The organism is Bacillus cereus (genome assembly GCF_007678085.1).
In the GTDB taxonomy this organism is placed as follows: domain Bacteria; phylum Bacillota; class Bacilli; order Bacillales; family Bacillaceae_G; genus Bacillus_A; species Bacillus_A cereus_BE.
Genome location: NZ_VEDW01000001.1, coordinates 1,557,755 through 1,673,097, shown reverse-complemented (window position 1 = coordinate 1,673,097; position 115,343 = coordinate 1,557,755). Strand labels below are relative to the sequence as shown.

Below are 115,343 nucleotides of genomic sequence, written 5' to 3'. Positions count from 1 at the left end.
TATTGATGAAGTAATTATTACTTTGTACACAGTTAAGAATATATTTGTATGATGGTGTGATTTTTGAAAGAAGAAAGGAATTATTAACTATAAAGATAAAAAATAATTAAATGTAAGATTAATACAAAAAAGAATGTAGATAAAAATTAAAATACACGAAAAAATAGATTTGATTAGGTTATCAGAAAAAATTTAATAACTTCAATTGTGAAAAGATAGAAAAGGAGCAGAAATACGCTCTTTTTTTATTTATCTTACTATTTTTAGGAGGTTAGTGTGAATAAAGGATGAATCGTATTTTTATTGATGAAATTTCATTAAATATTCTTGTGGAATATATGTGAAACATTGTATAGAATAAGCAAGAATGCCAAAAATTATAGGAGGAAAGTTGTGAAGAAAAATAAGAGTTTAGTAAGTTTTTTAGGGGTGTTTATTATGTTGTTTTCTTTTTGTTTCCAAGGAAATGTACAGGCAGATGTGAATACTGTTCAATCAGGAAAGATAAAGTCAGGAAACGTAACGGTATGGGAAGTTGGAAATGTATCGAAAGTGTTAGCTGATGTGGAACGCTTAAATTTAAATACAGTAAATGTACCGATCCAGGTAGATATTCCGAATGTAACTTCTACGAACATGGTAATTAACCAAGCGCAAAAGAAAAAGGCTATTATTTTTATTCAAGAATTATTAAAGCGTAATATTCAAGTTATAGTGGAACCGTTCCCGTATATTCAGCAAGGAAATGTTGGGGAAACGGAATGGAATCCGAGTAATATTAATGATTTCTTCTGGAATTGGAAAACGGTTATTTTACAAGATATCTTTAATTCGATTACAAGTAAATATAATGTGTATGGACTTAAGATTGCCTCTAATTTTGTGAATATGGAATATGCAGAAGGATACTGGAGCGATACGATTGATTTTGTTCGTCAGCAGTATAAAGGAAATGTTTTATATCAAATGAATTGGTGGTTAACAGCAAGTTGGGATCCTTCTTATGAAGCGAAGTTTGTAGAGAAAATTAATCGTCCGTATTTAAAAAAGGTGGATATTGTTAGTATCGATAGTTGGTTTGAAGTTTCGGGAAAAAGAAATCCATCATACGAAGAAGTGAAGCAAAGTTTATTTGCGACGACAGTGTATAATCGTGGACAAAATGTTGTGCAGCAATTGGAACAATTACATAAAGCAACAGGAAAGCCCGTTTATTTTGGTGGATTTAATGTTCCGGCGCGTGAACTTGGATTGCAAAATCCGTGGAATCCAGATGTAACAAATGTGTTTTCAAAAGACGTACAATTAAACGGATGGCGCGCTTACCGTGATGTATTAGAACCGAAACCATATTTTAAAGGTTTTTCAATTTGGTTTATTGGCTCTCATAATAGTACGCATGCGTATCAAATACAAAGTAAAGAGGCGGAGGCAGTTATTAACGGCTGGTACCGAAAATAATTTTTATTAAATAGGTAAGTTTTGAATTTTACCACATATATTTCTAGTGAAAGGCCTTTCACCATCTTATCACCTAGGGGGCAATCATAATGAAATTTTTGTCTTACCTTACAGTAATTTTGGTGATTCTTGGCGGTTTGAATTGGTTGTTTGTAGCGTTAGATTACAATGTAGTTGAGAAATGGTTTGGTTCTATGCCGGCGCTTGTGGACACTATTTATTGGCTCATTGGTCTTTCTGCTATTTATCAAATTTTTGATCGGTTCTTCACGGACAATTAGCAATTATACTTTATTACTAGAGTGTTAAGTACGATTATGTACTTAACACTTTTTTATATGTTTATAAAAAATAGTTTACACATGCAAGCGATTCCATTGCGTCTTACGCCGTAATAATAGAAAACAAATTGACCACGTATTATATTTTAGGTTATAATTCAGAAAGTTTAAAAATTAATAAAAATGAGAAATAGGGAGGTTTTCAGGGTGATGGAGAGAGTGTATAATTTTTCAGCTGGACCATCAATACTCCCTTTGCCAGTTTTAGAGAAAGTGCAAAAGGAGCTTGTAAATTATAACGGGACAGGCATGTCTATTATGGAAATGAGTCATCGATCTTCTTATTTTCAAAGTATTATAGATGAAGCGAGTAACCTAATTCGTGAATTAATGAACATTCCTGATGAGTATGAAGTACTGTTTTTACAAGGCGGTGCGTCATTACAATTCTCTATGATACCGTTAAATTTAATGAATACGTATAAAAAAGCAGGGTACGTATTGACTGGCTCATGGTCTAAAAAGGCGCTGCAAGAAGCTGAAAAAGTAGGAGAAGTACAAGTGCTTGCTTCTTCTGAACAAGCGAAGTTTACTACAATTCCTAAATTGGATGGTTTACTCAGCGATGAGAAACTAGATTATGTACATATTACAACGAATAATACAATTGAGGGGACGAAATATGTGGACATTCCACATTTAGATACAGTACCGCTCGTTGCGGATATGTCCTCAAATATTTTATCAGAACAATACGATGTTTCGAAGTTTGGCCTTATATATGCGGGAGCGCAAAAGAATTTAGGGCCAGCGGGCTTAACGATTGCTATTATAAAAAGAGATTTAATTGGGGGAGCAGATCGCTCTTGTCCTACGATGTTAAACTATGAAACTTACAGCAAAAATAACTCCTTATATAATACACCGCCGTCCTTTAGTATTTACGTAACGAAACTTGTACTAGAGTGGTTGAAAGAGCAAGGCGGGGTATCTGCGATTGAAGAACAGAATAGAATGAAATCTTCACTTCTTTACAATTTCTTAGATGAATCAAAATTGTTTACTTCACCAGTTGATCTTGCGTATCGATCACTTATGAACATTCCGTTTACAACATCATCAGAAGAGCTGAACAGTGAGTTTTTACAAAAAGCGAAAGAACGCGGTCTTGTTACATTAAAAGGACATCGCTCAGTCGGTGGTATGCGCGCTAGTATTTATAATGCGATGCCAGTACACGGCGTACAGCAATTAGTAAATTATATGAAGGAATTCGAGCTTGAGAATAGATAGGGAGATGGGGATATGTTTCGTGTTCAAACGTTAAATCAAATTGCAGAAAAAGGTTTGCAAGTACTCAGCGGAGATCGCTATGAAGTAGGGGATAGAATGGACCACCCAGACGGTATTTTACTGCGCAGCTATTCTTTACATCAAGAAGATTTTTCAAAAGACTTAAAGGCGATTGCAAGAGCTGGTGCCGGTGTAAATAATATTCCTGTGGAGCGATGTACAGAAAAAGGGATTGTAGTATTTAATACACCAGGAGCGAATGCCAATGCAGTAAAGGAACTTATTATCGCCAGCCTTATTATGTCTTCACGTAACATTATTAACGGAGTAAGCTGGACGAAAAATTTAGAAGGTGATGAAGTACCGCAGCTTGTTGAATCAGGAAAGAAACAATTTGTTGGGTCAGAAATTGCAGGGAAGCGTTTAGGGGTTATCGGCCTTGGCGCAATCGGTGCTTTAGTCGCGAACGATGCGTTAGCTTTAGGAATGGACGTTGTCGGATATGATCCTTACATTTCAGTTGAAACTGCATGGCGCCTTTCTACACATGTGCAAAGAGCATTTAGTTTAGATGAAATTTTTGCAACATGTGATTATATTACACTGCATATTCCTCTTACGAATCAAACGAAGGGGATTATTGGTGAACACGCTGTAGAGAAGATGAAAAAGGGTATGCGTCTATTCAATTTCTCTAGGGGAGAACTTGTAGATGAAAATGTTCTTCAAAAAGCGTTAGAAGAAGATATTATTACGCATTACGTAACGGACTTCCCGAATGAAAATGTGATAAAGATGAAAAATGTAACAGCGACGCCTCACCTTGGTGCATCTACATCTGAATCAGAAGAAAATTGTGCGATCATGGCAGCGCGCCAATTACGTGAATATTTAGAGACAGGAAATATTCGTAATTCAGTAAACTATCCAAACGTCGAGCTTCCGTATATCGGAAAGAAACGTATTACAATCATGCATCAAAACGTTCCGAACATGGTAGGGCAAATTACAGGGTGTTTAGCAGAACATCATATTAATATTGCCGATATGATTAATCGTAGTAAACATTCTTGGGCATACACAATGATTGATATTGATAACGGAATTGATGATATAATAAAAGAGAATATAGTGGAAAATATAAGCAAAATTACAGGTGTTGTAGCCGTTCGAATGATTGTGTAAAGGAGAGAGGAACTTGGCAAAAATCCGACCGTTTCGGGCCATTCGTCCATTAGAAGAAAAAGCAGCGGAAGTTGCAGCTTTACCGTATGACGTATTAAATAGTGAAGAAGCAAGAGAGGTTGTAAAAGGGAATCCGTATTCTTTCTTACACGTTGATAAAGCAGAAATTGATTTAGACCCGGCGCTTTCACCGTACGATGATCGTGTATATGAAAAAGCGGGTGAAAATTTAAATCGATTTATAAGAGAAGAAGTATTCATTCAAGACGAAGAGCCAGCGCTTTACATTTATGAACTGACGATGCAAGGAAGAACACAGTCAGGCCTTGTCGTTTGTACATCTATTGATGAGTATGAAGATGATACAATTAAAAAACACGAAAGAACGCGTCATGAAAAAGAACTAGATCGCATTCGCCACGTAGATGTGTGTGATGCAAATACCGGTCCTATCTTTTTAACGTATCGTACTAAAGAAGAGATAAAGCGTTTCATTTCCAGCTGGAAAGAAGAACATGCGCCAATCTATACATTTACAGCAGAAGACGGCGTTAGGCATGTTGCGTGGAAAATAGCTGATGAAGAAGTAGTTGCAAGTTTAGTAAACTTATTTGAAGATGTCCCTAACTTGTACATTGCAGATGGGCATCACCGCTCAGCATCAGCGGCGAAAGTAGGGCTAATGCGAAGAGAACAATATCCGAATTACACAGGGGAAGAGGAATTTAATTTCTTCCTATCTGTTTTATTCCCTCATGATGAATTATCCATTTGGGACTATAACCGAGTTGTGAAAGATTTAAACGGGTTATCAGAAGCGCAGTTTTTAAAGCAAATCACGCAATACTTTTATGTAGAAGAAGCACCTGTTTTTCCGTATAAACCAAATGAGCCGAAAACATTTGGTATGTATGTAAACGAGAAATGGTATAAGCTCACAGTGAAAGAGGAAACGTTTGATGCGAATGATCTCGTTAAAGGTTTGGATGTATCTATTCTGCAAGATCATTTATTAAGCCAAGTACTTGAAATACATGATCCGCGATCTGATTCACGTATTGATTTTGTCGGAGGAATCCGCGGATTAGAAGAACTAGAACGCCTTGTAAAGAGCGGGGAATATAAAGCAGCATTCGCATTATATCCGACATCAATGGAAGCTTTATTAGCAATCGCAGACGCTGGGGAAGTAATGCCACCAAAATCAACGTGGTTTGAACCGAAACTGCGCAGTGGATTGTTTGTACATTCTTTAAAATAAAGTGAAACTTTAATCAGCGGGGGGTTTCTTCATCCCCCACTGATTATTAGCCCTCACCAATCGGACTTTTATGGGCAGCCCGACCCCCACCTAACTTCTTTGTTTTCGCTGAATTTTGAGGTGGGGGTCTTACTGCCTATTAAAGCGGGATAAATAGACTTCTTTAGATTGAAAAACCGAAATGATTATAGTTTCGGTTTTTCTTATTTTAAAAGTGTTTTTGAGGAGGGGTATGGATAAAATTGCAAGTAGGCGAAAAAATCACTTTTGAACGAACTTTTACAAAAGAAGATGTTGTTTTATTTACAGAAGTATCGAAAGATGAAGGCGTTCATCATGTTACACCAGATGAGCAGGGGAGATTTGTTGTACAAGGGCTGTTAACATCAACATTGCCTACAAAAATTGGCGGTGATTATAATGTACTAGCTCGCAAGATGGATTTTGAATTTGTACGTCCTGTTTTTAGCGGTGATACGATTCGCTGTGACGTAACTATTGAACAATTTGAACCTGATGAAAAAAATCGTACAAAGATTATGGCGATGTTTATATGTAGGAATCAGGGTGGAAAGGAAGTTATGAAGGGTAGTTTTTCGGGGATTATTCTTTAATTAGTAGGAAAAGTAATGAGTAGGTGGGGGCCATGTCTTTCGGGCTTAGATTTTTCATTCCACTATAACGAAAATTTTATGCATTGCTGAATACTAATAATAAGACGTTATGTAATATACTCTGTTCTTTCTTAACTAATAGAAGAATAGTTGAATAAGCTCGTCAACAAAAAGGACATTCCTAGTATTACAAGAAATGTCCTTTCCACTAAATTATTGGATATTTTGCTAAAATTCCAACTCTAAAATTAGTTTACTGGTTTGACCTGTAAACTGATAATTATAGGACCCTCTCAGATTTTCTAAGTTACCAGTAGCTTTAATAATTGTTCCTGGGGAATCTAAATTTCCTTTATCAAATATTCCTTGCTCTATAGCTGTAAATGTCCCTTGTCGCCCCTTATAAATTCCTTCAAAGTGTAAAAATCCAGAAATTTTAGCAGTAGCTAAGTGACCATCATTTATATTTGAGTCTAAATAATATAAGAAGTATTCAACAAAAGCTTTTCCTTTTAATTCACCATCAATATCATATTCGACATGTGCAATATTAATAGGGAAATCTTTTTTAGTATCATCGATTGGTTTTTCATCCCATTTACTTACTGTAAATGTTACTTCCATACACGTAATCTCCCTCAAATTATATATTTTTAAAAAGTACCAATTCACAGACATATCTCATAGGAGTGTTTTTATTCATTCCACGCCACTCTCTAAAATAGAAAAAGATACATTTTCACAATCAATTTCTGCCAACGCGCCGTAAGGTAAAATAAACTTTGGCTCGGTATGGCCAAAATTTAAATTATAAAGAATCGGTAAATCTTCTAAATTGTGTTCCTTCATAACTTGCAGTATTTCATGTTTATATTCTTCATAATACATTTCGTCTTTTGGTTTACCAAAAATGATCCCTTTTGCTTTTTGGAGAATGCCTTGCGCTGCGTAATTTCGTAACCAATACTTTATATAACTTGGTTCGGGATGGTCTTCAGAAGTTTCAAAGAAAAGGATACTATCTTCCCAATGTTTTTTCTCAGGCCAAAGCTCCGTTCCTTTTGCAAATTCGAGTACTTCTATACATCCACCAATTAAACGCCCTTGTACAGTGATGGAGCCTTGAAGTAGTTCATATCCATTGTTTTGTTGCATCGTACGTCTTGTATCCTTATTTATTTCAATCCATTCTAAACGCTCACTCGTCCATTCATGGGCCGGTTGAATTTCGCCAATAACTTCATTTGAAAAGAGAGTTCGATTTACCATTTCAATTGTATATGGATCCATCTGTACATTTTCGGCAAAATCAGTTAAAATGGCTGGGCCGTAAAAAGAGGAAACTCCTGCTTTATGGCAAAACAAGTGTGAAACGGTAACGTCAGAGTACCCCATAAAAATTTTCGGGTTTTCACGGATCACATTAAAATCTATATAAGGAAGTAAGCGGATGCTATCTTCACCGCCAATATTCGCAATAATTGCTTTCACACGCGTATCTTTAAAAGCTGTCATTAAATCTTCCGCACGAGCCTGTGGATTGTTATAAACGAATTCGCTACCTTTTAAACTATTTGGCATTGGAATAACGGTAAGACCGAAAACTTCTTCTAATCTTTTAACTCCTTGTTCATACCGCCATCTTATCTCAGAATCACCTGCGCCTCCCCATGAAGGACTTACTGTTGCCACGATATCACCTGACTGTAATCTGTTTGGTTTTATTAACATGTTAACTCCGCTCCTACATAATGTAATGGACTACAACTATACAAATTGTAGCTTTGAAAAAATATGATGCATGACTTTAGTTTCTGCATCATTAATCTGTTTACCTGCTGGTATTCAAGAATTCAGTCTTAGTGTTGAATTGCATTTGAAAATTACAGTATGCAACATTGCATAAGAAAGATGGTTGCTATTTTACACAACCTGTAACTATAATAGTTACAGGTTGGTCGTATCCAATCAAAAAATATAATCATCATGAATGGAGAGGTTACATATGGGTATGAAAAAATTAATTTTAGCAGGTGCTTTAGGTATCGCAGCATTATCAGGAACAAATTTACCAGGATTAGAACTGTCAAAAGCGAGTGCCGCTTCTATTGAATCGAATTTCTCGACGTTAGAAGGACGAGTAATAGAAGTAGATAAAGGTGTAATTGTCGTAAAATCAAAGCAATATGAAGAACCTGTTAGTGTGTATATAGATTCTCTTTCAAATGTGAAAGTAGGGGATGAAGTAAAAGTTACTGGATCTATGATGCGTAATTTCACGGAATATATGATTGCAAATACAGTTGAAAGTACTTCAAATAAATTAGGCATGCACATGAAAGAAGATGGTACTCCTGATTATGTGATTGGGGAAATATCAAAAGTGGGAACGATGGAAGGTGAAGGAAACGGTTCTACTAAATATGTCGTAGTTGAGTATCCATCGTTAAACGGGAAAAAGGTTATCATTGATGTTTTCTTAACAGAGGGACAAGTATTTCATACGGGTGAGAAAGTAAAAATTGATATGAAGTATGTTGGATGGGGCGGAAGTTCTATTAACTGGAACACAACAGACAATATTGAAAAGGTTCATGAGGTAAAGAGCGACGTTGAAAATAATGATGATGTTTGGATTTGGTCTTAATTAGAATTCTGTAATTAACAAATGTATCCCTTAGTACCCAGCAAATGATCATGTGTATGACAATTTGCTGGGTATTTTTTGTTTATTTTTACATCATTGTATCTATAATAATTTTTAAAATGCGGGTATACAGTTGAATCGAATAAACCCATATAGACAAGTGTTTTATCCTATTGCTTATACATTGATTTTATTCAAAATTGAGACTTTATTGGTCGTAAATAATAGATAATTTTGTTTTACTGTTCTGATTAAAATCCGGTCTGTTGTAGCGTATGCTGTTCCAATTCGGATTACGTTTTCTTCTTCTACACCAGCATAGGTTTCATCTTCTGTAACTTCAATAATTTCACTTAATGGAATTTGAATCTTAGCTAGTTGCCATGAAATAATTAATTCTCCATCTGTTTTTTTGACATCGATACCTAGCATGTTACCAAGACCTTTCTGTATTAAAATATCGCTATTAATTTTATTATACAGATGTAAAGGTTTTATTTCTATTGTGAAATTTGATTTTTCAATTTTTTTACAAGGTATCGTACTACGAACAAAAAAGGGTATCCGCTAGCACCTGCAATCTTCCTGAAATGAAGACGATCTTTTTTATTTTGTGAATTTTTGAGAATAAGAGATTTTTGATTAGAATATGATGTTTAAATCGGAGCGAATTTAAAAAATACAATGATGAAAGAGGTGTTTATATATGGAGCAAGATGAGGTTTATTTACGAGCTAAAAAAGAATGGAGAATTTAAAAGCGTTTTACATTCATTTAACGGTGTATATACTAGTGAACTTAATGCTTTTTATTATAAATATAAGCTCTGACTCAAGTAAATTATGGTTTTTATATCCACTTGCAGGTTGGGGGATCGGTATCGTTATACACGGATTGACAACTTTTCCATTTGGGATATTCGGAAAAGAGTGGGAAGAACGAAAGATTAAAGAATATATGGAGAAAGATAAGTAAATTTATTTTCGGAAATTATGAATATAAAATCTCATATGAATCTCTATGATCACACGCTTGATGCGAAGTCTATTTTATAGCTTCGCCTATTTGTTTTGTATTCGAAGTTAGTGCGAGTGAGTGTTCATATTCATTTTAAGCATCAATTGTATGTGAAATCAAAACTTTATTTGTAGTACATAATAAATACAGTTGTTTTACTTTTTTAATTACTTGTGGATGTAGGATGAAGTTGATTTATTACCCTATATTAAAATAAAAATAAACCACTGTTCGATTTGAATATTCCACGATATAATGGTGAGAGTTTATGACAGAATAAATATTTACATAAGAAGTGAGGTACTGTATGAAAAAAAGAACGACAGACATTATTTTTATTATTATCGGTGCATTTCTTTTTGCGTTAGGTGTTAATTTGTTTGTTATCCCGAACGAGTTTGGTGAGGGTGGGGTAACAGGTATCACGATTATTACGTACTACTTATTTGAATGGTCACCGGGCTTAGTTAACTTAATTTTAAATGCGATTTTGTTAATAGCCGGTTATAAGTTTTTAAATAAGATTACAACAATTTATACGATTATCGCTGTAGTTACGAACTCGCTATTTCTTCATTTGACAGAAGGCTGGACGATTGCTTCGGATGAAATGCTTGTAAATGCCATTTTCGGAGGAATATTTATTGGGTGCGGGATTGGTCTTATTATTCGCGTTGGTGGAACAACTGCAGGTACTACCATCTTAGCAAGGATGACGCATAAATATTTAGGATGGAGCATTAGCTATGGTTTACTGTTCTTCGATTTAATTGTTGCGTTTTCATCTTATTTCATCATTGGTGCAGAAAAACTGATGATAACAATTATTATGCTATATGTAGCAACGAAAGTGATGGAGTTTGTAATTGAAGGTTTAAATCCGAAGAAAGCCATTACGATTATTTCTGATAACCCGAATGAAATAGCTGGGAAGGTAACTACCTTAATGGGCAGAGGGGTTACGGTGTACTCAGGTCATGGCTATTACACGAAAACTCCGAAGGAAATTCTTTATGTTGTTATTAATAAGCAAGAAGTAGTGAAGCTAAAAAGGATTGTTCAAACTACGGATCCAGCTGCGTTCATCGCTATCCACGATGTTCGTGACGTATTTGGAGAAGGATTCGTTGATATTTCTAAAGCTTAGAAATTATTTTTCATTAAAATAATCTTAATACTAAAACGTAAGAATCTATTTTGAATAATCTTTTTTCAAAATAGATTCTTTTTCTTTTTCTTGCAAAAAATCCAATTGTTTCTTAAGGTAAGGATGTAGAAGGATGAACAAGAGAGGGTTTAATGAAGATGATACATATTTTATTAGCTGATGATGATAAGCATATTAGAGAATTGTTGCATTACCATTTACAAAAAGAGGGGTTTAAAGTTTTTGAAGCAGAAGATGGAAAGGTAGCGCAAGGCGTATTAGAGAAAGAGAATATTCACCTTGCGATCGTAGACATTATGATGCCGTTTGTTGATGGCTATACGTTATGTGAAGAAATCCGGAAGTATCATGATATACCAGTAATTTTATTAACTGCGAAAGATCAGTTAGTTGATAAAGAAAAAGGATTCATTGCTGGTACGGACGATTATATTGTAAAACCATTTGAGCCAGCTGAAGTCATTTTCCGTATGAAAGCATTATTGCGTCGTTATCAAATGCTTAGCGCTGACATAATAACATTACACGGAACGACAATTGACCGTAAAGGTATCGAAGTAAAGTGTAACGGTCAAACGATTTTGCTTCCATTAAAAGAATTTGAATTGTTATCACAACTGGCTAGTTATCCGGGAAGAACATTTTCGAGAGAAGAATTAATTGAATTAGTATGGGGAATGGACTTTGAAGGAGATGAACGAACGGTTGATGTTCATGTGAAGAGGCTACGAGATCGTTTCTCAAAACGAACGGATGATTTTCAAATTACGACGGTGCGCGGACTCGGGTATAAGTTGGAGTTGAAATAAAATGAAATCATTATATTCTAGATTTGTTTTTATGACAGTCGGTATTATGCTTCTTAGTAGTATTATCGGCTTTTTATTAACGAACGTATATTATCAAGTGAAGTTAAAACCGTATAATAGTGAAAAGATTTTAAAGTATGCTGAAGAAGTTAAATCGTTATATGAAAAGCAAAGTGAAGAAAATCAAGAAGCATACTTACATTCTATTGCGAAGCTAGGGTATGAAATTTATATTGTCGATGATCAAAAGAATGGAAAGCGTATCGGTAATGCGTTTCGTAAGACGACAATAAGTGATGATACCGTTCATAAAGTATTGAATGGCGAAACGTTTAATGGCGTTTCTACATATCCGACTCGCCTATTTATTACCGGTTTTTTCGATAATGAATTAATAAATAGTGTCGGTGTACCAGTACAACACGGTGATAAACAGTACGCTTTATTTATTCGTCCTGACATTCAGAACCAATTTGGTGAGATGCGAATTTTCTTAGCGGTATTACTTGGATTTATCGTACTATTAAGTATTATCTTTATAGCGATTGCAGCAGGTTATATCGTTCGTCCAATTCGTAAGTTTACGAGGGCTACGCAAAAAATCGCGAGTGGTAAATATGAAATTGAATTAGACGTAAAACGAAAAGATGAAATAGGAACGTTATCTACAAGCTTCCAAAAGATGACGAAAAGTATTAAAGAACTAGATGAAATGAGACAAGAATTCGTTTCGAACGTTTCACATGAATTCCAGTCACCGCTTTCTTCCATACAAGGATTTTCGAAGACGTTGCAAACAGAAAAGATGAGTGAAGAAGAAAGAAATCATTACTTACAAATTATTGAGGGCGAAAGTAAGCGGATGTCTAGTTTATGTAAACAGTTACTTACGCTTGCTTCATTAGATAAAGAGGAGAAAGTACTACAAATAAAAGAATTCAATTTGCAGAAGCAAATTAAAGACGTCATTTTTATGCTCGAATGGAAATGGCGTGAAAAAGATATCGCTGTTGAGTTTGATGTGCCGGATATCGCTATACAAGGTGATGAAAACTTACTTCATCAAGTATGGAGTAACATCTTTACGAATAGTATTAAGTTTTCGAACGATGCTGGAACGATTGAATTTGTTGTAGAAGAATTAGAATCGAGCATTATGATCTCTATATCAGACAACGGAATCGGTATGGAAAAAGAAGAAATGGAACGTATATTTGATCGTTTTTACAAAGTAGATACAGCAAGGGCAAGAAACGTAGAAGGTAGCGGTTTAGGATTATCGATTGTGCAGAAGATTGTGGAACTGCATCAGGGAAACGTTTCAGTGTATAGTACGAAAGGGGAAGGGACTACTGTTCAGGTGGAGCTTCCGAAATAGATGGAAGAGGCTGTTTGGGAACAGCCTCTTCTTTTTTGTCGCTAGTATACGTGTAAAGTGAAAAAATGTGAGTCATTTTCATTACATAATCGGACGAGTTTGTGGAGTAAGATCAGGAGGAAGTTTATTTAAACATGTAGAATCTCTACAGAGTTATAAGGATTTTATTAAAACTTAAACCGTGTAGGGAGGAAATTACTTTGAAACAAATTGACTTGTTATTAAATACACTAGATTCAACATTCGATAAAGAGAGCTGGTATGCACCATTTAAACATGCTATAGAAGGACTTACAGCCGAACAAGCTATGTGGAAACCATATGGTGAGGCAACGAATACCATTTGGGAGAGCGTTAATCATCTCATTTATTATAAAGAGAGGCTTGCTGCAAACTTGGAAGGCCGTGAATGGACACATAATCTTGACGGTAATGACACCTTTTATCTTACTAAGCAATCTAATGATGATAAGGAATGGAAGGAAGTCGTCGAACGTTCTGAAAATGCTCAGCGTAATTTAAGACAGGTATTAGGTGCAATTTCCGAAAAAGAGCTTGAACAAAATTCACTTGAGGGGAAATTACTGGACATCATGCTTCATGATGCTTATCATACAGGCCAAATTATTCAATTAAGGAAAATGCAGGGGTCTTGGCCATCAAATCGATAATTGAACGTTTTATAGTTGGTGCTATTGTTGAATAAAATTTAGATATTCAAACGACTTTATTGTTATATTTTTAGTGAAGTATTTTACATTCAAAATGAAATAACTATATTTTTAACCCCGTCCCCAATTTAGAACGGGGTTATGTTTAGTTTGCTATAAAGCCGCACCTTTCCCGCGATCTACTTTAAACCGAACCCCAAAAGTATCCGCTGTAATTTCATCAGCTTTCGGCAATGCTCGTAATTTCGGATGAAGTAGCCATACGAGAGAAATAAATAAAATTCCGATGCTAGCGAGCGCAAAAATGAGTTGGCTACTAAATACATTTGCGGTGTATCCGCCAATTAAGGAACCGAACGGCATAGCAATTGTGCCCATACTTCGCATCACTGAATTGATGCGTCCAAGATATTGATTTGGAATTGCAATTTGACTAATTGTCGCGAATAATATGTTGGTCGCACCAATTGGAATCCAAGCTAGGCCGAATAAGAAAATAGATAGCCATTGAAACGGTACAATCGTAGAGAGAAACCAAAAGATAGCGCCAGTCGCAAAGCTAATAATGGAGACACGGCCAACATTACGTTTGCCAACCCATGAACTGAATAATGCACCGATGAGACTACCTGCTGATATAGCAGCCAAGAAGAAACCATATGATTTCACGCCTCCTAAAGAATCAGCGTAAGAAGGGAGTATCGCCATTGTCATACCGATTGAAAAATTAGCGACAACTGAACCGATTAAGAAGGCGCCCATTAATGAACGAAAGACGATTGAAAACCCTTCTTTTAAATCAGTGAAATATTGTTTAGTTGAAAGAGATGTGACCGTTTCGGTTTGGTTTGGTATTTTCAATGAAAAGAATAATAGGGCAGTAATCGCGAATGTAAAAGAGTCGATTACGTATAAAGTGATGGCGCCAAGTAGTGCTACTAATATGCCAGAAAGCGTCGTGCAAATTAAATCAATGCCTTGATACGCAAATGAAAAGAGTGAATTTCCTTTTAATAATTGTGTTTTATTCAGTAGAAGTGGTAAAACTTTTGATTGTGCAGGATAGGCGAATTGTTCGATAAAGGCTACGATGGGCATGATGATAAGTAGTAGTTGAACTGTTAATAGATCGAAGTAGTGTGTAATAGGAATGATTAATATAAGGATGCATTGCAGAACTTGTGTGATGACGAGGGTGTTTTTAATTGACCATCTATCAACGAATGGACCAGTAAGAAATTGAAGTGCAGAAGGTAATAGCGTAAGAAAACCAGCCAATCCAGAATAAAAAGGATTACCACTCAGCTCATATACGAGCCACATCGCTGCTACATAATACAAACTATCTCCTATGTTTGTAAAAATTCTCCCTAAAAACAGTAAGAGGAAATTCCGGTTTTTTAATACGTCCATTTAATCTACTCCTTTATAATAAAGTGAAACTTTAATCAGTGGGAGGTTTATCCCCACTGATTATTAGTTGAACCAATCGGGCATTTACGGGCAGTTAATCTCCCATCTAACTTCTTTGCTCCAGTTGAATTTTCAGGGGGATTCTTACTGCCCGTTACTGCCGGGTAAATTTATTCGGTAAAATAAATTTGACCGTTTGTATAAAAAAAATCGTATTACGATTTTTCTTCTTTTTTCACAAAGCGCTGCATTGCTCGTTCGTCGATTTGTAGTGCAGTAGTAGAAATGTAATAAGATTTACTATTTGGATCTTTATCTGCATCTTTTGTGATCTCGTTTAATTCATCCATCACTTCATAAAACTTTTTCATCCACACTTGAAATTGTTCTGGCGTGGCATCAAACTCCCAGCAAGATGAAACGTAATTCCATTCAGCTGGGTCTTCACTTACTTCTCGTAATATAAAAGCTTCTTCCGGTGCAGCGAGAATATGGCTTTTCGTCATTTCTGTCATTTGTAAAAATATTTGGCGACCTGATTCGCTTAATATTTCTACATGAGGTAATAGTTCTGCGGCAGGGGTAAAGCCTTTAGCAACAGATTGATAAAATTTTTGAATGATGCCATTCTTTTCTTCTGTATATACGATTTCTATAAGGCCATTCTTCTCTAATTCTTTTAAATGATAATGAATTTTCGCCCTTGAAATGCCGAATTTCTCAGATAGCAGTTGTCCTGTATAAGGACGTTCGCATAGACGCATCATCATTTCGGCACGTAGTGGATCGCTTATTGCTTTTAGTTGGCTATAAGTAGTTAGTGTGAACATGGGCTTCAAAATGATCAACTCCTTAAATGAAATTACTCGGTCAAGATTATTTGACTGAATTGTATCAAGGATTTTAATTATTTTCAATACTTTCTGAAAATTAAATCTTTATCTCTGTAATCTTCTGTTCATATTCCGTTCATATTTCTTTTTTATGATAAGTGCATAGAAAGAAAGAGGAAGGAGCGAGCGAAATGTTTTTAGCTCTGCGTGAATTAAAACAATCAAAATTAAGATACGGATTAATCGGACTGATTATGGTGTTATTATCATTTTTAGTCCTTGTTATTTCAGGATTGGCAAATGGACTATCATATGATAATGCTTCATCGATTCAAAATATGGAGGCAAATAAGTTCGTTTTAGCAGATGATGCGGAAAATAAATTACTTCGTTCACAAATTAAGAAAGATGATGTAGATAACGTAGTAAATCAAGTAGGCGAGAAAGAGGCCGTTCCGTTTCGTGTGAAAGTTTCAACTTATGAAAAGAAAGATAGTTCGAAAAAAGTGGATGTCGCTATTTTCTCAAGTGAACGTGATTCATTTTTAGAACCGAACATTGTAAAAGGTGAGAAATTAGGTACAGCAAACAACGAAATGGTTGCTGATGAATCTATCAAAGAAAAAGGAATCGATATTGGGGATACAATTATTGATCCTGTTTCAAAGAAAGAATTTACAATCGTTGGATTTACAAAAGATCAAATGTTTAGCCATACACCAGTCGTTTATGTAAATGAAGACGTATGGGGATCTATTTCACAACCAAACCAAAAAGATTATAGTGCAATTGCACTTAACACAGATAAAGAGATTAAAAATGCACACGTAATTGACAAAAAAGAAGTACTGCAAAGTATTCCAGGATTTAAAGAAGAGCAAGGGACATTAACGATGATCATTGCATTCTTACTAGTTATCGCTGCGTTATTAATCGGTGTATTCTTCTACGTCATTACACTGCAAAAAACACAGCAATTAGGTGTATTAAAAGCAATTGGTACGAAGAACTCTTATTTAGCAAATAGCTTAGTCGTACAGGCGTTATTCTTATCAGTCGTTGCGATGGTAATCAGTATTGTTCTTGTACAAGGATTAGAACAAATTTTACCGGCAGGTATGCCATTCTTATTAACAACACCGATGATTGCACAATATGCAGCAATCTTTATCGTCATTAGTATTTTAGGAACACTTATTTCGTTATACCAAGTATTAAAAGTTGATGCATTAGAAGCAATTGGAGGCGGGATGTAATGACTTCATTATTAAAATTAGACAAAGTAAGTAAAGTGTACGGAGAAGGGAACACGGAAGTAACAGCCCTTCATCCGATGTCGCTTGATGTGAAAGCTGGAGAGTTTATCGGAATTGTCGGTCCTTCTGGCTCAGGGAAAAGTACGTTATTATCAATCGCGGGTGCTTTATTATCACCGTCAAAAGGGGATATTTACATTCGTGAGCAAAATATTACGAAGCTATCAGAAAAGGAAATGACAGATATTCGTTTGAAAAAAATCGGATTCATTTTCCAGTTCGCAAATCTTGTTCCATATTTAAATGTAAAAGAACAATTGCTCTATATTGCAAAGCTTAAAAAAGAAAACAAACAAGAATCAGAAAAGCGTGCGGATCATTTATTAGCGGCATTTGGATTAGGAGAAAGAAAAAATCATTATCCAAATCAACTATCTGGCGGGGAAAAACAAAGGGTCGCAATCGCTCGTGCGTTCATGAACAACCCAGACTTAATATTAGCAGATGAACCAACTGCAAGCTTAGACTCAAAACGTGCACGTGAAGTCGTAGAAATGATGAAACGTGAAGTGAAAGAAAGCCAAAAAGCAGCAATTATGATTACACATGATGAAAGAATGCTTGATGTATGTGATCGTATATTGACGCTTAGAGATGGGAAGTTAATATAAAGAAAAAAGACAATCGCACATAAATGTGCGGTTGTCTTTTTTATAAAATATAGTTATAAGGGCCTTATTTTGAGAATAACGCTTTAATTTTATTTCGTGTTACTAATAAAACGCCGCCTAATACAGATAACATACCTAAAGCCATATTGTTTGATTGCTCACTACCAGCGTTAGGAAGTTCTTTAGCATTATTGTTTGCATTTGTAGGACCAGTCTTTGTTTCTATTTGTTTCGATTGAGATACTTCATTGATCTTGTTATCTACATTTTGCTTTGTTGTATGTATCTCAGCTAATTTGTCATCAATTTTTTTCTCAGTGTGTTTAAAGTCGTTGATTTTAATATCTAAGTCTTGTTTTTTCTTTGTTAAATCATCTGAAACAGTTTGTTTCGATTGTTTTATTTCGTTTATTTTATTTAGTAAATCTTCTCTAGCTTTTTGTAATTCAGCTAGTTTGTTTTTTACATCTTGTTTAGCTAGTTCTAAGTTAGCGGAAAGGCTATCTAAATTGCCTTTAATTTTCTTAAGTTCCTCTAACGTGTTCCCAGTATTCGGCTTATTTTCTTTTAGCTCAGCAAGTTTGTCCTCAGCAGTTTGTTTTGCTTTCTTTAACTCAGCTAATTTTTCATCTACCTGTTTTTTAACTTCCTTAAGTTCATTAACCTTTTGATCGATGTTTTCTTTATGTTGCTTAATTTCATTCACTTTTTCATCGACAGTTTGTTTATGTTCTTTAATCTCATTAACCTTATTATCGATATTTTGCTTATGTTCTTTAACTTCAGCAACTTTGTCTTCTACTTGTTTTTTATGCTCTTTCATTTCAGCGATTTTATCTTCGGCGATTTGTTTGTCTTGCTGCAGTTTTGTATCTAACTCTTCTTTACGTTGTTTCATTTCGTTAATTTTTTCATCAGCAACTTGTTTACGCTCATGTAGTTCATTAACCTTCGTATCAACATTTTCCTTAACTTGGTTAAGTTCATTCAACTTTTGATCCATGTTTTCTTTGTGCTGCTGCAATTTCGCATCTAACTCTTGTCTATGTTGCTTAATTTCAGCTAATCGATCTCCCGTACTTTGCTGAGGAGTAGCATCAGTTACTTCTGCATGGGCAGAGTTTGCGCCAGCAATCATTGCTAAAGCTAGTGTAGACGCAGCAATTGTTTGTTTTGTTTTCATATTTTTGTACCTCTTTCCTATGAATGCACTCTATTGTGTAAAATTGAGCATATAAAAATAGATTATTACATCATTATATACCATGTAGGATGTCTAGAGGAAGTATTTGCATAATAATCTATCATTATGTAATTCTTATAGTCTATTATTTTTCGGTAGGGGAGAGATCTTTAGTTAGATGAACAATTCCTACTATAGTAGAGTTTACATCCTTACTATTACGAATAACAAACAAATAATCAGCCTCGTTTTCTATAGGATCTACCACATCTTCGTGAAGTGATTCAGACTGTTGTCGATCAAGTACTTCTTTGAAACTACAATAATTACCTCTAAAAATATTCGTACTTCGCGTGCTTCGAGCAACTCTTTCGTAAAGGACATCATCTGGAATATCAAAATGAACGAGTATGCGTACATATTCCTCTTTCTGGAACAATTCATTTAACAAATACATTCGGCCGTTGCGGCTTCTATTGGAGTTGCAAATAATAAGGTGTAAACTCGTATGTTCTTTTGCATAATCAACAATGAATTTTGAAAGACCGTGTTTAAATGTATTTGGGCCTTCATCCGGCTGTAATTTTTCATAATGCTTGTTAATAAATTCTGCTTGGTTATCTTGATCCATAACGAAAGAGTGAGGTAACTTTTTTTCTAGTTCTTTAGCAAATGTAGTTTTTCCGCTGTGTGTTTTTCCTACGGTAATAATGACGAATCGTTTCATATTGACCTCCATTTGTATTGTTATAATTTGGAACATTCGATGTGTATCGACAATTTTCCTGCCGAAGAATATACAAATTGGCTGAGTAGTAATGGGATGGAAATTTCACAAAAAATATTCTGTTTAGAAAGGGGGCGGAAATGCTACCGTTATTGAAATATATTATGAAAATGTTCCTGGTGAAAAGGAAATTTAATAATAAAAAGGTAGGAAATAAATACCCTTTATTATTAAATACAGCCTTTCATAAAATCTATGTTGAAGTGATTGGAAAATTAATGGAAAAGTGTTATGGTTTATTTGGAAGCGCGCATGATTTATGTTCAGTAAAAAAGGGGGATTAAAGTGGGGGCTAAAATTTTTAACGGCAGGCATATAGCCAATAGCAAGGATCAAGAGTTTGTTGTTTTTATTATTGGTATGCGTATTAATAATCTATTAAAATTTTGGAAGTGGATACCCGTTTTTAATGCTATGGGGCCTATGATTAAAGAATTGTATCAAAACCCGCAATGGGGTTTCTTACATACAGAATTCTTCTTTAGTTGGAGAAAGGTGGTCTTAATTCAATACTGGAAGGGATTCGATGAATTAGTAAGCTATGCCCACGGAAAAAATCATTCAAATGCTTGGAAATCATACAATAATAAGATTAAAGATAATGGGAGTGTCGGTGTTTTTCACGAAACGTATCAAATAGAAAAAGGCGCATCTGAAGCAATCTATGTTAATATGCCAAAAACAGGTTTATCTAGAGCTACCGAACATATACCAGTATCTCAAGATACTAATACTGCTCAAAAAAGAATGGATAAATAATTCAAAAACTTGTGTATATAATTACGGTTTTCCTGCCAGAGAATATACAAAGTGTCGGAGTGGTAGTAGGCTGAAAACTTGACAAAAAAACTTATTTATGCTATAATTTACCAATATAAAAATAAAGTGTATAATAGGGTTCTCCTGGCCAGGGGAACCCTATTTTGTTGTGAAAATGAAGGAGTGTATGTGCGTGAAAAAAGGTGAATCAAGTGTAACTTCGCTAGTATCAGCTTTCGGAAGAGCATATCATAGTGAATTTGATCGTCCTAAAATCTTTGATGATTCTGTAGCTAAAGATTTTATTTCAAAAAAAGAACGTAATGAAATTGAAATGAACATGGTTCAAGGAATACATTTTTTTAATACAGACATTGCAGAGAAGTTTCAAGACAATCCACAAGAAATATTGAAATGGATTACACAAGTTCAATTATCACCAACACCTTTGGCACGCGCGGCATATTGTGAAAGAGTATTACTACATGAGATTACATTAGGAGCAAAACAATACGTCATACTCGGTGCAGGCTTAGATACGTTCAGTTTCAGACATCGAGAATTAGAGAATGAAATAGAAATATTTGAAGTGGATCATCCTTCTACACAAAAGTTTAAGAGGGAGAGAATAAAAGACGCAGAACTTGAAACTCCAAACAACCTTCATTTTATTTCGATGGATTTCACGAAAGGATTTTCCAGTGAACAGTTACGGAATGAAGGATTTGAAAATAAAAAGACTTTCTTTAGTCTATTAGGTGTTACGTACTATTTAACGAAAGAAGAACTTTCTAGTTTAATAGAATGTCTATTTGCGATGGTTCCAGAGGGAAGCTCTATCGTATTCGATTATCCGGATGAAAACTTATTTACGGAAAAAGGACTGTCCAATCGAGTTGAAAATATGGTGAAAATGGCTGCAGTAGGCGGAGAACCGATGAAATCGTGTTTTTCTTATACCGAAATGGAAGCACTGTTAGAGAAGGCAGGCTTACTCATTTATGAGCACTTATCACCAGAGGATATTCATACATTATATTTTGAAGGACGAAACGATTATTTAAAAGCTTTTGAGACAGTGCATTATGTGCATGCGGTGAAGAAGTAGAGGATTAGTAGGCATGGGGAGAAATCTCTGTGTCTTTTTTGTATTAAATTTCCTGCCCTCGAATAAAGAGCAGTAAAACCCCTAAGTATGTAGAACTTTGATTTTCATTACAAATTTGTAAGGTTAAGTAATAAAAATCGATAGAACTAGATATGTGAATAGGATACTCTGATTATCGGATAGAATATTCTGAAAAAAGGGGTAGGGCAAATGAAGAATAGACAAAAAGCATCGATAATATGCAAAAGTATTTTATGTTTCATCATTTGTATATTCATTGCGAATGAAACATGGTATACAAATGTGGTGAGGGCAGAATCGGGTACGTTGACTGATAGGAGTATAGAGGATTTCAAAAAAAAGCTGGATGAACAGGTACCAAAATGGCAGGGGGATTATGAGGTGCCAGGGGTTGCAATAGGGATTGTACATGAGGGGCGTATTGCTTATACACTAAACTACGGTTATGTAGATAAAAAGACAAAAAAAGCGGTGAATGATGATACATTATTTCAAGCTGGTTCCATATCTAAAAGCCTTACAGCGTGGGGAATCTTGCATCTTGTAGATGAAGGACGTTTATCACTAGATGATCCCGTTGAAAAATATCTGACCAAATGGAAATTATCTAATTCAGAGTTTCATAATAATGAAGTCACAATAAGAAGATTGTTAAGCCATACAGCAGGGCTGTCTGCACATAAAGGATACCTCGGGGTTGCACCAGGGAAACATCTTGACTCTATTGAGGAATCTCTGTCTGGAAAAGGATGGCTTAATGAACCAGTGGAGGTGACCAATAAACCAGGTTCAGAAACAATTTACTCTGGTGGCGGATATACAATTTTACAACTTGTAATGGAAGAGGTTACCGGAATACCGTTTGATCGTTATATGGAAGAACAAATTATGAAACCTTTAGGAATGAAATCTAGTTCATTCTTACAACGTCCTGAAAACTATAACCTTTCGAAAGCTTATGGATATTTTGGAGAGGAGCTCCCTAGTTACCAATTTACCGAACAGGCTGCTGCAGGTCTTAAGACAAATGTTACGGATATGATGACATTGATACTTGCAAGCATGGATGCAAATATTAAAGGGAATGGTGTCATCAAAAGTGAACGTGTTACGGAAATGCAAAAGCCAGTATTAGGGGAGAATGGTTTAGGTATATTTGAAAAAAAACTATCTAATCAATGGAAATTACTTTATCATTCTGGTGACAATCGAGGCTGGCATTCTTTTTACGGTTTCATTCCTAATACAAAGGATGGATTGGTAATCCTTACAAATGGTGAAGGTGGTATAGACTTACGACAGGATATTTACCACGCATGGATTGAATATGAAACAGGAAAATTACCTGAAAGTTACTTCTCTCTAGCTGAGCAGAGAAAAAGTAATTTTATTACATCAATTGTTATTGGAGCCATACTCAGTGTATATTTGCTGCTATTTGCAATTAGATTGTACAAAGGTAGAAGAACCTTCATTTTTAAGCAAGAGAAGAGATCCTACATCGGATTAGTAGTTAGGACATTTTTACTTATTAGTACCGCTATCCTCGTTTTTTGTGCTGCCTATTTGTGGAGAGTTTTCAGCTTGAATTCCGGTAATACAATAAATTTTATTTTAATAATGGTATGGATTATAACATTATTAATTAGTGGATTTTTCCCGAAAATTAGAAGTAATAAAAAACAACGTATGAAACGAAAAGATTTAACATCAAAATTTACATGTATGTAATGTTAAAGGCTAGAAAGCTAGATTGGCGTGAATCGCTAATTGTGGTTTGCAAAAAACGACAAAATCTCTTAAAAAACAATTAACTTTTAACGTCATCTATCTTTACAATCCCTCCCTATAATGTGAAGTGGACAAGCACCTAAGAGAAAGCAGAACATGTCAGTTTGTACAATTATTTATTAGGGGGAGAATTTGTATGAAAAAGACAGTTGCTTCGTTAGCAGTTATGACAGCATTATTGCCGACGTTTTCAGCACATGCGGAAGGGAAAGAGCAAGTTCGAAAATCAGCTACAACTTTTAACGTAATTAGTGATATTCAAGGGGATTTAGGGGATTTTGATCACGTATTAAAAGATATGAACAAAGTGACACCACTTTCTAGAGCGCTTATTATGAATGGAGATATAACGCCAACTGGACAGCAGTCACAATATGATGATGTAAAGCGTGTGCTAAACAAAAATAAGCATCCGGAAAATGTATGGTCAACTGTGGGGAATCATGAGTTTTATGCTGGTAAATGGACAGCTGATGGGAAGCTCTCTCAAGGTACATGGCCAAATGGTGTAACGGAAGAAACGCTATTCAACCGTTACTTACAATTTAGCGGGCAAGAAAAGGTGTATCATAAAAAAGAATTAGACGGTTATCCGCTTTTATTTTTAGGAACTGAAAAATATATGAAATACCACGATTCAAAAATGTGGGATGAAGTATTTATGAGTGATGAGCAATTAGGTTGGTTAAAACAAAATTTAGAAGAATATAGTCAAAAAGATAAAAATAAGCCAATTTTCATTTTCTCTCATCACGTGCTACCTGATACAGTATCTGGATCAAGACAAAATCCGTATTTACAAGATTATTTAAACATTGATAAATTGTACGATATATTAAAAGACTATCCGCAAGTTGTTTTCTTCACGAGTCATACGCATTGGGATTTAAACTTGCCAGACTGGGTAGGTAAAAAGAAAATTGCAGGCGGTGATAAAAAAGGATTTACTGTTGTAAATACGGGCGGAATTGAAACAGGATGGATGTCAGCTGGACCAAATGGCGGAGAGAAGACTGCTCCTGATGGTTATTCATTTAAACAAGGGCTACAAGTGAAAGCATATGGTAACGATGTAATTGTAACAGCTTATGACTATAAACGTGATAAGGATATAAAGAAGCTATTAATTAGTGATGCGAAGGTCGCACAAATGGCACCAAATGTAACCGCTGATGATAGTAAAAATATAATTGTCGGTGCAACGGAGTATATGGAGTACTCTGTAGAAGGAACGAACGAGTGGCTGACGTATAATCCAGGAAATCCTCCCAAATTTGATGGGAACAAGATTGTATACGTACGACATAAAGGAGAAATGAATTTAGAACCAGGATTAACGCAGCTTCTTCGATTTTCGGCAAATAAGTGATTGGTAAGGGCCTACTTTTGAATGAGTGGGCTCTTTTTAGGTTGTCGGTTTTTGTCGGTAAGTCGATATATTGAAAAAATCGTTGAAATAAATTTCATGTACCGTATTGAAATCCGAAGTGTTAGTACAATTTCGCTAACCGAAACCGAATTCCAATACATTTTTCCTCAAGAAAGGTGACTTCATCATTTTTACATGTAATAATAGTATCGTTACATACATTGTGAAAGAAGTACAAAGGAGCGTTATTAATGAATTTAGCTAAATTCCCGAGAAAAAAATATACAGAATCATATACACCAATTGAAAAATTAAACAATTTTTCTGAAGCACTTGGCGGGCCGACTATTTATTTTAAACGAGATGATTTACTTGGTTTAACAGCTGGTGGTAATAAGACGAGAAAGTTAGAGTTTCTAGTTGCGGATGCACAGGAAAAAGGTGCAGATACGTTAATTACAGCTGGTGGTATTCAGTCAAACCATTGCCGTTTAACACTAGCAGCTGCGGTAAAAGAAAAAATGAAATGTATCCTTGTATTAGAAGAAGGGCTTGAGCCAGAAGAGAAGCCAGACTTTAACGGAAACTATTTCTTATATCATTTACTAGGTGCTGAAAATGTAATTGTTGTACCAAACGGAGCAGATCTTATGGAAGAGATGCGTAAAGTAGCGAAAGAAGTAAGTGAGAAGGGTAGTACGCCATATGTAATACCAGTTGGAGGATCAAATCCTACTGGCGCAATGGGATACGTTGCTTGTGCGCAAGAAATTATGGCGCAATCATTTGATCAAGGAATTGATTTCAGTTCAGTCGTTTGCGTAAGTGGCAGCGCTGGTATGCATGCTGGTTTAATTACTGGTTTTGCTGGAACACAAAGTCACATTCCTGTTATTGGAATCAACGTAAGTAGAGGAAAAGCAGAACAAGAAGAGAAAGTAGCAAAACTTGTAGAGGAAACATCAGCTCACGTTGGTATTCCCAACTTTATCCCGCGTGAAGCTGTTACATGCTTTGATGAATATGTAGGACCAGGTTATGCGTTACCAACGCCAGAAATGGTGGAAGCAGTTCAATTACTTGCGAAAACTGAAGGTATTTTACTGGATCCAGTGTATACAGGTAAAGCAGTAGCGGGACTAATCGACTTAATTAAAAAAGGCACATTTAATAAAGAAGACAACATTTTATTCGTACATTCAGGTGGTTCACCAGCTTTATATGCGAATACATCTTTATTTGCGTAAGTGTAAAAAGCATTGGGTATCCAATGCTTTTTTGTTATATAATGGAATTGTTAGGAGGGAGTATATGAGTTCAAACTTACAATGGATTATATACACGATACTCAGCATTTCTATTTTACTAATTTCATTTGTGGCTTATGGGATTTATTTATATTTTACTTAAGTGAAATGGTAACCAAATCAAAGGAAAAATAAAATGACCGCTGTGTTAAATAGAGTAAAACATAAACCGATAATGGCTAAAATTTTCTTCCCAGCTCGGCTACAAAAAGAAATAACCGCTAATATAATTGCTATAACAGCGGAACCTAATATGAAGTAGGCGAAAGGCACGACCTATTCTACTCCAACTCTGTCTAAAATAGGTGAGAAGAGAAAGAGATTAATAGTAACGAATATACTTACAATGAGAAACGTATAGCTTTTCCAAGTTTACGTTTGTATCTGCATGGAACGAGACACTCCTTTCTCTTTATTATTTATATTTTTGAGTTTAAATTAATTACCTTTATTTTACAAATTTAAATATTTTGTATTGAAAAGAGGGTATTAATATGAAATTTAGAAATTGGTCTCTAGTTAATATTAGCATCTGTATAATCATAATAATCGGTTGTTCAAATAAAATAGGAAATGAAGATCAAACAATCAAAGTGCAAAAACATGTGGATGATAAATATGAAGATTTGAAGGTAGTTACAGATAATAAGCAAGTTCAGCAAGTAAAGAAAATATTAAAGGATACTACTTTTGAAAATAAAAAAGTGGAAATGTCTCGTCCAGCTGATTATCACTTTATTTTTCAATTTAAAAATCCGAAAATAGAGGCGAAAGCAGTGTTGTATCAAATTTGGGTAAGCACTAATAAGGATAAAGTGGAAATCATCTCGGGAGGTAATCGGTACGCTCAATTAGAAGAAAAAAATGCAGCCACTTTGTTTCGGATTGTTACAGGGGAGAAGTTAGCTGAATAAATATATAGGGTTATAAGAATTCAGCTCGTATTTTTCATTTTGGGAGATACTTAGTTTTCAACAAAAATAGCTATTTCTTTATATTGGAATAAATATTGAGAATCGGATAAAATGGAAATTGGACATTGATTTGATGAGTATGAGGTTCTACGCTTATTAGCGGATTCATACACTTTAAGGTGTGCATGAATCTGCGAATGGATAATAAAACTAGGAAATATATTGTTTTTATAAAGATTCGATGTTATGTTTGGTTTTCTCAATATAATATTTCCCTTATATAGGAGTGGCTATTTGAAGAAATTAATATTATTAGTTTTATTGGCTACATGCTGTCTCACTATAGCAGGATGTTCTAATAATAGGGTTACAACTAAGGATGAGTCTAAAAATTCAACACCTGTAAAGATTAAACGTATCAATAAAGCGTGGTACAAACATATATAATAGTTTAAAGAATCTTGAAATTGTTGATGATAAAGATTATAAGGTGAAATTAGTTAGGCCGATAGTAAACGTTGCGAAACCTGGTGAAAAGCAGGGAGCATGGTTTGCATTTAAATTTATAAAATATGCGACATTAAAATATTCACAAAAAAGAGTCTACATGTAGTCCCTTTTTGTGGATATTTTTCATAGATAATAGACTTCCTAAGGTGCCTTCCTATGATTTGAAACATCCGAAAATTATTTTATCAAGTTAAATAGTATCATTTTTTGAAATTCGGCGAATGCGAGGGACCCGTAATAACTCGATTGGTGTGGTCTTTTTTCACTTTATCTATCATGTTTATATATCTTTCTATTAAAAAATCTAACTTTAATCGATTAAATGGAATAAAACTTAGTTAAAAACAATGAAATTTCAGGAAAAATAAGGTACACTAATCAATGGTTTTGGTTTAAAATCAATTGACGTTTATGTATACGGGGGAAAGATTGATGAACAATAATTCAGTAAATGAAACTGTTGAAGAAGTTGAAAAAAAACGGGTAAGAACAAAAAAACGTTTTGCCAATTGGAAGCTAATCGCTGCGGGTGGCGGTGTAATTGCACTTCTTATTGGGGGAATGAGTTATTACCAGGCAACCCACTTTAATTCGAATGTTACGATTAACGATACGAAGGTCGGTGGTTTGAGTGCTGATCAGGCAATACAGAAATTAAAAACATCTGCACTAGCAAATAAAGTCTATATTGATCAACAACAAATTTTAGATGAACAAGATACAAAAACGGGACTGACAGAAAAAGACTTGCCACAAGTTAAGAAACTATTAAAAAGCCAGTGGACATTTCTCCCTTCGGCAAAGGAAAAAGATTATTCATTGTTACCGAAAGAAGCGGATCAGTATCGTAATGAAACGATGAAAAAACTGCTAGAAGAAAAGCTCGTTTCTATGAATGAAAAATTAAAAGCGCCTCAAGATGCTATGGCGAAGCTCGAACAAGGAAAAATTGTTATTTCGAAGAGCGTTGATGGGAAACAATATGACGTAACGAATCTACTAAAAGATTACGCCAAGCAGAAGCATAAAAGTGAAATTCATTTAAAGTCTACATACATACAACCTATTAAAGAAGACGATCCAATCATCAAAAAAGAAGAGAAAGCATTACAGAATCTTATTCAGCAGTCTGTTGATTATAAAGTGCAGGATGAAGTGTATTCATTAAAAGCGAAAGATTTAATTCAAAATGCCTCTATGTCAAAGGATATGAAAGTGACAATCGATGCGAGCGAAATTAAGAATAAGGTCGCTGAAATTAATAAGGCTAAATCTACATTACATAAAGACTTCGCTTTTAAAACACATTCTGGTTCGGTTATTTCAGTAAAGGGACAAGGATACGGCTGGGCACTAGATGTGGAAAAAGAAACAAAACAAGTTCAACAAGCCTTTGAGAAAGGCGAAAAATCGCTTTCTGCTTCTAATATTCACGGGAATGGTTGGGAGAAGGAAGGGATCGGTTATAAAACAACAGCGAATAATGGCATCGGAGACACATATGCGGAAGTTTCCATTGCAGATCAACAAATTTGGATTTATAAAGATGGAAAACTAGTTCTCACAACAAATGTAGTAACGGGTAAACATAGCACGGGTGAAGATACATCACCAGGTGTATGGTACGTTTTATATAAACGAACTCCATACACGCTGAGAGGTAGCGCAGTAGGGAAAGCTGATTATGCAGTTAAAGTAGATTACTGGGTTCCATTCACAAATAGTGGTCAAGGATTCCACGATGCTGGCTGGCGAAAAGACTGGGGAAATAATGCTTATGTAACAGGGGGATCAGGTGGGTGTGTAAACCTTCTGCCTAACGTTGCAAAAACTGTGTATGATAGTTTGAATACATATGATCCAGTTATTGTGTACTAGAAAATAGCTACGTATTAAGAAACAAATAAAGCAGGAAATCTTACCTGATGGTATATGAAAAAACACCTCTTGAATTTGCATACGAAGTATGTACATTCAATGGAGGTGTTTTTTGTTTGAAAACAAGAGTTTATTGCTTATAAGAAACAAAGTAGAAAGAGATTGAGATGAAGAAACAGGTATTCAAATAGTCAATAAAATTGACATTGAATATCATTTTCATTTAATATAGAATCGTCGCAGTTAATTAGACATGATTTTTTTACTAATATAATAGATTTTTAATAAGGTGTCCCATTTAAGAATTAAAAAGTAGGAAAGGGTAATATAAAAATGAACTGGAAAAAAGGCGGATTATGGATTATTATTTTTTTCATTGTAAAAGGTACGATTTCTACACTGTTAATCGTTACAGGTGCTAAATATTTTGATTTATCATTTATGCAACTTTTCGTACTAATACTGGTCTTATTACTGATTTCTCTCATAAGCCGAAAATTGCTGTATAAACATAAACAAAACAAAAAGCAAAAAGAGCTAAATATATAATGAAGCCCCAGAGACCTTTGGATTTCTGGGGTTTTATTTCGATATTTTTTTCCATATGCATATCAACTTAACAGAACAGGTTGTCCAAAATGATAAAATCGATGCTGTTTAAAATGCGTCGGTTACTTTTATATAAGGATTGAAGAATCTTTATTCTGGAGCTACAGATATTCATACATTATGCTCGTTTTTCAATTGGTAGTTTAAATGTAAAAGTACTGCCTTCTCCTAATTTACTTTCAACCATAATTTCTCCTCCGTGTAGTTCTACAATCCATTTTACCATCGACAATCCTAAACCTGTGTTTCCGGTGCTTGAAGATGTTCGTGCTGCGTCAACTCGATAGAAGCGGTCCCATATTTTATCAATATGTTGCTTGCTGATGCCAATGCCATTATCGGAGACTTTACCTATTATGTTGTTTCCATCACGGAACAGTTGCATATGCACAGTGCCGTTCGCTTTGCTATAAGCAATCGCATTCGTTAGTAAATTCATTAATAAACGCATCATCAATGTTTGATCTGCTTTCATAAACAGGTTTTCCTCTATATTCGTTGTCATATCAATCGATGTTTCTTGATCCATTAATGAAAGCTCTTCTACAACGATTTCCGTTAATTCACTCATATTGATACATTCAAATTGGAAAGTATTATGGTTTCCTTGGTCAGCTCTTGCTAATAATAAGAGTTGGGATAGTAGCGCGGACATTTTACGTGATTGCTTTAAAATGACTTCTAACGATTCTTCCATTTCTTTCGGATTATTCCTCTGTGATAAAGCGTATTCGCATTGCGAAATAATAACAGATGTTGGTGTTCTTAATTCATGAGATGCGTCAGATGTAAATTGTTTCTCACTTTCGAACGATGTCTCCAATCGCTCAAACATTTTGTCAAAGGTTTGTGCTAAATGATACATTTCGTCTTTCGGTGAACCTTGTAAATGAATTCTCTTCGAAAGGTCTTTACCATCACTAATTTTACTAGCTGAATCACTCATTTGTTGCACAGGTCGAAATGCTCTTTGCGTAATAAAATATCCTCCCACTGCGGCAATGAGAATAAGTAATGGGAATGAGATGAGTGTTATGACAATAAGCGTATTCATCGTTGATGATAATTGGTTCATAGTCATTATTCCACGAATCCAGACTTGCTCATCGCCGCCCGCATTATGGAGAAAATCATATACAATCCATTCTTTATTACCGTCTTTAATGGTTTGTATTTCATCGGATTTAAGCGATATCTTTTTATTAAAGCTTGTTGGACTATTTCCTGCCAGCAGCTCACCTTGTTTATTATAAATGCTGATATTTACTTCATCTTCTAACGTTTCAAAATCATCGTCCATCTTTAATTGGCCATGCTTATATTCGATATCTTCCATGCTTTCTTTTACTGTACTCTTCAATTGATTCTTCATATTAAAAAGCAAAACTTGATCTGAAGAAGTTAAAATAAAAGCTAACACGAGTGCCATAATAATTACAATTAGCCCTGTATACCACAGGGTTACTCTCATTTTGATTGATAGTCTTTTCATGATTCTACTCGCAATACGTAACCAGTTCCTCGTACTGTATGAATTAACTTCGTTTCAAACTGGCTATCAATTTTTTTGCGAAGATAACGGACGTAAACATCAATAATATTCGAGCCACCTTCATAGTCGTAATTCCACACATGTTGCTCAATTTTATCTCGTGTCAACACAACTTCTTTATTACGAATCATATATTCTAAAATAGCAAATTCTTTACTGGAAAGAGTGATAACTTGGTCTCCTCTTGTTACTTTATGCATATTACAATCTACCACTAGGTCAGCGATTTCAAACACATTAGATGTGTTTCCTGTATTTCTTCGCATTAACACTCGAATTCTTGCTAACAGTTCGTCAAAAGCAAACGGCTTTACTAAATAATCGTCCGCACCTAAGTCGAGTCCTGTTACGCGATCATCAATTGTATCTTTAGCTGTAAGAAGCAAGACAGGAGTTATATTATTGTCTGCGCGTAATTTTTGTAATACTTGCAAACCATTTGTTCCGGGAATCATAATATCTAGCACAATCAAATCGTAGGTAGCCATGTTTATATAATCCAAGGCATCTTCTCCATTCCCACATGCATCGACACTATAATGTTCTGCATTTAATCGTTTTACTAATATATTTTGTAAGTCTTGTTCATCTTCGACAATAAGAACTCGCATTAACATTCTCCTTTTTTCCTTATTTATATGTATCACTATAATTCCAAAACATTAAAGAAAGATTAGAAACGATTTAATTATATCATTTTATCCAGCATTAACGGGCAGTAAGACTCCTCCCTCAAAATTCGGCGAATGCGAGGGAGGTAGGGGGGCGGGCTACCTGTAAAAGTCTTCACTTTATTTTTTTGTACATTAATCTTCCTTTAATGTTTGTTGTGTAATATAAAGGCAAGGATAAGGTGCACATGTAAAGGGAGGAAAGCAGAATGAGACAGTCGATGTTGATTGGAGCAATGTCTTGTTTATTCTTAACAGCTTGTTCTACTCAAGCTGATAAAAATACAGAAGTACAACAACTGAAAGTGGAAAATGATACATTGCAAAAAGAAATTTCTCAACTACAACAAGAACCACACAAAACAGGGCCTGCTACAAATGATACGAAGCAAATACAAGATTTCAAAAACGAAGTCACATCTATCGTTGAAAAGGCAAATAACATGAAACCAGTTGGAGCAAAAGAAGAAAACTTAAATACGTACTTAGCAGCAAAAAAAGAAATTGATCAATTAGATGACAAGATAGATCTATCTGATAATCAGCTAGAAGCAGATTATCGCGCTGGAACGATAACAATTGAACAATATAAAGCGCAAGAAAAAGAACACGATATACTCGAAGATCAATTAGAGCAAGCAGAAAATGCGCTGGAAGCAAGATTTGGAATAGATGATTAATCATGAAGGAGTGGATGAAAATGTTAAAACATAAAAAGAAAATAATTATAAGTGTAATTGCTATTTTAGTAAGTGGTATTGCTATTGTTGGTGGATATTATGGCATGGGTTACAATTATGCAAAAAAGAATGAAAACTACACTGAGAAACAAGTTCGTGAAATTTCTTTAGCACATACAAATGGAGAAATTATTAATGTGAAAAAAGAATTCGAATTAGAAGATGACAACTTAGCACAATCTACATTTGAATATGAAGTGGAAATTAAGACACCTGATAATCTGTTAAATAGTTTAAAAGTTAGTGCTAGAACAGGTACAATAGAAATCGATAATGAAGATTAAAAAAATCGACAAATAAAATATCGTGTATTTGAAAATATCCAATAAGCTGTCCATATGGACTGCTTATTTACACAATTCTTGTTATCGGTAACGATGAAAAAGACGAACCCCTAATTTTACAAGGGAATCGTCTTTTTTTGTTCTATGGATCTATGCATTTTTTTATACATTCCTATCCTGGTGTGGTTTTAGGGTTCTTGTCTGTTTTTGGATTAACCGAAAAACTTTATAAAATCTTGTATACTCTTAGCGTAATTTTTTCCGGAATTCTGGCCGTACCCCATCGCTATCAAGCTAAGCTTATGCAAAGTCGATTTTAGGTGAGATTGTTTCTTTTTTCTAAAGGGCAAGTGTAGGTGATTGAAAGATTTGCATACGAAATAAACCTTAACGGGTTTCACTTTTTTGAATTAAGCGGCTTGATTATCAGACAGGGTACAATTGTAAACGACACCTAATATATCAAAGACCGTTTTTTTCTCATATCGATGAGACTTTCGCCCATTTTGCTGTTGTTTTGTTAATCGATGAGCAATTACACGAGCTGGAACTTTATCAATCATACCTACATAAGCATCAGCTATTTCACATGTTTGTCCTGGTTGAAGAGAGTTCATTAACGTTTCCATATCTATCTGTATATACTATGTACCTTTCTTAATTCTTCTATCTTGAAAATAATTAGGGTTAGGATTTTTTGCAGTAAAATCAATGTTAGTAGAACTTTTTTAATCAAATTTTTTTCTATATTAACATAAATACTTGCAATATTTAAATTAGTACTATATAGTTCTAGTTATGACAAAGGTAAAATTAATGAATCAAAAACGTGTGATTGAAGTAGCTGCAACATTATTTTTAGAAAAAGGGTTTGCTTATACAAGTATGGATGAATTAGTACGTGTAAGCAAAGTTTCAAAGTCTAATGTGTATTATCACTTTTCTAATAAGGAAGTATTATTAGAAGGGGTCGTTGATTATTGGATTGAAATGTATCAATCTGCAATTGATGACGTACTTTCTCAGAACCAATTTTTAGTTGAAGATCGTATCCAACTGTTTTTAAAGCAATTATCACAAGGAGTTCAGTCGAGAGAGTATAAGGGGAGCTGTCCATTTATTACTCTTTATATTCAAAGTCCTACACAGGCCACGCAAATAAAAGAAAAAATAGGTCTTTTTTTTACAGGATTACAAGAGAAAGTTTCTCTATTACTTAAACAAGGGGTAGAGAATGGAGAATTCAGAAATACGATTAATATTGATGAGGTTGCATCACTTTTTATTACAAATCTTGAAGGAGCGTTATTTATTTCAGAAACATTGAAGGATGCAACTGTAATCACGAAAACAGCAGATCATTTTTTAAAATTGCTTCGATAAAAGAAGCTTTTTTTTTCACATCAAATTAGTACTAAGTAGTACTAAAGGAGGATTTTATATGAGAACAGTATTTTTAATTGGTGGAACAGGCTTTATTGGAAAGCAATTAGTGAAAGAATTAGCCAAAGAAGATGTTAAAATTCTTCTTTTAGTAAGGTCGAAAAGTAAAGCAATACGCATTTTTCAAGAAAGAGGTAGCTTAAAAAAGGCAGTTATGCACTTTATTGAAGGTGATTTGACGAAAATAGATTTAGGTCTAAGTGCTGAAGATAAGGAGAGGGTATTGAAAACGGATGTGATTATTCACGCAGGAGGCCCCATGGATATTCAAGCGACAAGTAAAGAGGCAGCTTCCGTATTTTTAAATGGCGCCAAACATATTAGTGAATTAGCTAAAAGTATTCATCAATTGAAGGGCTTGCAACAATTTATTCATGTTGTAGGTTATATGAGTCCCTTTGATGATAAAAATAGCAAGATTGCAATTGATGTGTTTAAAGAAGGAAACAGTTATTTGAAAATAAAAAATCCATATGAGAGAACAAAATTTTTAGCAGATCTTTATATCCGTCACCAGGCATCAGCGGTAGGTTATCCGCTTTCTGTAATTAATCCACCAACTGTAGTCGGTAGTAGCAAAACAGGGAGTACAGAGCAGATAGCAGGATTAGGTTTGCTTGTGATGAGTATGCGAAGAGGGCTCATGCCAGTGATTCCTGGAGGTAAGGGATATAGGTTACCACTTATTTCAAACGATGAGTTTGCGAAGTTTATTGTGCAGGTTTTCAGGTTGGAGCAACCGACTATTCAAACATATACACTTGTTGAAGACAAACAGCACGATCAGAACATTACTGGATTATTAAGTATTATGTCGGAAAGTATGAATATGAGGGCACCAAAAATCTCGGTCCCAATGCCGCTTATGAAAACAATTATGAATAGTGGATTAAGTAAAATAACAAAAATTCCTTCTGATGGACTGAATTTTATTACAAAACGAAAATTTTCAAATGTTTCAGCGAAAAAAATTATGGGAGGAGATTGGTTTAAGAAGACGAGTGTAATGAAATTTTTCCCTGCCGTAGTAGCTGATCTGGATTATCGAATGATGTATCAAAATGGCCAGCATAATCATTTATTTAAACGAACATTATGCGATAACACTACTCTTTACCAATTACAAGGAGAGGGGAAACCGTTTATTTTATTACATGGTTTATTGAGTGATGGAGAGGATTTATTTCCTTTAGCACAAGAGCTTTATGAAAAAACTGGTCAACCTGTATGGATCTTGGATCTTCCAGGTTTGGGGCGTTCTCCTTTTAAACGAGATAAAAATCTTCTAGATATCTATTTGAATGTAGTGAAAAAGTTATTGGAGAAAGCTACTCATGGTGCACATCTAATTGGTCATTCGTTCGGTGCATTTATTCTTCTGGAAGCATTGGTACAAGAGTACATAGATAAGAAGTATTCAATTACTTTACTTCAGCCACCTGTTGCTAAAAAAAATGCTAAATCGCTAAATGTTCCTCAATTTATGAACAAATGGACATTAAAATTGGCAACTACTAAGTTGATAGAGCGTTATTTATTAAGTAATGGTTTGTTTGAAAGTACGGAGAGCATTCCTGAACATTATATTGAAAAAATAAGGAACAGTTTTACTTCTCCTAGAATTTTAAATACTACGGTTCAGCTTAACAGTTTACTACTGAAAAACGATCAAGGTGATTTCAATGAAGTAACAAAGTATAATCTTCACATTATTTGGGGGGATTATGACAGAGCCTATTCTGCTCCATCGCATCTTGGTAAGGTTGATTTTGTTCCATATGGCCATCATTTTCCTCTTAGCCATCCGAGTGAAACGGCAACATTAGTAATAAAAAATAGTAATACTAGCAGATGAGAGTGTGGGATAAATAAAAAGTGTGTAGTAAGATCGTTGTGTCTTTGAAATAAAATCGTACTGTGTGGGGTCCCACCCTATGCCCATCAACTTAAAGATTTTATAACACCCCAAAACAAAAAAATGAGTCGAATTCTTATAAATAACTGTAAAAATGTAAATTTCTCGTAATGGAGATGTCTCAAAATGTTAGCTTGATGGGCATGGGATCCCGCCCACATTTTAACGAAAATATACGCTAAGCAAATTCCAACATAAAGCGAGCCAAATTTTCTACTCTTAAGAAAAATTTCGGTTCGTGTTATGGTTTCATGACAAGTTGTTTACTGAACAATAAAGTTCTTTATTGGAACAGGCTACTTTCTTCAACAATCGGGCCAGATTGTTGAAGAAGAAATATAATAAAAATGCTTTTGATTGTTTTATCCCGCTTTAATGGGCAGTAAGACCCCCACCTCAAAATGCAGTGAAAGCAAAGAATTTAGGTGGGGGATCAACTGCCCATAAAAGTCCGATTGGTTCAACTAATAATCAGTGGGGGATGAAGAAAACCCCCACTGATTAAAGTTTCACTTTATTAAACGAATTAAACCGCAAAAAACAAGAAGAATTCCCCTCCCTTTACTAGTACACTAAATCCTATAAAAAGGGGGGAGATCATGAACAATAAAGCCATTGGATTATTTCAAGGAATTGCGTTATACATTTCAGCTATTCTAGGATCAGGTGTCCTTTTTTTATCGGGGGTAACGGCCTCAATAGCGGGCCCTGCATCTATTGTATCCTGGTTTATCGTTATTATAATTAGTTTTCCGCTTGCTTATTCCTTTGCTAGTTTAGCACAGATATATCCTGATTCCGGTGGAGCAGCAACCTTTGTTAGAAATTCTTTTGGATATCACCTTGGCAATATCGTTGGGTGGTTTTATTTTGTAACAGCAGCAGTTGGTCAAACGATTGTATCTTTAACTGGTGCTTTTTACGTCAGTCAGGCATTTGGATTTTCGCATTTTGAAACAATTTTAATTGCCGTCTTTATTTTGGTAATTGCAGGTGTTTCCAATTATTACGGCGTAAATGTTAGTGGTAAAGTTGCATTGATTTTAAGTTCTTTATTACTGATTCTTTTAGCGTCAGCTGTATTTGTGGCGTTTCCAAGAATACAATGGGGAAATTTTAATCCCTTTGTTCCAAATGGATGGTTTTCTGTCGGGAACGCTATAACGGTTATCTTTTGGTCATTTTTCGGTTGGGAGGCGATTTGTAATCTGGCTGAGCACTTTAAAAGGCCAGAAAAAGATATTGTCAAAGGAGCAGTTATTAGTGCAGTTGTCATTGGATTATTATTTTTAGCGCTAAGCCTTGTCACTATTGGAACGGCCACGTATGGCAGTCAAGAAAGCAACCTGTCTCCTATTGGTGTTATTATGGGAGATACAGTAGGCGGAGGTGCCAAAGTCGTTACAGCTATTTTAGCTTTAATTATTTGTACAGGGACAGCGAATGCTTTTGTAGCCAGCCTAACGCAATTAGGATATTCATTAAGCAGAGATGGTGCTTTCCCAAAATTTTTCTCAAGGCTGCATGCAACTACTCAAATTCCAAGACAGATGGTATTGTTTGTTATCTGTTTTTCGGTAGCAGGTGTGTTAGTGACAAAAGCTTTGTCACTAACGTTTGATGATATTTTGTTTATACCGACTTCTCTTGGGATTCTAGTTTATGTTCTTTCAATGGCAGCAGGCGTTAAATTATTTAGGAAGAACACACCGGCATGGTGGGCATCGTTAATCTCTTTCATTTTATGTTTGCTGGTGATTCCATTTTTTCAATTGTATATATTTGTTCCGTTAATTGTCGTGGCTATATATGTGATTTATATGATTTTGAGTAATAAGATTTTCGCCTACAAGGGAGGATTAAAATCTAATGAAGGATCAAAATAACCTTTCCAGAGATACCATGTGGAAAGCAACAGTATCATGTGATTCAGCGTATGACGGGATATTCTTTTACGCAGTCAAGACAACTGGAATTTTCTGTCGGCCTTCTTGCAAGTCTAAGGTTCCTAATTATGAAAATGTATCCTTTTTTTCAAATGCGCAAGAAGCTCAAAGGTCAGGATATCGTCCATGCAAAAGATGCCGATCAGATCTAAATATAAAAATATACGATCCGTTCGAATGTGTTTTGGAAGATACTATGCGATTAATAAAAAATAATTATGTTCAAAACATGTCTTTAAATGAAATTGCATCAAGGGTAGGAGTTAGTCGTTTTCATTTAAATCGGATTTTCAAAGAAAGAACAGGGTATACTCCTCGAATATATTTAGAAAGGATCAGAGTTAAGAAAGCAAAGGAACTGCTCTTGACAACGGTCTTTAATAGTACAGAGATTGGTTATCAAACAGGCTATCAAAGTGTATCTAGCTTTTATAATGCATTTAAAAAAAATACAGGATTTTCACCGAGTCAATTCCGTGCTTTCCATAGTGGAAATACCGTAAACCAAGAACTTGACTGATTTCACGTTCTTTAACAAAAGATAGCATGAATTAACAAGAGTGCTTTGTACTCATCGTATTTTTCGATAAATCATTACTGATTGATTAAAAGTAAACAACTTTGTATTGAACAATAATAAGCCATTTTTTCTCTCTTATAGAATTGTAAGCTTTTTAATTCAATCCTTAACAAACGGGCAGGATTATTGAACAAGTTTTATGAACTTTAGTGGTAGCATCATTAGTGAAATGCTTTATAACAACTAATAAAGGAGGGATAGAATATGAGAAATAACTTTCAAATCGTTGCGTTACAAGAGAAGGAGTTTAATAACCTATTTCTAATGAATGAAGAAGTATTAAAAAGTATCGGGGCAGTCAAAATAATAGCAAATAAAAATCCTGGATATCCTTGTAGGATAAGTTTGAAGGATGCAGAGGTAGGAGAAGAGGTAATCTTACTGAATTACCAATATCATAGTGTTAATTCGCCGTATAAAGCAAGTGGTCCTATATTTATACGAAAGGGAGCAACTACCGCTAAGCTAGATGTAAATGAAATTCCGCTTATGTTACATCATAGGTATCTATCTATACGCGGCTATAATGCTGAATCAATGATTGTAGAGGCGAGGGTTACAGAAGGTGTAAATTTAAGAGAAAATATAGATGGAGTTTTTGATAATAAAGAAGTAGAATATATTCACATTATTAACGCTAAACCAGGATGCTATAACTGCCTTGTTAATAGAGTGTGAAAAATTGAAAATGCAAACTTCTATTATCCTATAAGGGGTACCACCAATCGCTATTAGGCTACTTCAACAAACCCTCCCCAAAAATGAAAAAATGCGCTATTCTTTTTGTAGAATCATAGGAAAGGATGGCGTTTTTGTATGTCTATTTCTGTATCTGATGAATTACAACTATTTGCTCAAGAGATTCAAAGTTTTTTATCTCCAAATACCTTATGGGATCTTGCTAGAGATGTTGGTTTCGTACAGCATTGATGTTCATTTTTATCGTTTTGAGGAAACTTTTTCTGTTAAGTCTATAGATTATAAAATAGAGTACTAAGCATCCGATTTGAAAGTAGATATCCTTCTTTTGGTCACCCAGGTACAGGAGAATCATTCTGTTTTGCCGATCCAGATGAAAAGTTAAGTTATGCTTATGGGATGAACAAACATGGATTTGCATGGCCAATGAACGAAGAGAACTTGCACTAAGAAAAGCCCATATACAGTTGCCTCTGAAAAAATGAAAATACGTAAAATAATTGGCAATATTTTTATGTTGTACGGTTTTTGGCTATGAATAGTGGAATAAATAGTAAGTATTCAACAGTTCAAATAAAACGAGACATCTTTTTATTTTAAGAAAAAAGATGTCTCGTTTTATGATAAAATTCACTTAGTGTATATTTTCGTTAAAATGTGGGTGGGACCCCTTTTAGCAAAACCGGAGTGGAAATGATGAGTATAAACAGTTTTGTGGGATTGATAAAGGACGAATTATTAAAAGAGGTAAACATTAGAAGTGAGGATGAATTCGAGCCTGTAGTAGTTAAAGATATTCCTAGACTTTGGAAGTGTTTAGGGATAGGTAATTATGCTGCAGTATTTATGCACAAAGAGTACAAAGATTGGGTAGTGAAAGTTTACGCAAGAGAAGGAGAAGGAATTGAAAAAGAGTCAGAAGTATACCGAAGAATCGGAGACCATCCTTCTTATTCGAAGCTTATATATAAAGGAGAAAATTTTATAGTATTGAAACGTTTAAAAGAAATTACTTTATACGATGCTATTCATAAGGGGATAAAAATTCCTAAGCAGGTAATCTTTGATATCAATGAAGCATTAGAGTATGCAAGGGAACAAGGGTTAACTCCTTGTGACGTTCACGGGAAAAATGTGATGATGGAAAACGGAAGAGGATATGTAGTCGATGTATCTGATTTCTTAAAAACAAAAGAAGATAGTAAGTGGAGAGACCTAGAAAAGGCATATTTTATATTTTATTTGCCTTTCATTTATAAATTTCCATTCCCTATTAAAATACCGTATTTTATGTTAAACATTGTTAGACATTCGTATAGAAAATATAAGAAGTTTAAAAAGAAATTCAAATTGTAAAAGGACCACATACTTATTTTTAGGTGATATAAGTGAACGACTAGTAAACGAAAGGACCGTACATATTAGATATGTCTAATATGTACGGTCCTATTTTTATGAATGCATGAAGTAATCAGTAAGCTGTACCTTTCCTTTTTCACGCAATTACTTATTTTTTTCTTGAAGCCCTTTATTCTTTTTTCTCTATCTTTTCAATTCTTCTTTTAAGAGAAGTAATGATGGCGTTTTGATTGTTCTCGTTTTGTTTAAACCTAGAATCCGCAAATACTTTTTCTTGTTGATTTTGCAAGAATTGATGCGTTCTTTGAGCTCTGTATGGTTATATAGTGGGTTTTACTCACTCAGGTTTCCTTCTGTCACACTCTTGAAGTTAATTATATTTTTCTACGTACGAAATAAAAAGATAAGGACCCCATAATAACAGGTGCAACGAAATCAAAGAAATGGGATAAATTAAAGGGAAAAAGAAAAAGAAATGGTATAAGTGTATAGATAACTGCTTGTCCTATAAATACAGGAATCCCAAATTGAAATTCTCTACATCGTTTGATTTTCCTGTATAACACTTCCCCAATTAGACAAGCTACAAGAGCCGGTATACTACCATAAGTGACGATCGTTTTAATGAATCCTAATACAACGTTCGGGTGAATAAAGCTAGGATGAGAAATATATGAAATCAAGAACCATCCAAAAATAAAAGCAAACAGACTTGCAGCATAACTAATTCCAAATTTTATCAACGTAATCATCCTCACAGTTTTCTAATAGTAACTCCATTGTATGACATAACGCATCATTAACAGTAGTCAATGATACATATAATTTTCGTTTTTGTGGAATTTGCTTTTTCTTAACATGATAACGAGGGGGGAGCCATAAATTGTGGGAAATCTCCATACTTCTATTAATTCGTTAGTTGAAGAAGAATTTGTTCCACAACTCTTAAGGTATTATAATATGAAAAAATTAAATTCACATTCTGCAATTCATTCAAATTGGCCAATCATCGCATCTTTTGAATGCCCTTAAAGTGCTAAACTTAAGCAAAATAATTAACCATCCTATGCAAGAAAGTTTAGATAACTATAAGCATATGTTTTATTGAAGGGATGTGATTGACTATGGAACGGCCGAATTGGGGAATTGGAGGATTAGTATTCGTTGGCTGCATGTTTCTTGGCGGAGGAGTGGGATCTATATTAGGTGATACCCATGCTGGATGGCTAGTAGGAATGGGCGCTGGATTTATTGGGATGGCTTTAACGAGACTGATCAGAAAGTAATATAACAGGATTCTGCTCCCAGTAAATAAGGAAATATGTATGTAATTCATGGCATAATTGTTTTATAAATTATAGTTAGAACCTCCTCTTTTGTAAATTTCTCCATACATAGATATGATTCTCAAGTCGGAAGATGGCACCTTAGGGTGTTTTTTTATGCTCTCTAAAAATGCCTTACCATATAATAGACTTCGTTAGATTCCGATAATCTTTTTGGTAATAGAATAGATTCATTACCGTTTCAGACCTAAGTATTCATTCATAACCTAATAGTAAAAAGGGGGATGATTCAAGGTATGGCGTGTAATGATGAATTAATTTGTCAACAGTTTGCAAGGATTATCGGTGGCCAAGAAGGATTCGCCGGTGGAAAATGCGTGGCAACAATAAATCGGGATGAAATACAAACAACTATTTTAGGAAAACGTTTTAGGGTAACAAGTTCCTTCTCATTCGAATCACGAGATAATAAAACTGGACGAGCATTATGTCTAGGCCGGATAGCGCTATTGCAAAAAGAAGTCAACGGATTTGTTGCTACAATTATTAAACAAGGAATAATCGTTTCGTCTATACACAATGAGTGGTTATGTGATGATCCAAATTTAATTTACGTTAATATCGAAGACGTTGATGATCCGCTAAGTTTCGCAAGGAAAGTTAGAAGAGCGTTATGCAATTAACCAATTTATTTAGTTAAATGAGCAATATAAAAGGATCTTAAACCGAAAGATCCTTTCATACATAAGATGAAGGTTATTCCTTGTATTTCATTAATTAAGTTTAATTGATTAGCAAACAAACGTAATTCCTGTGCACGAATCGATATAATAATCTCCGCTTTTATTGTAGTGTCAGTCTTTTAGTAGAAATTACATATATACGACAAATTGTGACAAAGAAATACATATACTTTTGTTATGCTATGAAAGTTATTGATTTGTAATGTATATATAGGAGGATTTTTTAATGTTAAAGAAATTGTTATTTTTTGTACTTTTGAGTTTGTGTGTAATGTCTTTAAGTGCTTGTAAAGGTGATGAAGAAAAATTAAAAGTTGCATCAGATGAGCAAAAAATAGATGAAGATAAAAAAGTAGCGGAGGAAGAAAAACGTAAGCAAGAAGAGCAACAAAGAGTAGAAGAAGAGGAGCGTAAACAAGAAGAGCAACAAAGAGCAGAAGAAGAGAAGCGTAAGCAAGAAGAGCAACAAAGAGTAGAAGAAGAGAAGCGTAAACAAGAAGAGCAACAAAGAGTAGAAGAAGAGAAGCGTAAACAAGAAGAGCAACAAAGAGTAGAAGAAGAGAAGCGTAAACAACAAGAGCAGAAGACTCAGCAACAACAGTCTATACAACAAGAGAGAACACAAAAACAAGAAAAAACAACACAAGCAACAGGTGGGAAACCAACAAGATCACAAATTTCAGTTGGTTCACATGTAGTTATTCAATTGGATAATGACTATAGTAAAACTGTAAGTGGTGTTGTGAAAGATATTTTGACACATAGTGAAACACATACGTACGGCATTAAAGTTCGATTACAAGATGGACAAATTGGCCGTGTTCAAAGTGTTAACTAGTGAAAAAAGATTTGACTACTTTTCAAATAAATAAACGCTACAAAAAACCGGTTCTTTCGTAAAGGAACCGGTTTTTTTGTAGCGTTTTGCTTAGCGTACGAAATTTGCGTTTTGTTGATGTCACCACACCTCTATCAAGTTATCACATACAAGGTAATAGATGTTTTTTATAATTTGAAAGGAGAGGAAACGAACTTGGAGGGAGTACTGGAACCATACAATAAATATATTGAGGGGCATGTTTGAGCTATGGATCTATCCTCCCGTTCTAATTAACTAAAAGAAGAACTTCCCCATACCGATTAAACTACTAAGCATTCCGATTCCATTCATGGTGCCTTTTCCTGCTGTCAGTAAGTTTCCAAGCATTCCTGGCTGACCGTTATTCCCCCATCCCAAAGGACTTCCCTGTCCTCCCCATCCTGGAGGATTTCCAAAAATACCCCAGTTATTATTGGTATGAAAATTAAAAGGCTTGGCTGGCGGCGATAGTAAAGCGGCAAGATGACCTTGTGCGAACATCCCTGTATGATTGAATGGTTGAGCCCAGGGTAAGGGAGGTTTTTGAAAATTAAAACCTGCATGGTCTTGTAATGGAGTCCAATTAGTGGGATGTCCTTGGGGCATCGTCCCTGCATAATGGATTGGCTGACCTAAAGAGAAGGGAGGGGGATCGGGATTGAAACCTGTATAATTGACTGGTGAATCCCAACCAAATGGATATACTCGACAACTCCAATTCTCAGGAATCTTCAAATCATTCATTCCCTCAGCTTTAGCTATTTGGGGCTGTAAATATAATGATGACATTGCAATTTGGTTATTATATTGCTCACCGTTGCCCTCTGAATTCAAATACCAATATTGGTGCATAAGCTTATTCCCCTCACTTTAAAAAAGTAATATTAAACTTAGCCTATGTAATATTACTTTTTATGGATGGTTACATAACTAGATTTACAAGCCCGTATTTAAAGGAATGGGTGTGTGGTCATATTTATTTATCCTGCTATTTTTGGGCCATAAGGCACCATCCCTCAAAATTCAGTGAAAGCGGCTGCCTGTAAAATTCCGACTGATTAAAGTTTCACTTTATTTTAGAAGGGTATTTTCAGTTGCTCCTTTTGTTTAATTCAGCCTAATTTAATTTCGGTTAACAAACTTGTTTATAAGGCTTAATCAATAAAAAAGATTTACACATGTTATGTTGAGCAAGTAGAATTGCCAAAAAGAGAATATCCAGTTGAAGAGTATGGCAAAATACTGCAAGGATCATGTATTGTTGTGCAGATATGAAAACAATTTAAACGAATTAATGGAATATATAATGAAGGGGCAAATGAATATATGAGTGAAACATTACATAAAAGAAAACCACCATATTTAATGCTTGTAATTCTTTTTATTGGAGCATTTGTTTCATTTCTAAATAACTCGCTTTTAAATGTAGCCTTACCATCAATAATGAAGGATTTAGACATTAAAGATTATTCAACGATTCAGTGGCTTTCTACAGGGTATATGCTTGTAAGTGGTGTATTAATTCCGGCGTCAGCATTTTTAATAACCCGCTTCTCCAATAGGAGCTTATTTATTACATCTATGTTGATTTTTATTCTTGGTACGGCCTTAGCGGCTTTAGCACCGAACTTTAGTTTATTACTGACTGGTCGGATGGTTCAAGCAGCAGGTTCTTCAGTCATGGGGCCTTTGTTAATGAATATTATGCTAGTAAGCTTTCCGAGAGAAAAAAGGGGAACAGCGATGGGGATTTTTGGATTAGTTATGATTACAGCCCCAGCAATTGGACCGACACTATCGGGTTATATTGTAGAGTATTATGACTGGCGTTTGCTTTTTGAAATGATATTACCGCTAGCAATCATTAGCTTACTGTTAGGGATTTGGAAATCGGAGAATGTCATGAGGCAAAATAAAAATGCAAAACTTGATTATCTCTCATTACTATTATCTTCTGTCGGTTTTGGCGGTCTGTTGTATGGATTCAGTTCTGCAAGTTCCGATGGTTGGACGAATAAAGTTGTTTTAACAACCTTAATCATAGGCGCTATTGCCCTAATTGCTTTCATTATCCGTCAATTAAAAATGAATGAACCGTTATTGGATTTACGTGTTTACAAGTACCCAATGTTTGCACTTGCGTCTGTAATTGCGATTGTCAACGCAGTGGCGATGTTTTCGGGTATGATTTTAACACCAGCTTATGTACAAAACGTACGTGGTATTTCGCCACTGAGCTCTGGGCTGATGATGCTTCCAGGTGCGGTAATAATGGGGGTTATGTCACCAATTACAGGTAAACTATTTGATAAATATGGCCCTCGGATTCTTGGTATAGTAGGACTTTCCATTACAGCTGTTTCAACTTATATGCTAGCAAACCTGCAAATCGACTCTAGTCACACACATATTATTCTTATTTACACACTGCGGATGTTTGGGATGGCGATGGTTATGATGCCGCTTATGACAAATGGTCTTAATCAATTGCCAACTCGCTTAAATCCGCACGGTACAGCTGTTAATAATACAGCTCAACAAGTGTCCGGTTCGATTGGTACTGCTATTCTTGTTACGATTATGAATTCTGTAACAAAAACAAAAGCTGAAAGTCTAATGGCTGATGTGGATCCAACAACTTTCACAGAAGCTACGAAGGTAATGTTAACTCAGAAGGCTTTATTATCCGGAATTCAATATTCATTCTATGTAGCGCTTGGCATGAATATTGTTGCACTACTATTAGTCTTTTTCGTTAAACGTGTAGATACAAGCGCGGAAGCTGTCGAGAGGTTAAATCGGTAGAGTAAAATAAAACTTTAGATCATGATTCCTATAAGTTTTTACTGTTTAGTTAGAGTATGAAGAAATGCAAATTTCTGCTGCTAAGGCGCTGGTATTTAAATTTGGAAAAGAACCAGTGAAATAATTATATATAGTAAAAAGGATCTGATATTCATATCAGATCCTTTTTCATTAGTAACACAGTATACTTGCTTATCGTATTTGTATGAATTGACATTAGGAACTACTGGTTTTCCCGATATTACAATCTTTAGCTCTCAATTTCTGATCTACATTATTATAATACGCTTCATTTTAATTTAGTATTTTCTTTGCAAGTTATAAATGTAATAGCAACAAACAACTTAGATTACCAACCTTATAAGAAATATCATAATCGTGAATAGTTAGGGAAAAGATAAAATAAGGTAATCAATTACATATCTTTATCCCAGGCGATTCATTGCTATCTTCTTTTTATTGAATGGGATATTTTATTTTATGCTTTTTTGAAAGGGTGTTTTTTATGGATAAAAAAGTATCTGCCATTCCTCAACCGAAAACATATGGATTGCTGGGGAATCTCCCATTAATCGATAAAGATAAACCGACCTTATCTTTTATCAAGATAGCGGAAGAGTATGGTCCCATTTTTCAAATTCAAACTTTAAGTGCTACCATCATTGTCGTTTCTGGACATGAACTGGTAGCAGAAGTCTGTGACGAAACACGATTTGATAAAAGTATAGAGGGTGCTTTAGCGAAAGTTCGCGCCTTTGCTGGAGACGGATTATTTACAAGCGAGACTCATGAGCCTAACTGGAAAAAAGCTCATAATATTTTGATGCCTACATTCAGCCAACGAGCAATGAAAGATTATCATGCTATGATGGTCGATCTTGCCGTACAACTCGTTCAAAAATGGGCACGGCTTAATCCGAATGAAAGCGTAGATGTACCGGAGGATATGACTCGCCTTACATTGGATACAATTGGTTTATGTGGTTTTAATTATCGATTTAATAGCTTTTATCGTGAGACCCCTCACCCTTTTATTACTAGCATGAGCCGTGCTCTAGATGAGGCGATGCACCAATTACAGCGGCTGGATATAGAAGATAAACTCATGTGGAGAACGAAACGTCAATTTCAGCATGATATTCAATCTATGTTTTCTTTAGTAGATAATATTATTGCTGAACGTAAAAGTAGTGGAAATCAGGAAGAAAATGATTTACTTTCACGTATGTTAAATGTGCAGGATCCGGAAACTGGTGAAAAATTAGATGATGAAAATATTCGTTTCCAAATTATCACTTTTTTAATAGCTGGGCATGAAACAACAAGTGGATTATTATCTTTTGCAATCTATTTTTTATTAAAGAATCCAGATAAATTGAAAAAAGCCTATGAAGAAGTAGATAGGGTTTTAACAGATCCTACTCCAACATACCAACAAGTTATGAAACTTAAGTATATCCGGATGATTTTAAATGAATCACTACGTCTATGGCCTACTGCTCCAGCATTCAGTCTCTATGCAAAAGAAGATACAGTGATTGGTGGGAAATATCCAATTAAGAAAGGAGAAGATCGTATTTCTGTTCTTATTCCACAGTTACATAGGGATAAAGACGCGTGGGGAGACAACGTGGAAGAATTCCAACCTGAACGATTTGAAGATCTGGATAAGGTTCCTCATCATGCTTATAAGCCATTTGGAAATGGTCAACGGGCATGTATCGGTATGCAGTTTGCACTTCATGAAGCTACACTCGTAATGGGAATGCTTCTTCAACATTTTGAATTCATTGATTATCAAGACTATCAGCTGGACGTAAAACAAACATTAACGTTAAAGCCTGGTGATTTTAAAATTAGGATTCTACCCCGAAATCAAACTATTAGCCATACTACTGTTCTTGCGCCTACAGAGGAGAAACTGAAAAACCATGAAACCAAGCAGCAAGTTCAGAAGACTCCTTCTATTATTGGGGCCGATAATCTTTCGCTTCTTGTTTTGTATGGATCGGATACAGGGGTAGCAGAAGGTATTGCAAGAGAACTAGCAGATACAGCTAGTTTAGAAGGTGTTCAAACGGAAGTGGTAGCTCTTAACGATCGGATTGGAAGTCTGCCAAAAGAAGGGGCAGTTCTTATTGTAACTTCTTCTTATAATGGAAAGCCTCCAAGTAATGCAGGACAGTTTGTGCAGTGGTTGGAGGAATTAAAACCGGATGAACTAAAAGGTGTTCAATACGCAGTGTTTGGTTGTGGAGATCATAATTGGGCGAGTACTTATCAACGAATTCCAAGATACATTGATGAGCAAATGGCTCAAAAAGGAGCAATAAGATTTTCTACACGCGGGGAAGCGGATGCAAGTGGTGATTTCGAGGAACAGCTCGAGCAATGGAAACAAAGTATGTGGTCTGATGCGATGAAGGCATTTGGATTGGAACTTAACAAAAACATTGAGAAAGAACGCAGTACATTAAGTTTACAATTTGTTAGTCGGCTTGGAGGATCTCCTCTTGCAAGAACATATGAAGCAGTTTATGCATCTATACTAGAAAATCGTGAACTTCAATCATCTAGCAGTGAAAGAAGCACGCGACATATTGAGATATCCTTGCCAGAAGGCGCTACGTATAAAGAAGGAGACCACCTTGGAGTGCTGCCAATTAATAGTGAGAAAAATGTCAACCGAATTTTAAAACGCTTTAGATTAAACGGAAAGGATCAAGTCATATTGAGCGCGAGTGGGCGCAGTGTAAATCACATACCTTTAGACAGTCCTGTTAGTTTATATGACCTTCTTAGTTATAGTGTTGAAGTGCAAGAAGCAGCCACTCGAGCACAAATACGAGAAATGGTAACATTCACAGCATGCCCTCCTCATAAAAAGGAATTGGAATCATTATTGGAAGAGGGAGTTTATCATGAACAAATATTAAAGAAACGTATATCAATGTTGGATCTTCTTGAAAAGTATGAGGCTTGTGAAATCCGATTTGAACGCTTTTTAGAGCTTCTTCCTGCGCTCAAACCGCGTTACTATTCTATTTCAAGCTCTCCACTTGTTGCACAGGATCGTCTGAGCATTACGGTTGGTGTTGTTAATGCACCTGCATGGAGTGGGGAAGGGACATATGAAGGAGTCGCTTCTAATTATTTAGCTCAGCGTCATAATAAAGATGAGATTATCTGTTTCATTCGAACGCCACAATCAAACTTTCAATTACCTGAAAATCCAGAAACACCAATTATCATGGTTGGACCAGGTACTGGAATTGCACCATTCCGTGGATTCTTGCAAGCGCGTCGCATTCAAAAGCAAAAAGGTATGAAATTAGGACAAGCACATCTATATTTTGGTTGTCGTCATCCTGAAAAAGATTATCTCTATCGTACAGAACTAGAAAATGATGAAAGAGATGGATTACTCTCTTTACACACAGCTTTTTCTCGCCTAGAAGGATCTCCTAAAACATATGTGCAGCATTTAATAAAACAAGATAGAATCAATTTAATTTCGTTATTAGATAATGGGGCTCATCTTTATATATGTGGTGATGGAAGTAAAATGGCTCCGGATGTAGAAGATACCCTTTGTCAAGCCTATCAAGAAATTCATGAAGTCAGTGAACAAGAAGCAAGGGATTGGTTGGAACGTGTGCAAGATGAAGGGCGATATGGAAAAGATGTTTGGGCTGGAATATGAATTTTTCTTAATTAGATAAGTAATATTTCATTCATGAACTTCTTTCGACTAAGCATAACTTTGAACAAAATAAACTGATTTATAAAAACCCTGTATTTTTTATTGAATATGGGGTTTTCTTATTTTTAAATAAAAGGGACGTATATGTTGATTCAAAATTTAATAATCTTTATGCTTTATATACAAAACATGGTAGATTTGACTTAATAAAAAGGGGAAACATCAGGGAGAAGTAGATATTAATTTAAACTCAACAAAACCTTCACACAAATCTGGGGGATATGATTTGAAAATGGAGCTGTAAATGAATATTTACTTAAGTGTGAAAATAAAATTGAATTTATTGACTTGTTTCAGGAAGTCGAACATAAAGAAGGTAAATACGTAATTGTTGTTACTCATTCACAAGAATTTGCAAAAAATCAGATCGAGCATTTTATTTAATTAAAATGAAGTTAGTAGTAAACGAAATTAAGAATAGTTAAGAAAAAGCTATTTTCGTTAGTAATTAACATAATTTTCAAAAGTATACGAATGTTAATATTTGTTATATGCTATATTTGTCAAAGTACCATTCCTGTATTTTCTATGATGAATCTGTAAGATAGTTTGTTTAGCCCATATATTCACCTTAAACTAAAAAGAACTTGCAGGGATTCCTACAAGTTCTTTTTAGTTTAAGGGTTGAATGTGGATTTGAAATAAAGAAACGATTTTTTGAGAGGAGAAAAGTAAATGTTTATAAGAGCAGAAAGATTATTAATACGAAATTTTGAGTTCAAAGATTGGCAAGCTGTCCATGAGTATACATCAGATAGCAATGTTATGAAATACATACCCGAAGGGGTTTTTACTAAAGAAGATACAAGAAACTTTGTAAATAGAAATATGGGTGAAAATGCAGAGAACTTTCCTGTGATACTGGTAGATGAAAATATTCTAATTGGTCATATTGTTTTTCATAAATATTTTGGTGAGCATACTTACGAGATTGGGTGGGTATTCAATCCTAAATATTTCAATAAAGGATATGCTTCTGAAGCAGCACAAGCTACATTAAAATATGGGTTTAAGGAAATGAACTTACATAGAATTATAGCTACATGTCAGCCACAAAATACCCCGTCATATCGAGTGATGGAGAAAATTGGAATGAGAAGAGAAGGATATTTCAGGAAGTGTATACCACATGGAAATGAATGGTGGGATGAATATTATTACGCTATTTTAGAAGAAGAGTAGTGTCTCAGAACGCATTGTTTAAATCAAAATTATAATTAAAATTGTGCTATCTTTTTAACCGAACATCCAATAGCAACAGCTCGCAAAGGAAGCAACCATTGGATAAAAACTGAGGATGGTAATAAATCACACTGGGCATTAGATAATTATCAAGAAGAAGGAATCAGAGTACATAACTGGTTTGTTGACGATAGTGTGGTTATTTATCATAGAACTGTTTCCACATTAATAAATACTTTAATTGAACATGGGCTTTCCCTGGATAAAATAATTGAACCGTAATATGGGAGCTTTTATTGAATTACGAAAACAGCCGTTTCATTAAAGAATGGCTGTTTTTTTTCATAACCTAAAGCCGTTAAATTGTATGCGTTCAATTTGCTATCATTTTGTAATTGTTTTATCCCGCATTAATGGGCAGTAAGACTCCTACCTCAAAATTCGGCGAATGCGAGGGAGTTAGGTGGGAGATCAACTGCCCGTAAAAGCCCGATTGGTGAATGCTAATAATCAGTGGGGGATGGACACCCCCCACTGGTTACAGTTTCACTTTATAAAAGGGGTTGTGAAAATACAGGTGAAATTTCAAATGAGTGCAGGAATAATAGCAGTACTCATTTAAGGTATTACCTGCAATCGAATTGAAAATATTGAACATAGGAGTGGGTGAAAATGGCATATTTATTACAGGTTGATTTTCCGTTTGAAGGTCCTTTTGGTGAAGAAATGGAAAAAGCATTTTTGGATTTAGCAAAAAGTATTAATGAAGAAGAAGGATTCCATTGGAAAATATGGACGGAGAATGAAGAAACGAAAGAAGCAGGAGGCATCTATGTATTTGAAGAAAAACAAGATGCTGAAAAATACGCGGAAATGCACAAAAACAGACTTCAAACATTTGGTGTTAAAGATATTAGAGTAAGAATTTTTCACATTAATGATAAGTTAACGAAACTGAATCGTGGTTATAGTAAATAGTAAGGGTAATTCAAAAAAAGAAGGGGATAATCCCTTCTTTTTTTAATTCTTCTTTTATGTTTTATAGAGCATATAGTTCTTTGTAAAAGGGTGTGCCCCTTACTGGGAGGAAGAGGCACAGGAAATGCAAATTTAATCGAAAGTTCTTTAATAGTGTAAATTTACATTTTATTAAAGTTACTCCATCCCCATCAACCTAAGAAATCAAGTCTCGCAAAAAACGATAAACTATATTTCTTTATTACGAAAAGACTTGGAAAATGCCCAAACAAGATGGCTAATAGGAATGGGGGCTGGATTTCTTGGGATGACTTTAACGAGACTAATTAGAAAGTGATATAACGGGACTTTTCTTCTGGTAAATGAGGAAAAATGTATGTAAGTAATTCATAGGATAAGAGTTCTATAAATTATAGTTAGAAGCTGCTCTTTTATATTGGTCTTTTCTAAATTTTTCTATACATAGATAGGATTTTCAAGTCGGAGGATGGCGCCTTATGGTGTCTTTTGTATGCTCTTTAAAAATGTTTTCACATATAATAGCCAATTTTTCTTTCAGTTCCTGATGCCCATAAAGCTAATAAAATGGATTTCAAAAAAATAATAAAAATGAGTTTCATAACTATGATTTCTAGAAATTTGAACTGTTGTTGTGAATGAATTTAAAGCTGCTGAAACAAAATAGACTCACTTGAGCAAAAAACCTTGCAAAAATAAAAAAAGAGATGTATATTAATTGACGTATCAATTATTGATACGTCAACTGTTTTTGGTTAGAAGTTTGAAGAATGCAATGGTATTAGTCAATCCCGATTGGAATTGCCCGCTATGTACCAATTATGCTTCTTTCTATCGATAAAGCAGCCGACGAAGAGAATCGTTTCCTAGTTGATAGAATTCACAATGGAAATAATATAGAACGGATATTACGGAGAGAGGGGTAGAATGGTATGGAAATAATCGCAGTTATTTTAGTCGGGATTGTAGCATTAGAACATTTGTTTATCATGATCCTCGAAATGTTTTTTATTAATTCAAAAGTAGCGAAACGTGCTTTCAAATTACCGAAGCATTTAGAAGGAGATCGAAACGTAGCTGTTATGTTTGCAAACCAAGGGTTATATAATGGATTTTTAGCTGCTGGTCTCATTTGGGGACTTATAATTGGGTTTAACCCAATTGGTTATATGGTGCAATTATTTTTCGTGATTTGTGTGGTGATTGCAGCTATTTTTGGAGGTTTCACATCTAATAAATCAATTATTATGAAACAAGGACTTCCAGCTATTTTAGCATTGGTTGTTCTTTTATCTGTGATGTAGAAACGAAGATTTTCAATGAAAATTTCATTGTTACTGGTTAAAAACAAGGGCCGGAATTCCGGCTCCTTTTCTATACTAAAGTCTTACTTTATCTCTCCGTCTCAAAAAACTCAATCCATTCTCCATCAGGACCAGCAAAGAATATGTAACGTGTTCCATCTGGTAATGTTTCAATTTCTTCTCCTAGTAGGAAGGTTACGCCGTGTTTTTGTATTCTTTTGATTTCATCCTCTAATGAATCCACTTTAAAGCAAATGTGATGTACTTTTCCTTCTGCCGGAAGAGAAGAGTTATAACCTTCAATGAGTTCTAGTATCGTTTCCTTCGATTCTTCCACACCTAAAAAAGCAAGTTTTAAGTCTGGATTCGGGTGTCCCATACGTTTAATGAGCTGTAAGCCAACTACTTCTTCATAAAATGAAATAGATGTTTCTAAGTTTGCAACCATAAGTCCTACGTGTTCTATTCTTCTAACTGGCATGTGCAACCCTTCTTTCTGAAAATTATATATAAAATAATATTGAAAATTAAGAAAATAAGCAAGATAAAAACCTTACAAATTTTAGCGTGTTATATGGTATAGTGAGAAAGTATGTTTGGGGAGAAGGAAGGAGATTATACGATGAATACACCTACTCAAACTCCTTCATTATCGGAAACGATGAAAGAGTGGCATTATGCATTAGCGTATGAAATTAAACATTGGAAAACGATAGGTGGTAGTAAAATTTCTATCATGAATGGTCGTTTTTTATATACAGATTATGAAAGTACAGTATACGTATTTCAGCTTATTTCGGAAGTAAGCTTACCGGAAGGTTCACCAATTCGAATTGAGTTTGATGGTGAGGAAGCGACAGGGGAAGTATTATCTGTACATGGATTAGAAATAGAACTGAAATTAAATGATTATATACAAGGTGAAATAAGAGAAGCTGTTTTATACAGTGAACCGTGGCAATTGTTAGAGCAACTACAAGAGCGATTAAAAGAAGCACATAAAGATAAATTAAAACGTAATCGTATAAAGCGTCTTGTTGACGGGACGAGCAGTCCGAAGCATATTGAGAAGATGAAGAACCCGAAAAATGAATTGGCGTATCGTTCGTTTTACAATCCGACGACGTACGTGTGGGGACCGCCTGGAACAGGGAAGTCTTACAATTTATCACGTATTATTTCGGCTCATTATCAAAAAGGAAAATCGGTACTTGTATTAGCTCATAGTAATGCAGCAGTGGACGTATTAATGAGTGAAGTAACGAAGCAAATTGAGAAGAAAAAGAAATGGACACCTGGCGAAATTGTTCGTTACGGTTATAGCCAGCATGATCATATACGAAATCATGAAACGTTACTTGCGTCGAAGTTAGTTGAAACGACGAACGGATCTTGGGGAGAAGAAAGACTCTATTTAGAGGAAACACGACAAGATCTTCGTGAAAAGATTTTATCATATAAAGCGACTTCTGCTGATAAGAAGCGTATACAAGAGATTGAAAGTGATCTTCGAAAGCAAAAAGCGAAAATTAAAGAAGTAGAAAAAGAATACATTGAAAATGCGAAAGTAATCGGCGCAACTTTATCGAAATGTGCCATTGATTCACTGATTTATGAGCGTACATTTGATTTAGTTGTAGTAGATGAAGTGAGTATGGCATATGTTCCGCAAATTGCATTAGCTGCTTCACTTGGAAAACGCATCGTCGTTTGCGGGGACTTTTTACAGTTACCTCCAATTGCGATGGCGAACCATGAACTCGTTCGAAAATGGCTTGGGGAAGATATGTTTTATCATGCCAGGATTGTTGAGTCTGTTAATAAATCAGAAGCACACCCGAACCTCTTTATGTTGCAGGAACAAAGACGTATGCATGCGGATATATCTAAGTTTACAAATTCATTTATTTATAAAAATAGAGTATACGATCATCCGTCTGTTTCAGAACGTAAAGAACTTGCGCAATTGCAACCGTTCGCAAATGAAGCGAGTGTTTTATTTGATACGAGTTTAATGGGAGCCTTTTCGTTAAAAGATGCTGCATCTGGTTCTCGTTTTAACATTATGTCTGGTTTAGTAGCGATGCAAATGATGTTAATCGGACTGTTAGACGGTGTTCAATCGATTGGTGTTGTTACACCTTACAGAGCACAATCCCGCTTTTTATCAACGTGTATTAGGGAAATGTTGCAAAAAACGAAGTATCGACACATACCGGTTTTAGCGGCGACAGTTCATAAGTTTCAAGGTTCTGAAAGAGATATGATGATATTTGATACAGTCGATAGTTATCCGCAAGAACGACCTGGCGTGTTATTCTTTGACCATAAAAATCATCGCCTCGTCAATGTTGCAGTAACGAGAGCGAGAGGAAAGTTCATTCAATTATCAGATTGCCATTATATGCGTAAAAACCTTTCGAGAAAACAAGCGTTATCACAATTAACAGCTCATATAGAACGTCACGGAGATGTGTATGATCGTACGACATCAAGACAATTGTGGGAACGAAAAATTTCGAAACGTTTACGCTGGTTTATGGAAATGAATCTTGAAGAGCCGAAAGGGTTATTGAAAGATATTTTAGCTGCAAAACGAAAAATCATCATTTCACTTCCAAGTACAAAACAAGTGGATAAGCGAGTATGGCAAGCGTTAATGCGTACAAATGCACAAATAACAGTGTATAGTGATGGACCAGTTCCATTGAAAAACGTAAAGTTACAAAGACAAAATAAAGCATTCCCGTTTATCGTAATCGATGATGAAATCTTTTGGGCAGGCGCACCGCTCACATCACAAATGATATTTGAAGGTAGTACGGAATTTCCGTACGTATGTGCAAGACTGCAAGCACCAGAAACAATTGGTGTATTAAAAGGATTTTTAGATATTCGGTAAATTCGGATAGGAATTCCTTGACTTTTAATCGGAATGAACTTATTATGAATGTAATTTAATATAATTTTATGAAAATTCTTATCGCGAGAGGTTGAGGGACTGGCCCTATGACACCTCGGCAGCGGATTCTTTATGAATACTGTGCCAATTCCAGCAAGGTAACTTGAAAGATAAGAAAGAAGCTCATTTTGACTGTATATGCAGAAGCCTCTTTCTATCTTTTAGAAAGAGGCTTTTTTACGTGAAAATATAAGGGGGAAGAAAAATGGGAGCGACAGGAGTAACGTCACAAAGAAAAACAATTGAAGAGAGTATTGAAAGAAATAAGGAAAAGTACATAGAAACAAGTCACGATATTCATGCGAATCCGGAGATTGGTAATCAAGAGTTTTATGCATCTAGAACGCTAAGTTTACTGCTAGGAAGCGCAGGATTTCAGTTGCAGCACAATATAGCTGGACATGAAACAGGTTTTATCGCGCGAAAAAGTTCAGGAAAACAAGGGCCAGTTATCGCATTTTTAGCTGAGTATGACGCTTTACCAGGACTTGGTCATGCGTGTGGTCACAATTTAATTGGCACAATTAGCGTTGCGGCAGCGATCGCATTATCAGAAACGCTTGAAGAAATTGGCGGAGAAGTAGTTGTGTTCGGTACCCCGGCCGAAGAAGGAGGACCAAACGGTAGTGCGAAAGCGAGTTATGTAAAGGCAGGTTTATTTAAAGATATTGATGCGGCACTTATGATTCATCCGAGCGGAAAAACAGCGACAACGAGTCCTTCACTAGCAGTCGATCCACTTGATTTTCATTTCTACGGAAAAACAGCTCACGCCGCTGCTTCACCAGAAGAGGGAATTAACGCATTAGATGCGATTATCCAGCTGTACAACAGTATTAACGCACTTCGCCAACAACTTCCGTCAGATGTGAAAATTCACGGCGTTATTACTGAGGGCGGAAAAGCACCAAATATTATTCCTGATTACGCTGCAGCAAGGTTCTTCATCCGTGCAGCAACGAGAAAAAGATGTGCGGAAGTAACAGAGAAAGTAAGAAACATCGCAGAGGGAGCAGCGTTAGCAACAGGTACGAAGGTGAAAATTCATCAATTCCAAAATGAAATCGATGAACTACTCGTAACAAAAACATTTAATGAAGTCGTAGCCGAGGAACTAGAATTACAAGGTGAATACGTAAATCGGAAAGAAAGATTTGGCATCGGCTCAACAGATGCAGGAAACGTCAGTCAAGTCGTACCGACCATTCACCCGTACATTAAAATTGGTCCAGACGATTTAATTGCACATACGAATGAATTTAGAGAAGCAGCCCGTTCAGAATTAGGAGACAAAGCGTTAATTACATCAGCAAAAGCACTAGCAAATACGGCGTATCGATTAATTACGGAAGATGGGCTGTTAGAAAAGGTGAAGGAAGAGTTTAGAGAGGCGCAGAGGAATCAGGGATAAGGGTAATCTATTCGAAGAGCAATCTAATTAATAAGTAGAGATATGAAAAAAGGAACATTGAAATATCAATGTTCCTTTTTGGTTTACTAATCATTTATTTTGCTGATTTTTCTCATAAGCGTAGCATTTATCAAAAAGGAATTTAGGAAGGATGGAAAAAATGAAGAACCTTGATGGGGAAATAGCGTTAGTGACGGGAGCGAGTCGCGGTATTGGTCGTGCGATTGCGATGAGCGGTACCCCATAAAGGCCCCTGATACATAATTGATGTTCTGCCATTTGTAGAAAACAATCCACTTATACCATTTTAACAAGAAGAAATATCTCGTCCATGTTTAATATTGGCTTACGTTAAGCTTGTGAATAAATCATATTCATGTATAATACAATTGATGTATGATACATTAGTTGTAGGAGAGTGACCTTTTTGAAAAGAGAAGATGCATTAAAACTAAGAACAGATATTAAGAAAATGATTATAATAACTGGGGTTTTTGAATCTCAAAATTTGCCCAATGGACCATTTGAAAAACCTTTACCAACTTCTCAAATGATGGCGTTAGAGGAACTAGAGGTGGAAAAATTAACTGTTTGGCAACTATCCAATAAACTTAGATTAGAGACTTCAACTGTAAGTAGATTGGTAGATAAGTTAGTAAAAAAGGGGCTTATTTATCGTGAAGTAAATGAAAAAAATAGAAGAGAACTTTTTCTGCACCTCACAGAAAAAGGTCACATAACTGTTAATTGCTTAAGAGAGCAATCTATTACATTTTATCAAAGTATTCTCAATAATTTATCAGAATCAGAACAAAAAATAGTTGTGGATGGTTTTGAATTATTTATTGATTCTATTTCTAAGTCTTTTGATTAGAGTGAGGTAAGTCATAACATTTGGAGGATAAAATGAGTTTGCATTTTGAACGTCCTATTATTGAATTAAAAGAGAAATTTGATGAATTAAAGAAAATTATGAAAGAAAATAATGTAGATTTATCGTCAGAAATTCATGAATTAGAAAAACGTTTAAATAAAATGCAAGATAAAATTTATTCTAATATTACACCTTTTCAACGAGTTCAAATTGCAAGGCTACGTAACCGACCCACGACATTGGACTATATACCTTTATTGTTTACAAACTTTCTCGAACTTCATGGTGATCGATTATATGGTGATGATAAAGCAATGATAGGTGGTATTGCAAAATTTAAAGGAATGCCCGTTACGGTTATTGGTCATCAAAGAGGTAGAAATACAAAGGAAAGTATAGAAAGAAATTTTGGAATGGCACATCCAGAAGGTTATAGAAAAGCGCTAAGACTTATGAAACAAGCTGATAAATTTAATCGCCCTATTATTACATTTATTGATACAATAGGCGCCTATCCAGGGATAGGGTCTGAAGAACGTGGAATTTCTGAAGCGATAGCTCGAAATCTATTTGAAATGACTACACTTAAAGTGCCAATTGTTTGTATTGTAATTGGAGAGGCATCAAGTGGTGGAGCTCTTGGCATTAGTGTCGGTAACCATATCCATATGTTAGAGTATTCATGGTACTCGGTAATTTCGCCAGAAGGAGCAGCATCTATCCTATGGAAGGACGCTAAGTATGCTCCGGAAGCTGCTGAACATATGAAAATTTCAGCAAAAGATTTAAAACATTTAGGAATTATTGATGAAATCATTTCTGAAATTAAAGGTGGAGCACAAAATGATATAAAATCACAGGCAAAAATGATTGAATCTGTAATCGAATCATCTCTAAAAAAATTGATACTATTATCCTCGGAAGAGCTTATACAACAGCGGTATGAAAAGTATAGACAAATAGAGAATTATAAATGAAAATATTTAAAGTCCGTATTACATTTCGGAGGATTCTTGCGGAAAAATTTTAAATATTTTGTAAGTAACCTCTTAAACTGGGATATGCTGATACGATTACTCTACAAAAGATGTGTGATCGGTATGGAAAAGGAAAATTTGTTCAAATGGAAGCATTATCACATACCCATCAACTTAAGAAATTGATTGTTCCCCAAAACGAAAAAATGAGCTGAATTCTCATAAATAACTGTAAAAAGGTGAAAATTTCGTTATGAGGGGTATCTCAAAAGCTTAGGTTGATGGCAATGGGGTACCGCCACATCGCTATCAAGCTAAGCCCATACAACGTCAAGTTGAGTAGCGTTTGTTTCTTTTTTCTAAAAGCTAGGTGTAGAAATTTTAAAGATTTGCATGCGAAACAAACCCTATCGGGTTTCATTTTTTTAATTAGGCTGCTTGATCATCAGACATGGTACAATTGTAAACGACACCTAATATATCAAAGACGGTTTTTTTCTCATACCTATGGGATTTTCGCCCGTTTTGCTGTAGGAGGTTGAACAGACGAATGAGAATCTTTGATAATTCTTGGGTGTCTTTCTGTGTAGCTTGATAAATAAGAAGAAAATAATCTTTAATCATATATATGGCCTTATATTCACTCAGTTCTCGTTTCTTTTTCATAAGAAGTAATTGTCGCATTTGAAACATAGTAGACGAACAGAGTAGAATGGCAATCAGTTGTCCATACAAATGACATTCCAACCTTTCTTGTTTTATTCTTTTACAATGATGAATATGAAAGAATGATTTCCATGTTTTAAATAAAATTTCGATTTGCCAACGTAAAGAGTACCAATCATGTACTTGTCCCATCGGGACAATATCTGTAGAGATATTGGTCATGTATACATTGATACCGCTAAGTCTTTTACTACGAGCAGAATACTTCATTCCTTTCTTTTTTTCTCTTACAGTTTGATCTTGTAATCGTTTTTGTTGTTGTTCTTTTGTAAGTCGATGAACAATCACACGAGTTGGGACTTTATCAGTCATCCCTACATAAGCGTTTGATATTTCGCATGTTTGTCCAGGCTGAAGAGTGTTCATTAAAACCTCCATATCTATTTGGAGATACTCTGTGCCTTTCTTAATTCTGCCATCTTGAAAATAATTAGGATTAGGATTTTTTTGATAAATACGTGTATTCGATTTGATACGTGAGATATAATATGCCTTTTTATCTTGTATATGTTGCAGATCTTTCAAATGAAAATAGCCTAAATCTCGGATACATAAATCATTCGCTGTTACAGTTGGGACACACAGAGAACCGTAGGTTCGATCATGTTGTTTGCCTGGTCCTGTATGAATATGAAGGAATTGTCCACTTAATAAATCATATTCAAGCTGAACCTTCACTCCCGCTGTATGACTGCAACCTCCTGCACCCGGATAAACAGATGAAAAAGGATCTGGGAGTTGAAATGCAGTTGAATCTAAAATACGAATACGTTTAAAAATAGAGGTATATGGAGAAGAAATCGGCATAGACGAGGCTAATTTTTGGTTTAGTAGTTCAGCTAATATATGTTGTAAAAATTGAACCGCTGCTTTATTAAATCGTTGATTTAGTCCTTCAGGACTGATGAGCACTTTTGTTGATGCTTCTAAACGGCTAGATAACTGAGTTAATGAAGTCGTAGCGATATTTTGACTCATCCATACACATAAAGCGACTAAATCTTTTGCTTGGTACTTACTAGCTCGTTGCACAAAACCAACATCTCTAGCAAGGTCTCGTAAAATATTTGGAGATAAAAATCTTTGAATTTCTTGAGCAAATAATTGTAATTCATCAGATATAGAAATAGACATACAAGAACGCCATCCTTTCCTATGATTCTATAGAAAGGATAGCGTATTTTTTCATTTTATGGGGTATTTTGTTTTTTAGCTTAATAGAAATGGGCTGGACTCTATTTCTATCAATCCAAGTAATTCATTTCTAGATTTAATTATTTTGAGTTCCTGGAGTCTAACCAAATCCCCTACCAGTACTCATACTCAAAAATAGGGGGGTATTTTATGGTATAATATGGATGATTCAGAATAGTGATTTATATTAAGAGTAAGGGGGAGTAGAGTAGGATGAAAAAACAAAGATTTTTAAAAAAACTATTAAGAAAAACCTTTTATATTGAACTAGATGATTCTCTTCATTATCCATCTCCTAAAACAATTTGTTCAGCCGTTGAAACCTATGCTATACAGTCTAAGGAGAAACTAAGGTTTGAAAGTAAAACAAAGCCGATTACTTTTTATTTAGAAGATACATTGTATAGTACAGATGTACGAATGGCTCGTGGAGGATATTATATATTTTGTCGAGAAGTATAGAGGGCTTGAATTAATATGATTCTCTGTATTAGTTAAGCAAAATAAATAGACTAATTAGTACTAGTGTCTAGGATTTATTTAGGGCTAGCACCACAGTAACTTAATATTTTGAAGTATCCCCAAAACGATAAAAATGAACTTCTTTCTATAAATAACACAAATTTTTCGTTTTGGGGAAATTCATATTTTTAGCTTGATGGCGATGGGGTACCGCCAACAAGATACGAATTTTGCACGCTAAGCAAAAAAACAATAAGCTGTCCACATGGACAGCTTATTTACATAATTCTCGTTATTGGTAGTGAAATTATTAATCCCATATATTTGGGCGTTCAATTTTCATTGTTCTCATATAATCTAACATTTGTCCTGTATGAACACCCTCATGATATGCTATACGCATTAACATATCCCCTAAAGAACGGATATACCCTACATTTGAACGATCAATTTTAATTGTATTTAGATCTTCATTAGAAAAAGAACGAACAGTATCTAAAAAATGTTTGTGATATATCTCAGCAAAATCTAGTTCATCTTCGACAGATAAAAAAGGTCTGTTTTCAAATGGAGAATTATACTCTTTCAGACTTCCCCTATTTTCAATAGCCAGATGATAATAATGCTCTGATTCGAGTACATGCCGAATCATCTCTAAACAAGTCATAGCTTTTTCATCTGGTTTCCAATCTAATTTATCACTTGGAATTGTTTTCCATACCATTATACTCCGTCTTCTCACTTCTTTTAGATTTAATAATAATAAATCAATAGTATTCAACTATATTTCTCCCCTTTACTTAGTCTTATAAATTAAGTTTATAATTATCTTCAATAAAAATGCAAATATTCGTTCTTTTTCGACTGCATTTAACAAACGAATCGTCTTGTAACTCACAAAAAGAAACAATATGTTATGTATATCCTATACATACTCGATTAACATAACGTCTCATTATCGGTAGCAAGTTTTTCATAAAATCCTTGTTTTTACTAAATTTTTTGTCTCTATGTCTATCTATCTCTTACACAAGATTTTATACATCATTGATATAGCGGGGATTCTAGGGATCTTCGCTATTCTTTTTTGCATAAAATCTTGTATGAAAAAGTAGTTAGACTAGCGTGTTTTACTCCGGTTCATTTCAAAATACAATTGAAAATTCATCTTTAAATTAAAAAAGAAAGTGTTACCTATATATATTAATAATTTCGAAATATTGTATAACAGATAATTTTTATTGTGCTAACGAATCAGGATAGTGTGGCGACTGACCAACTAAATAGTTGCTTATCCTCAATTATTAGAAGGGAAGTTCTATCATTTCGCGAATTTATTAGACATAGACGAGCGCTATAATTTTCTATATGTACATAAAGAGGTGAATACGCATGAATCAAAGACCTTCAGAAGAAGAATACGCCGGGAACTCCGGCGAATATATCCGTTTGGTGCCGGACGGTAACATCATCGATATTCTGTTCGCCCAGGAAAAGCAAATGACCGAGCTCCTGGCATCGTTGACCGAAAGCCAGGCCGCATATCGGTATGCGGAAGGAAAATGGACGCTGAAAGAAGTCGTGGGCCACATTGCAGATGCGGAACGCGTCATGACCTACCGCCTGCTCCGGTTCGCAAGAGGGGACCAGACGTCTCTGACTGGTTTCGATCAGGAATTGTTCATGCCTCCTTTCGAAAGTTGGACAACCGCGCAATTGGCCGAAGACTACCGGGCCGTACGGCAATCAACGATCACATTGCTGCGCGGGCTACCGGCGGAGGCGTGGAGCCGCAAGGGCACAGCCAATAACCTAAGCATTACGGTGCGCGCCCTCGCGTACGGCATCGCAGGACACGAACTTCATCACATGGGGGTCATCCGAAATCGGTACTTGAGTTAATCGTCGGCTGAGGCCTTTGGAATGGAACTAACACCTCTCATACAACCTTAGATACCGTTCTTATTGGGGTCCCGCTCCACAACCATCAACTTAAGGATTTAGACTGTTTTTGAAATTAAAAGCACATTACAATTCTCTTATGTTAATGAGAAAGGGTGACGTGCTTTTTATGAATATGCACCAAAAACAAGAGTTATCTTTATTTGCCGAAGCGTTATATCGATTTTTTTCATTTGGGGGTATTTGTTTTTCTTAGCTTGATGGTGATGGGGCACTACTCTAAAATGGTCAAATTAAAATTAAAAACAGTTATAGAGACTCCATTCCTCGGACATATTGTAACTATTCAGTTGTAAAAAGAACCGTAGTTTTTCATTTTTGAAAAAGCTATGGTCTTTTTTAATTGTAACAAAGATAGGATGCGAGGAAGTTTTTTAAATAAATCAAAAAAACTTGATGAAGTAGTTGCATATAGAACTCATCAGCGTATATACTATAAATATCAAAAAAAGTTGATGAAGGGAGAGTGAACTACAGTGGCACAAGATTTTCAGCTCTATGAGAAAAAATTCAAAGCATTAGCGGATCAGAAGCGTTTAGAGATTATGTATGAACTTTGCCAGCGGGGCCAGACTTGTGTATGTGATTTAACAGAGGTTTTTGAAATGACGCAGTCTAAGTTGTCCTATCATTTAAAGATTTTATTAGATGCAGGTTTAATTGTAAAAGAAACAAAAGGTACGTGGAGTTATTATGATTTAAATGATGCGGAAGTAAATAATTTATTATCAGAAGAATTGTGCTGTATTTTTAGAAAAACAGGCAAAGGTAGCTGTTGTTAAAATTTTAAACTATTAATCAAAAAAAATTGATTAATAACATATAAAGAGGAGGAATAAGCTATGAGATATGTTCACGTTGGTATAAATGTTACGGATTTAGAGAAGTCTATCGAATTCTACGAAAAGGTATTTGGTGTGTCACCAGTTAAGGTGAAAGTAGATTATGCAAAGTTTTTATTAGAGACGCCAGGACTTAACTTCACGCTGAACGTAAGAGATGAAGTAAAGGGAAATCAGGTAAATCATTTCGGTTTCCAAGTGGATACTGCTGAAGAAATTACGTTACATAAAGAAAGATTAGAAAAAGAAGGTTTCTTTGCGCGTGATGAGGTGGATACGACTTGTTGCTATGCGGTTCAAGATAAGTTTTGGGTAACAGATCCTGATGGGAACGAGTGGGAATTCTTTTATACGAAAGCACATAGTGATGTTCATAAAATAGAAGAGGCATCATGTTGCACGACTTCTAACGTAGTAGAAAAAAATTCTTGTTGTTAATAGGAGATGGAAAATAAAATGAAACGTTTATCTTTTCTAGATCGATATTTAACACTATGGATTTTTCTAGCTATGGCTGTTGGGATTGGTTTAGGGTTTGTGTTTCCTAGTGTAGTAGACGGACTGAATACATTACAAATTGGAACAACGTCTATCCCGCTAGCTGTCGGTTTAATTGTTATGATGTATCCACCATTAGCGAAAGTTCGTTACGAGGAAATGGGCCGAGTATTTAAAGATGTAAAAGTATTGGTTTTATCTTTAGTACAAAACTGGATTATTGGGCCTGTACTTATGTTTGTTTTAGCAATTATTTTTCTTCCTGATAAGCCAGAATACATGGTCGGACTCATTATGATTGGTTTAGCACGCTGCATTGCAATGGTGATTGTTTGGAACGATCTTGCAGATGGGGATAAAGAGTATGCAGCAGGTTTAGTGGCTTTTAACTCAGTATTCCAAATGCTATTCTTCTCCGTTTATGCATACGTGTTTGTAACAGTCATTCCAGAATGGTTAGGGATTGAAGGAGCTATTGTCGATATTACAATGATAGAAGTAGCAAAATCAGTATTTATCTACTTAGGAATTCCTTTTATAGCAGGCATGTTGACACGCTTTGTACTCGTTAAGTTAAAAGGAAGACAGTGGTATGAAAAGGTGTTTATACCGAAGATTAGTCCACTTACATTACTGGCACTACTATTTACAATCATCGTTATGTTCTCTTTAAAAGGGGAAATGATTGTTAGCGTACCACTAGATGTAGTAAGAATAGCGATTCCATTATTAATCTATTTTATTGTGATGTTTTTTGTTTCTTTCTTTATGGGAAGAAAAATTGGTGCAAACTATCCGGTAACGACAACGTTAGCATTTACAGCAGGTAGTAATAACTTTGAGTTAGCAATTGCTGTAGCAGTTGGTGTGTTTGGTATTCATTCAGGCGCAGCATTTGCAGCTGTTATCGGACCGTTAGTGGAAGTACCTGTAATGATTGCACTTGTAAACGTCGCTTTTTGGTTTAAGCGTAAATATTTTAATGATCAACCAGTATAATTAAAAACAAAGGCGGAAAACAACATGGAAAACAAAAAGACAATTTATTTCTTATGCACAGGAAATTCATGCCGAAGCCAAATGGCAGAAGCATGGGGCAAACAATATGTAGGAGATAAGTGGAATGTATATTCGGCAGGAATTGAAGCACACGGAGTAAATCCAAATGCTATTAAAGCGATGAAAGAAGTAAATATAGACATAACGAATCAAACTTCGGATATAATTGATGTAAATATTTTAAATAACGCTGACTTAGTTGTTACCCTTTGTAGTCATGCGGATTCTGTTTGTCCTTCGACACCTCCGCACGTAAATCGTGTTCACTGGGGATTTGATGACCCAGCAGGCAAAGAATGGTCGGAATTTCAACGTGTTCGCGATGAAATTGGAGAACGTATAAAGAGATTTTCTGAAACAGGAGAGTAAATAAAGGAAAGAGCCAATCTTCTATCGTATAGGAGATTGGCTCTTTTTTATTAGTCATGACTGCATTGGTTCGCATAAATTACCGAAAAATAGAGGATATTCTATTGGATTGATAAAGTTAGAAATGTATTTAATCATGTAGGTGTTCACAAATAATAAAGTCATTTAAAAGATCATAAAGTTGTTTAGAATTAGAGATGGTATGATGAATAATCACACTATCTTTTCATTTTTTTATGTATAATTAAATAAAAGGATTTTTGGATATTAAAATAAAGGTAGTATATTAGCGCAAGGGGGAGAATGATGGATAAGTTGTTACAAGAAATCATAAATTGGTTAAAGATGAGAGATGAACAAATTGTTATCGGTATTTCAGGACACGGTGCAGCTGGAAAAACGACGTTTACTAATAGACTCGTAAAGCTACTAAATCAAAATGAAGTAAATTATATTAATACAGATCCTTACATTGTTAGTTCGGATATCCGCAAGCATGCAGTGATTCACTATACATATCAAAATGAAAATCATCGTTATAAAATGACAGCTTGTCATCCAGCGGCGCATCATTTGGGAGCTTTAGAAAGAGATATTCATATGGTTAGAGCTGGGCTAGATTTTTATACGATAGATACGCATTATATGAAAAGTGAGTTGATTTCTTCGGAAAATAAAGTAACGATTGTGGAAGGAATGAGCGCCGCATTTATTAATCCTAATTTATTTGATTTGAAAATTTATTTTTATACAGATGGTGAAACGGAACTAATGAGAAGATCAAGCCGGGATATAGCTGAAAGGGGAGCCGATATAAATTATTTAAGGCAGTCTCATGAAGAACGCCGGATTCAATATGAAGTATTTATGCATTCGTATAGTCAGCGTTTTGATATAATTATCAAAACTTCTGATGAAACAATATGTTTAGAGAAAAATACATTTGAGTTTTATAAAGTTTAAATGAAAATCCTCAATTTGTTAATTGCATTATGACGGTTAATTTTTCTTATTTAGTACTTGTATTAAACAAATGTATTATTTAATCAATAATACATTCACTATGAAATAACTAGATTTTTAAAAAGATTTAGTAGCCTTCTTTCATCTACATAAATAGAAGGCTACTGTAATTTTGGCAGCAAAACTATATAACTGTATTATTACTCACAGTAGGATAGGATTCTCTATTTGAATACATTAGGTGTATCTTAAAAATTCTCACTTTAAAAGGTTTTTATTAGGAAGTACAAAAATGAATTTTTGTATGTAAGGAGAATAGGATGAAACAAATAATAAAAAACATATTAATAAACTACTTTAATGAAATTCATTCACTACTAGTGGAAGAAGAACTACATAAGAACAGTTGGCATACAGATTTACACTATAAAATCATGGTGAATGGGAATCGGTATTCCGCACGGTTTATAAATAGCGACCGAACAATCAATCCAGCTTTTGGGACGTTATCAAATGAACAATTGAAAGAGCAAGTACGGTTTACGTATTATTTACGAGAGCATGGAATCCCATTTATGGAGATTAAGAAGAATAGGGCGGGGGATTCATTTGCATTTGTCACTTGCAATGATGAACAGTACCGGTTTGTATTGTCTACTTGGATAGAAGGGGAACATATTACTCATTGTACAGAAACGATGGCAGAAGTCTTTGGAAAGGAAGCAAGAAAGATACATGATATTTCTAGTATGTTTCAAAGCTCGACTTTTCAAAAGAAATCCCATTTAGATGGATATGATGAGTTTATAAAGCTATTAGAAAATAAGGGTGGTACATGTAAGAAATTAAGAGGGTATATAGATCTCGCTAAGTACCATATAGAATGCGCACATACTAGCGATTTAGAGTTTATAGTACAAACAGATTTAAATCCTTTAAATGTCATATGGAATTCCAATCAATCTGTAAAAGGAATTATAGATTTTGAATCCATCGCATATGTTGATCGTATTGAAGGTTTAGCCTTTTTAATAAAGTGGTATTCCCGGACAGAAGGAATAGAGTCACATGTAGTATGTCCGAAAGTTGCTAAAGCATTTCTAGAAGGGTATGGAGCTAGTAACATTTTAACATCAAATGATTATGAAAGACTTTCTTCGTTGCTATGGTTATCCGGTAGTCTAAATTGGAACTTCGTTAAAAAGACGACGAGTCTATTAGGTGAAGAGAATGAATTAGTAAAACATTTGAGAGTTTATAAAATAAGAGGAGAAAATCTATCTGTATTGGTAAGTAGAGAAAGAGTCAATTCTGAACAGCCCCCCTGTCAAATAGACAGGGGAACTAATAAAACACCCTAAGTGGCTTTAGTTCTATATTCCATTGGGCTGAGGCTGTTTAGTCGATTTTGGAATGTCATATAAAACTGAATATACTCGTCTATCGCTTGACTTAGTTCCTCAAACGTATCGTATTTAAAGTAATATTTCTCGCACTTAATAGTCCCCTAAAAAGACTCCATTGGCCCATTATCAATGCATATGGACTATGCCTGTTTTATCTATCCGGAGTTTGATAGCTAAGAGTTTTACGCATCAAGAACGTTTAGGAGTGCTAGTTTCCAACTGCAGCACAGCATAACTGGACATGAAACAGGTTTTCTCGCGCGCAAAGTTTAGATTCCTATATTAATTTGTAAAATAAATTCACTTTATGTTATTATATTTCCCTTGGACTGAAAATTTATAGATATGTATAGTGAATATTTGACAAGTTAAAATAGGGGATGTATTACGTTGAAATGGTTATCATGGGATAGAAATTTAAAAACTAGGTTAATTGGCGAGACTCTTTTCAATACATTATTTTGGATGTATTTTCCTTTTATGGCCATATATTATAGTGATGCTTTTGGTAAAACAATTGGCGGAATTTTAATGGCAATTATACCTCTTGTGGGCATAATAGGTAATTTATTAGGTGGATATTTAGCGGATCGCTTAGGACGCCGCCCTGTCATGCTATTAGGCACAATCATACAGGTAACAATGTTTGCAGTTTTTGCTTTATCGTATTCACATTGGATTAATTATTTAGCCTATATTGGTATTGGAATTAGCGGGGCAATCTACAGTCCAGCAAGTTCTGCAATGATAGCTGATATAGTGGCAGAAAAGGATAGAAGAGTAGTCTTTGCCACTTTTGTTACAGCCAATAATATCGGTGCTGTATTTGGACCGGTATTAGGTTCATTCTTCTTCTTTCATTATCGAAGTGAATTGTTATGGACTTGTACAATTGTTACATTTATTTATTTTATAGCAATCTATTTCATAATTAGAGAAACGTTGCCAGAAGCTTCTAAAAATAATGGGGACAAAAACAAAATATCGAAAATCTTTAAAGAACAATGGAATAATTATACGAAAATCTTTAGTGATAAAATTTTCGCTCTTTATATAGTTGCTGGAATATTGATTATGATAGCTTTCATGCAACTTGATCTTTACCTTGCATTATATGTAAAAGAATTTGTACCAACACAATCTCTTTTCTCATGGAGTACTGGTTCATTCTCTCTAAGTAATACTGAAATTTTCGGATGGATGATGGGGTTGAATGGGATTTTATTTGTTTTATGTTCTCTACCTGTTGCAAAATACTTTGAGAATTGGAGCGACCGAAACGTTTTAATTATCTCTAATGTTTTATTTGGAACGGGTATGTTTTTAATAGGACTCACAACGAATATATGGCTATTGTTCGGGTTTATGGCAATATTAACAATTGGCGAATTGATCCGTTCGCCAGTTGTACATAGTTTTGTCAGTAAATATGCACCTGAAAATGCTAGAGGACAATATATGGCAGCATCCAATTTACAATTTACCATTGGGCGCTTTATTGCACCCATTATGATTGTATTTTCTACATGGTTATCTCCAATTGTTGTGTTTGGCACTATATTACTTTGTGCCCTTGTAAGTGCGGTTTTCTATTTGAAAGTATTTCGAATGATTTCAAATACAAACATGCATAATTCTAAAAAACTGTGATGTTATTGTCAATTAGGTGATAAGAGGAGAAAATTTATCTGTATTAGTAAGTAGAGAAAGAGCCAACTCACACGAGTAGGCTCTTTTTTTTATGTACTACGAATCTTCGTAATAGAACGATGCTACGGTATTCCTTCCATAGAATATAAGTGTAAAAAACGCCCATGTAACCATAAAAAAATGGTCTTTTTCATATTTTACAGGTTATCTGATGTATAGTTGTATTTTTTATGAAAAAATGTTTTCGAAAAGTGTTGAAATAGTTTGAAAATTAAATTATTATTATCCATGTAAACTAATAAGTAATCGTTTACATGGATGAAGTAAGGGTTTAAACGAAACTGAAGTAAACGATTTCTTGAAAACTTAGAAAGAGTGATGAAATGGCTAAGTCTACAATTAAAGATGTTGCAATGGAAGCGAATGTGTCTACAGCTACAGTATCTCGGGTGTTAAACGCAAGTGGATTTGTAAGTGACGACATTAAAGATCGTGTTTATTTAGCTGTGAAAAAACTTAATTATCAACCAAATGCGATTGCTAGAAGTTTAAAGCAAGATAAAACATACACGATTGGTGTTGTGATTCCTGATATCACAAACCAGTATTACATGACGATTTCAAAGGCGATTGAAGATATTGTGCAGCAAAAGGGTTATAACCTCATTTTTTGTAGCAGTCATGAAAATCCTAAAAAAGAGGATAAATTGTTGCAGCTACTAGTGGAACAACGGGTAGATGCGATTGTGTTGGCGACTGCTGGCGGTTGTGAGGAAAGAGTAAGAAATATTCATCAAGCTGGTGTACCAATTGTTTTAGTTGACCGGACTGTTGAGATTGGAGATGCAAAATTAGATTCAGTTATAGAAAGTAATTTTGAAAGTGCTTATACATTAACGAGTTATCTTTTAAAACAGGGTCATAGATCAATTGGTCTTGTGAATGGATTGTTGAATGTTAGTACAGGTAAAGAGCGATATGAAGGCTTTCAAAAAGCTTTGGAAGAGTTCGGGATTCAGGAAGATGAAAACTATACGTTTAATAGCACTTTCACAAGAGAGGGTGGAATGAAAGCAGTTGATTATTTTCTTAATTTCACTGAGAAACCGTCAGCTATTCTAACCTTGAACAATGAAATGGCATTCGGTGTTCTTCTTGAATTAACGAGGAGAGGATACTCAATACCAGAGGACATAGTGATCGCTTCTTTTGGTGATGTGGAAGCAGCACAATTATTACGAGCACCTGGAATTATATCAGTAGCTCACAAACCATATGAAATGGGAGAAAGAGTAGGTGATATTTTACTAAAGCGTTTAAACAATGAAGAAGGTCCTTTTAATGAAATATTTACACCGAAATTACTAATAGATGCACAAAGTGTAAGTAGTTAACACGGTTTGAAATGATACTTGTCGTTCAGATAAAAATAGGAAGGGAGATAGAAATGCTAAAAGGAATACCGAAAATAATTAGTCCAGATTTAATGAAAATTCTTTTAGAAATGGGGCATGGGGATGAGATTGTTTTAGCGGATGGAAACTTCCCCGCTGCCTCTTGTGGGGCGAAGCTCATTCGATGTGAAGGGCATGGGGTTCTTAAAGTATTACAGGCAATTTTGCAATTCTTTCCACTCGATACGTATAGCGATCATTCTGTTTCATTAATGAAGGTTGTAAAAGGGGATCCTGCCACGCCCTCTATTTGGGAAACGTATGATGCGGTGATTAAACAATTTGATACTCATTTTGATAGTTTTGAGATGATTGACCGCTTTGCATTTTATGAGAGAGCAAAGAAGGCTTATGCAATTGTTGCAACGAGTGAGAGTGCTCTCTATGCCAATATGATTTTAAAAAAGGGCGTGGTTACAGATTAGCGCAGTATAAAATCATTTATTGTTTCATTTAAAAAATTATAGGGTAGTAGGTGATGGGATGAGTGAATTGCTACTGAAAATGGATGGAATTAGTAAAGCGTTCCCTGGTGTGCAAGCGCTTTCTAACGTGCGGTTTGAATTGAAAAAGGGCGAAGTTCACGCACTTTTGGGGGAGAATGGAGCCGGAAAATCCACATTAATGAAGATTTTAACAGGGATTTATCAAAGGGATACTGGAACGATTGCATACGAAGGAAAAGAAATAGAGGTTCCAGATACAAAAGCAGCACAAAGACTTGGAATCAGTATTATTCATCAGGAACTTAATTTAGCTCCGCATTTAACAGTTGCCCAAAACATTTTTATTGGAAGAGAACCTAAAGGGTTATTTAATCTTTTTTTAGATGAAAAGGAACTAAATAACAGAGCAAAAAAACTATTTGAAAGGTTAAACATTCATTTAGATCCAAGAGAATTGGTAGGGGATTTAACAGTTGCGAAACAACAAATGGTGGAAATTGCTAAGGCTCTTTCCTTTGATTCAAAAGTATTGATTATGGATGAACCAACCGCAGCCTTAACGGATACTGAAATCGATGCACTATTTGTTATGATTCGGAAATTACGGGGGGACGGTGTAGGAATTGTTTATATTTCTCACCGTATGGAAGAGCTAAAGAAAATTACGGACCGTGTATCGATTATGCGAGACGGTACATACGTAGGAACGATGAACACGAAAGATACAACGATTGAACAAATTATTTCTATGATGGTTGGAAGAAAAATTGATAACAATCAAAAACCAGAAATAAAAGAGAAAGCGCGAGAAAAAGTGTTTGAAGTGAAAAATTTAAAGAGAGGGAACACGATAAAGGATGTAAGTTTTGAACTGTATAAAGGAGAAATTGTTGGCTTTGCTGGATTGATGGGGGCTGGAAGAACGGAAGTAGCCCGTGCCATATTTGGGGCAGATCCATTAGATTCAGGGGAGATTTTCATAAATGGAAAAAGTTTGAGTATAAAAAGCCCGACGGATGCAGTACAACATGGAATTGGCTATTTGTCCGAAGATCGAAAACAGTTTGGGCTTCTTGTTGGGATGGATGTCAAAACAAATATTGCAATGGCATCCATGAAAGATTATATAAAACCACTTGGCTTGATGCATGTCTCTAAAATTGACCAACAATCTGAGGAACTCATTAAAAGGTTAAAAATAAAAACGCCATCAGGTAATCAATTAGTGAAAAACCTTTCAGGAGGGAATCAACAAAAAGTAGTTATTGGCAAGTGGTTGACTAGAGATTCAGATATCTTAATCTTTGATGAGCCTACACGCGGAATTGATATCGGGGCAAAAGACGAAATTTATAAGTTACTACATGATTTAGCTGAGCAAGGTAAATCTATCATTATGATTTCCTCAGAACTTCCAGAAATATTAAGGATAAGTCATCGTGTAATTGTCATGTGTGAAGGAAAGATAACTGGAGAATTGAAAAATGATGAAAAAGCATCGCAAGAAGCGATTATGACGCTTGCAACAAAACGAATTATGTAATGAATATTAACGGATGATAAAGGAGTGAACAGGAATGGAAATGCAAAAGGTAGTCGAACTTCCAGTTGAAGGGAAGATAAGGAAAGGGATGAATTCAAATGCTCTTCAGCAGCTTCTAGCATTTGCAAGTTTAATCGTACTTGTTTTCATTTTTTCAATTGCTTCAGCTAATTTTTTGCAATTTGATAACATTATAGGAATCTTTCTATCGACAGCTGTTACAGGCATCCTTGCTTTAGGGGCAACGATGATTATCGTTACAAGTGGAATTGATTTATCATGTGGAACCGTACTAACTTTGTCTTCGGTTATGACAGGTGTGTTTGCTGTCAACTTAGGTTTACCGGTTTGGGTAGCTGTTATCGGAGGGATTTTAATAGGGGCCGTAGTAGGTTTGATTTCTGGAGCTGCGATTGCGAAACTGAAAATCCCACCATTTATTGCAACGTTAGCTATGATGATGATCGCGAAAGGGTTGGCACTTGTTATTTCAAAAGCCACTCCAATCTATTTCACTTCTATACCGAGCTTTAACAAAATTGCGATGGGTTCTATTATTCCTGGTTTTGCTATTCCGAATGCTGTTTTTATCTTTTTTGGAATGGCCATTTTCGCAAGCTTAATTTTAAATAAAACGATAATCGGAAGGTATACATTTGCACTAGGAAGCAATGAAGAAGCAACTCGTCTTTCTGGAGTGAATGTAGATAAGTGGAAAATAATTATTTACATGCTTGCAGGTGTTTTTACTGGTGTTGCAGGGATTATAATGGCATCTCGTTTAAATTCTGCTCAGCCTGCTTTAGGAGCAGGATATGAATTGGAAGCAATCGCAGCAGTAGTTATCGGAGGAACGTCTTTAAGTGGTGGTAAAGGAACAATTCTTGGAACTGTAATTGGTGCATTAATTATGAGTGTGTTAACAAATGGTCTGCAAATCCTTTCAGTGCCTCAAGAATGGCAAACGGTAGTTGTTGGGGCTGTTATCTTATTAGCAGTTTACGCAGATGTGTTACGAAACAAAAAAGCAAAGAATTAGCTGTGATACTGTTTTTAAATCAAACTATATATAGGGGGAATTTTAGATGAAAAAAGCAAAAAAAGGCATCGTTTTATCGTCAATTCTCGCAATCTCAATGTTTATGGGGGCGTGTTCTTCAAACAATGCAAGCACGGGAAGTAAGGATAGTAGTGCTCCTCCAAAAGATGACGGTAAGCGCTATGTTGCGATCATTTCAAAAGGTTTCCAGCATCAGTTTTGGCAGGCAGTTAAAAAAGGGGCTGAGCAAGCAGCAGATGAATATAAGGTGAATATTACATTTGTAGGTCCTGAAACGGAAGCTCAGGTTGATAAACAAGTTGAGATGCTTCGTAGCACACTTGATAAAAAACCAGATGCGATTGGTTTTGCGGCATTAGACTCTAAAGCTGCTCTTCCTTTATTAGAACAAGCAAAAAACAAGAAAATTCCGATTGTTGCATTTGACTCAGGTGTTGAAGGAGATATACCTGTAGCAACAGCTGCAACAGATAATAAAGCGGCAGCTGCTCTTGCAGCTGAGAAAATGGCTGGATTAATTGGTGAAAAAGGGGAAGTAGCGGTAGTTGCTCATGATCAGACAAGTAAAACTGGTGTTGAACGCCGAGATGGTTTTGTAAATACAATCAAATCAAAGTATCCGAACATCAAAATTGTTGATATTCAATATGGTAGCGGTGATCAATTAAAATCGACTGACGCTGCTAAAGCAATTATGCAGGCACACCCAAATGTAAAAGGTATTTTCGGTACAAATGAAGGTTCTGCAATTGGGGTAGTAAATGCTGTTAAAGAATTGAATAAAAAGAGTGTCGTAGTAGTTGGCTTCGATTCTGGAAAACTACAAATTGATGCAATTAAGAGCGGAGTAATGGCAGGTGCGATTACACAAAATCCAATTGGAATTGGTTATGAAACTGTGAAAGCCGCTGTTGAAAACTTAGATGGGAAACAAGTATCAAAAACAATCGACACTGGTTTCTATTGGTACGATAAAAAGAACATCGATGATCCAAAAATTAAGGAAGTGCTATATCAATAACATATAAAACGAAACTAGCGGTGCAAATAAGATAGAAACTGAGGTGTATAACATTGGCGAGTGTAATAAATGATTTGAAATTATATGCAAATAAGATTGTCCAAACTGGTCTTGTAGTAGGGGCAGGTGGAAATTTAAGTATGAGAGATGGGAATATCATGTATATCTCTCCTAGCGGTTTTGATTTGCAAGAGATAGAAAACGACGAGTGGGTACGTGTCGATATTGAAACTGGTGAGATATTAGATGATTTAAAACCATCCTCTGAAATATTAATGCATCTGGAATGTTTTCGTAAACGTCCTGATATAACAGCTGTTTTACATGCGCATCCAAGTTATTCGGTAGGTGTATCATGTACTGGCCATACGATTCCGAGTCTATTCCCAGATTTTCCAGCAATGATTCAAAGCGTTGCTTACCTTGACTATATGATACCGACTACAGAAGTATTGGCTAACGCAGTATCGGGCGTGATTGAAGAAAATGATGTAGTAGTAATGAGAAATCACGGTGTACTGACAGTTGGTAAAACGATGAAAGAAGCATATTTTCTTATGCAAATTCTAGAAGAAGCGGCAAAAGTATATACGATTGCATCGACAATAGGAGTGCCAAGAATGCTCACAGAGGATGAATGTCACGAATTAAGGAATCTATCTTCCGAGAAATATAGATTACAACTATTAAAAGATGCGGAGTAGTTACATGTTTCTGAAGGGTGTGAATGAATGGAAAAAGTTTGGGCATTTGATTTAGGTGCATCAAATGGGCGTTTAATGGTAAGTGGATTTGATGGCAAACGCCTTTATCTTGAAGAGGTTCACAGGTTCTCCAATCGTCCGGTTTATGCAACAGGTCATTATTATTGGGATGTGTTAAGGATATTCCAGGAGATGAAAAATGGAATTGGTAAAAGTATTAGAAGCGGACATAAGTCGATTGAAAGTTTGTCCATCGATACGTGGGGCGTTGATTTCGGACTACTCTCTGAAACAGGTGAATTGCTTAGCAATCCGTATTCTTATAGAGACCCGCATACAAATGACAGCCTAAAGGAAATCATGGAAGTCATTTCGCCAGATGTATTGTTCTCACGATCGGGAGTTACACCAGCAGCAATTAATACGATTTGCCAGCTGTATACGATAAAAAAGAATAAACCAGATTTAATGGAAAAGGCAAAAACTCTTTTATTAACACCAAACTTAATTAGTTATTTATTTTCCGGTGTAAAGGCGAATGAATATACAATCAGTACAACGACATCGTTATTTCATATTCATGAGCGTAATTGGGATACTGCCCTTATGACGAAGTTAAACCTGCCTACAGAAATCATGGCAAATATCGTGATGCCAGGAACGACTCTCGGTCCGACACTTTCCTCGATTCATAACGAATTTGGCATACAACCTGTTAAGGTTATTGCTGGAACGGGACATGATACAGCCTGTGCTCTTGCTGCATTGCCTATAAAGTCAGAAAATTCAGCTTTTATGAGCTGTGGTACGTGGATCTTAATGGGCGTTCAAGTAAAAGATCCAATCGTTAATGAACAGGCATTGGAATGGGGCTTTACAAATGAAGGAACAGCAGATGGCGAGTTCAGGTTGCTCAAAAATATTATGGGATTATGGCTTATGCAAGAATGTAGAGCCGTTTGGGCAAAAGAAGGGACGATTTTTACTTACGAAGAAGAAGCAGAATTGATTCGACATACAAAACCGTTTACGCATTTTATAGATCCAGATGATCCTTCTTTCTTCAATCCAGAAAATATGCCGAAACAAATACGGGATTACTGTATAAAGAGTGGTCAACAGCCGCCTGAAACGGAAGGGAGTTTCCTTCGTTGTATTTTGGAGAGTCTCTCACTCAGGTACAGGTGGGTTTTAGAAAAACTAGAAGCTTTAACTGGAAAATCAATAGAGGTTATCCATATGGGCGGCGGTGGCATTCAAAATGATTTATTTTGTCAATTTACCGCAAATGCGACAAACCGCCCTGTTATAGCGGGACCGGTTGAAGCGAGTGCGATTGGAAATGCATTATCTCAATGGATTGCACTCGGGAAAATAAAAGATTTAAAGGAGGGTAGAGATATTGTTGAAAATTCGTTTCCTGTTAAATACTATCAACCTCAAAATCAATCAGAATGGCAGGAAGCATACGGGCGCTTTACCGAAATAATCGACCAAAATGTAATGAAAAAGGGGTTTTAAAATGAAAACTGTTCAAAATAGATTTCACAATCAATTACCAAAAATCGGCATAAGACCAACTGTTGACGGGAGAAGAAATGGTGTACGTGAATCTCTTGAAGATATGACGATGAATCTCGCAAAATCGGTAGCGAACTTATTAACTGAAAATTTGCGTCACTATAATGGTGAAGCAGTAGAATGTGTCATTGCTGATACATGTATTGGCGGCGTGGCTGAATCGGCTAAAGCAGCTGAAAAATTTGCAAGAGAGGGAGTTGGGGTTTCTATTACTGTTACGCCATGCTGGTGCTATGGTTCTGAAACAATGGATATGAATCCAGACATTCCAAAAGCAGTATGGGGGTTTAATGGAACAGAACGTCCTGGGGCAGTATATCTTGCGGCTGTCCTAGCTGCCCACAATCAAAAGGGCATTCCGGCTTTCGGCATATACGGGAAAGATGTGCAAGATTTAAGTGATACATCTATTCCTGAAGATGTAGAGGAAAAGTTACTCCAATTTGCAAAGTCTGGTCTTGTTGTTGCTACTTTAAAAGGAAAATCGTATCTTTCGATGGGATCTGTCTCTATGGGGATTGCCGGTAGTTCAGTCCAACCTGAATTTTTCCAAGATTATTTAGGGATGAGAAATGAATACATCGACATGTCTGAATTTGTAAGACGGATAGATGAAGAGATTTATGATAAGGAAGAATATGAAATGGCTTTAAATTGGGTGAAGGAGTATTGTCCAGAAGGTCCAGATAATAATGCAGAAGAAATGCAACGATCAAGGGAGCAAAAAAATAAAGATTGGGAAACGAGCGTGAAAATGACGTTAATTGCAAGAGATCTTATGGTTGGAAATCCGAAACTAGAGGAACTTGGCTATGGTGAAGAAGCATTAGGACATAACGCCATTTCTGCAGGTTTCCAAGGTCAGCGCCAATGGACGGACCATTTCCCGAATGGTGATTTTATGGAAACAATTTTAAATTCGTCCTTTGATTGGAACGGAATTCGACCTCCATTCATTATGGCTACTGAAAATGATAGTTTAAATGGGGTTACGATGCTATTTGGTCATCTATTAACAAATACGGCTCAAGTTTTTGCAGACGTTAGAACGTATTGGAGCCCAGATGCGGTAGAACGTGTGACAGGACATAAACCGGAAGGATTGGCCGCAAATGGGTTTATTCATATGATTAACTCCGGTTCCGCCGCACTTGATGGTACAGGACAACAAACGAAAGATGGAAATCCTGTTATAAAACCGTTTTGGGAAATTACGGAGGAAGAAGCTCAAAAGTGTCTAGCAGCTACTTCTTGGAGACCAGCTTCAACAGGCTATTTCCGCGGAGGTGGATTCTCAAGTGACTTCTTAACGAAGGGAAATATGCCTGTAACAGCAGCTCGTCTCAACCTTGTAAAAGGATTAGGGCCTGTTTTACAAATTGCAGAAGGCTATACAGTTGAAATACCAGAAGAGGTCCACGTCGTACTGGATGAAAGAACCGATCCGACGTGGCCAACAACTTGGTTTGTACCAAATTTAACAGGGGAAGGTGCCTTTAAAGATGTTTACACTGTAATGAATAATTGGGGTGCCAATCACTGTGTAATAAGCTACGGACATATTGGCAATGATTTAATCACTCTTGCTTCCATGCTCCGAATTCCTGTGAATATGCATAACGTCAAAGAAGAGAACATCTTCAGACCGAGTGCATGGGGAATGTTCGGAACAAAAGACCCAGAAGCAGCAGATTACCGTGCCTGCCAAAATTTTGGCCCATTATACCATTAAGTTAAAAATCCCCCTGATAATATGTCGGGGGGTTACTAAAGAGTATATTTTTCCGCATTGGAATGAAAATGTAACAATTGTAGTGCTGAAAAGAATTGCAAGTAATAGGAAACTCTTGAACGTACGGATACACACTATTTTCGTATCCGAAATAATAGAAGAATAAAAATAACGGGGGTAAAAATATGGTTAATAGCTTATGGAACGAAACGAAGGCATCACAATTGTCGCAAGGAGTAGACGAATTAGTGTATCGATCGAATTTAATTGGAACAGACCGTGCAGTATGTAATTGGGGCGGCGGAAACACATCGGTCAAGACATTTGAAAAGGATTTTCGCGACCGAGATATAGAGGTTATGTGGGTTAAAGGAAGTGGCTCCGATTTAGCAACTATGGAAGCACAAAACTTTACTGGTTTAAGAATGGAAGATATTCGTTTATTAATGGAGCGCGAAGAAATGCCAGATGAAGAAATGGTAGAGTACTTAGCGCACTGTATGATTGACAGCAAGCATCCGCGTGCGTCCATCGAAACATTATTGCATGCTTTCTTACCTTTTAAACATGTGGACCATACACATCCAGATGCCATTATTAGTCTTTGCTGCGCACATAATGGAAGACAAATTGCGGAAGAGATTTACGGTAATCGTTTCGTTTGGGTTCCGTATGTGCGTCCTGGATTTACGTTATCTAAAATGATTGCAGAAGGCTTGAAAAATAATCCAAATGCTGAACTAGTGTTAATGGAAAAACACGGCTTAGTCGTTTGGGGAGATACGGCGAAGGAAAGTTATGAAAAAACGATTGCGGTTATTAATGAGGCAGAACAATATATTAATGAACGAGTGAATGAAAGTACTGTATTTGGAGGACAAAAATATGAAGCTCTTTCAGTAGAAGAGCGTAGAGGTATTCTTGCCAAAGTAATGCCGATTATTCGCGGAGCAGTTAGCGATGAAAAGAAAATGCTATTATCTTATGACGATACAGATGAAGTACTTCAATTTGTAAACAGCCACAATGCACGAGAGCTTTCGCAAGTTGGAGCAGCTTGTCCTGATCATTTAGTTCATACAAAGCGCAGTCCCCTTTATATCAATTGGGATCCGCAAACGAAAGACACAGATGGATTAATAGAGAAAGTGAAAGCTGGTGTGGAAAGCTTTAAAGAAGAGTATAAAGCTTACTTTGAACGTAACAAATACGAAGGAGACAACATGTTTGAATCTGCACCTCGCGTTATTCTAATTCCTGGTATCGGTATGGTGAATACCGGTAAAAATGTGGCGATGTCAAAAGTAAGTGGTGCGCTGTATCATAGGGCAATTTCGGTAATGAAAGGCTCCACAACACTTGGAAGTTTCGTTTCTCTAAATGAAAATGAATCTTACAATGTTGAGTACTGGCCATTAGAGCTATATAAATTATCGTTAGCACCAGCTGAAGCGGAATTTTCTCGTAAAGTTGCTTTTATTACAGGTGGCGCTGGCGGAATCGGAAGTGAAACAGGACGTTGCCTCGTTGCAGAAGGCGCGCATGTAGTGCTTGCTGATTTGAACTTTGAAGGAGCAGAAAAAGTTGCGACTGAAATTAACGAGAAGTATGGCGAAGATCGTGCGCTCGCGGTGAAAATGGATGTAACAAAAGAAGAAGAAGTGAAGGCGGCATTTGAGCAAGCAGCACTTGCTTACGGAGGCATTGATTGTATCGTAAACAATGCAGGACTTGCGACGTCTAGCCCATTTGATGAAACAACACTTCAGGAATGGAACTTAAATATGAACGTACTTGGAACGGGATACTTTTTAGTGGCACGTGAAGCGTTCAAGCAAATGAAACAACAAGGAATCGGTGGAAACATGGTATTTGTTGGTTCGAAAAATTCTGTGTACGCAGGGAAAAATGCTTCGGCATACAGCTCAGTAAAAGCACTCGAAACGCATTTAGCGAGATGTATTGCAGCAGAAGGCGGTGAGTATGGTATTCGCGTAAATTCAGTTCTTCCCGATGCGGTTCTGCAAGGGTCAGCCATTTGGGGTTCAAAATGGCGCGAAGAACGTGCCGCAGCATATGGTATCGAGCCAGATCAATTAGAGGAGCATTACCGTAAACGCACAACATTATTAGTTAATATTTATTCGAAAGACATCGCTGAATCCATTGCTTTCTTTGCCTCTTCAAAGGCGGATAAAACAACGGGATGTATGATTACAGTTGATGGTGGTGTAACCGCAGCATTTACTAGATAATTATTTCGCTTGTGAAAAGGGATAAAAAGAAGTGTAATAGGCGAATACTTTTGCCTATTACACTTCCATATAAAAGAATTGCGAATTTCATAGGGAGAATAGAATAAGTCAATCTGCAGAAGGGGACATTTTACATTCGCTTTTCAAAAGGGGATGGAAATTTGAAACTTAAAAACTTATTAACGGGGGGATTGCTTTTTGGTACTCTATTATTCTCTTTAGGAAGCACGGGAGAGTTTAGTAAAGTAGAGGCAACATCACCTATTACAATTGAAACTCCAAAACCAGAGGAAAAGAAACTAACACTTTGGTACAATCAGCCGGCAAAAGATTGGGAAAAACAAGCATTGCCAATCGGTAATGGTTATATGGGTGGAATGGTCTTTGGCGGAGTCCAGCAAGAACGCATTCAGTTTAATGAAAAAACGCTTTGGACTGGCGGACCGAGCAGTACGAGTGAGTATACTTTCGGGAATCGTGATGGTGCAGCGAGTCATTTAGGTAGCATTAGGGAAAAGTTATCAAAAGGTGATAAATCAGGAGCAGAAAGGGAATCTTCACAATTTCTTACAGGTCTTCAAAAAGGGTTTGGTTCCTATCAAAATTTTGGAGATATATACTTAGATTTTAATATGCCAGATGCGTCTTCATTTTCTAATTATCGCAGAGAATTAAATTTAAATGAGGGAATTGCTACTGTTTCCTATAACTATAAAGATGTTCAGTACAATAGAGAATATTTCACAAGTTATCCTGATCGCGTTATGGTTATGCGTTTAACGGCTAGTGAAGCGAAAAAGATTTCATTAGATGTTAGACCAACGAGCGCACAGGGAGGGCAAGTAACGTCCATAGATAATAAAATCACGATGAAAGGACAAATAGCGAATAATGGAATGAAATATGAAGCTGCATTCAAAGTATTGAATGAGGGCGGCACATTAACAGCTAAGAATGGGAAAATTAAAGTAGCAAATGCAGATAGCTTAACAATTATTATGACTGCGGCTACTGATTATGAAAATAAATACCCTACTTATAAAGGGGAAGATCCACATGAAAAGGTTGAAAAAACGATGGCCGCTATTTCTAACAAGAGGTATGAGGTTTTAAAATATACACATATAAGAGACTATTATTCTTTATTTAACCGTGTTTCTTTAAATTTAGGAGGGGAAAAACCGTCAGTTCCAACAAATGAACTACTAGCATCTTACAGCAAAGAAAACAGTAAGTATTTAGAAGAACTATTCTTCCAATATGGAAGGTATTTGCTTATTTCTTCTTCAAGACCAGGAACGCTTCCTGCAAATTTACAAGGGGTATGGAATAATTCGAATACACCACCGTGGGAAAGTGATTATCATTTTAATATTAATTTGCAAATGAATTATTGGCCTGCAGAAGTGACGAATCTATCTGAAACAGCTTTACCATTAATGGATTATGTGGATTCATTAAGAGAACCAGGAAGGGTTTCAGCAGAAAAACATTTCGGTGTTAAGGGCGGCGGTTGGACTGTTAATACGATGAATAATCCATTTGGCTTTACTGCACCTGGCTGGGGATTAGGCTGGGGATGGGCACCTAGTGCGAACGCCTTCATTGGCCAAAATATTTGGGAACATTATAAATTTACGGATGATAAACAATACTTACAAGAAAAGATTTATCCGATACTGAAAGAAGCAGCTGAGTTTCATAGTAAGTTTTTAGTGGAAGATCAAAATAAGAAGTTAGTTGTTTCTCCGTGTTGGTCTCCTGAGCTTGGTGGCATTTCTAATGGATGTGCCTTTGACCAACAGTTAGTGTATGAATTGTTCTCGAATGTAATTGAAGCTAGTGAAGTTTTACAAATTGATCATGTATTTCGAAATGAGTTAAAGGCGAAAAGGGATAAATTATTCCCACCAATTCAAATTGGTAGATACGGTCAGGTGCAAGAGTGGAAGGATGATATAGACGATCCTGCTGAAACGCACCGGCATATATCTCAGCTAGTGGCACTATATCCAGGAAGTATGATTAATCACAAAACACCAGAATGGCTTCAGGCAGCTAAAGTTACTTTAAACCATCGTGGTGATGAGGGAACAGGTTGGAGTAAAGCGAATAAAATTAATTTATGGGCACGTTTATTAGATGGTGACCATGCTTATAAAATTTTGCAAGGGCAACTTACAGGAAGTACGCTCAGCAACTTATTTGATACACATCCACCGTTTCAAATTGATGGAAACTTTGGCGCAACATCAGGAATTGCTGAAATGTTAATTCAAAGCCATACCGACTCCATTCAACTATTACCTGCACTTCCGAAAGCTTGGAAGGACGGTTCTTACAAAGGATTAAGAGCACGCGGTGCATTTACAATTAACGCGGATTGGAAAAACGGTGTTCCTACAGTCATTCAAGTGACTTCGGATCACGGAAACGATGTAAAGTTAAAAAGCCCGATGTTCAATACACCATTTACTTTGATAAGAGTTGGAACGAATACACCGGTGCCATTTACGAAGGATGGCGATACAATTTCATTTAAAACAGAACAAGGTAAATCTTATAAAATTGAATCTATGCTCAGTTTCGATTTAGAATCTACGAACAGTGTAACTGCAGGAAATACAGTGAAGGTAAAAGCTCATTTATCAAATTTTGGTACATTAAAATCTTCTTCTGGGGAAGTAGTTGTAAAGGCCCCTGAGAGCTGGAATGTGAAACCGATTAAAGTAGCTTTTGAAGGCATTGAACCAGGAGGATCTAAAACAATTGAAGCGGATTTACCTGTTCCTATTGATATAGTTGCTAACAAGTACGCCATTGAAGCAGAAGTAAATACAGATAGTGGAACGGTTAGTAAATCTAATCAAATAGAAGTAACTCCAGCAGTAAAGCTCATTTCGGCAAAAGTAGAACCAAATCCAATTATTGTTGAAGGTGGTTCTACTACATTAAAAGTAAAAGTTCAAAATGAAATAAAGGAAAAAGTAACACCTGGAAAAATTGAATTACAATTACCAGAAGGATGGAATGCACAGCCATCTACAACGGACTTTCAATTACCGGCAGGAGGAGAGGAAACATATTCGTTTGTTATTACTCCGCCAACTCAGTTTAAAGGAATGAAAGAAATTGGGGTCTCTGTAAAATTGGGGAATGCGGTGGTGACTTCAACGAAAGTGCAAGTTGCTTCTGGTGGTATGTATCTGAGTGATATTCCGTGGTTAAAAGCAACTGCCGGATGGGCAACGGTTCAAAAAGATAAGAGTACCGATGGAAACCCAATTTCATTACTCGGAACGACAGGCCCGATTACGTATAAAAAAGGAATTGGAACTCACGCGAAATCAGAAGTTACCTATGATATATCAAATGCAACTTACAAACAATTTAATTCATATGTAGGAATTGATCAAGAGCCTGGTGGTAAAGGCGGTTCAGTCGTGTTTAAAGTACTACTTGATGGAGTGGAAGTATTTAATAGCGGCACGATGTACTATCATACTCCAGCGAAATTTGTTGATGTTGATCTTACGGGTAAAAAAGAATTAAAACTAGTAGTTGAGGATGCAGGTAACGGTATTGGGAATGATCATGCGGACTGGGGAGATGCTTGGTTGAGTTATAAATAATCTCTAAAATAAAAACGCTATTCTTTCTGTAGGATTAATAGAAAGGATGGCGTTTTTGTATGTCTATTTCTGTATGTGATGAATTAAATTTAAAACTCCTTATATAAAATCATATTCTCCGCCTACAGCTCGTAAATAACTGATAAAGTGATCTATATATACGGTTCACAAAAGAAAACATATGAGGTGTTTTAAAAATGAAAATACAAATTGTATTGTTTGACGGTTTTGGAGAGCTTGTCTCCTTGGCACCTTTTGAAGTACTGAAAAGGGCAATAGAAGAAGGGGCTCCGTTTACAGTTGAACTCGTATCAAGTGAACGAAAACAAGAAGTTACTACCTCGTTTGGAGTTACGGTTACACTACATGATTTTTTACGAATGGATAATCGCCCAGATTTGTTAATTGTACCTGGTGGTGGATGGAATCATAAAGCTAAGCACGGGGCACGAAAGCAAGCAGAGCTTGGAACACTGACAGAAACGATTAGAGAGATGCATAATGAAGGAACGATTGTTGCGGGAGTTTGTACAGGAGGTATGCTGCTAGCAGCCTCAGGTATATTGAATGGTAAAAAGGCGACGATGCACCATTTGGCACAAGATGAAGTCAGTAAATACGGAGCTGAACTTCTTCATTATAGAATTGTAGATCAAGGCGATAGAATTACCGCAAGAGGAGTCACTTCAGGAATTGATTTAGGACTTTGGATTACGGAAAGGTTCGCAAGCTCCCAAATTGCAGCTGCTGTTGAATATAGAATGGAATACGAGCGGCGAGGTATTGTTTGGAAGTAATTTAATTATATTTTTTGCTGTAGAGCGTATTAAATAGTATAAAAGAGAAAGAGCCAACTCATACGAGTAGGTTCTTTCTCTTTTATACTATATTGCTTATTTTTCACAGTAATATCTTTTTTTAAAAATCATAAAATAGATAATATATTTTGTTCCACATTGATAATTATTTTCATTATATATCTATAAATTAGTAAAATTTAGTTTACAAATTTGCATCTAGCTTATATAATTTGACTCATATAAAAAAGTTTCCTTAAGGAAACTTAAGTGCGGATTTTCATTCGCTGTATATTTTTTTGTTTAAAAGTTGCCTTTGCGCAAAATAATTATATATACGAAAAAAAGAAAGGGGAACGCATAAAAAATGGATGAGGCTATAATTGTTAAAGATTTGTTTGTATCTTATCAAGGGAATCAAGTAGTTCAAAATGTTTCCTTCGATATTGAAAAAGGGAAGCTCGTTGGAATTATTGGTCCAAACGGTGCGGGGAAATCTACTTTAATGAAAGCTGTTTTAGATCTAATTCCAAGTGATAAGGGATATGTTCAAGTTCTTGGAGAGGATATTCGAAGTGCTAGAAAGCATGTTGCTTATGTACCACAAAGAAGTGATATAGATTGGGATTTCCCGATTACAGTTTTAGATGTGGTGCTAATCGGAACATATCCATCTTTAGGGATGATGAAAAGACCGAAGAAAGAGCATCGAGATTGGGCTTTTGAATGTCTAAAAAAAGTCGGTATGGAGGAATTTAAAAATCGTCAAATTGGTGAGCTTTCAGGTGGACAACAACAACGTGTCTTTTTAGCGAGAGCATTAGCACAAAAGGCGGAGATATTTTTCTTAGATGAACCGTTTGTTGGAATTGATGTAACAAGTGAAGAGACAATTATTAAAATCCTTAGAGAATTACGTAAAGAAGGAAAAACAATTGTTGTTGTACATCACGACCTAAGTAAAGCAGAGTCCTATTTTGATAAATTACTATTATTGAATAAGAGCTTAATTCATTACGGAGAAGTAAGGCAAGTATTAGAACCAACTGTTATGTCAAAAGCGTATGTAAATCACGGCATATTGTTTAATAATGCAGCGGAGGTACATTCATCATGAAGATTGTAGAATTTATAGATGCATTAATGCAGTACGGTTTTCTGCAGAAAGCGTTATTAACTTCCGTTATGGTAGGAGTTATTTGCGGTGTAATTGGCTGTTTTATTATTTTACGAGGTATGGCTTTAATGGGAGATGCCATTTCACATGCTGTTCTTCCAGGCGTAGCCCTTTCTTATATGATTGGTATGAACTATTTTATAGGGGCGGTTTTAACAGGTGTTATTACTGCAGTTGGAATCGGATTTGTAAGTCAAAATAGTCGAATTAAACATGATATGGCGATAGGGATTATGTTTACATCTGTTTTTGCTGTAGGGATTATTTTAATTACCTTTATGAAGAGTAGTTCGGATTTGTATCATATTTTATTTGGGAATGTTCTATCAGTTCGCTCTTCCGATATGTGGATGACACTTATTATTGGAGTTGTCATTATTGGTCTTGTGATTTTGTTTTATAAAGAACTACTCGTATCCACTTTTGATCCAACGATGGCGCAAAGTTATGGATTGCCGAACAAATGGATTCATTACGGTTTAATGATTTTACTTACAATGGTTACAGTTGCTTCACTTCAAACTGTGGGAATTATTCTAGTTGTCGCTATGCTTATTACACCAGCGGCTACAGCGTATTTATTAACAAACCGTTTATGGGTCATGATTTACTTAGCGGCAGGCATTGGTGCACTTTCATCTGTAGTAGGGCTATATTTTAGTTTCTCGTATAATCTTGCTTCAGGTGCAACAATCGTTCTCGTTGCAACATTCTTGTTCGCATTGGCATTCTTTTTCTCACCGTCACAAGGTTTGTTTTGGAGAGCTATTAAAATTAGAAAAAATAGAGCAGAGTTGTCATAATTGATTGGAGGATAATGATGAAATTAAAAAATATTTTATTATCGGTAATTTGTATTTTTATATTTGCATTAACAGCGTGTTCTAGTAACACAAATGGAAAAGAAGAGGGTAGTGTAAAATTAAAAGTTGTAACAACATACTCCATTATATACGATATGGTGAAGCAAATTGGTGGAGATAAAGTTGAGATTCATAGTCTTGTTCCAATTGGAGCTAACCCACATGAATATGATCCACTACCGAAAGATGTTATGAAAATGACAGATGCAGATATGGTGTTTTACAATGGGTTAAACTTAGAAGAAGGCGGAGCATGGTTTAAAAAACTATTAAAAACGGCAAATAAATCAGAGAAAGATGCACCTGTTTATAAAGTAAGTGAAGGTGTAGAAGCTATTTATTTAGAAACAAAAGGATTAGAAAAAGAGCCAGACCCACATGCATGGATGAATATTAAAAATGGTATTGTATATGCTGAAAATGTGAAGAAAGCATTAATTAAAGAAGATCCTAAAAATAAAGAGTTCTATACTAAAAATGCCGACAAGTATGTAGCGGAACTTCAAAAGCTACATGATGAAACTGTGAACAGAATTCATCAAATCCCAGAGGAAAAACGTTTCTTAATTTCTAGTGAAGGTGCATTTAAATATTTTGGAAAAGCATATGGAATTAAGACAGGATACATTTGGGAAATAAACTCAGAAAATCAAGGTACTCCAGATCAAATTAGAGATGTTGTAAGTTTAATTCAAACAAACAAAGTTCCGGCTTTATTTGTCGAAACAAGTGTAGATCGACGTAGTATGGAAACTGTTTCAAAAGAAACAAACGTACCGATTGCGGGTACAATTTTTACAGACTCACTAGGTAAAACAGGTGAAGATGGAGATACTTACTTGAAAATGATGAAATGGAATACAGATACCATTATTAATGGGTTACAGAAATAAAATCTAGCTAGTGTAACTATTGAAATTTTATACGATAAGATAGAGCCAATTCATGTGAATGGGCTCTTCTTTTGTATATCATGTTTTATTAATAATCTGGCTGAATATAACCTAATTTTATTCCCTTCGTAACAGCTTCTAAAGAAGAGGAAACATTTAATTTATCAAATACGTGTTGAATGTGATTAGAGATTGTACGTTCGCTAGCGTATAGCATGGAAGCAATTTCTTTACGCTTATAGCCATCACATAGTAATTGTAAAATTTGTTTCTCACTATGAGTTAATTCTTCAATTATTTCAGTAGAGGTTGGAAAATGAAATGCGCCTTTATTAATGTCATTTAATATTTGCACCAATACTTCAGGTAAAATATTTTTATTGATGAAACCACTTACACCTAGTTTCTGAGCTTCATACTGGTAAACAGGTAAATCATAACCGGTTAATATAACTATTTTTGTATTACATTTACTATCCAAAATCATTTTAGCTACTTCCAAACCATCTTCACTACTGATATTGCTTAAATTAATATCTAATAAGATAATATCTGGTTTAAATTGTTTGATCATTGTAATGACATTTTCGATATTTTGTAATGAGTGAAATGCATCTATTTCAGGATAATCTTCTAAGGCTATTTCCAAGCTTTTTGCAAACAAAGCGTGATCATCTATTAATAAAATGTTTATAGGAATCGTCTCCTTTCATCGGAATAAAAATGGTAATGCATAAACCAGAAGGGGGACTATTTGAAATGGTCATTTCACCATTTAATAAAAGTAGTTGTTCTTTAATTGAATTCAATCCTTTATGACCATTTAGTATGTCTGCTTCGGTAGTTGTTAAACCTATACCATCATCTTTCACAATAAGTTTTATTTCACCATTTTCTTGTGTTAAATCTACATGTATCTGTGAACAATTTGAATGTTTAAATGCATTCGTTACTAGTTCTTTTAAAATTCGATATACGACAAGCTGATAGGGCTCTACTAAAAACAAGTCGTCATTACACTTAAAGGATATATTAACATGTTTCATTTCATATTTTTTTTGTATCATTTTGAGTAGATTAAGATAATTTTCTTTTAATGTAAGTGTTTTTAATAGAGTTGGATGATACTCTTGCATTTCAATGCGTATTGTATGACTTAAGTTGTCCAGTGTCGCTACGATCATGTCATGAATTTCTTTTTTGTTAGATTTGTTCATCATATTTTTAACAGCCAATATGTCTTGTAGTATTTCATCGTGTAAATAATTAGAAAATCCACTTTTTAATTGTTCTTCTTTCACTATTTGTACTAAGTTATGAACATAAGAACTGTCTGGCAAAGTTTTTAATTCTTTTGTATTCAAATTTGAGATAGTGTTTTTTGTGTCTTGAAATAATAATGTGAAATAAAGCTGAACGAACCAAATAATTGTATGTATAAAAATGAAATAAGTCATCATATTAAATTGAAAGAGTACCCCAAGTGCACTCATAAAAATAAAAATGCATAAAAATATAAAAGCGATCGCGCCTTTTTTTAAGGGGAAATACTGTTTCATAGACATATGATTTTTAAAAGCTATTGCATGAATACTAAATAGGGGGAACAAAATTATTATGTACCATCCTAAATTATTTACATATTCGGGGCTCTTTCCAAATAACGTGACATATACGATAAAAGGAACAATAAGAATTGCAGTAGATTTAAGTAAATGCTTTTTCTCACTTTTACAAACAAATTGTATTCGTTTGTAATGTTGCAGGAACAGAAACATAATACAACTAACACTAATAAGCCATTGAAATGAAAATAGAACGGAGAATATTCTATCGTTTATTAAGTATGCGCCTAATGTTAGTAAACATATAACTCGTAAAATCCAATCCTTTTCTTTTTTATAACTATAAATAGAATCTTGGAAAAAGAATAGGAGTATAAATTGCACGATCTTATATAGAATCAAGATACTAAGCAGTGTACTGAATGTACGAAAAATCTGTTCATCATTTAGTGTAAGTAAAAATTGCCAAGAAGTAAAAAGTAGTAAACTCGAAAACTGTGATAATAGAGTATTGTTTTTTAAATTGATAAAACTAATATATGATCCGTAAATAGACATGACCGTTATAAGCAGTAAAGGGAGTAATTTTGCTGTTCCTATAATATTGTTCATTGAAAATTCATAGCATAAAAAAATAATCATACAAAGTTGATTAATTAAAATTAAAATTTGTTTTTGTTCATAGTACTTTTTCATAAATTCACTTACCTTTGTTAGATTACATACAGATAAAGCTGATGTTTGTTGCCTACCATCAGCTTTATCTGTAGATTTTTTAATTTTTCTTATTAAATATAATTTTATAACATGCTCTTTTTGTTAACAAATAATAAACGATATAAACGACAGTAAAAATAATTACTGCAAAAAGAATAGGGAATATAAAGGCACTGCTCTTCCCTAATAAATCATCCATTAACGCGGTTTTATAGGCAACTAATGCAAAAATGCTATGTGCTAATCCTATTATGTAAGGAATGCTAAACAAGGTGAAAATCTCTTTACTTATTATTCTTTTTATCTTCTTTTTGTTATAGCCCATTCTATTTAAGATAATAAATTCGTTTTTATTTGACATCATGCTTGAAAGGTTATGGAAATAGAGAATACTACCTGTTGCAATAAAGAAAATGATAGTAACGAAACTAATGAGTAAGAACGTTGAACTATTTTGCTGAATAATATAATCATTTTTTTGGTAACTACTTGTAAAATACATATTATTTTTAAATAGTGGGGCTAAGTTTTCATAAACAGCTTTATTATTCCTCATATCTTTTCCATTAAAACTCACAATCGTTTTTTGTGGTAGCTCTAAAGTTTTTATTTCTTTATAAAGTTGATCCGAAATAATAAGCGTTCCTACACTATTTGCAAATCCAATGGGATTAAGTAATGTAGTGTCTTTCACTTTAACGTCTATATTAGTTGTAGGGATTAAGTTTAAAGTATATATTTTCCCTTTATCTAGGTCTTCTTTTTCAGGGCGATATTTTACTAGGATGCTTTCATTTTTAGCTAAATGATTAAACTCTACATTTTTATCCTGAATATGTATTAACTCTCTGTAATCAGACTCAGAGATAAGATCAAATCCGTGTTCCTTTTTTATACTATATTCTTTTGGTAAACTCTCAGAATTAGATTTCATGTTAAGAATGGTTGTTTCTGTATAGTTTATACTTTTTTTACCGACAGTGTTTTGTACAGTTTGTAGTGCTTTATTGGCTACTTCTTTATCTTCTAATGGAAATTCAATAGCTGAAGGTACGATACGTTCTGTAGCGGCAACTGGATAGTAAAGTGTCAGTAGAGTAGAACTAAATATAGCTAAAGTACCAGCGGTTAATAATGTTAACAAAATTAAATTTTTTGCTTTTGAACGAATTTTAAATATAAAGTTTGGAATGACAATAATATTGGATTCTTTATAAAACCATATTTTATTTTTCTTCAGCTTTTGAATCGCATATGGTAAAAAGGAATGAATAAAGAAAATCGTCCCTAATATTACACTGAACATTGTTAATAGAGCGATTGGTGAAAAGCCAATTGTTTTCCACAAGGATTTCGTGCCTCGTGTAATATCGATAGCTAAGAAATAGCCAAGTAAAATTAAGAATAATCCTAGTGGTGAAAAAATCGTATTAATTTTCACCTTATTTTCTTCCTTTTGTTCCATACGTACTAAAGTTAGTAAAGAACTTTTTCGAAGGATAATCCAGTTTGATAAAGATAAAACAAAAAGAACAGCAAAGATAAAAATAAAGGTGAATAGCACGGCATCAAGATTAATAAATGGTACTTTAGAAGTATTTATTTGTAATTTTAGTATTTTAATTATTGCTTCCACAATTCCTTTATGAGCAATAGCACCAAAAATAATTCCTACAAGTAAGGCAACAAAGCAAATGATAATATTTTCAAAAGTTAACAGTGTTAGCATCGTTGATTTTCTATATCCTAAAAGGGAGTAAATACCGAGCTCGTTCATTCTTTTTTTCATAAAAAATGTATTAGAGTATGACATATAGAATAGTACAAATGCCATAACAAAGATCGCCACCGTTTTTGACATTGTTTCTACTCTACCGTCAGACGAAATTTTTTCCATAACAATGTCGTTCATGGAAAAAGAGATAAAGGAGAAAAATACCATCAGTACAAAAGCTACTGAAATAAAATAGAATGAATAGAAGGAGAAGTTATTTTTTAAATTCTTTTTTGCGATTGTAAATAAGCCCACAGTTCAATCTTCCTTTCATATTTCTAGTTATATCGATGTTCATCAATTTTAGAGATTTCTTTTAATATTTCTTCAAAAAATTCTTTTCTATTTTGCTTATTTTTCTTTAATTCTTTTATAATGTTCCCGTCTTTGAATATTAAAATTCTACTAGAAAAACTAGCTGCATAGGCATCGTGAGTTACCATTAAAATTGTAGTTTGAAGCTCCTCGTTTACCTCTTTTAATTTTTGAAGTAGTTCTGTTGCAGAATTTGAATCTAATGCGCCTGTTGGCTCATCTGCAAATAAAATACTAGGCTGCTTCGCGAGGGCTCTTGCAGCTGCAACTCTTTGTTTTTGTCCACCCGACAGTTGACTAGGATACTTGCTTAATTGCTCAAATAGTCCAAAACGTCTTGCTAAACTTTCTATTGTTGATTCAATTTCCTTTGGTGATTTTTTTAACAGAGTAAGGGGAACCGCAATATTTTCCTTTACTGTTAAGCTATTAAGTAAAAAATACTCCTGAAAAATAAAACCTAAATAATCTTTCCTAAAATCAGCAGATTTATTATTGTTAAGCGTTTGGATATTGACCCCGTTTATAAAAATATCGCCATCTGTAGGTGTGTCGATAGTGGATAAAATATTTAATAAAGTCGTTTTTCCAGATCCAGAGGCCCCCATGATACCTACAAATTCGCCAGCTTTAATATCAAATGACACTTTATTAAGTCCAGGTAATTGGTTTTTGTTATAAATCTTTGTTACATTCCTTGCAGATACTAATGCATTCATTTGATTTACTCCTTTTCGTCTATTTATATATATAGTGTATCTTTTGATATATATAGAAGCATGAGTAAAAAGCGCAACTTTGTATTACGAAATGGTGTAACTGATAATAAGAGGAGAAAAATAATTTTGTTTTGTCTTTTATGAAGTTGTATAAGTAATAAAAAATAATAGATACATCAGGATAAGGATATGAATAAAAGAAGTATGGTCATTAGCCTGTGAAAAGAGGGAAGTGCAACATAATGGACATAAATGGTGCTTATACATGTAAAGTAAGATGTCATAAAAATGAATAAAGACTGCTAATTTTCCTGCACTTTGATTATGTAGAAATAGGGGGGATGACATGAAAGACAATACACCTAAGAAAATTTTATTTATTCAATCAGGAATTCCTTTTTATTATCCAATGATCGAAGAAGCGATTTTGAATAGTTTACAAAAGGTAAACAGTAATACAATTATGGTGAAACCAGAACAAGCGATAGAAACCGCATTAAAAATGAAACCGGATTTTATTTTGGTACTAAGTGGTTTAAGCGAGGGATTTATTAGTGTCATGCCAGTCCTAAAGAGTGAAGGTTTTACTACTGGACTTTGGCTGACAGATGATCCGTATTATACGGATGTAACACAAAATCTTGTGCCGTATTATGATTACATATTTACGCAAGATTTAAATTGTATCAAGTTTTATAGAGGGTTAGGGTGTAAGAATGTATTTCATCTCCCGTTAGCAGCGAATCAAGATGTGTTTAAACCTTCTCATAAAGAAGATACATATAAGTATGATCTTAGTTTTATAGGTACAGCATTTGAAAATAGAATTGCTTTTGTTGATTCTATTTCAGAGTATTTAGCAGATAAAAACATAAAAATTGTGGGGTTCGGTTGGGATAAGTTAAAAAATTATGAAAGATTAAAGGGTAAAATACAAGTCTTGCCACTTGCGAAGTATGAAGATGCGTTACAAATTTACGTATCGACTAAAATCAATATAAATTTACACCGTTCACCCAATGATAAGGAATTGAATTGTAATTCTGCAAACATACAAGCATATTCAGTAAATAATAGGACATTTGAAATTAATGCTGTAGGTTCTTTTCAATTAACTGATATACGCCCTGATGTATCAAAGCATTACATACCAGGTGTTGAAATAGAAACGTTTTATAGTGCACCAGAGTTTATACAAAAAGCGGAGTATTATTTGGAACATGTACAAGAAAGAAAACAAATAGCAAAAAATGGACTGGATCGAACTTTGAAAAATCACACATATGATAAACGTATATTACAATTATTAAACTATATTCATTTCATAGGCGCGAAGATGTAGTCTAATCGTTAACTTAAATGAAATAGCATAGGTATACATGAAGATAAGCGTTTAATGTACTGGGATAGACCAGAAGAGATTGCTGAGGATGTTTTAAATTGGTTGCTATAAAAAGGTGCGTTGTTCGAATGTGAGCAACGGACTTTTTTTGAATAACTTAATTCAAGAGTGATATAAGGACAAGCAAGAGCATTAAAGTTCTATCGCCAATTCTTTTTTTGCTATAATAGATGCGTGGCAGGAAATAGATAGAAAGAAACTGCTAGTAATTTATACTTAAAGTAGGGAGATTGAACAGAGTTATGGGGAATGAAAAAGAAATTAGTTCCGCTAAATTAATATGGAAGATGACGCGCCCGCATACGTTAACGGCGACGTTTTCTCCTGTAATTTTAGGAACAGTAGCATCACTTTATGTTGCAGACATTCATTGGCTTTTATTTATTGCGATGATGAGTGCATGTTTAGCATTGCAAATAGCAACGAATTTATTTAATGAGTACTATGATTTCAAACGTGGATTAGATACAGCTGATTCTGTTGGGATCGGTGGCGGAATTGTCCGTCACGGATTGAAACCAAAAAATGTTTTAACAGTTGCGCTTTTATTGTATGTAGTAGCAGCAATTATTGGGGTTTATATTTGTATGAATAGCAGCTGGTGGTTAGTCGTCATCGGTTTAATTGGAATGGCGGTTGGCTATTTATATACAGGTGGTCCATTACCAATTGCGTACACTCCGTTTGGAGAACTAGTTTCTGGATTGTTAATGGGGACATGTTTTGTACTCATTGCTTTCTTTATTCAAACGAATACGATAACGATTGAAAGTGTATTGATTTCCATTCCAATTGGAATTCTAGTTGGTGCAATCAATATGTCGAATAACATCCGAGATATCGAAGAAGATATTAAAGGTGGAAGAAAGACATTAGTAATCCTCCTTGGAAGAGAGAAAGCGGTAGTAACACTAGCTGTAGCCTTTTTCATTGCTTATTCATGGATTGCGGTAATTGTATTGATGGGTTATATAAGCCCTTGGGCATTAGTGATGTTCCTAGGTTTGAGAAAGCCAATCTCTGCCATTCAAAGTTTCCAAAAAGGAGCAAAGGATCCCGGATATATGCGCATCGCCATGAAATCAACAGCGATGACAAATACGATTTTCGGCTTCTTATTATCAGCAGGGTTATTAATTAGTTACTTGTTTTAAATAAAAAATATTGTTAAATAACTTAACCCCAATTTCTCAATTTTAATGTAGAGAGATTGGGGTTTTTATTTTGAGTTTGTTTAACGTTAAGAACATTTTCGTTCGAAGTGAAAATACCAATAAATTGCAACTTCATCACTTGTCATATCCAAACCTTTATAAATAAGAAAATCAAATCCACCTATTACAAATCCACATTTTTCATAGAACTTACATGCTGCGACATTATTATTTTGCGTTTCAAGCATGATACCGGGCATGTTGCCTTCTTTTGCCCATCGCTTAGCTTGATCAACTAATCTTTTACCAACCCCAATTGTACGATGTTTTGTATCTACCTTTATATCTTCTATGTAAGCATAGTGATTCCAATTCTTTTTCAATACTATTAATCCGATGATTTGGTTATGTAACAGTGCTATGTAAATTACTTGATTGGGCTTATTTATATATTCATTGTACGCCAGTTCTTCATTATCATTTTGTAAATAACTTTTTTCATAACTCGGAACGTTTTCTATTGTATATTCTATGCGTCTATTTTTTGAAAGAGAAAGAATTAACCGAGCATTCACTATAAAACTGTCATCAATCTCCGGATGATGGTCTAAATCATTTTTTTCTAGCGCTCTAATTAAGAGGCTCATCGTGATACCTCCAAATCATATTTTTTCTTCTGGTTCTTTATGTGATTCAAATTCATTCCAATTACAAAATTATAATGGAATTTCAATAGTAAGGCTATCATTACAAGTTATTCCTGAAATCATTAAATTTTATAAAGAGAAAGGGTATGAATTTGGGGTATATAATGACGAGGATCATTTTTTTCTAAACTTCCAGAAAGATCAACGTCTATAGTATAAACATAGTTATTTTAAAAAGGTATTTTTATTACTAAATGAACAACTAAGCCAAAAGCCGATTTCCTATACGATAAAGAAATCGGCTTTTTTATGAAATTTTGCTTCGTGTATGAAGCTTGTGCTTTAAGATGAATATATTGATCTTATTTTCAAATGACATTCGTATCACAAACTGTTTATAAAGGGATAGCGCCACACCCAGCAAGCTGAGGAAAACAAAAGGAACTGAATTCTCATAGATGACTAACTGTGGCGAGATAAAATGAGGGTACACAAAATAGTAGCTTGATGAGTATGGACTAATGCTGAATTCTTAAATCGATGGGTATGTGGTGGTATGCGACTTATAAATATAATGAGGGAAATAGTGTGACATGAAAGAAGAAACAAGGTCTAAATTATATAAGAGTGTGTACCTTTTTAAGAGAACAGTGTTTTCCTAAAATACATATTAAAATAGGGGTTTTTGTATAATAAAAGGAGTTCATTACCTGCTATATACAGGTGATGAACTCCTTTTTAACCCCTTGGTATAAAATTATACTTTCAATTAATAAATATATGGGAGCCTAGTAAATAAAGATCATAAAATAATTCATTATTAGCTAGCTGCATCAGGTTGTTTCATATTAAATAATTCATCCCAATTGTTAATATTATTTGCCTCTAAAATTACTCCGTATTTATCAACTATCATAGCTTTAGGAGCTTGCCGGATATTATAGTCTGCTATAATTTTATCTGAATGGACATATGAAATGTTATTTTGGGTGAGTATTTCAATATATCTATCTTCTATTTTTCCTAGACTGATAAATAATAAATTTTTATAAATGGGTAATTCAGGTGTATATTTAATAGCAGTTATTAATTGCTTACAAGTAGAACAAGAAGCAGATATAAATATTATGGTTATGGGTTTTTTCATAGCTGCGTTTATCTGTATATCGTGATTGAATTGGTCTTTTATTCTAAAAGGAATAGCTGAAGATCCTTTTTGAATTTCTTGTTTAAAACTAATACTTTCTATCTTATATAGCTTAGTCACAAAAAATTTTAAAGTGTTATATAATCTGTAGAGAATTATACTTTCAACCAATACTAATATGAATAGAAAAATAATGTTAATTAACCAGTATGTATTCATAGTACACCCCTTAAGTATTTCTCTTATCTTCAATTAGCTGTACCTTACTCATAAAAATACGTAATGACTTCACAAAGCTATAAATGAAGTAACCTTGAACAGCAATAATAACCCACAGTAAAAAATAAGCAATAACCCAAATTAATTCCAATTTCATTCCCCCTTAGTCAATAGTTTTATGTTCTGTTTTAAATCAAACAGTTCTTTGCTAGTAAGAGTCACAAGAATTCCTAATATATACACACTGTTCATCAGGAAGAATTTATAATCAAACGCCATTGCAAATAATGAGAAGGGTTGGACTGTAAATCCTCCTATTAATACAAATATCAAAAGTACATTTCTGAAAACTAAATTTTTAGATAATTTATGCGCACCTACTAAACCACCACATCCACAATCAAAATCAACTCTACCTTTTACAAGGTTTATTATTATAGCAATTGTATAAATGACTAATAATAGAATTGCACCAGGTATGACATAGAAGGTTGCAAAGCCAAGAAGGAAGCCAATGCCTATAAAAAATTCGAATAGAGTCTCTAGCCATATAAAAATGCGTATAAACTGTTTAGGTATAATCTTATACAGAATAACTGTGTTATAATGATCTTCCATGTTTTTAAGTTTGTTTACACTTGAAAATAGGAATAAATATCCATAAAAAAGATATACAATAGTTAATATTTCTGACATATTTTTCACACTCCATAGACACTTTCCTTTTTTTCATACATATTAGCTTGTTGAGAATAGAGCTTGTAATAATGCATTTTTTGATCTATCAGTTCTTCGTGTGTTCCAATTTCTACTATTTCACCTTCTTTCATTACAATAATGCGGTCAGCCATGTGACAAGCATACATTCTGTGCGAGACAAAAATTGAAGTCTTGTCTTTGGAAATATCTATTAATTTCCTAAAAAGGTTAGCTTCAGTAATAGGGTCTAAAGAAGATGAGGGTTCGTCTAGAATAAGGGTTTGTGCATTTCTAATCATTGTTCGTGCAATTGCTAGTCTTTGCCACTGGCCACCTGATAAATCTTGGCTATTTTCAAACATTCTTCCCAATATTGTATCGTATTGATTTGGTAAGTTTTGAATAAATTCATGTGCCCCAGCTTTATCTGCTGATTTCATAATAGAATCAGTATCAGCGGTCTTTACATTTCCTAGACGTATATTATCACTTACACTAAATTCGTAACGTACATAATCTTGATGAACAACAGAAATATTTTCATATAAACTCTCCCTATTAATGTCCTTTATGTTGATATTATCAATTAAAATAGCTCCTTCCTTAATTTCATATAATCCTGTTAAACATTTTATTAATGTTGTCTTACCGGAACCGTTTGAACCAACAATAATAATATTTTCATTCGGCCTGATGTCTAAGTTTATGTTACTTAAACTTTTCTTATTTGCTCCTGCATAGGTGAAGGATACATTTTTAAATTGTATTCCCATTTTTTGAGGCACAGGGAACAGAGTATTCTTCCTTTCAATGTCAGCAGGTGTATCTAAAATAGTGAAAACATCCTCTAAAAATAAGGTGCGTTCTCGTAAAGAAGATATTAATAATGTTATCTGGTTTATTGAACCCTGTGAACGCTGTACGGCCTCTGTCACAGTAACAAAGTCACCGATTTTAACAGTTTTTTTTGTTATCATCCACAGTAAATAGATAGCCAAATAAACATAAACTGATGCCGTAAGAATATCTAATAGCAGCGTTCTTTTTTGTTGTGAAGATAATTGTTTAAGAATAGCTCTATTATTTTCTTTTAGACTAGTTCTCCAAAATTTAAATAAATAATTGTGAGATTGGTTTAATCTAATTTCTTTGTTAGATTGGCGGTTAGTAAATAAATTAAAAATATAGTTTTGTAGTCTTGCATTAGGAGTTTGGAATTTCATTAAAAAGTATTTTTGTTCTCCAAATTTAAATTGCATTAATAACATTGGTATTGCTGAAAGTATTGTAAGTAATGTGAATAGCCAATGAAACTGCAGCAAAAATATTTGGACAGAGATTAGGATAATACTATTTTTAAGTATATCTAGAAGTTGGATCATTGGATTAAGGAATTGAGATCCTAGGTCGCCTTGGAATCTTTGAATTAAGTTATAGAATTCGTGATTTTCAAAGTTCTCATAGTTTATGTTAACTACTTGTTGTGTTAATCTCCCTTTAACATCCATTTCAATATTTTGTTGCATCCGGGTAAATAAATACAATTCTACCTTTTCTAGTAGTGACGTGGAAATTGTTAATATGAATTGTAAAATTAAATAGAACATGACTTCTTTAGTTGAATTATGGGTTGTACTCACAAGTGTTTGTAAGCCGTTTAAAATTCTTTGCGTTGTGAGTAGCAAAAGTAGCGGCGTAAAACTTTCGATTATTTGTATAATGATATACAGTGTCAACTCTAATTTACATACACATCCAACTAATTTTATAGATCTTGTTAAATAGGTATTAATCATTAGAAATCCCTCAATATATTGTATTTAATTTCGAAAATGTAATTTATTAACAGTATAATATCATGTTAAAATGAGATATGGAAGAGGAATAGTTTAATTTTTTAGAATTGTCAAAAAGTATATTTTCCATAATATAACATTATGTTAAAATGTACGGTGGAAGGAGGATAGAGTACGAGAGTATAAATGTTAATTTTAAACGATACTATAGTAAAAGGGGGATGTTTTGTTGTTACTAGTATTTCCATTTTCATTTGTAATTATTTTGTTATATGTAACGAATCGGACGCGCGTGCAGTTATTACAAACTTTAGTAGACCTATCAGAAAGGGAACAAGGATCCCAAATAAAAAATGGACCGGGTCTAGTAGGGGAAGTAGCCCCAAACTTTAGCCTCCAATCTATTTCAGGGAAAATATTTACCTTAAGGGATCTATTAAAAAAGCCACTTATTCTGTTAATCATTGATGTACATTGTCAGTACTGTTCACTAGATATTAAAGAATTTAGTGAAGAAGCTAGTTTGTATAAAGACGAATTCAATTATGTATTAATCGTCAATAATCCAATTAACCAAAATTTAAATATAGAACATTTTGAAGAATCACCCTTTCTAACGCTCTTAGGATCTCCAGAGTTTATGAAAGATTATAACATTCAGTTGTTTCCTACATTTCTTTTGGTGAACATGCAGCAACAAATTGCTGGACTACCAAGGTTCACTGCGGATTTAAGAGGTTACTATGGATAAAATTTTGAATTTTTAAAAAATAAACTATTTACAATATAAAGAAAATTTGGTATTTTTTTAAAAAAGGGGGGTGTTAAAATGAGTGGTTTATTAGGAGCTATATTATGTGATTGTAGTGGTAGATATTATTGCAATCCTAATTCTAAGTGTACATCTTATATGGGTAATCATACTTATGATGTTTGGGATTGTAAGACTGGAACATCTTGTGGGTCTACTGTGGTCTTTAGATGTTCATGTACAGTTGGTAAGCCGATTTAAGATGGTTCATTAAAATTAGTAGTTTATTGAAAAACAAAGGGATGTTAAACACATCTCTTTGTTTTTATTTTTATATACTAATATCGATATATTGACTGCACTAGTTTACAAAACTAATAAATTGGGAGAATAAAGGTTTTCTTGTTAGAATTTCTTGATTAAAGGAGAGGGTTAGATGGATATATTGAAGGCGGTTAAAAATAATATTGCTCAGATCATTGTTGGAAATGACGCTGCAATTGAACTAGTCATGATTGCTTTGGTAGCAAACGGGCATATCCTTTTAGAGGATGTTCCTGGAACAGGAAAAACATCATTGGCAAAAAGTTTAGCAAGAAGTATAGATGGTAAGTTCCAACGTTTACAATTTACATCTGATACATTACCAGGTGATGTCATTGGTCTCGAATACTTTGATATGAAAGAATCTGATTTTAAAACTCGAATGGGTCCTATTTTCGCAAATATCGCACTTGTAGATGAGATTAATCGTGCGGTACCTCGTACACAATCGGCCTTATTAGAAGTAATGGAGGAGCGTACTGTAACTATCTCTGGTCATACTTACAAATTACCGAGCCCGTTTTTAGTATTAGCTACACAAAATCCTTTGGAATCATCTGGTACATTTCCACTCCCAGATGCACAATTGGATCGTTTTTTATTAACTGTTCGACAAGGGTATCCAAATAGGGAACATGAAAGAGAAATGCTACGTAGATTTCGTCTAGGGAATCCAATGGAGTCTTTACAAAGCGTTTTATCATGTGAAGAGATTCTAGATTTACAACAACAAGCTCAGAATATTTTAATCCACGAAGAAGTAGAAAACTATCTATTAGATATTGTTAAGGCTACTCGGGAACATAACCTGGTAGAAATTGGTGTTAGCCCACGAGGTTCTTTAGCTTTTATGCGTGCCGCTCAGTCACGAGCATTATTAAATGGACGTAGTTATTGTACACCAGAAGATTTTCGATTTCTGGCAAAACCAGTTTGCTCGCATCGATTAACGCTAACGATTGAAGGAGAAATGAAAACAACTAAGACACAAGTTATACAAGAAATTTTAGAAACTGTATCAGCCCCAGTGGAGTCAGTATGATGGAGACTATCGTTATAAAACATCGTATAGCAGAGTTATCTAGTATTATAGTATTTATAATTATAACTGTTATTCTTTGGTTAATTTATCAAAATTTCGTTGTATTTCTTTTGTTGTTTTCTTATTTTTTATTAATTGGATTTGCCCATTGGTATGTTAGTAAAATCTCTAAAGTAAAATGGAGAATTGTACAGTATCATGAGCGGCTTTTTATTGATGAAAAGGGATATTGTAAAATATATATTCAAAATGATATGAAAATGCCTATTCCCTTTCTCAATTTCTGCTTTCGTTCACAAAGAGGGATAGACTGGCATATAAAAGAAAACTGGGTAAAGCATGGGAATTTTTATAGTATTCCATTATCTCTTTCGAAAAATGAGGAGATTGTCATTGATTTGTATGCGCAAGCTAAGCAACGTGGTAAATGGAAATGGGATCATATCGAAATTGTAATGAGTGATCCTTTTCGCCTCGTTACTTTACATTATACATACAAATATAAACAAGTGCCTTTATTTCATGTTTATCCAAGAATCGCGAAGGTAACTATCCCAGAAACGAAGCGATGGCAACAAGGGTACCGTACAGCAACGGTTTCACCTCTATATAACGAAACAAAAATTATAGGTGTAAAACCATATGAAGGAGAAGCGTTTCGGTCTATTCATTGGGGAGCAACTGCAAGGACAGGAGTATTAAGTGCTAAAAAATACGAACCTTCGCAAGGGGACCGTTATGCGGTTTATCTCAATCTTGTTGGTAAGAATTCTTATACATGGCGTACAGATATAGAATGGTTAATTGAGGTAACGACTGGGGTGTGTAAGCAGTTACTTGTACAAGATTGTTCTTTTGAACTATGGGTAAATAGTGTACATAATAACGGTATTTTACAAATCCGTTCGGGAGGAAATCGCTCACAGTTATATAAAGCTTTACAATTGTTGTCTACAATTACGGAAAACGACCAGCCTGTGTCCTCAGAGGTATTTTATAAAACCGGTTTCCGAAAGCAAGAACCGGGTGCTATCCCACTTATAATTGGATATCCACCACAGCAGCAAACAAACTGGTTGCAGGTTGTAAAATAGAAAGGAGATAGTATGGACAAGTGGATGGTTGCTAGGTTTCGCTTAATTGTATTTTGTATTACTATAATTGTTGCCTTTTTTCTAACACAAGGAGCCCTATATTCACGTGAAATATTTCAGGAATGGATGATTAATAACACAAAATTTTATCTTATAGATGGTTTTGCAGAAACGTTGACCGGTGGAAAGAGTAAGGAAGACTTTTATGGTGAAGCGAGTAATAAATCAGATGACGAAAAGGGCGGGAAATTATGGATTGATGAACCTAGAGAAACAGGGGATGAAAGTTCACACATTCCGCTTGTAAAGGGAGAAATCACATCTAAGAATAATATAATAATTTACTTTTGTATTATAATATTATGTATTGTTGGGCTCATTTATAAGTCCAGAAGAAATAAAGAACAATTGCTACAAGATAAGATAGATGAAAAAAAACTTCCGTTCCAAATAGATCAATCTCCCATCGGAACGAAAAAAATAAATGCATTGCCTCATAATCCTATACGTGCTGAATTAGTGAAATGGGAACGGAATTTACCAGTATCTAAACAAAGACGTTCCTATGAAACGATTCAACAATGGTTAACACGTATCGGTTGTTCACATGAAATTGTAGAAGTGTACGAGAAGATTCGTTATGGGGATCTAGCCTTTACTCCAGGTGAAAAACAATTTATACATGAATGGATACAAAAACATATATAAGCTGTAGAATGATATAATCGCATCAACTTAAGTCAGAAAAAAAGATGGGAACAGATCGTATACCATCGTTTGGGGAGTACAACCTTTAGTGATACAGTTGATTCAACAGTAGCAGAGCTATTAAAAAGAGAAAGAGTCTACTCATCAGAGTAGGCTCTTTCGTTTATGTATTATGTCACAAGAAATCCCTTACTTTCTCCAGAATGTCCTTTTTAGAAACCTATGCCAAAGAGCCTTTGTAGTAAGAGTATCTTGTTGGGAATAATCAAAAAAATCTATATTGTAATATTAAAAATTAATATGATATGAAAGGATACCTTGCAACAATCCCAATAAATTTTTCTCAATAATTGAAAATAAAATTAATCCAGATTATTATATTGTTATTGTAAATTTATTTTATTGAAGGAGGATACATAAATGAAAAACTCAAAAGGCTTTATTGAATCAGAGATAAGTAAAGCAATTACCCACTGGGAAAAGGACTACTTAGGACGCGGGTCTATATCCGTTAAGACAGATATATTACGGGATATGATTATTGTAAATTTACAAGGTATTTTAACCCCGGCTGAATATACTGTTTGCGAAACAAAAGACGGTATGTTAACGATAAAGAAAAATCGTTCGGAGCTAGTTGAATCTGGAATTGATGATTTGAAAGAGATTATACTAGAATTAACTGGAGAAAAAGTGAAAAGTTTTCATACGGATATAAGTTCGCGTACAGGTGAGCGAGTAATGATTTTTAAATTGTTTCATAATCTTGAGGAGAAATTTTAAAAATTAAAACCACCTTAGGGTTTGTGGAAGATAAATTAAAAATGCAGTGAGATAATTAAGACACCTACAAGTTGTGCACTTTATTTGATTTTATTAGTATGGTGATAATTAGAAAATGAGAAAACTTGAAATTATTTATGTATAATGAATTTTGATTCGGAAAATGGATAAAGAAATTGACAAACTGCTTAATATGGTTTATCTTATAATTGTTTTAAAAAATTGATAGATGCTCATTTTAACAGTTTGCTATAATTAAGGCTTTAGCATTTTTTTAATATGTAATATTGACTAAATGAAAAAGTTTCTTAATTAAAAGATAGCACATAACATAAATTGATATATTGATTGCATAATCTAGGAGATCAGAAATATACATTTTTTTTAACAGGAGTAATACACACATTATCCTCTATAAAATGGGAGCTCTTCAAAAAACTTTATTCAAGTTAGTTGAAGTGAAACCGGCAATCTCCATAATTCAATGATGATATAAAATCATTGAATTATGGAAGTTGTCGGTTTTTTTTATGGAAAAAAACGATGTACTAAAAAGAGTGAATGAAAATTGAAATTAAAAAACTATCTTACTTAAAAGGAATTTTTATAGGTTATTTTCGTTTGGAAGGGAGTATTGTACATGTTAATTTCGCTGAGTTCATCAACACTGATAACATTATTTTTTATGGCGCTTAGCGCTTCTTGGCTAAGTGGATTATTGTTTTTACATGCAAGGATGCCTTTACGTTTTGTTCATATCCATATTGGTATCGCTGCTTTGCCTTCATTGGTTTCTTTACTCGCACTTGTTAATCACAATGGAGATAGAGTTGTAGGGCCTTGGCATTTAGATACTTTAGCTTGGTTCATGGCTTTCTTTGTTCTTACAATTGGTTTAATCATTCAGCGTTTTTCTATACGTTACTTACTGGGAGATCGCTCATATCGAAAATACTTTGCACTTTTTACATTTACTACAGGTGTATCTTCAGTCGCATGGTTAAGTAATGATCTTCGTTTCATGATTATTTGTTGGGGAGCAACTCTTATAGGATTGGTTTTACTCATAGGTCTAAATAAAGGGTGGAAAGTAGTTAGCGAAGCAACAAAAATTTCTAGTTATTTATTTACAATAAGCTGGATCGCCTTGCTAGCAGCTATCATTTGGCTTTTTCAGGTCACTGGACAGTGGCAGTTAACATCAGTTTTAACGAATGAAAATGTAGCTCAATTTGGAACGTTGGAGAAAACAGGAATTAACTTATTAATTATAGTAGCTGTGATGATTCCAGCAGCACAATGGCCTTTTCAAAGGTGGTTAATTGAGTCAGCTGTTGCTCCAACTCCTGTTTCTGCTATTATGCATGCGGGTTTAGTAAATGCTGGCGGTATCATGTTAACTAGATTTTCACCTCTTTTTCATGATGATATTGCACAAATCATTTTACTAATTTTCTCTAGTATTTCTATCTTAATCGGAACAGGAATTAGTCTAGTTCAAGTTGATTATAAACGTCAGCTAGTGGGATCAACTATTGCACAAATGGGGTTTATGCTTATTCAATGCGCATTAGGAGCCTATTTGGCGGCTGTTATTCATTTAATTTTACATGGTTTATTTAAAGCTACACTGTTTTTACAAGCTGGTTCTTCCGTACAACGTTTTGGGGCAGGGAAGCCGTCTAATGAAAAGATGTCTAATTTATGGACTATGGTCGGGCGTGTTTTCGGATTATTTATAGCGATTGCTTTTTGGTTTACGACTTCTGGAGAAGGGTATCAATTAGTTAGTGCGTTCATTTTAGGGTGGTCATTATACTTTTCATGGAAACAGCTTGTTGTTTTTGGAGAGGGAAGAATGGGACGAATTGTTGGCGTATTTATTTTAGCTGGGTTTTCTCTCATTTACTTTACCGTTCATAATTCTCTTTACAAATGGTTGCATACTGACATGTATCAAAATGTTCAACCTTCAGCTTCAGCCGTTATTTTTGTTATATGTCTCTTATTATTTGGTAGTGCTATTAGTACTCTCGTTACTCGTAATCAATCCTCTACTATATTTGCTGTAATGTATCTTTGGTTCGTTCGAGTAGGTGAGGCGAGACAAAAGTCAGTAGAAAGTCATCCAAGCTATCTTAAACATTATGTATCAAAGGGAGGTAATTAGTGATGAGCATACAGTCAATCTTAACGAAAGAAACTTTAAAAAAGAAAGATACAAACATTGAAGTACAAGAAAAGAATATGAATGATTTAGTTGAATCTGCTAGCCGAGTGATTGCACCACTTTGGCCGATCGCTACATTTGCAGCTCATCACCCTTGGATGGGACTTGAAAAACAATCATTTGAACAAGTTGCAGATTGGTTAAAAGAAATTCGTAATGTGGATATATATCCTAGTGCTTCTATGATTCATTCGGCAAAGACGAAAGGGGAGATTGAGGAATCATTTTTACAAAGTGGCTTGTCTCATTGGCTTGATTCACAATCTTTTCATATCCCGCGAAAGAAAGCGGAGCAGTTTTGCCAAGCAGCATTAAAATTAGAGGAATTACCTTCTAGTCTATTATCATCGCCGCAATTAAATAAACTGGCAGAAGAAATGAGTTATATAAATACAGAGAGTATGAAAGACTCTTCTTTGCAACCTGTAAGTTCACTTATAGAGAATCAAAAGGGTGAAAACCTATCTGATATTCTTAATTATCATATCATTAAATGGTGTAAATTATATTTGGATGATTCCGGGTCAAGTTGGACGATGCCAAATCGAGAGAAAGGTTTGTATCGTGCGTGGCATCACCTTATTAAATTTGATCCAGCGCTTAGTAAAAATGAGCGTAGCGTTTTAAAAGATTGGCCACAGGATGCTCAGGTAGCTTTAACAAGAGCGTTATCTGAATTAGGAATTTCTGAATCTAACATGCAAGCTTACCTTGAAGGGCACTTGCTTGCTTTGCCTGGGTGGGCAGGAATGATACTATGGCGTTCACGACAGTCAACTCAGGAGCAGGAACTCGTTATCGAATATTTAGCAGTTCGAATTTCTATGGAGCTGGCCATTGTCAAACCTTATTTACCTATAAAAAATCAAAAGGCTGAGAAAAAAGTTGCGATTGTCCCACTTATAGCTTCTTGGATCTACTGGGGGAATATTTCAACCCTGGAATGGTCACAAATGTCTGCAGCTGAACAAAGCGAATTATTAGCATTTGCTTATCGTTTTGATGAAAATATTTGCAGGAAACTTTGGCTAGAAGCTTGGGAACAGACGCATGCAGAGCAATTAAGGGAAAAGATTGTTTCTAAACAACGTGCAACTAATGATAAAAAACGTGTACTAGCTCAATTAGCATTTTGTATTGATGTACGTTCAGAACCGTTTCGCCGCCATCTAGAAAAATTAGGTCCGTTCGAAACGTTTGGAATAGCCGGTTTCTTTGGTTTACCAATCGCGACTAGTGAACTAGGTAGTAATGATAGTCATCCTTCTTTGCCAGTTATATTGAAACCGAAACATCAAATAAAAGAGCTCACGGATGAAAATGAATTTAAAAATTATCAACAACGTAAGAAGATAGACAGCTCAGTAAGTTATACGTTTAAAACGATGAAACAAAATGTACTTACAAGTATGCTATTACCTGAGGTAAGTGGCCCTTTACTTGGTCTACAAATGATGACAAGAAGTTTTGTGCCAAGAAGAGTAGGTAGTTTCATTCGTAACCTTCGTAAAAATATGTTACAAAAACCTGATACAACATTCTCACTTAATCATGTTCATGATACAAAATGTGAGATACCTATCGGTTTTACGAAAGAAGAAAAAGTGAATTATGTGCGTCAAGCTTTAAAAATGGTGGGACTGACAGAAAAATTCGCACCTTTAGTTGTAATGTGTGGACACAGTAGTCAAAGTACGAACAACCCTTATGCTGCAGCGCTTGAATGTGGTGCTTGTGGCGGAGCAGCAGGAGGATTCAATGCAAGAGTTTTTGCTACTTTATGTAATCTTCCAGAAGTAAGAGAGGCATTGGCTGCTGAAGGTATTAAAATTCCTGAGGACACCATTTTTGCAGCAGCTGAACATAAAACAACAGTGGATGAATTGGAATGGATTTACGTCCCAGAACTTTCAGAAACTGCGCAAGAAGCATTTGATAGTATTGAATCAATTATGCCAAATGTTAGCCAGCATGCAAATAGAGAGCGTTTAACGCACTTACCTAATTTTAAAACGAAAATAAAAAATCCGAGTAAAGAGGCACATCGATTTGCAGAAGATTGGAGTGAAATACGTCCGGAATGGGGATTAGCCCGTAATGCATCGTTTATTATTGGACAACGAGAATTAACTCAGGATTGTGACTTGGAAGGAAGGGCTTTCCTTCATAATTATGATTGGAAACAGGATGAAAGTGGCGATATATTAGCTAGCATCATTGCAGGACCAGGAACAGTAGCTCAGTGGATAAATTTACAGTATTACGCTTCAACTGTAGCTCCTCATTATTATGGTAGTGGAAACAAAACAACCCAAACCGTAACGGCAGGTCTCGGTGTTATGCAAGGAAATGCAAGTGACCTGTTGCCAGGCTTACCTTGGCAATCGGTTATGCAGTCAGATAGTGAGACATATCATTCACCACTTCGTTTATTAATTGTAATTCAAGCACCTATTGAATATATAGAGCGTTTGCTAAATGCCAATCTCACATTTCGAGAAAAAGTTCAAAATGGATGGGTTAGACTGGCAAGTGTTGATCAAGAAGGACAATGGGAAAATTGGTAACAATCATGTCATGAATAATCAACTGTCGTTATTAGTTTAAAAGTTCCATAAATACGATAATGAAGAAGGAGTGCTCCATATGAATTCAAAGAATAAAAAAGTATTATTATTAACAGACATTGAACATGGGATAGAGCCTATTATCCAACAAGTAACTAACATTCAACAAGAAAACATGTTGACTATACACAGCTATGATTCTGTAATTGTACATCCTTATGGAGATATAATGAGATCTATTATTATTGCTATTTATCAAGAAAATGTAGAAGAAATTTTTGTTGTCGGAATAGAGGATAAAGAAACTGATGTAGTTAATCTACAAATTCAACGTGATTCCATAAAAAATAACAGAGAAATAGACTATCTCTTTAAAAATTGCATGCCTGAATTTTCAAGTGGTAGCCTGAATGAATGGCTAAGTGGACAAGAAAATGTTAGTGAAAATATTGAGAAGAGTATAGATATGATTCGTCATCATCCATTAGTGCCGTCTAATGTTAAAGTTCATGGTTTCAGGATTGATAGAACAGGTGAAAAAGAAATGGTTGTTAAAATTGCTACTAATAAAGTAGCGAAAAAAATGCATTCTTATGTGTAAATTATCGATAGATAAGCAACTTTTATTTGGACTTGTGTCCTTTACAAAGAGCAAAAGAAATCTTCTATAAATGAGGATCTTTTGCTCTTTTTGTTTGAATTTTTAATGTGTTTTATAGGAGATATCTAATATGTACATAATAAAAATATATAACCTTTTGAATGAAATTCTAAGGACGGATTAGCAGGCGGAAAATAAAAATTTATGTTGTGATTTATTTTAAGATTATTATTAAAAAGAATGGAGATTCTTTAATTATGAGAATAAAACAGTTAAAAACTAAAATGATATGGAAAAAAAGAATGCTACTAACTATTTGTATTGTTTTCGGATTGATTATTGCCGGACTTGTTTTTTGGAATGTTTCACCTATTCCGAAAGCGTTTCTCATAAAAAAAGCATTTGAAGGTGGAATGTTTGTTCAATCTAACAATTATAAAAACGCTCTAAAAGAGACACGAATTGTTAAAGATATTAATTATAATTCTAAATTTCCTGATGGTACATTAGACATTATTTATCCCAGAAATCTTACGGAAAAAACATCTGTTATTTTTTGGGTACACGGGGGTGGATTTGTAGGTGGAGATAAATCAGACATTACTGGTTATGCAGTAGAATTAGCTGCTCGTGGTTATACAGTAATAAATATAAATTATACTCTTGCTCCTAAAAGAAAGTATCCTACACCGGTACTACAACTTGGTGAGGCTTACGAATATATAAAAGAAAATGCAAAGAAATATAATGTAAAACTAGATGACTTGTATTTTGCAGGAGATTCTGCTGGAGCGCAAATATCTGGACAATTCGTTACTATTCAAACATCTCCAGAGTATGCGAAATTAACCGGAATTGACGCTATTGTTGCTCCTTCTACAATTAAAGGTATATTGCTATTTTGTGGCCCGTATAATATGCCTGCATTAGCTAAAATGGAAACATCCAAAGAAGTGCAAGACTTTATGCGTACTACTGGCTGGGCTTACTTTGGGAAAAAGAAGTTTGAAACATTACCTGAAATGGAAATCGCCTCTATCTATAAACACGTTACAAAAGATTACCCACCAACGTTCATCACAGATGGAAATACTGCATCATTTGAAGAGCAAGGTAAAGCATTAGCTTCTACTTTACAAAATAAAGGAGTACCTGTAGATACACTTTTCTTTGATAAAAATATCTCTGGTGAGTTAGCACATGAATTTCAATTTAAAATGAACACTCCAGCAGGTCAAGAAGCTTTTAATCGAGTTCTTAAATTTCTACATGAAAATAAATAATATATATACTATTAACTTTTTATAAGCTTAGTTTAATACCAAATATGGATGAACAAAATATTGCACTAATAATCTAATGGTAGCAAAAATAAATTTGATAAGAAGTATATTGTAAGAATGATTTGGAGATACAGATGGGGATATAACTATTTTATTTAGGACGGTGCACTTTAAATGGATTTACAGAAAGGAAAATTATATTGGAACACAACTTTTTCTAATACACCTTCTTATCCTCGGTTGGAAGAAGATATAAAATGTGACGTACTAATAATAGGAGCAGGGAGTTCAGGTGCTCAATCAGCATACTATTTGAGTGAATCAGATTTAAATATTGTTATCGTTGATAAAAGAAAGGTAGGAAACGGGAGTAACCTTACCAATACAGCACTTATTCAATATTTAGGTGACAAGATGTTTTTTGAGCTTGTAAATACATTTGGAGAAGAGTATGCAGTTAAGCATATGAAATTATGTGAACAAGCTATTAATGATATTGAATATGCTGATCAAAACTTACCTTATTGCTCTGACTTTAAACGACGTGACAGTTTATATTATGCAAGCTATGAAGAGGATATAAAGAAATTAGAAAAGGAACTGTATTATTTACATAAGCATGATTTTAAAGCGACTTGGCTATCAGAGGAACAAATTGGACAGAGATATCCATTTAAAAAACGTGCAGCTATTTATACGTATAATGATGGTGAAATAAATCCTTATAAATTTACACATAGTTTATTAAAACAAGCTTCTAATAAAGGAGTTCACATTTATGAAGATACGGAGATCGTTGGCAAAAAGTTAGAGAAAGAATGTGCTGTTTTTTATACAAAAGGGGGCAATTCTATTACTGCCAAAAAAGTAATTGTGGCTGCAGGATATGAAGGTTTGGAATTTAAAAAGGAGAAGAACGCTACACTGATTAGCTCATATGCAATTGTGACTAATCCTGTGGAAGATTTATCT

At 34.8% G+C, this 115,343-nt stretch carries 101 protein-coding genes, 5 pseudogenes and 1 riboswitch (1 of these 107 cut by a window edge); of the genes and pseudogenes, 81 read left to right on the top strand and 25 right to left on the bottom strand.

Going from position 1 to position 115,343, the window contains the following annotated elements:
• Nucleotides 1-393 precede the first annotated feature (393 nt).
• From FS742_RS08545 to FS742_RS08520, 6 genes are all read left to right on the top strand, one after another.
• The gene (locus tag FS742_RS08545; RefSeq protein ID WP_144611963.1) at nucleotides 394-1,461 is read left to right on the top strand and encodes a glycoside hydrolase family 113; all 1,068 of its coding nucleotides are present in this window, start codon (nucleotides 394-396) and stop codon (nucleotides 1,459-1,461) included.
• Nucleotides 1,462-1,550: 89 nt separating this feature from the next.
• The gene (locus tag FS742_RS08540; RefSeq protein ID WP_000670803.1) at nucleotides 1,551-1,742 is read left to right on the top strand and encodes a DUF378 domain-containing protein; all 192 of its coding nucleotides are present in this window, start codon (nucleotides 1,551-1,553) and stop codon (nucleotides 1,740-1,742) included.
• 210 nt (nucleotides 1,743-1,952) lie between these two features.
• Nucleotides 1,953-3,035 (top strand): 3-phosphoserine/phosphohydroxythreonine transaminase, encoded by a 1,083-nt coding sequence (gene serC, locus FS742_RS08535; protein ID WP_144611962.1) that lies wholly within the window; start codon nucleotides 1,953-1,955, stop codon nucleotides 3,033-3,035.
• A 12-nt stretch (nucleotides 3,036-3,047) separates the two neighbouring features.
• Nucleotides 3,048-4,220, top strand: a complete 1,173-nt coding sequence (locus tag FS742_RS08530; RefSeq protein WP_144611961.1) for a 3-phosphoglycerate dehydrogenase family protein — start codon at nucleotides 3,048-3,050, stop codon at nucleotides 4,218-4,220.
• 13 nt (nucleotides 4,221-4,233) lie between these two features.
• On the top strand, nucleotides 4,234-5,481 hold the full coding sequence (locus FS742_RS08525) for a DUF1015 domain-containing protein (protein ID WP_144611960.1): 1,248 nt from the start codon (nucleotides 4,234-4,236) through the stop codon (nucleotides 5,479-5,481).
• A gap of 236 nt (nucleotides 5,482-5,717) precedes the next feature.
• A complete protein-coding gene (locus FS742_RS08520) occupies nucleotides 5,718-6,095 on the top strand; it encodes a hotdog family protein (RefSeq protein ID WP_144611959.1) in 378 nt (125 codons plus the stop codon).
• Nucleotides 6,096-6,323: 228 nt separating this feature from the next.
• Here FS742_RS08520 and FS742_RS08515 read toward each other — a convergent pair whose 3' ends face one another.
• A complete protein-coding gene (locus tag FS742_RS08515; protein ID WP_144611958.1) occupies nucleotides 6,324-6,719 on the bottom strand; it encodes a DUF3224 domain-containing protein in 396 nt (131 codons plus the stop codon).
• Nucleotides 6,720-6,794: 75 nt separating this feature from the next.
• Entirely contained in the window at nucleotides 6,795-7,826 is a 1,032-nt protein-coding gene (locus FS742_RS08510) for a S66 family peptidase (protein ID WP_144611957.1), read from the bottom strand.
• 274 nt (nucleotides 7,827-8,100) lie between these two features.
• Between FS742_RS08510 and FS742_RS08505 the strand changes: the two genes are divergently transcribed.
• Complete coding sequence (locus tag FS742_RS08505) at nucleotides 8,101-8,742, top strand: hypothetical protein (protein WP_144611956.1); 642 nt, start codon at nucleotides 8,101-8,103, stop codon at nucleotides 8,740-8,742.
• Nucleotides 8,743-8,919: 177 nt separating this feature from the next.
• Here the strand turns inward: FS742_RS08505 and FS742_RS08500 are convergent, their stop codons facing one another.
• On the bottom strand, nucleotides 8,920-9,174 hold the full coding sequence (locus FS742_RS08500; protein WP_144611955.1) for a SunI/YnzG family protein: 255 nt from the start codon (nucleotides 9,172-9,174) through the stop codon (nucleotides 8,920-8,922).
• A 274-nt stretch (nucleotides 9,175-9,448) separates the two neighbouring features.
• Here FS742_RS08500 and FS742_RS08495 point away from each other — a divergent pair.
• The 5 genes and pseudogenes from FS742_RS08495 to FS742_RS08475 all read left to right on the top strand — a co-directional run bounded on the left by FS742_RS08495 (nucleotide 9,449) and on the right by FS742_RS08475 (nucleotide 13,785).
• Nucleotides 9,449-9,717, top strand: a pseudogene (locus tag FS742_RS08495) (2TM domain-containing protein).
• 349 nt (nucleotides 9,718-10,066) lie between these two features.
• Nucleotides 10,067-10,906, top strand: coding sequence for a YitT family protein (locus FS742_RS08490; protein ID WP_000747488.1), 840 nt, complete (start codon nucleotides 10,067-10,069; stop codon nucleotides 10,904-10,906).
• 152 nt (nucleotides 10,907-11,058) lie between these two features.
• Nucleotides 11,059-11,736 (top strand): response regulator transcription factor, encoded by a 678-nt coding sequence (locus FS742_RS08485; RefSeq protein ID WP_097843142.1) that lies wholly within the window; start codon nucleotides 11,059-11,061, stop codon nucleotides 11,734-11,736.
• A gap of 1 nt (nucleotide 11,737) precedes the next feature.
• Complete coding sequence (locus tag FS742_RS08480) at nucleotides 11,738-13,114, top strand: sensor histidine kinase (RefSeq protein WP_144611954.1); 1,377 nt, start codon at nucleotides 11,738-11,740, stop codon at nucleotides 13,112-13,114.
• Nucleotides 13,115-13,314: 200 nt separating this feature from the next.
• The gene (locus tag FS742_RS08475) at nucleotides 13,315-13,785 is read left to right on the top strand and encodes a DinB family protein (protein WP_144611953.1); all 471 of its coding nucleotides are present in this window, start codon (nucleotides 13,315-13,317) and stop codon (nucleotides 13,783-13,785) included.
• 153 nt (nucleotides 13,786-13,938) lie between these two features.
• On the opposite strand, the gene FS742_RS08470 is transcribed toward FS742_RS08475, so the two are convergent.
• Nucleotides 13,939-15,198, bottom strand: a complete 1,260-nt coding sequence (locus tag FS742_RS08470) for an MFS transporter (RefSeq protein WP_144611952.1) — start codon at nucleotides 15,196-15,198, stop codon at nucleotides 13,939-13,941.
• A gap of 215 nt (nucleotides 15,199-15,413) precedes the next feature.
• Nucleotides 15,414-16,037 (bottom strand): ArsR/SmtB family transcription factor, encoded by a 624-nt coding sequence (locus tag FS742_RS08465; protein WP_144611951.1) that lies wholly within the window; start codon nucleotides 16,035-16,037, stop codon nucleotides 15,414-15,416.
• Nucleotides 16,038-16,222: 185 nt separating this feature from the next.
• Between FS742_RS08465 and FS742_RS08460 the strand changes: the two genes are divergently transcribed.
• Together FS742_RS08460 and FS742_RS08455 are read left to right on the top strand one after the other, a co-directional pair.
• On the top strand, nucleotides 16,223-17,287 hold the full coding sequence (locus tag FS742_RS08460) for an ABC transporter permease (protein WP_000477765.1): 1,065 nt from the start codon (nucleotides 16,223-16,225) through the stop codon (nucleotides 17,285-17,287).
• Nucleotides 17,287-17,958, top strand: a complete 672-nt coding sequence (locus FS742_RS08455) for an ABC transporter ATP-binding protein (protein WP_000202604.1) — start codon at nucleotides 17,287-17,289, stop codon at nucleotides 17,956-17,958. Before FS742_RS08460 ends, FS742_RS08455 begins: the two co-directional genes overlap by 1 nt.
• 64 nt (nucleotides 17,959-18,022) lie before the next feature.
• On the opposite strand, the gene FS742_RS08450 is transcribed toward FS742_RS08455, so the two are convergent.
• Nucleotides 18,023-19,141, bottom strand: a complete 1,119-nt coding sequence (locus FS742_RS08450; RefSeq protein WP_144611950.1) for an LPXTG cell wall anchor domain-containing protein — start codon at nucleotides 19,139-19,141, stop codon at nucleotides 18,023-18,025.
• A gap of 145 nt (nucleotides 19,142-19,286) precedes the next feature.
• A complete protein-coding gene (locus tag FS742_RS08445; protein ID WP_144611949.1) occupies nucleotides 19,287-19,868 on the bottom strand; it encodes an ATP-binding protein in 582 nt (193 codons plus the stop codon).
• 345 nt (nucleotides 19,869-20,213) lie between these two features.
• On the opposite strand from FS742_RS08445, the gene FS742_RS08440 reads away from it, so the two are divergent.
• The 8 genes from FS742_RS08440 (at nucleotide 20,214) to FS742_RS08400 (ending at nucleotide 30,134) form a co-directional block, all read left to right on the top strand.
• A complete protein-coding gene (locus FS742_RS08440) occupies nucleotides 20,214-20,687 on the top strand; it encodes a DUF4188 domain-containing protein (RefSeq protein WP_144611948.1) in 474 nt (157 codons plus the stop codon).
• 193 nt (nucleotides 20,688-20,880) lie between these two features.
• Nucleotides 20,881-21,795, top strand: a complete 915-nt coding sequence (locus FS742_RS08435; protein ID WP_144611947.1) for a class I SAM-dependent methyltransferase — start codon at nucleotides 20,881-20,883, stop codon at nucleotides 21,793-21,795.
• 210 nt (nucleotides 21,796-22,005) lie between these two features.
• Nucleotides 22,006-23,547 (top strand): serine hydrolase domain-containing protein, encoded by a 1,542-nt coding sequence (locus FS742_RS08430; RefSeq protein WP_144611946.1) that lies wholly within the window; start codon nucleotides 22,006-22,008, stop codon nucleotides 23,545-23,547.
• 196 nt (nucleotides 23,548-23,743) lie between these two features.
• Entirely contained in the window at nucleotides 23,744-24,976 is a 1,233-nt protein-coding gene (locus FS742_RS08425; RefSeq protein ID WP_144611945.1) for a DUF4073 domain-containing protein, read from the top strand.
• Between the two features lie 251 nt (nucleotides 24,977-25,227).
• Entirely contained in the window at nucleotides 25,228-26,223 is a 996-nt protein-coding gene (cuyA, locus tag FS742_RS08420; protein WP_144611944.1) for a D-cysteate sulfo-lyase, read from the top strand.
• Between the two features lie 554 nt (nucleotides 26,224-26,777).
• Nucleotides 26,778-27,197, top strand: coding sequence for a YhfM domain-containing protein (locus tag FS742_RS08415; RefSeq protein ID WP_144611943.1), 420 nt, complete (start codon nucleotides 26,778-26,780; stop codon nucleotides 27,195-27,197).
• Between the two features lie 942 nt (nucleotides 27,198-28,139).
• Nucleotides 28,140-29,585 (top strand): L,D-transpeptidase family protein, encoded by a 1,446-nt coding sequence (locus FS742_RS08405; RefSeq protein WP_144611941.1) that lies wholly within the window; start codon nucleotides 28,140-28,142, stop codon nucleotides 29,583-29,585.
• Nucleotides 29,586-29,918: 333 nt separating this feature from the next.
• Nucleotides 29,919-30,134: a hypothetical protein gene (locus FS742_RS08400; protein WP_001104092.1), complete on the top strand. Its 216-nt coding sequence runs from the start codon at nucleotides 29,919-29,921 to the stop codon at nucleotides 30,132-30,134.
• Nucleotides 30,135-30,312: 178 nt separating this feature from the next.
• Here the strand turns inward: FS742_RS08400 and FS742_RS08395 are convergent, their stop codons facing one another.
• Both FS742_RS08395 and FS742_RS08390 read right to left on the bottom strand, forming a co-directional pair.
• Nucleotides 30,313-31,686 (bottom strand): sensor histidine kinase, encoded by a 1,374-nt coding sequence (locus tag FS742_RS08395; RefSeq protein ID WP_144611940.1) that lies wholly within the window; start codon nucleotides 31,684-31,686, stop codon nucleotides 30,313-30,315.
• Entirely contained in the window at nucleotides 31,683-32,357 is a 675-nt protein-coding gene (locus FS742_RS08390; RefSeq protein WP_144611939.1) for a response regulator transcription factor, read from the bottom strand. Before FS742_RS08390 ends, FS742_RS08395 begins: the two co-directional genes overlap by 4 nt.
• Before the next feature lie 269 nt (nucleotides 32,358-32,626).
• Here FS742_RS08390 and FS742_RS08385 point away from each other — a divergent pair, with 269 nt between their 5' ends.
• Together FS742_RS08385 and FS742_RS08380 are read left to right on the top strand one after the other, a co-directional pair.
• Nucleotides 32,627-33,097, top strand: coding sequence for a hypothetical protein (locus FS742_RS08385; RefSeq protein ID WP_144611938.1), 471 nt, complete (start codon nucleotides 32,627-32,629; stop codon nucleotides 33,095-33,097).
• Between the two features lie 20 nt (nucleotides 33,098-33,117).
• Nucleotides 33,118-33,441, top strand: coding sequence for a PepSY domain-containing protein (locus FS742_RS08380; RefSeq protein WP_144611937.1), 324 nt, complete (start codon nucleotides 33,118-33,120; stop codon nucleotides 33,439-33,441).
• 410 nt (nucleotides 33,442-33,851) lie between these two features.
• Here FS742_RS08380 and FS742_RS08365 read toward each other — a convergent pair.
• Nucleotides 33,852-34,142, bottom strand: a pseudogene (locus FS742_RS08365) (hypothetical protein); the annotation flags it as partial.
• Nucleotides 34,143-34,257: 115 nt separating this feature from the next.
• On the opposite strand from FS742_RS08365, the gene FS742_RS08360 reads away from it, so the two are divergent.
• The 6 genes from FS742_RS08360 (at nucleotide 34,258) to FS742_RS08335 (ending at nucleotide 41,380) form a co-directional block, all read left to right on the top strand.
• Nucleotides 34,258-34,824 carry a TetR/AcrR family transcriptional regulator gene (locus FS742_RS08360; protein ID WP_144611935.1) on the top strand — a complete coding sequence of 189 codons (567 nt, stop codon included), beginning with the start codon at nucleotides 34,258-34,260 and terminating at the stop codon, nucleotides 34,822-34,824.
• 58 nt (nucleotides 34,825-34,882) lie between these two features.
• A complete protein-coding gene (locus tag FS742_RS08355) occupies nucleotides 34,883-36,739 on the top strand; it encodes an alpha/beta fold hydrolase (RefSeq protein ID WP_144611934.1) in 1,857 nt (618 codons plus the stop codon).
• 659 nt (nucleotides 36,740-37,398) lie between these two features.
• Entirely contained in the window at nucleotides 37,399-38,685 is a 1,287-nt protein-coding gene (locus FS742_RS08350; RefSeq protein ID WP_144611933.1) for an APC family permease, read from the top strand.
• Nucleotides 38,669-39,265 (top strand): bifunctional transcriptional activator/DNA repair enzyme AdaA, encoded by a 597-nt coding sequence (locus FS742_RS08345; RefSeq protein WP_144611932.1) that lies wholly within the window; start codon nucleotides 38,669-38,671, stop codon nucleotides 39,263-39,265. The genes FS742_RS08350 and FS742_RS08345 overlap by 17 nt, the downstream gene beginning before the upstream one ends.
• Before the next feature lie 264 nt (nucleotides 39,266-39,529).
• Nucleotides 39,530-40,003: a DUF1203 domain-containing protein gene (locus tag FS742_RS08340; RefSeq protein ID WP_144611931.1), complete on the top strand. Its 474-nt coding sequence runs from the start codon at nucleotides 39,530-39,532 to the stop codon at nucleotides 40,001-40,003.
• A 717-nt stretch (nucleotides 40,004-40,720) separates the two neighbouring features.
• Complete coding sequence (locus FS742_RS08335; protein WP_144611930.1) at nucleotides 40,721-41,380, top strand: protein kinase family protein; 660 nt, start codon at nucleotides 40,721-40,723, stop codon at nucleotides 41,378-41,380.
• 377 nt (nucleotides 41,381-41,757) lie between these two features.
• Here FS742_RS08335 and FS742_RS08325 read toward each other — a convergent pair whose 3' ends face one another.
• Entirely contained in the window at nucleotides 41,758-42,135 is a 378-nt protein-coding gene (locus FS742_RS08325) for a hypothetical protein (protein WP_144611929.1), read from the bottom strand.
• A 372-nt stretch (nucleotides 42,136-42,507) separates the two neighbouring features.
• Between FS742_RS08325 and FS742_RS27525 the strand changes: the two genes are divergently transcribed.
• From FS742_RS27525 to FS742_RS08310, 3 genes are all read left to right on the top strand, one after another.
• Nucleotides 42,508-42,669, top strand: coding sequence for a hypothetical protein (locus FS742_RS27525; protein ID WP_175562458.1), 162 nt, complete (start codon nucleotides 42,508-42,510; stop codon nucleotides 42,667-42,669).
• Nucleotides 42,670-42,965: 296 nt separating this feature from the next.
• Nucleotides 42,966-43,352 (top strand): DUF1259 domain-containing protein, encoded by a 387-nt coding sequence (locus tag FS742_RS08320; protein WP_144612082.1) that lies wholly within the window; start codon nucleotides 42,966-42,968, stop codon nucleotides 43,350-43,352.
• Nucleotides 43,353-43,638: 286 nt separating this feature from the next.
• Complete coding sequence (locus FS742_RS08310; protein WP_144611928.1) at nucleotides 43,639-44,250, top strand: YwbE family protein; 612 nt, start codon at nucleotides 43,639-43,641, stop codon at nucleotides 44,248-44,250.
• A gap of 276 nt (nucleotides 44,251-44,526) precedes the next feature.
• Here FS742_RS08310 and FS742_RS08305 read toward each other — a convergent pair whose 3' ends face one another.
• On the bottom strand, nucleotides 44,527-45,123 hold the full coding sequence (locus FS742_RS08305) for a hypothetical protein (RefSeq protein ID WP_144611927.1): 597 nt from the start codon (nucleotides 45,121-45,123) through the stop codon (nucleotides 44,527-44,529).
• Nucleotides 45,124-45,597: 474 nt separating this feature from the next.
• On the opposite strand from FS742_RS08305, the gene FS742_RS08295 reads away from it, so the two are divergent.
• The 7 genes and pseudogenes from FS742_RS08295 (at nucleotide 45,598) to FS742_RS08265 (ending at nucleotide 54,321) form a co-directional block, all read left to right on the top strand.
• Nucleotides 45,598-47,076 carry a DHA2 family efflux MFS transporter permease subunit gene (locus FS742_RS08295; RefSeq protein ID WP_144611926.1) on the top strand — a complete coding sequence of 493 codons (1,479 nt, stop codon included), beginning with the start codon at nucleotides 45,598-45,600 and terminating at the stop codon, nucleotides 47,074-47,076.
• A gap of 505 nt (nucleotides 47,077-47,581) precedes the next feature.
• Nucleotides 47,582-50,779: a bifunctional P-450/NADPH--P450 reductase gene (cypD, locus tag FS742_RS08290; RefSeq protein ID WP_144611925.1), complete on the top strand. Its 3,198-nt coding sequence runs from the start codon at nucleotides 47,582-47,584 to the stop codon at nucleotides 50,777-50,779.
• Nucleotides 50,780-51,121: 342 nt separating this feature from the next.
• Nucleotides 51,122-51,264: pseudogene (locus FS742_RS08285) on the top strand (ABC transporter ATP-binding protein); the annotation flags it as partial.
• Between the two features lie 250 nt (nucleotides 51,265-51,514).
• The gene (locus tag FS742_RS08280; RefSeq protein ID WP_144611924.1) at nucleotides 51,515-52,021 is read left to right on the top strand and encodes a GNAT family N-acetyltransferase; all 507 of its coding nucleotides are present in this window, start codon (nucleotides 51,515-51,517) and stop codon (nucleotides 52,019-52,021) included.
• Between the two features lie 48 nt (nucleotides 52,022-52,069).
• Nucleotides 52,070-52,300: pseudogene (locus FS742_RS08275) on the top strand (SAM-dependent methyltransferase); the annotation flags it as partial.
• A 393-nt stretch (nucleotides 52,301-52,693) separates the two neighbouring features.
• Nucleotides 52,694-52,999 carry a monooxygenase gene (locus tag FS742_RS08270; protein ID WP_144611923.1) on the top strand — a complete coding sequence of 102 codons (306 nt, stop codon included), beginning with the start codon at nucleotides 52,694-52,696 and terminating at the stop codon, nucleotides 52,997-52,999.
• 950 nt (nucleotides 53,000-53,949) lie between these two features.
• Complete coding sequence (locus FS742_RS08265) at nucleotides 53,950-54,321, top strand: DUF1304 domain-containing protein (protein ID WP_144611922.1); 372 nt, start codon at nucleotides 53,950-53,952, stop codon at nucleotides 54,319-54,321.
• 88 nt (nucleotides 54,322-54,409) lie between these two features.
• On the opposite strand, the gene FS742_RS08260 is transcribed toward FS742_RS08265, so the two are convergent.
• Nucleotides 54,410-54,802, bottom strand: coding sequence for a VOC family protein (locus FS742_RS08260; RefSeq protein ID WP_001145282.1), 393 nt, complete (start codon nucleotides 54,800-54,802; stop codon nucleotides 54,410-54,412).
• A gap of 111 nt (nucleotides 54,803-54,913) precedes the next feature.
• Here FS742_RS08260 and FS742_RS08255 point away from each other — a divergent pair, with 111 nt between their 5' ends.
• From FS742_RS08255 to FS742_RS08240, 4 genes are all read left to right on the top strand, one after another.
• Nucleotides 54,914-57,223, top strand: coding sequence for an AAA domain-containing protein (locus FS742_RS08255; protein ID WP_144611921.1), 2,310 nt, complete (start codon nucleotides 54,914-54,916; stop codon nucleotides 57,221-57,223).
• A 75-nt stretch (nucleotides 57,224-57,298) separates the two neighbouring features.
• Nucleotides 57,299-57,400: riboswitch (SAM riboswitch) on the top strand.
• Between the two features lie 88 nt (nucleotides 57,401-57,488).
• Nucleotides 57,489-58,694, top strand: a complete 1,206-nt coding sequence (locus FS742_RS08250) for a M20 family metallopeptidase (protein WP_144611920.1) — start codon at nucleotides 57,489-57,491, stop codon at nucleotides 58,692-58,694.
• A gap of 427 nt (nucleotides 58,695-59,121) precedes the next feature.
• Nucleotides 59,122-59,568: a MarR family winged helix-turn-helix transcriptional regulator gene (locus FS742_RS08245; RefSeq protein ID WP_016122572.1), complete on the top strand. Its 447-nt coding sequence runs from the start codon at nucleotides 59,122-59,124 to the stop codon at nucleotides 59,566-59,568.
• A 32-nt stretch (nucleotides 59,569-59,600) separates the two neighbouring features.
• Nucleotides 59,601-60,545 carry an acetyl-CoA carboxylase carboxyltransferase subunit alpha gene (locus FS742_RS08240; protein ID WP_144611919.1) on the top strand — a complete coding sequence of 315 codons (945 nt, stop codon included), beginning with the start codon at nucleotides 59,601-59,603 and terminating at the stop codon, nucleotides 60,543-60,545.
• 429 nt (nucleotides 60,546-60,974) lie between these two features.
• On the opposite strand, the gene FS742_RS08235 is transcribed toward FS742_RS08240, so the two are convergent.
• On the bottom strand, nucleotides 60,975-62,405 hold the full coding sequence (locus tag FS742_RS08235; protein WP_144611857.1) for an IS4 family transposase: 1,431 nt from the start codon (nucleotides 62,403-62,405) through the stop codon (nucleotides 60,975-60,977).
• A 273-nt stretch (nucleotides 62,406-62,678) separates the two neighbouring features.
• Here FS742_RS08235 and FS742_RS08230 point away from each other — a divergent pair, with 273 nt between their 5' ends.
• Nucleotides 62,679-62,927, top strand: a complete 249-nt coding sequence (locus FS742_RS08230; RefSeq protein ID WP_000744688.1) for a DUF4318 domain-containing protein — start codon at nucleotides 62,679-62,681, stop codon at nucleotides 62,925-62,927.
• A gap of 310 nt (nucleotides 62,928-63,237) precedes the next feature.
• On the opposite strand, the gene FS742_RS08225 is transcribed toward FS742_RS08230, so the two are convergent.
• Entirely contained in the window at nucleotides 63,238-63,708 is a 471-nt protein-coding gene (locus tag FS742_RS08225) for a DinB family protein (RefSeq protein WP_033734563.1), read from the bottom strand.
• 611 nt (nucleotides 63,709-64,319) lie between these two features.
• On the opposite strand from FS742_RS08225, the gene FS742_RS08220 reads away from it, so the two are divergent.
• The 7 genes from FS742_RS08220 to FS742_RS08190 all read left to right on the top strand — a co-directional run bounded on the left by FS742_RS08220 (nucleotide 64,320) and on the right by FS742_RS08190 (nucleotide 69,981).
• Nucleotides 64,320-64,829, top strand: a complete 510-nt coding sequence (locus FS742_RS08220) for a DinB family protein (RefSeq protein WP_144611918.1) — start codon at nucleotides 64,320-64,322, stop codon at nucleotides 64,827-64,829.
• A 536-nt stretch (nucleotides 64,830-65,365) separates the two neighbouring features.
• Complete coding sequence (gene arsR, locus FS742_RS08215) at nucleotides 65,366-65,671, top strand: arsenical resistance operon transcriptional regulator ArsR (protein ID WP_000046018.1); 306 nt, start codon at nucleotides 65,366-65,368, stop codon at nucleotides 65,669-65,671.
• A 60-nt stretch (nucleotides 65,672-65,731) separates the two neighbouring features.
• Complete coding sequence (locus FS742_RS08210) at nucleotides 65,732-66,169, top strand: ArsI/CadI family heavy metal resistance metalloenzyme (RefSeq protein ID WP_144611917.1); 438 nt, start codon at nucleotides 65,732-65,734, stop codon at nucleotides 66,167-66,169.
• Between the two features lie 18 nt (nucleotides 66,170-66,187).
• Nucleotides 66,188-67,228 carry an ACR3 family arsenite efflux transporter gene (gene arsB / locus FS742_RS08205; protein WP_098180149.1) on the top strand — a complete coding sequence of 347 codons (1,041 nt, stop codon included), beginning with the start codon at nucleotides 66,188-66,190 and terminating at the stop codon, nucleotides 67,226-67,228.
• A gap of 24 nt (nucleotides 67,229-67,252) precedes the next feature.
• A complete protein-coding gene (gene arsC / locus FS742_RS08200) occupies nucleotides 67,253-67,657 on the top strand; it encodes an arsenate reductase (thioredoxin) (RefSeq protein WP_000428369.1) in 405 nt (134 codons plus the stop codon).
• A gap of 306 nt (nucleotides 67,658-67,963) precedes the next feature.
• Nucleotides 67,964-68,620, top strand: a complete 657-nt coding sequence (locus FS742_RS08195) for a uridine kinase family protein (protein WP_029442730.1) — start codon at nucleotides 67,964-67,966, stop codon at nucleotides 68,618-68,620.
• A 320-nt stretch (nucleotides 68,621-68,940) separates the two neighbouring features.
• On the top strand, nucleotides 68,941-69,981 hold the full coding sequence (locus tag FS742_RS08190) for a phosphotransferase enzyme family protein (protein ID WP_144611916.1): 1,041 nt from the start codon (nucleotides 68,941-68,943) through the stop codon (nucleotides 69,979-69,981).
• Here FS742_RS08190 and FS742_RS08185 read toward each other — a convergent pair.
• Complete coding sequence (locus FS742_RS08185) at nucleotides 69,978-70,121, bottom strand: IS3 family transposase (protein ID WP_144612081.1); 144 nt, start codon at nucleotides 70,119-70,121, stop codon at nucleotides 69,978-69,980. The two genes, FS742_RS08190 and FS742_RS08185, sit on opposite strands and share 4 nt — an antisense overlap.
• Nucleotides 70,122-70,416: 295 nt before the next feature.
• Between FS742_RS08185 and FS742_RS08175 the strand changes: the two genes are divergently transcribed.
• The 15 genes from FS742_RS08175 to mntA all read left to right on the top strand — a co-directional run bounded on the left by FS742_RS08175 (nucleotide 70,417) and on the right by mntA (nucleotide 90,834).
• Complete coding sequence (locus tag FS742_RS08175) at nucleotides 70,417-71,676, top strand: MDR family MFS transporter (protein ID WP_144611915.1); 1,260 nt, start codon at nucleotides 70,417-70,419, stop codon at nucleotides 71,674-71,676.
• A gap of 383 nt (nucleotides 71,677-72,059) precedes the next feature.
• Nucleotides 72,060-73,070, top strand: a complete 1,011-nt coding sequence (locus FS742_RS08170) for a LacI family DNA-binding transcriptional regulator (protein WP_144611914.1) — start codon at nucleotides 72,060-72,062, stop codon at nucleotides 73,068-73,070.
• Nucleotides 73,071-73,123: 53 nt separating this feature from the next.
• Nucleotides 73,124-73,555 carry an RbsD/FucU family protein gene (locus tag FS742_RS08165; protein ID WP_144611913.1) on the top strand — a complete coding sequence of 144 codons (432 nt, stop codon included), beginning with the start codon at nucleotides 73,124-73,126 and terminating at the stop codon, nucleotides 73,553-73,555.
• Nucleotides 73,556-73,613: 58 nt separating this feature from the next.
• Nucleotides 73,614-75,119, top strand: a complete 1,506-nt coding sequence (locus FS742_RS08160) for a sugar ABC transporter ATP-binding protein (protein ID WP_144611912.1) — start codon at nucleotides 73,614-73,616, stop codon at nucleotides 75,117-75,119.
• Nucleotides 75,120-75,153: 34 nt separating this feature from the next.
• Nucleotides 75,154-76,158: an ABC transporter permease gene (locus FS742_RS08155; RefSeq protein WP_144611911.1), complete on the top strand. Its 1,005-nt coding sequence runs from the start codon at nucleotides 75,154-75,156 to the stop codon at nucleotides 76,156-76,158.
• Between the two features lie 46 nt (nucleotides 76,159-76,204).
• On the top strand, nucleotides 76,205-77,200 hold the full coding sequence (locus FS742_RS08150; RefSeq protein WP_144611910.1) for an ABC transporter substrate-binding protein: 996 nt from the start codon (nucleotides 76,205-76,207) through the stop codon (nucleotides 77,198-77,200).
• A 53-nt stretch (nucleotides 77,201-77,253) separates the two neighbouring features.
• On the top strand, nucleotides 77,254-77,904 hold the full coding sequence (locus FS742_RS08145; RefSeq protein WP_144611909.1) for a class II aldolase/adducin family protein: 651 nt from the start codon (nucleotides 77,254-77,256) through the stop codon (nucleotides 77,902-77,904).
• A gap of 27 nt (nucleotides 77,905-77,931) precedes the next feature.
• Entirely contained in the window at nucleotides 77,932-79,425 is a 1,494-nt protein-coding gene (locus FS742_RS08140) for a rhamnulokinase (protein ID WP_144611908.1), read from the top strand.
• A 1-nt stretch (nucleotide 79,426) separates the two neighbouring features.
• The gene (locus FS742_RS08135) at nucleotides 79,427-81,217 is read left to right on the top strand and encodes an L-fucose isomerase (protein ID WP_144611907.1); all 1,791 of its coding nucleotides are present in this window, start codon (nucleotides 79,427-79,429) and stop codon (nucleotides 81,215-81,217) included.
• Nucleotides 81,218-81,402: 185 nt separating this feature from the next.
• Nucleotides 81,403-83,472, top strand: coding sequence for a bifunctional aldolase/short-chain dehydrogenase (locus FS742_RS08130; RefSeq protein WP_144611906.1), 2,070 nt, complete (start codon nucleotides 81,403-81,405; stop codon nucleotides 83,470-83,472).
• Between the two features lie 161 nt (nucleotides 83,473-83,633).
• Entirely contained in the window at nucleotides 83,634-87,104 is a 3,471-nt protein-coding gene (locus tag FS742_RS08125) for a glycosyl hydrolase family 95 catalytic domain-containing protein (protein WP_144611905.1), read from the top strand.
• A gap of 197 nt (nucleotides 87,105-87,301) precedes the next feature.
• On the top strand, nucleotides 87,302-87,901 hold the full coding sequence (locus tag FS742_RS08120) for a DJ-1/PfpI family protein (protein WP_144611904.1): 600 nt from the start codon (nucleotides 87,302-87,304) through the stop codon (nucleotides 87,899-87,901).
• A 367-nt stretch (nucleotides 87,902-88,268) separates the two neighbouring features.
• Complete coding sequence (locus tag FS742_RS08115; protein WP_144611903.1) at nucleotides 88,269-89,018, top strand: metal ABC transporter ATP-binding protein; 750 nt, start codon at nucleotides 88,269-88,271, stop codon at nucleotides 89,016-89,018.
• Nucleotides 89,015-89,881 (top strand): metal ABC transporter permease, encoded by an 867-nt coding sequence (locus FS742_RS08110; RefSeq protein WP_098662346.1) that lies wholly within the window; start codon nucleotides 89,015-89,017, stop codon nucleotides 89,879-89,881. The genes FS742_RS08115 and FS742_RS08110 overlap by 4 nt, the downstream gene beginning before the upstream one ends.
• A 17-nt stretch (nucleotides 89,882-89,898) precedes the next feature.
• Nucleotides 89,899-90,834 carry a manganese ABC transporter substrate-binding protein/adhesin MntA gene (mntA, locus tag FS742_RS08105; protein WP_144611902.1) on the top strand — a complete coding sequence of 312 codons (936 nt, stop codon included), beginning with the start codon at nucleotides 89,899-89,901 and terminating at the stop codon, nucleotides 90,832-90,834.
• Nucleotides 90,835-90,922: 88 nt separating this feature from the next.
• Here the strand turns inward: mntA and FS742_RS08100 are convergent, their stop codons facing one another.
• The 4 genes from FS742_RS08100 to FS742_RS08085 form a co-directional block, all read right to left on the bottom strand.
• Entirely contained in the window at nucleotides 90,923-91,528 is a 606-nt protein-coding gene (locus FS742_RS08100; protein ID WP_141525308.1) for a response regulator transcription factor, read from the bottom strand.
• Nucleotides 91,506-93,095: an ATP-binding protein gene (locus FS742_RS08095; RefSeq protein WP_144611901.1), complete on the bottom strand. Its 1,590-nt coding sequence runs from the start codon at nucleotides 93,093-93,095 to the stop codon at nucleotides 91,506-91,508. Before FS742_RS08095 ends, FS742_RS08100 begins: the two co-directional genes overlap by 23 nt.
• A 79-nt stretch (nucleotides 93,096-93,174) precedes the next feature.
• Entirely contained in the window at nucleotides 93,175-95,145 is a 1,971-nt protein-coding gene (locus FS742_RS08090; RefSeq protein ID WP_144611900.1) for an FtsX-like permease family protein, read from the bottom strand.
• 23 nt (nucleotides 95,146-95,168) lie between these two features.
• On the bottom strand, nucleotides 95,169-95,924 hold the full coding sequence (locus tag FS742_RS08085; RefSeq protein WP_144611899.1) for an ABC transporter ATP-binding protein: 756 nt from the start codon (nucleotides 95,922-95,924) through the stop codon (nucleotides 95,169-95,171).
• A 346-nt stretch (nucleotides 95,925-96,270) separates the two neighbouring features.
• Between FS742_RS08085 and FS742_RS08080 the strand changes: the two genes are divergently transcribed.
• Both FS742_RS08080 and menA read left to right on the top strand, forming a co-directional pair.
• Nucleotides 96,271-97,266, top strand: coding sequence for a CgeB family protein (locus tag FS742_RS08080; protein WP_144611898.1), 996 nt, complete (start codon nucleotides 96,271-96,273; stop codon nucleotides 97,264-97,266).
• A 302-nt stretch (nucleotides 97,267-97,568) separates the two neighbouring features.
• Nucleotides 97,569-98,480 (top strand): 1,4-dihydroxy-2-naphthoate polyprenyltransferase, encoded by a 912-nt coding sequence (menA, locus tag FS742_RS08075; protein WP_144611897.1) that lies wholly within the window; start codon nucleotides 97,569-97,571, stop codon nucleotides 98,478-98,480.
• A gap of 86 nt (nucleotides 98,481-98,566) precedes the next feature.
• Here menA and satA read toward each other — a convergent pair whose 3' ends face one another.
• Complete coding sequence (gene satA / locus FS742_RS08070) at nucleotides 98,567-99,127, bottom strand: streptothricin N-acetyltransferase SatA (RefSeq protein WP_144611896.1); 561 nt, start codon at nucleotides 99,125-99,127, stop codon at nucleotides 98,567-98,569.
• A gap of 97 nt (nucleotides 99,128-99,224) precedes the next feature.
• On the opposite strand from satA, the pseudogene FS742_RS27975 reads away from it, so the two are divergent.
• A pseudogene (locus tag FS742_RS27975) lies at nucleotides 99,225-99,341 on the top strand (polysaccharide deacetylase family protein); the annotation flags it as partial.
• A gap of 606 nt (nucleotides 99,342-99,947) precedes the next feature.
• On the opposite strand, the gene FS742_RS08060 reads toward FS742_RS27975, so the two are convergent.
• Genes FS742_RS08060 through FS742_RS08050 form a run of 4 tightly spaced genes read right to left on the bottom strand, consistent with a single transcriptional unit; the run spans nucleotide 99,948 to nucleotide 102,988 of the window.
• Nucleotides 99,948-100,493: a hypothetical protein gene (locus FS742_RS08060; protein ID WP_144611894.1), complete on the bottom strand. Its 546-nt coding sequence runs from the start codon at nucleotides 100,491-100,493 to the stop codon at nucleotides 99,948-99,950.
• Between the two features lie 10 nt (nucleotides 100,494-100,503).
• A complete protein-coding gene (locus FS742_RS27520) occupies nucleotides 100,504-100,644 on the bottom strand; it encodes a hypothetical protein (RefSeq protein WP_158007638.1) in 141 nt (46 codons plus the stop codon).
• A gap of 2 nt (nucleotides 100,645-100,646) precedes the next feature.
• Nucleotides 100,647-101,189, bottom strand: coding sequence for a MauE/DoxX family redox-associated membrane protein (locus tag FS742_RS08055; protein ID WP_144611893.1), 543 nt, complete (start codon nucleotides 101,187-101,189; stop codon nucleotides 100,647-100,649).
• Nucleotides 101,190-101,194: 5 nt separating this feature from the next.
• Nucleotides 101,195-102,988 (bottom strand): ABC transporter ATP-binding protein, encoded by a 1,794-nt coding sequence (locus tag FS742_RS08050; RefSeq protein WP_144611892.1) that lies wholly within the window; start codon nucleotides 102,986-102,988, stop codon nucleotides 101,195-101,197.
• Nucleotides 102,989-103,217: 229 nt separating this feature from the next.
• Between FS742_RS08050 and FS742_RS08045 the strand changes: the two genes are divergently transcribed.
• The 11 genes from FS742_RS08045 to FS742_RS08000 all read left to right on the top strand — a co-directional run.
• Entirely contained in the window at nucleotides 103,218-103,739 is a 522-nt protein-coding gene (locus FS742_RS08045) for a redoxin domain-containing protein (protein ID WP_186327154.1), read from the top strand.
• Nucleotides 103,740-103,845: 106 nt separating this feature from the next.
• Entirely contained in the window at nucleotides 103,846-104,013 is a 168-nt protein-coding gene (locus tag FS742_RS27515) for a hypothetical protein (protein WP_158007640.1), read from the top strand.
• A gap of 162 nt (nucleotides 104,014-104,175) precedes the next feature.
• Complete coding sequence (locus FS742_RS08040) at nucleotides 104,176-105,105, top strand: AAA family ATPase (RefSeq protein WP_000353256.1); 930 nt, start codon at nucleotides 104,176-104,178, stop codon at nucleotides 105,103-105,105.
• Nucleotides 105,102-106,199 (top strand): DUF58 domain-containing protein, encoded by a 1,098-nt coding sequence (locus tag FS742_RS08035; protein ID WP_144611890.1) that lies wholly within the window; start codon nucleotides 105,102-105,104, stop codon nucleotides 106,197-106,199. Before FS742_RS08040 ends, FS742_RS08035 begins: the two co-directional genes overlap by 4 nt.
• 12 nt (nucleotides 106,200-106,211) lie before the next feature.
• Nucleotides 106,212-106,907: a hypothetical protein gene (locus FS742_RS08030; RefSeq protein WP_144611889.1), complete on the top strand. Its 696-nt coding sequence runs from the start codon at nucleotides 106,212-106,214 to the stop codon at nucleotides 106,905-106,907.
• 420 nt (nucleotides 106,908-107,327) lie between these two features.
• Nucleotides 107,328-107,690 carry a Na-translocating system protein MpsC family protein gene (locus FS742_RS08025; RefSeq protein WP_144611888.1) on the top strand — a complete coding sequence of 121 codons (363 nt, stop codon included), beginning with the start codon at nucleotides 107,328-107,330 and terminating at the stop codon, nucleotides 107,688-107,690.
• 640 nt (nucleotides 107,691-108,330) lie between these two features.
• Nucleotides 108,331-109,860: an NADH dehydrogenase subunit 5 gene (locus FS742_RS08020; protein ID WP_144611887.1), complete on the top strand. Its 1,530-nt coding sequence runs from the start codon at nucleotides 108,331-108,333 to the stop codon at nucleotides 109,858-109,860.
• A gap of 2 nt (nucleotides 109,861-109,862) precedes the next feature.
• Nucleotides 109,863-112,487 carry a DUF2309 domain-containing protein gene (locus FS742_RS08015; RefSeq protein ID WP_144611886.1) on the top strand — a complete coding sequence of 875 codons (2,625 nt, stop codon included), beginning with the start codon at nucleotides 109,863-109,865 and terminating at the stop codon, nucleotides 112,485-112,487.
• A gap of 79 nt (nucleotides 112,488-112,566) precedes the next feature.
• A complete protein-coding gene (locus FS742_RS08010) occupies nucleotides 112,567-113,088 on the top strand; it encodes a carbonic anhydrase (RefSeq protein WP_144611885.1) in 522 nt (173 codons plus the stop codon).
• Nucleotides 113,089-113,345: 257 nt separating this feature from the next.
• A complete protein-coding gene (locus tag FS742_RS08005) occupies nucleotides 113,346-114,371 on the top strand; it encodes an alpha/beta hydrolase (RefSeq protein WP_144611884.1) in 1,026 nt (341 codons plus the stop codon).
• Nucleotides 114,372-114,545: 174 nt separating this feature from the next.
• Nucleotides 114,546-115,343: the 5' portion of an NAD(P)/FAD-dependent oxidoreductase gene (locus tag FS742_RS08000; protein WP_144611883.1), read on the top strand. The gene runs 420 nt beyond the window's last position; 798 of the gene's 1,218 nt are visible here — the first part of the coding sequence; the start codon lies at nucleotides 114,546-114,548; the stop codon falls past the right edge of the window.

Bases quoted from the DNA above. Each gene is read 5' to 3' on its own strand.
- FS742_RS08540 (WP_000670803.1), top strand. From the start codon at position 1,551: ATGAAATTTTTGTCTTACCTTACAGTAATTTTGGTGATTCTTGGCGGT.
- serC (WP_144611962.1), top strand. From the start codon at position 1,953: ATGGAGAGAGTGTATAATTTTTCAGCTGGACCATCAATACTCCCTTTG.
- FS742_RS08530 (WP_144611961.1), top strand. From the start codon at position 3,048: ATGTTTCGTGTTCAAACGTTAAATCAAATTGCAGAAAAAGGTTTGCAA.
- FS742_RS08515 (WP_144611958.1), bottom strand. From the start codon at position 6,719: ATGGAAGTAACATTTACAGTAAGTAAATGGGATGAAAAACCAATCGAT.
- FS742_RS08510 (WP_144611957.1), bottom strand. From the start codon at position 7,826: ATGTTAATAAAACCAAACAGATTACAGTCAGGTGATATCGTGGCAACA.
- FS742_RS08505 (WP_144611956.1), top strand. From the start codon at position 8,101: ATGGGTATGAAAAAATTAATTTTAGCAGGTGCTTTAGGTATCGCAGCA.
- FS742_RS08500 (WP_144611955.1), bottom strand. From the start codon at position 9,174: ATGCTAGGTATCGATGTCAAAAAAACAGATGGAGAATTAATTATTTCA.
- FS742_RS08490 (WP_000747488.1), top strand. From the start codon at position 10,067: ATGAAAAAAAGAACGACAGACATTATTTTTATTATTATCGGTGCATTT.
- FS742_RS08485 (WP_097843142.1), top strand. From the start codon at position 11,059: ATGAAGATGATACATATTTTATTAGCTGATGATGATAAGCATATTAGA.
- FS742_RS08480 (WP_144611954.1), top strand. From the start codon at position 11,738: ATGAAATCATTATATTCTAGATTTGTTTTTATGACAGTCGGTATTATG.
- FS742_RS08470 (WP_144611952.1), bottom strand. From the start codon at position 15,198: ATGGACGTATTAAAAAACCGGAATTTCCTCTTACTGTTTTTAGGGAGA.
- FS742_RS08460 (WP_000477765.1), top strand. From the start codon at position 16,223: ATGTTTTTAGCTCTGCGTGAATTAAAACAATCAAAATTAAGATACGGA.
- FS742_RS08455 (WP_000202604.1), top strand. From the start codon at position 17,287: ATGACTTCATTATTAAAATTAGACAAAGTAAGTAAAGTGTACGGAGAA.
- FS742_RS08450 (WP_144611950.1), bottom strand. From the start codon at position 19,141: ATGAAAACAAAACAAACAATTGCTGCGTCTACACTAGCTTTAGCAATG.
- FS742_RS08445 (WP_144611949.1), bottom strand. From the start codon at position 19,868: ATGAAACGATTCGTCATTATTACCGTAGGAAAAACACACAGCGGAAAA.
- FS742_RS08430 (WP_144611946.1), top strand. From the start codon at position 22,006: ATGAAGAATAGACAAAAAGCATCGATAATATGCAAAAGTATTTTATGT.
- FS742_RS08425 (WP_144611945.1), top strand. From the start codon at position 23,744: ATGAAAAAGACAGTTGCTTCGTTAGCAGTTATGACAGCATTATTGCCG.
- cuyA (WP_144611944.1), top strand. From the start codon at position 25,228: ATGAATTTAGCTAAATTCCCGAGAAAAAAATATACAGAATCATATACA.
- FS742_RS08415 (WP_144611943.1), top strand. From the start codon at position 26,778: ATGAAATTTAGAAATTGGTCTCTAGTTAATATTAGCATCTGTATAATC.
- FS742_RS08405 (WP_144611941.1), top strand. From the start codon at position 28,140: ATGAACAATAATTCAGTAAATGAAACTGTTGAAGAAGTTGAAAAAAAA.
- FS742_RS08400 (WP_001104092.1), top strand. From the start codon at position 29,919: ATGAACTGGAAAAAAGGCGGATTATGGATTATTATTTTTTTCATTGTA.
- FS742_RS08395 (WP_144611940.1), bottom strand. From the start codon at position 31,686: ATGAAAAGACTATCAATCAAAATGAGAGTAACCCTGTGGTATACAGGG.
- FS742_RS08390 (WP_144611939.1), bottom strand. From the start codon at position 32,357: ATGCGAGTTCTTATTGTCGAAGATGAACAAGACTTACAAAATATATTA.
- FS742_RS08385 (WP_144611938.1), top strand. From the start codon at position 32,627: ATGAGACAGTCGATGTTGATTGGAGCAATGTCTTGTTTATTCTTAACA.
- FS742_RS08380 (WP_144611937.1), top strand. From the start codon at position 33,118: ATGTTAAAACATAAAAAGAAAATAATTATAAGTGTAATTGCTATTTTA.
- FS742_RS08360 (WP_144611935.1), top strand. From the start codon at position 34,258: ATGAATCAAAAACGTGTGATTGAAGTAGCTGCAACATTATTTTTAGAA.
- FS742_RS08355 (WP_144611934.1), top strand. From the start codon at position 34,883: ATGAGAACAGTATTTTTAATTGGTGGAACAGGCTTTATTGGAAAGCAA.
- FS742_RS08350 (WP_144611933.1), top strand. From the start codon at position 37,399: ATGAACAATAAAGCCATTGGATTATTTCAAGGAATTGCGTTATACATT.
- FS742_RS08345 (WP_144611932.1), top strand. From the start codon at position 38,669: ATGAAGGATCAAAATAACCTTTCCAGAGATACCATGTGGAAAGCAACA.
- FS742_RS08340 (WP_144611931.1), top strand. From the start codon at position 39,530: ATGAGAAATAACTTTCAAATCGTTGCGTTACAAGAGAAGGAGTTTAAT.
- FS742_RS08335 (WP_144611930.1), top strand. From the start codon at position 40,721: ATGAGTATAAACAGTTTTGTGGGATTGATAAAGGACGAATTATTAAAA.
- FS742_RS08325 (WP_144611929.1), bottom strand. From the start codon at position 42,135: ATGATTACGTTGATAAAATTTGGAATTAGTTATGCTGCAAGTCTGTTT.
- FS742_RS27525 (WP_175562458.1), top strand. From the start codon at position 42,508: ATGGAACGGCCGAATTGGGGAATTGGAGGATTAGTATTCGTTGGCTGC.
- FS742_RS08320 (WP_144612082.1), top strand. From the start codon at position 42,966: ATGGCGTGTAATGATGAATTAATTTGTCAACAGTTTGCAAGGATTATC.
- FS742_RS08310 (WP_144611928.1), top strand. From the start codon at position 43,639: ATGTTAAAGAAATTGTTATTTTTTGTACTTTTGAGTTTGTGTGTAATG.
- FS742_RS08305 (WP_144611927.1), bottom strand. From the start codon at position 45,123: ATGCACCAATATTGGTATTTGAATTCAGAGGGCAACGGTGAGCAATAT.
- FS742_RS08295 (WP_144611926.1), top strand. From the start codon at position 45,598: ATGAGTGAAACATTACATAAAAGAAAACCACCATATTTAATGCTTGTA.
- cypD (WP_144611925.1), top strand. From the start codon at position 47,582: ATGGATAAAAAAGTATCTGCCATTCCTCAACCGAAAACATATGGATTG.
- FS742_RS08280 (WP_144611924.1), top strand. From the start codon at position 51,515: ATGTTTATAAGAGCAGAAAGATTATTAATACGAAATTTTGAGTTCAAA.
- FS742_RS08270 (WP_144611923.1), top strand. From the start codon at position 52,694: ATGGCATATTTATTACAGGTTGATTTTCCGTTTGAAGGTCCTTTTGGT.
- FS742_RS08265 (WP_144611922.1), top strand. From the start codon at position 53,950: ATGGAAATAATCGCAGTTATTTTAGTCGGGATTGTAGCATTAGAACAT.
- FS742_RS08260 (WP_001145282.1), bottom strand. From the start codon at position 54,802: ATGCCAGTTAGAAGAATAGAACACGTAGGACTTATGGTTGCAAACTTA.
- FS742_RS08255 (WP_144611921.1), top strand. From the start codon at position 54,914: ATGTTTGGGGAGAAGGAAGGAGATTATACGATGAATACACCTACTCAA.
- FS742_RS08250 (WP_144611920.1), top strand. From the start codon at position 57,489: ATGGGAGCGACAGGAGTAACGTCACAAAGAAAAACAATTGAAGAGAGT.
- FS742_RS08240 (WP_144611919.1), top strand. From the start codon at position 59,601: ATGAGTTTGCATTTTGAACGTCCTATTATTGAATTAAAAGAGAAATTT.
- FS742_RS08235 (WP_144611857.1), bottom strand. From the start codon at position 62,405: ATGTCTATTTCTATATCTGATGAATTACAATTATTTGCTCAAGAAATT.
- FS742_RS08230 (WP_000744688.1), top strand. From the start codon at position 62,679: ATGAAAAAACAAAGATTTTTAAAAAAACTATTAAGAAAAACCTTTTAT.
- FS742_RS08220 (WP_144611918.1), top strand. From the start codon at position 64,320: ATGAATCAAAGACCTTCAGAAGAAGAATACGCCGGGAACTCCGGCGAA.
- FS742_RS08210 (WP_144611917.1), top strand. From the start codon at position 65,732: ATGAGATATGTTCACGTTGGTATAAATGTTACGGATTTAGAGAAGTCT.
- arsB (WP_098180149.1), top strand. From the start codon at position 66,188: ATGAAACGTTTATCTTTTCTAGATCGATATTTAACACTATGGATTTTT.
- arsC (WP_000428369.1), top strand. From the start codon at position 67,253: ATGGAAAACAAAAAGACAATTTATTTCTTATGCACAGGAAATTCATGC.
- FS742_RS08195 (WP_029442730.1), top strand. From the start codon at position 67,964: ATGGATAAGTTGTTACAAGAAATCATAAATTGGTTAAAGATGAGAGAT.
- FS742_RS08190 (WP_144611916.1), top strand. From the start codon at position 68,941: ATGAAACAAATAATAAAAAACATATTAATAAACTACTTTAATGAAATT.
- FS742_RS08170 (WP_144611914.1), top strand. From the start codon at position 72,060: ATGGCTAAGTCTACAATTAAAGATGTTGCAATGGAAGCGAATGTGTCT.
- FS742_RS08165 (WP_144611913.1), top strand. From the start codon at position 73,124: ATGCTAAAAGGAATACCGAAAATAATTAGTCCAGATTTAATGAAAATT.
- FS742_RS08160 (WP_144611912.1), top strand. From the start codon at position 73,614: ATGAGTGAATTGCTACTGAAAATGGATGGAATTAGTAAAGCGTTCCCT.
- FS742_RS08155 (WP_144611911.1), top strand. From the start codon at position 75,154: ATGGAAATGCAAAAGGTAGTCGAACTTCCAGTTGAAGGGAAGATAAGG.
- FS742_RS08150 (WP_144611910.1), top strand. From the start codon at position 76,205: ATGAAAAAAGCAAAAAAAGGCATCGTTTTATCGTCAATTCTCGCAATC.
- FS742_RS08140 (WP_144611908.1), top strand. From the start codon at position 77,932: ATGGAAAAAGTTTGGGCATTTGATTTAGGTGCATCAAATGGGCGTTTA.
- FS742_RS08135 (WP_144611907.1), top strand. From the start codon at position 79,427: ATGAAAACTGTTCAAAATAGATTTCACAATCAATTACCAAAAATCGGC.
- FS742_RS08130 (WP_144611906.1), top strand. From the start codon at position 81,403: ATGGTTAATAGCTTATGGAACGAAACGAAGGCATCACAATTGTCGCAA.
- FS742_RS08120 (WP_144611904.1), top strand. From the start codon at position 87,302: ATGAAAATACAAATTGTATTGTTTGACGGTTTTGGAGAGCTTGTCTCC.
- FS742_RS08115 (WP_144611903.1), top strand. From the start codon at position 88,269: ATGGATGAGGCTATAATTGTTAAAGATTTGTTTGTATCTTATCAAGGG.
- FS742_RS08110 (WP_098662346.1), top strand. From the start codon at position 89,015: ATGAAGATTGTAGAATTTATAGATGCATTAATGCAGTACGGTTTTCTG.
- mntA (WP_144611902.1), top strand. From the start codon at position 89,899: ATGAAATTAAAAAATATTTTATTATCGGTAATTTGTATTTTTATATTT.
- FS742_RS08095 (WP_144611901.1), bottom strand. From the start codon at position 93,095: ATGAAAAAGTACTATGAACAAAAACAAATTTTAATTTTAATTAATCAA.
- FS742_RS08085 (WP_144611899.1), bottom strand. From the start codon at position 95,924: ATGAATGCATTAGTATCTGCAAGGAATGTAACAAAGATTTATAACAAA.
- FS742_RS08080 (WP_144611898.1), top strand. From the start codon at position 96,271: ATGAAAGACAATACACCTAAGAAAATTTTATTTATTCAATCAGGAATT.
- menA (WP_144611897.1), top strand. From the start codon at position 97,569: ATGGGGAATGAAAAAGAAATTAGTTCCGCTAAATTAATATGGAAGATG.
- satA (WP_144611896.1), bottom strand. From the start codon at position 99,127: ATGAGCCTCTTAATTAGAGCGCTAGAAAAAAATGATTTAGACCATCAT.
- FS742_RS08060 (WP_144611894.1), bottom strand. From the start codon at position 100,493: ATGAATACATACTGGTTAATTAACATTATTTTTCTATTCATATTAGTA.
- FS742_RS08055 (WP_144611893.1), bottom strand. From the start codon at position 101,189: ATGTCAGAAATATTAACTATTGTATATCTTTTTTATGGATATTTATTC.
- FS742_RS08050 (WP_144611892.1), bottom strand. From the start codon at position 102,988: ATGATTAATACCTATTTAACAAGATCTATAAAATTAGTTGGATGTGTA.
- FS742_RS08040 (WP_000353256.1), top strand. From the start codon at position 104,176: ATGGATATATTGAAGGCGGTTAAAAATAATATTGCTCAGATCATTGTT.
- FS742_RS08035 (WP_144611890.1), top strand. From the start codon at position 105,102: ATGATGGAGACTATCGTTATAAAACATCGTATAGCAGAGTTATCTAGT.
- FS742_RS08030 (WP_144611889.1), top strand. From the start codon at position 106,212: ATGGACAAGTGGATGGTTGCTAGGTTTCGCTTAATTGTATTTTGTATT.
- FS742_RS08025 (WP_144611888.1), top strand. From the start codon at position 107,328: ATGAAAAACTCAAAAGGCTTTATTGAATCAGAGATAAGTAAAGCAATT.
- FS742_RS08020 (WP_144611887.1), top strand. From the start codon at position 108,331: ATGTTAATTTCGCTGAGTTCATCAACACTGATAACATTATTTTTTATG.
- FS742_RS08015 (WP_144611886.1), top strand. From the start codon at position 109,863: ATGAGCATACAGTCAATCTTAACGAAAGAAACTTTAAAAAAGAAAGAT.
- FS742_RS08010 (WP_144611885.1), top strand. From the start codon at position 112,567: ATGAATTCAAAGAATAAAAAAGTATTATTATTAACAGACATTGAACAT.
- FS742_RS08005 (WP_144611884.1), top strand. From the start codon at position 113,346: ATGAGAATAAAACAGTTAAAAACTAAAATGATATGGAAAAAAAGAATG.